Origin of the sequence: Pseudoalteromonas sp. 120-MNA-CIBAN-0494, assembly GCF_040308885.1 — a bacterium.
GTDB lineage: Bacteria > Pseudomonadota > Gammaproteobacteria > Enterobacterales > Alteromonadaceae > Pseudoalteromonas > Pseudoalteromonas nigrifaciens.
Genome location: NZ_JBEOOE010000012.1, coordinates 1 through 99,679 on the forward strand (window position 1 = coordinate 1; position 99,679 = coordinate 99,679).

Annotated in this window: 91 protein-coding genes, 1 tRNA gene and 1 pseudogene; 37 read left to right on the forward strand and 56 right to left on the reverse strand. The window is 40.1% G+C overall.

The genetic code is table 11. From position 1 onward, the window contains the following. Positions 1-185 precede the first annotated feature (185 nt). The 7 genes from rpsO to AAEY55_RS09465 all read right to left on the reverse strand — a co-directional run bounded on the left by rpsO (position 186) and on the right by AAEY55_RS09465 (position 7,198). On the reverse strand, positions 186-455 hold the full coding sequence (rpsO, locus tag AAEY55_RS09435) for a 30S ribosomal protein S15 (protein WP_011327689.1): 270 nt from the start codon (positions 453-455) through the stop codon (positions 186-188). A gap of 154 nt (positions 456-609) precedes the next feature. Further along, on the reverse strand, positions 610-1,569 hold the full coding sequence (truB, locus tag AAEY55_RS09440; protein ID WP_350550975.1) for a tRNA pseudouridine(55) synthase TruB: 960 nt from the start codon (positions 1,567-1,569) through the stop codon (positions 610-612). Next, positions 1,553-2,053: a 30S ribosome-binding factor RbfA gene (gene rbfA, locus AAEY55_RS09445; protein ID WP_011327687.1), complete on the reverse strand. Its 501-nt coding sequence runs from the start codon at positions 2,051-2,053 to the stop codon at positions 1,553-1,555. The genes truB and rbfA overlap by 17 nt, the downstream gene beginning before the upstream one ends. Positions 2,054-2,162: 109 nt before the next feature. Further along, the gene (gene infB / locus AAEY55_RS09450; protein ID WP_011327686.1) at positions 2,163-4,823 is read right to left on the reverse strand and encodes a translation initiation factor IF-2; all 2,661 of its coding nucleotides are present in this window, start codon (positions 4,821-4,823) and stop codon (positions 2,163-2,165) included. Between the two features lie 25 nt (positions 4,824-4,848). After that, entirely contained in the window at positions 4,849-6,348 is a 1,500-nt protein-coding gene (gene nusA, locus AAEY55_RS09455) for a transcription termination factor NusA (protein WP_011327685.1), read from the reverse strand. A 38-nt stretch (positions 6,349-6,386) separates the two neighbouring features. Continuing rightward, positions 6,387-6,842 (reverse strand): ribosome maturation factor RimP, encoded by a 456-nt coding sequence (gene rimP, locus AAEY55_RS09460; RefSeq protein WP_041454374.1) that lies wholly within the window; start codon positions 6,840-6,842, stop codon positions 6,387-6,389. Between the two features lie 279 nt (positions 6,843-7,121). Continuing rightward, positions 7,122-7,198: transfer RNA gene (locus AAEY55_RS09465), tRNA-Met, on the reverse strand. 289 nt (positions 7,199-7,487) lie between these two features. Between AAEY55_RS09465 and AAEY55_RS09470 the strand changes: the two genes are divergently transcribed. Continuing rightward, complete coding sequence (locus tag AAEY55_RS09470; protein WP_350550978.1) at positions 7,488-9,041, forward strand: cryptochrome/photolyase family protein; 1,554 nt, start codon at positions 7,488-7,490, stop codon at positions 9,039-9,041. An 80-nt stretch (positions 9,042-9,121) separates the two neighbouring features. On the opposite strand, the gene AAEY55_RS09475 is transcribed toward AAEY55_RS09470, so the two are convergent. After that, positions 9,122-9,568 (reverse strand): Hsp20 family protein, encoded by a 447-nt coding sequence (locus AAEY55_RS09475; protein WP_011327682.1) that lies wholly within the window; start codon positions 9,566-9,568, stop codon positions 9,122-9,124. A gap of 290 nt (positions 9,569-9,858) precedes the next feature. After that, a complete protein-coding gene (locus AAEY55_RS09480) occupies positions 9,859-10,305 on the reverse strand; it encodes an Hsp20 family protein (protein WP_011327681.1) in 447 nt (148 codons plus the stop codon). Between the two features lie 349 nt (positions 10,306-10,654). Here AAEY55_RS09480 and AAEY55_RS09485 point away from each other — a divergent pair, with 349 nt between their 5' ends. The 5 genes from AAEY55_RS09485 (at position 10,655) to AAEY55_RS09505 (ending at position 14,188) form a co-directional block, all read left to right on the forward strand. Continuing rightward, positions 10,655-10,918 (forward strand): GrxA family glutaredoxin, encoded by a 264-nt coding sequence (locus AAEY55_RS09485; protein ID WP_011327680.1) that lies wholly within the window; start codon positions 10,655-10,657, stop codon positions 10,916-10,918. Positions 10,919-11,078: 160 nt separating this feature from the next. Beyond that, positions 11,079-12,929 carry a DEAD/DEAH box helicase gene (locus AAEY55_RS09490; protein WP_011327679.1) on the forward strand — a complete coding sequence of 617 codons (1,851 nt, stop codon included), beginning with the start codon at positions 11,079-11,081 and terminating at the stop codon, positions 12,927-12,929. Between the two features lie 221 nt (positions 12,930-13,150). After that, the gene (locus AAEY55_RS09495; protein ID WP_350550981.1) at positions 13,151-13,531 is read left to right on the forward strand and encodes a hypothetical protein; all 381 of its coding nucleotides are present in this window, start codon (positions 13,151-13,153) and stop codon (positions 13,529-13,531) included. Beyond that, the gene (locus AAEY55_RS09500; protein ID WP_350550984.1) at positions 13,489-13,734 is read left to right on the forward strand and encodes a hypothetical protein; all 246 of its coding nucleotides are present in this window, start codon (positions 13,489-13,491) and stop codon (positions 13,732-13,734) included. The genes AAEY55_RS09495 and AAEY55_RS09500 overlap by 43 nt, the downstream gene beginning before the upstream one ends. Positions 13,735-13,816: 82 nt before the next feature. Then, positions 13,817-14,188: a hypothetical protein gene (locus AAEY55_RS09505; RefSeq protein ID WP_350550987.1), complete on the forward strand. Its 372-nt coding sequence runs from the start codon at positions 13,817-13,819 to the stop codon at positions 14,186-14,188. Between the two features lie 52 nt (positions 14,189-14,240). On the opposite strand, the gene AAEY55_RS09510 is transcribed toward AAEY55_RS09505, so the two are convergent. From AAEY55_RS09510 to AAEY55_RS09530, 5 genes and pseudogenes are all read right to left on the reverse strand, one after another. After that, positions 14,241-15,143 carry a hypothetical protein gene (locus AAEY55_RS09510; RefSeq protein ID WP_350550990.1) on the reverse strand — a complete coding sequence of 301 codons (903 nt, stop codon included), beginning with the start codon at positions 15,141-15,143 and terminating at the stop codon, positions 14,241-14,243. A gap of 240 nt (positions 15,144-15,383) precedes the next feature. After that, a pseudogene (locus AAEY55_RS09515) lies at positions 15,384-16,939 on the reverse strand (AbgT family transporter). A gap of 161 nt (positions 16,940-17,100) precedes the next feature. Beyond that, positions 17,101-17,376 carry a YfcL family protein gene (locus AAEY55_RS09520; protein ID WP_011327677.1) on the reverse strand — a complete coding sequence of 92 codons (276 nt, stop codon included), beginning with the start codon at positions 17,374-17,376 and terminating at the stop codon, positions 17,101-17,103. Between the two features lie 30 nt (positions 17,377-17,406). Continuing rightward, on the reverse strand, positions 17,407-18,522 hold the full coding sequence (locus AAEY55_RS09525) for an ATP-NAD kinase family protein (RefSeq protein ID WP_350550993.1): 1,116 nt from the start codon (positions 18,520-18,522) through the stop codon (positions 17,407-17,409). After that, positions 18,512-19,066 carry an elongation factor P hydroxylase gene (locus AAEY55_RS09530; RefSeq protein ID WP_350550996.1) on the reverse strand — a complete coding sequence of 185 codons (555 nt, stop codon included), beginning with the start codon at positions 19,064-19,066 and terminating at the stop codon, positions 18,512-18,514. The genes AAEY55_RS09525 and AAEY55_RS09530 overlap by 11 nt, the downstream gene beginning before the upstream one ends. Positions 19,067-19,369: 303 nt before the next feature. Here AAEY55_RS09530 and AAEY55_RS09535 point away from each other — a divergent pair, with 303 nt between their 5' ends. Then, the gene (locus AAEY55_RS09535; protein WP_350550999.1) at positions 19,370-20,062 is read left to right on the forward strand and encodes a 2'-5' RNA ligase family protein; all 693 of its coding nucleotides are present in this window, start codon (positions 19,370-19,372) and stop codon (positions 20,060-20,062) included. 9 nt (positions 20,063-20,071) lie between these two features. Here the strand turns inward: AAEY55_RS09535 and AAEY55_RS09540 are convergent, their stop codons facing one another. The 3 genes from AAEY55_RS09540 to prmB form a co-directional block, all read right to left on the reverse strand. Then, positions 20,072-20,431 (reverse strand): DUF4112 domain-containing protein, encoded by a 360-nt coding sequence (locus AAEY55_RS09540; protein ID WP_182679218.1) that lies wholly within the window; start codon positions 20,429-20,431, stop codon positions 20,072-20,074. A gap of 125 nt (positions 20,432-20,556) precedes the next feature. Next, positions 20,557-21,654 (reverse strand): chorismate synthase, encoded by a 1,098-nt coding sequence (aroC, locus tag AAEY55_RS09545; protein ID WP_086998304.1) that lies wholly within the window; start codon positions 21,652-21,654, stop codon positions 20,557-20,559. A 105-nt stretch (positions 21,655-21,759) separates the two neighbouring features. Beyond that, positions 21,760-22,695, reverse strand: coding sequence for a 50S ribosomal protein L3 N(5)-glutamine methyltransferase (gene prmB / locus AAEY55_RS09550; protein WP_011327671.1), 936 nt, complete (start codon positions 22,693-22,695; stop codon positions 21,760-21,762). Between the two features lie 123 nt (positions 22,696-22,818). Here prmB and smrB point away from each other — a divergent pair, with 123 nt between their 5' ends. Then, positions 22,819-23,376 (forward strand): endonuclease SmrB, encoded by a 558-nt coding sequence (smrB, locus tag AAEY55_RS09555; RefSeq protein WP_041454372.1) that lies wholly within the window; start codon positions 22,819-22,821, stop codon positions 23,374-23,376. 41 nt (positions 23,377-23,417) lie between these two features. After that, the gene (locus AAEY55_RS09560) at positions 23,418-24,341 is read left to right on the forward strand and encodes an AEC family transporter (RefSeq protein ID WP_350551002.1); all 924 of its coding nucleotides are present in this window, start codon (positions 23,418-23,420) and stop codon (positions 24,339-24,341) included. A gap of 39 nt (positions 24,342-24,380) precedes the next feature. On the opposite strand, the gene AAEY55_RS09565 is transcribed toward AAEY55_RS09560, so the two are convergent. After that, complete coding sequence (locus AAEY55_RS09565) at positions 24,381-25,283, reverse strand: LysR family transcriptional regulator (protein ID WP_179807223.1); 903 nt, start codon at positions 25,281-25,283, stop codon at positions 24,381-24,383. 115 nt (positions 25,284-25,398) lie between these two features. On the opposite strand from AAEY55_RS09565, the gene AAEY55_RS09570 reads away from it, so the two are divergent. From AAEY55_RS09570 to AAEY55_RS09585, 4 genes are read left to right on the forward strand one after another with little or no spacing between them, the layout of a single operon-like run. Continuing rightward, complete coding sequence (locus AAEY55_RS09570; protein ID WP_011327667.1) at positions 25,399-27,096, forward strand: L-lactate permease; 1,698 nt, start codon at positions 25,399-25,401, stop codon at positions 27,094-27,096. 12 nt (positions 27,097-27,108) lie between these two features. Further along, positions 27,109-27,885, forward strand: a complete 777-nt coding sequence (locus AAEY55_RS09575; protein ID WP_011327666.1) for a (Fe-S)-binding protein — start codon at positions 27,109-27,111, stop codon at positions 27,883-27,885. Continuing rightward, positions 27,882-29,381: a LutB/LldF family L-lactate oxidation iron-sulfur protein gene (locus tag AAEY55_RS09580; RefSeq protein ID WP_011327665.1), complete on the forward strand. Its 1,500-nt coding sequence runs from the start codon at positions 27,882-27,884 to the stop codon at positions 29,379-29,381. The genes AAEY55_RS09575 and AAEY55_RS09580 overlap by 4 nt, the downstream gene beginning before the upstream one ends. After that, positions 29,381-30,028 carry a lactate utilization protein gene (locus AAEY55_RS09585; RefSeq protein WP_011327664.1) on the forward strand — a complete coding sequence of 216 codons (648 nt, stop codon included), beginning with the start codon at positions 29,381-29,383 and terminating at the stop codon, positions 30,026-30,028. The genes AAEY55_RS09580 and AAEY55_RS09585 overlap by 1 nt, the downstream gene beginning before the upstream one ends. Positions 30,029-30,069: 41 nt before the next feature. On the opposite strand, the gene AAEY55_RS09590 is transcribed toward AAEY55_RS09585, so the two are convergent. Next, the gene (locus tag AAEY55_RS09590; protein WP_011327663.1) at positions 30,070-30,420 is read right to left on the reverse strand and encodes a RidA family protein; all 351 of its coding nucleotides are present in this window, start codon (positions 30,418-30,420) and stop codon (positions 30,070-30,072) included. A gap of 27 nt (positions 30,421-30,447) precedes the next feature. Beyond that, positions 30,448-30,918 carry a phosphohistidine phosphatase SixA gene (gene sixA / locus AAEY55_RS09595; protein ID WP_089367948.1) on the reverse strand — a complete coding sequence of 157 codons (471 nt, stop codon included), beginning with the start codon at positions 30,916-30,918 and terminating at the stop codon, positions 30,448-30,450. 192 nt (positions 30,919-31,110) lie between these two features. Here sixA and AAEY55_RS09600 point away from each other — a divergent pair, with 192 nt between their 5' ends. Together AAEY55_RS09600 and AAEY55_RS09605 are read left to right on the forward strand one after the other, a co-directional pair. Beyond that, positions 31,111-33,834, forward strand: coding sequence for an insulinase family protein (locus tag AAEY55_RS09600; RefSeq protein WP_350551009.1), 2,724 nt, complete (start codon positions 31,111-31,113; stop codon positions 33,832-33,834). Positions 33,835-33,898: 64 nt separating this feature from the next. Then, positions 33,899-36,154, forward strand: a complete 2,256-nt coding sequence (locus AAEY55_RS09605; RefSeq protein WP_179807225.1) for a bifunctional diguanylate cyclase/phosphodiesterase — start codon at positions 33,899-33,901, stop codon at positions 36,152-36,154. A 23-nt stretch (positions 36,155-36,177) separates the two neighbouring features. Here the strand turns inward: AAEY55_RS09605 and AAEY55_RS09610 are convergent, their stop codons facing one another. After that, a complete protein-coding gene (locus tag AAEY55_RS09610) occupies positions 36,178-36,372 on the reverse strand; it encodes a hypothetical protein (RefSeq protein ID WP_011327659.1) in 195 nt (64 codons plus the stop codon). Positions 36,373-36,511: 139 nt separating this feature from the next. Then, complete coding sequence (gene yeiP / locus AAEY55_RS09615) at positions 36,512-37,084, reverse strand: elongation factor P-like protein YeiP (protein ID WP_011327658.1); 573 nt, start codon at positions 37,082-37,084, stop codon at positions 36,512-36,514. A gap of 192 nt (positions 37,085-37,276) precedes the next feature. Here yeiP and AAEY55_RS09620 point away from each other — a divergent pair, with 192 nt between their 5' ends. Continuing rightward, the gene (locus AAEY55_RS09620) at positions 37,277-37,663 is read left to right on the forward strand and encodes an MmcQ/YjbR family DNA-binding protein (protein WP_011327657.1); all 387 of its coding nucleotides are present in this window, start codon (positions 37,277-37,279) and stop codon (positions 37,661-37,663) included. 342 nt (positions 37,664-38,005) lie between these two features. Here the strand turns inward: AAEY55_RS09620 and fadJ are convergent, their stop codons facing one another. Further along, complete coding sequence (gene fadJ, locus AAEY55_RS09625) at positions 38,006-40,195, reverse strand: fatty acid oxidation complex subunit alpha FadJ (protein ID WP_350551014.1); 2,190 nt, start codon at positions 40,193-40,195, stop codon at positions 38,006-38,008. Next, entirely contained in the window at positions 40,195-41,505 is a 1,311-nt protein-coding gene (gene fadI / locus AAEY55_RS09630; RefSeq protein ID WP_011327655.1) for an acetyl-CoA C-acyltransferase FadI, read from the reverse strand. Before fadI ends, fadJ begins: the two co-directional genes overlap by 1 nt. A 328-nt stretch (positions 41,506-41,833) precedes the next feature. Here fadI and AAEY55_RS09635 point away from each other — a divergent pair, with 328 nt between their 5' ends. The 9 genes from AAEY55_RS09635 to AAEY55_RS09675 all read left to right on the forward strand — a co-directional run bounded on the left by AAEY55_RS09635 (position 41,834) and on the right by AAEY55_RS09675 (position 51,039). Further along, positions 41,834-42,790 (forward strand): MoxR family ATPase, encoded by a 957-nt coding sequence (locus tag AAEY55_RS09635; protein WP_089367942.1) that lies wholly within the window; start codon positions 41,834-41,836, stop codon positions 42,788-42,790. A 3-nt stretch (positions 42,791-42,793) separates the two neighbouring features. Then, the gene (locus AAEY55_RS09640) at positions 42,794-43,738 is read left to right on the forward strand and encodes a DUF58 domain-containing protein (protein ID WP_086998270.1); all 945 of its coding nucleotides are present in this window, start codon (positions 42,794-42,796) and stop codon (positions 43,736-43,738) included. 2 nt (positions 43,739-43,740) lie between these two features. After that, positions 43,741-44,175 carry a DUF4381 domain-containing protein gene (locus AAEY55_RS09645; RefSeq protein WP_011327652.1) on the forward strand — a complete coding sequence of 145 codons (435 nt, stop codon included), beginning with the start codon at positions 43,741-43,743 and terminating at the stop codon, positions 44,173-44,175. Then, the gene (locus AAEY55_RS09650; RefSeq protein WP_011327651.1) at positions 44,168-45,154 is read left to right on the forward strand and encodes a VWA domain-containing protein; all 987 of its coding nucleotides are present in this window, start codon (positions 44,168-44,170) and stop codon (positions 45,152-45,154) included. The genes AAEY55_RS09645 and AAEY55_RS09650 overlap by 8 nt, the downstream gene beginning before the upstream one ends. Then, a complete protein-coding gene (locus AAEY55_RS09655; RefSeq protein ID WP_350551017.1) occupies positions 45,154-47,031 on the forward strand; it encodes a VWA domain-containing protein in 1,878 nt (625 codons plus the stop codon). The genes AAEY55_RS09650 and AAEY55_RS09655 overlap by 1 nt, the downstream gene beginning before the upstream one ends. Next, complete coding sequence (locus AAEY55_RS09660; protein ID WP_350551020.1) at positions 47,025-48,656, forward strand: BatD family protein; 1,632 nt, start codon at positions 47,025-47,027, stop codon at positions 48,654-48,656. The genes AAEY55_RS09655 and AAEY55_RS09660 overlap by 7 nt, the downstream gene beginning before the upstream one ends. Positions 48,657-48,757: 101 nt before the next feature. Next, positions 48,758-49,273: a sigma-70 family RNA polymerase sigma factor gene (locus tag AAEY55_RS09665; RefSeq protein ID WP_231613562.1), complete on the forward strand. Its 516-nt coding sequence runs from the start codon at positions 48,758-48,760 to the stop codon at positions 49,271-49,273. After that, entirely contained in the window at positions 49,273-50,028 is a 756-nt protein-coding gene (locus tag AAEY55_RS09670; RefSeq protein ID WP_011327647.1) for a DUF3379 domain-containing protein, read from the forward strand. The genes AAEY55_RS09665 and AAEY55_RS09670 overlap by 1 nt, the downstream gene beginning before the upstream one ends. Before the next feature lie 159 nt (positions 50,029-50,187). Next, positions 50,188-51,039: a Tim44 domain-containing protein gene (locus AAEY55_RS09675; protein ID WP_192532362.1), complete on the forward strand. Its 852-nt coding sequence runs from the start codon at positions 50,188-50,190 to the stop codon at positions 51,037-51,039. A gap of 272 nt (positions 51,040-51,311) precedes the next feature. Here AAEY55_RS09675 and AAEY55_RS09680 read toward each other — a convergent pair whose 3' ends face one another. The 4 genes from AAEY55_RS09680 to AAEY55_RS09695 form a co-directional block, all read right to left on the reverse strand. After that, positions 51,312-52,505 (reverse strand): amino acid aminotransferase, encoded by a 1,194-nt coding sequence (locus AAEY55_RS09680; RefSeq protein WP_011327645.1) that lies wholly within the window; start codon positions 52,503-52,505, stop codon positions 51,312-51,314. Between the two features lie 189 nt (positions 52,506-52,694). Beyond that, positions 52,695-53,354: a GAF domain-containing protein gene (locus AAEY55_RS09685; protein ID WP_089368942.1), complete on the reverse strand. Its 660-nt coding sequence runs from the start codon at positions 53,352-53,354 to the stop codon at positions 52,695-52,697. Between the two features lie 55 nt (positions 53,355-53,409). Continuing rightward, a complete protein-coding gene (locus tag AAEY55_RS09690) occupies positions 53,410-55,059 on the reverse strand; it encodes a fused response regulator/phosphatase (RefSeq protein WP_089367936.1) in 1,650 nt (549 codons plus the stop codon). 264 nt (positions 55,060-55,323) lie between these two features. Beyond that, entirely contained in the window at positions 55,324-55,629 is a 306-nt protein-coding gene (locus AAEY55_RS09695; RefSeq protein ID WP_011327642.1) for an STAS domain-containing protein, read from the reverse strand. 130 nt (positions 55,630-55,759) lie between these two features. Between AAEY55_RS09695 and AAEY55_RS09700 the strand changes: the two genes are divergently transcribed. Then, on the forward strand, positions 55,760-56,089 hold the full coding sequence (locus AAEY55_RS09700; protein ID WP_089367934.1) for a stress response translation initiation inhibitor YciH: 330 nt from the start codon (positions 55,760-55,762) through the stop codon (positions 56,087-56,089). A 15-nt stretch (positions 56,090-56,104) separates the two neighbouring features. On the opposite strand, the gene AAEY55_RS09705 is transcribed toward AAEY55_RS09700, so the two are convergent. Beyond that, complete coding sequence (locus tag AAEY55_RS09705) at positions 56,105-59,113, reverse strand: EAL domain-containing protein (protein ID WP_089367933.1); 3,009 nt, start codon at positions 59,111-59,113, stop codon at positions 56,105-56,107. Between the two features lie 439 nt (positions 59,114-59,552). On the opposite strand from AAEY55_RS09705, the gene AAEY55_RS09710 reads away from it, so the two are divergent. Further along, a complete protein-coding gene (locus tag AAEY55_RS09710) occupies positions 59,553-60,713 on the forward strand; it encodes a chorismate mutase (RefSeq protein ID WP_086997942.1) in 1,161 nt (386 codons plus the stop codon). Between the two features lie 55 nt (positions 60,714-60,768). Here the strand turns inward: AAEY55_RS09710 and tyrA are convergent, their stop codons facing one another. Further along, complete coding sequence (gene tyrA, locus AAEY55_RS09715) at positions 60,769-61,902, reverse strand: bifunctional chorismate mutase/prephenate dehydrogenase (protein ID WP_089368941.1); 1,134 nt, start codon at positions 61,900-61,902, stop codon at positions 60,769-60,771. A 306-nt stretch (positions 61,903-62,208) separates the two neighbouring features. On the opposite strand from tyrA, the gene AAEY55_RS09720 reads away from it, so the two are divergent. After that, complete coding sequence (locus tag AAEY55_RS09720) at positions 62,209-63,042, forward strand: mechanosensitive ion channel family protein (protein WP_086995304.1); 834 nt, start codon at positions 62,209-62,211, stop codon at positions 63,040-63,042. Positions 63,043-63,773: 731 nt separating this feature from the next. Here AAEY55_RS09720 and rplS read toward each other — a convergent pair. From rplS to ffh, 5 genes are all read right to left on the reverse strand, one after another. Next, positions 63,774-64,133, reverse strand: coding sequence for a 50S ribosomal protein L19 (gene rplS / locus AAEY55_RS09725; protein WP_011327636.1), 360 nt, complete (start codon positions 64,131-64,133; stop codon positions 63,774-63,776). Positions 64,134-64,166: 33 nt separating this feature from the next. Further along, complete coding sequence (gene trmD, locus AAEY55_RS09730) at positions 64,167-64,934, reverse strand: tRNA (guanosine(37)-N1)-methyltransferase TrmD (protein WP_011327635.1); 768 nt, start codon at positions 64,932-64,934, stop codon at positions 64,167-64,169. Next, complete coding sequence (rimM, locus tag AAEY55_RS09735; protein ID WP_011327634.1) at positions 64,934-65,470, reverse strand: ribosome maturation factor RimM; 537 nt, start codon at positions 65,468-65,470, stop codon at positions 64,934-64,936. The genes trmD and rimM overlap by 1 nt, the downstream gene beginning before the upstream one ends. A 17-nt stretch (positions 65,471-65,487) precedes the next feature. Continuing rightward, positions 65,488-65,736: a 30S ribosomal protein S16 gene (gene rpsP / locus AAEY55_RS09740; protein ID WP_011327633.1), complete on the reverse strand. Its 249-nt coding sequence runs from the start codon at positions 65,734-65,736 to the stop codon at positions 65,488-65,490. A gap of 260 nt (positions 65,737-65,996) precedes the next feature. Then, entirely contained in the window at positions 65,997-67,376 is a 1,380-nt protein-coding gene (ffh, locus tag AAEY55_RS09745; RefSeq protein WP_011327632.1) for a signal recognition particle protein, read from the reverse strand. Positions 67,377-67,628: 252 nt separating this feature from the next. Here ffh and AAEY55_RS09750 point away from each other — a divergent pair, with 252 nt between their 5' ends. Beyond that, positions 67,629-68,435 carry an inner membrane protein YpjD gene (locus AAEY55_RS09750; RefSeq protein WP_011327630.1) on the forward strand — a complete coding sequence of 269 codons (807 nt, stop codon included), beginning with the start codon at positions 67,629-67,631 and terminating at the stop codon, positions 68,433-68,435. A 61-nt stretch (positions 68,436-68,496) separates the two neighbouring features. Continuing rightward, positions 68,497-69,765, forward strand: a complete 1,269-nt coding sequence (locus AAEY55_RS09755; RefSeq protein ID WP_140391177.1) for an HlyC/CorC family transporter — start codon at positions 68,497-68,499, stop codon at positions 69,763-69,765. Positions 69,766-69,824: 59 nt separating this feature from the next. Here AAEY55_RS09755 and AAEY55_RS09760 read toward each other — a convergent pair whose 3' ends face one another. Together AAEY55_RS09760 and gshA are read right to left on the reverse strand one after the other, a co-directional pair. Further along, entirely contained in the window at positions 69,825-70,436 is a 612-nt protein-coding gene (locus AAEY55_RS09760) for a hypothetical protein (protein WP_058372888.1), read from the reverse strand. Between the two features lie 133 nt (positions 70,437-70,569). Further along, on the reverse strand, positions 70,570-72,147 hold the full coding sequence (gshA, locus tag AAEY55_RS09765) for a glutamate--cysteine ligase (protein ID WP_011327627.1): 1,578 nt from the start codon (positions 72,145-72,147) through the stop codon (positions 70,570-70,572). Between the two features lie 427 nt (positions 72,148-72,574). Here gshA and AAEY55_RS09770 point away from each other — a divergent pair, with 427 nt between their 5' ends. Next, complete coding sequence (locus AAEY55_RS09770) at positions 72,575-74,122, forward strand: methyl-accepting chemotaxis protein (protein WP_089367932.1); 1,548 nt, start codon at positions 72,575-72,577, stop codon at positions 74,120-74,122. A gap of 61 nt (positions 74,123-74,183) precedes the next feature. Here the strand turns inward: AAEY55_RS09770 and clpB are convergent, their stop codons facing one another. The 3 genes from clpB to rluD form a co-directional block, all read right to left on the reverse strand. After that, positions 74,184-76,760: an ATP-dependent chaperone ClpB gene (gene clpB / locus AAEY55_RS09775; protein ID WP_086997204.1), complete on the reverse strand. Its 2,577-nt coding sequence runs from the start codon at positions 76,758-76,760 to the stop codon at positions 74,184-74,186. A 97-nt stretch (positions 76,761-76,857) separates the two neighbouring features. After that, positions 76,858-77,592, reverse strand: a complete 735-nt coding sequence (gene pgeF / locus AAEY55_RS09780; RefSeq protein ID WP_350551028.1) for a peptidoglycan editing factor PgeF — start codon at positions 77,590-77,592, stop codon at positions 76,858-76,860. Then, complete coding sequence (gene rluD / locus AAEY55_RS09785; protein ID WP_058372884.1) at positions 77,592-78,569, reverse strand: 23S rRNA pseudouridine(1911/1915/1917) synthase RluD; 978 nt, start codon at positions 78,567-78,569, stop codon at positions 77,592-77,594. The genes pgeF and rluD overlap by 1 nt, the downstream gene beginning before the upstream one ends. Positions 78,570-78,710: 141 nt before the next feature. Here rluD and AAEY55_RS09790 point away from each other — a divergent pair, with 141 nt between their 5' ends. After that, entirely contained in the window at positions 78,711-79,475 is a 765-nt protein-coding gene (locus AAEY55_RS09790) for an outer membrane protein assembly factor BamD (RefSeq protein WP_011327622.1), read from the forward strand. A 60-nt stretch (positions 79,476-79,535) separates the two neighbouring features. Here the strand turns inward: AAEY55_RS09790 and glnB are convergent, their stop codons facing one another. Further along, positions 79,536-79,874, reverse strand: coding sequence for a nitrogen regulatory protein P-II (gene glnB, locus AAEY55_RS09795; protein WP_011327621.1), 339 nt, complete (start codon positions 79,872-79,874; stop codon positions 79,536-79,538). 160 nt (positions 79,875-80,034) lie between these two features. Between glnB and AAEY55_RS09800 the strand changes: the two genes are divergently transcribed. Together AAEY55_RS09800 and AAEY55_RS09805 are read left to right on the forward strand one after the other, a co-directional pair. Next, on the forward strand, positions 80,035-80,589 hold the full coding sequence (locus AAEY55_RS09800) for a GspH/FimT family pseudopilin (RefSeq protein ID WP_350551031.1): 555 nt from the start codon (positions 80,035-80,037) through the stop codon (positions 80,587-80,589). Positions 80,590-80,658: 69 nt separating this feature from the next. Continuing rightward, a complete protein-coding gene (locus AAEY55_RS09805) occupies positions 80,659-81,195 on the forward strand; it encodes a GspH/FimT family pseudopilin (RefSeq protein ID WP_350551034.1) in 537 nt (178 codons plus the stop codon). On the opposite strand, the gene AAEY55_RS09810 is transcribed toward AAEY55_RS09805, so the two are convergent. From AAEY55_RS09810 to murJ, 13 genes are all read right to left on the reverse strand, one after another. Beyond that, positions 81,196-81,606, reverse strand: a complete 411-nt coding sequence (locus tag AAEY55_RS09810; RefSeq protein ID WP_011327618.1) for a type IV pilin protein — start codon at positions 81,604-81,606, stop codon at positions 81,196-81,198. A gap of 18 nt (positions 81,607-81,624) precedes the next feature. Further along, positions 81,625-84,810, reverse strand: a complete 3,186-nt coding sequence (locus AAEY55_RS09815) for a PilC/PilY family type IV pilus protein (protein ID WP_350551037.1) — start codon at positions 84,808-84,810, stop codon at positions 81,625-81,627. 1 nt (position 84,811) lies between these two features. Next, on the reverse strand, positions 84,812-85,315 hold the full coding sequence (locus AAEY55_RS09820) for a pilus assembly protein PilX (RefSeq protein ID WP_350551039.1): 504 nt from the start codon (positions 85,313-85,315) through the stop codon (positions 84,812-84,814). Further along, positions 85,303-86,319, reverse strand: coding sequence for a PilW family protein (locus AAEY55_RS09825; RefSeq protein WP_350551042.1), 1,017 nt, complete (start codon positions 86,317-86,319; stop codon positions 85,303-85,305). Before AAEY55_RS09825 ends, AAEY55_RS09820 begins: the two co-directional genes overlap by 13 nt. Position 86,320: 1 nt before the next feature. Further along, positions 86,321-86,899 (reverse strand): type IV pilus modification protein PilV, encoded by a 579-nt coding sequence (pilV, locus tag AAEY55_RS09830; RefSeq protein ID WP_089367925.1) that lies wholly within the window; start codon positions 86,897-86,899, stop codon positions 86,321-86,323. A 142-nt stretch (positions 86,900-87,041) separates the two neighbouring features. Beyond that, positions 87,042-87,743: a LytTR family DNA-binding domain-containing protein gene (locus tag AAEY55_RS09835; RefSeq protein ID WP_182678537.1), complete on the reverse strand. Its 702-nt coding sequence runs from the start codon at positions 87,741-87,743 to the stop codon at positions 87,042-87,044. Continuing rightward, positions 87,740-88,774 (reverse strand): histidine kinase, encoded by a 1,035-nt coding sequence (locus AAEY55_RS09840; RefSeq protein ID WP_350551046.1) that lies wholly within the window; start codon positions 88,772-88,774, stop codon positions 87,740-87,742. The genes AAEY55_RS09835 and AAEY55_RS09840 overlap by 4 nt, the downstream gene beginning before the upstream one ends. 47 nt (positions 88,775-88,821) lie before the next feature. Further along, on the reverse strand, positions 88,822-89,751 hold the full coding sequence (gene ispH / locus AAEY55_RS09845) for a 4-hydroxy-3-methylbut-2-enyl diphosphate reductase (RefSeq protein ID WP_089367922.1): 930 nt from the start codon (positions 89,749-89,751) through the stop codon (positions 88,822-88,824). Then, positions 89,751-90,191, reverse strand: a complete 441-nt coding sequence (gene fkpB, locus AAEY55_RS09850; RefSeq protein ID WP_011327610.1) for an FKBP-type peptidyl-prolyl cis-trans isomerase — start codon at positions 90,189-90,191, stop codon at positions 89,751-89,753. Before fkpB ends, ispH begins: the two co-directional genes overlap by 1 nt. Further along, the gene (gene lspA, locus AAEY55_RS09855) at positions 90,188-90,688 is read right to left on the reverse strand and encodes a signal peptidase II (protein ID WP_011327609.1); all 501 of its coding nucleotides are present in this window, start codon (positions 90,686-90,688) and stop codon (positions 90,188-90,190) included. Before lspA ends, fkpB begins: the two co-directional genes overlap by 4 nt. A gap of 10 nt (positions 90,689-90,698) precedes the next feature. Further along, positions 90,699-93,527 (reverse strand): isoleucine--tRNA ligase, encoded by a 2,829-nt coding sequence (gene ileS / locus AAEY55_RS09860; RefSeq protein WP_350551051.1) that lies wholly within the window; start codon positions 93,525-93,527, stop codon positions 90,699-90,701. Positions 93,528-93,556: 29 nt separating this feature from the next. Continuing rightward, positions 93,557-94,483: a bifunctional riboflavin kinase/FAD synthetase gene (ribF, locus tag AAEY55_RS09865; RefSeq protein WP_011327607.1), complete on the reverse strand. Its 927-nt coding sequence runs from the start codon at positions 94,481-94,483 to the stop codon at positions 93,557-93,559. A gap of 85 nt (positions 94,484-94,568) precedes the next feature. Continuing rightward, complete coding sequence (gene murJ, locus AAEY55_RS09870) at positions 94,569-96,107, reverse strand: murein biosynthesis integral membrane protein MurJ (RefSeq protein WP_011327606.1); 1,539 nt, start codon at positions 96,105-96,107, stop codon at positions 94,569-94,571. A 295-nt stretch (positions 96,108-96,402) separates the two neighbouring features. On the opposite strand from murJ, the gene rpsT reads away from it, so the two are divergent. After that, on the forward strand, positions 96,403-96,663 hold the full coding sequence (gene rpsT / locus AAEY55_RS09875; protein ID WP_002958225.1) for a 30S ribosomal protein S20: 261 nt from the start codon (positions 96,403-96,405) through the stop codon (positions 96,661-96,663). Positions 96,664-96,838: 175 nt separating this feature from the next. Here rpsT and AAEY55_RS09880 read toward each other — a convergent pair whose 3' ends face one another. Next, a complete protein-coding gene (locus AAEY55_RS09880) occupies positions 96,839-97,222 on the reverse strand; it encodes a response regulator (protein WP_011327605.1) in 384 nt (127 codons plus the stop codon). A 104-nt stretch (positions 97,223-97,326) separates the two neighbouring features. Here AAEY55_RS09880 and AAEY55_RS09885 point away from each other — a divergent pair, with 104 nt between their 5' ends. Together AAEY55_RS09885 and AAEY55_RS09890 are read left to right on the forward strand one after the other, a co-directional pair. Beyond that, positions 97,327-97,770 (forward strand): hypothetical protein, encoded by a 444-nt coding sequence (locus AAEY55_RS09885; protein WP_182683967.1) that lies wholly within the window; start codon positions 97,327-97,329, stop codon positions 97,768-97,770. A gap of 106 nt (positions 97,771-97,876) precedes the next feature. Further along, positions 97,877-98,122, forward strand: a complete 246-nt coding sequence (locus AAEY55_RS09890; RefSeq protein WP_011327603.1) for a hypothetical protein — start codon at positions 97,877-97,879, stop codon at positions 98,120-98,122. Between the two features lie 177 nt (positions 98,123-98,299). Here AAEY55_RS09890 and AAEY55_RS09895 read toward each other — a convergent pair whose 3' ends face one another. Beyond that, complete coding sequence (locus AAEY55_RS09895; RefSeq protein WP_350551058.1) at positions 98,300-98,986, reverse strand: IS30 family transposase; 687 nt, start codon at positions 98,984-98,986, stop codon at positions 98,300-98,302. Between the last annotated feature and the right edge of the window lie 693 nt (positions 98,987-99,679).

The window sequence follows — 99,679 nt, forward strand, 5'->3', positions numbered from 1 at the left end:
CAGCCTGAGCCCGATATCGACAGCTTGTTACCCTGGAATTTTAAAACATAGGTGTAGTTCGCTAGACGCTCACGAATTTTAAAACATAGGTGTAGTTCGCTAGACGCTCACGTTTATAAAACGTCGTGCTGAATTTTAGGCACAAAAAAAGGAGCTAAAAAGCTCCTTTTTTGATAATCAAGTGCTTAGCGACGTAGGCCAAGTTCTTTGATTAACGCAGTATAACGCGTGATGTCTTTACCTTTAAGGTAATCAAGCAATTTACGACGTTGGCTAACTTTGCGAAGCAGACCACGACGTGAATGGAAGTCATGCTTGTGATCAGCAAAGTGACCTTGAAGCTTGTTGATATCAAAAGTAAGTAATGCTACTTGTACTTCAGGTGAACCAGTGTCGCCTTCAGCACGTGCGAATTTAGCAATGATATCGATTTTTTCTTGATTGCTTAGTGACATAATAACTCCAAAAATTAAATTTAAAAGGTGCTTTAGCCGATCACTAATTCAGCCAAAACGATTAAGCGGGCGTATTCTACCAATTGTACAAATAACTACAAGTTAATTATCCCATCAATATAAATAAGCTGCTGAAAATATTTAAAGCAACTATTTATTCGGGTTTTACATAATCATCTTGTTGGCTGGCCAAGCCACGTTTAACTTTTAAATGGCCGCTGGCATTACGCTCGCCTGTACCAATAAAAATACCGTCAGCTACAACCTTAATTACGCCTTCAGGCAAATCTATATCAAGGTCTATTGCTTGGCCGTGACTAAAAATACTGCCCTGCTCTTTACTTATCTCAACAACCGGTAAATCAACTAAAGCTGTATCGAGTGGCAATAACAACGCGTCTAAATAAGTAGAAGGTGCAACTTCTTCGTCTTTAGCTTTTGCTAATAACGCTTCAATTTCATCTAGCGACACCATTTTTTCTGCAGGATATTGACCAACCGCAGTGCGGTGCAGCATAACAACGTGTGCGCCACAACCTAGCTTTTCACCTAAGTCGTCAACAATAGTACGAATGTAGGTGCCTTTAGATACATGCGCCGTCATTTGTATTACGTTATTCACTTCATCAAATTCGTCAAACGTTAAGCTAAACACGTTTATTTTTCTGCATTTACGTGGTACTTCAATACCCTCGCGTGCATACTTATATAAAGGCCTACCTTGATACTTAAGCGCCGAGTACATTGACGGGTACTGATCTGACTCACCAACAAAAGCGGCAATTTCTTTAATCAGTTGTTCACGCGTTACATTTACATCTTTAGTGCTAACAATTTCACCATCAGAATCTGATGTCGTTGTTCTCTCGCCTAATTTAGCGCGTACCACATAGGTTTTGTCTGTATCGAGTAAAAACTGTGTAAACTTGGTTGCCTCACCAAAGCAAATAGGCAGCATACCGGTTGCCAATGGATCTAGCGCACCTGTGTGCCCCGCCTTTTGTGCAAAGTACACACCTTTTGTTTGCTGTAGTGCTTTATTTGATGAAATGCCAATTGGTTTGTTTAACAACAAAATACCGTCAACTGGACGGCCTTTACTGCGCTTTGCCATCTGTATTAGTGCCTTCTTCGCTATCTGTATCAATATCTACGTGCTTAGTCTCATCTTCGCTGTTAGTTACGTCATCTTCATGATCAGTGCTGTCTTCAACATCTGTTTCATCTGCAACATGTTTAGCGTTGTCTTCGCGAATAATGGAATCAACTAAGTTAGATATACGCATACCTTCCATTAGTGAGTTATCAACTAAAAACTTTAACTCAGGCATAATACGTGCACGAATACGCTTACCTAGTAACGAGCGGATATAACCGGTCGCTTCGTTAAGTACGTTTGCACTTTGCTTCGCTGCATTATCATCTTGCGTATTAAATACCGTAATGAATATTTTCGCATAAGATAAATCGCGCGATACTTCTACCGCTGACACTGTCACCATACCTAAGCGTGGATCTTTTATTTCGCGTTGTAAAATTACCGCAATTTCTTTTTGAATTTGCTGAGCAACACGATCTGTACGAGAAAATTCTCTCATTGCATTTGTCCTAAAATCATAACCTATTGGAATATAATAATAAGTTAATTAAATAATGGATACACAAATGGGGGCTAAGCCCCCATTTATTAGTCTAGCTAGCTAACAATTAAAGAGTACGTTGTATTTCAACTGTTTCAAATACTTCAATTTGGTCGCCAACACGAACGTCATTGTAGTTCTTAACGCCGATACCACATTCCATGCCGTTACGAACATCAGCAACATCGTCTTTAAAGCGACGAAGTGACTCAAGTTCACCTTCGTAGATAACCACGTTATCACGAAGTACACGAATTGGAGCGCTACGTTTAATAACACCTTCAGTAACCATACAACCAGCAATTGCGCCAATTTTTGGAGACTTAAACACGTCACGAACCTGAGCAAGACCAATAATCTCTTGCTTAAATTCTGGTGCCAACATACCCGACATTGCTTGTTTAACTTCGTCAATCAAGCTGTAGATTACGCTGTAGTAACGCAAGTCTAAGTTTTCAGACTCAATTACTTTACGAGCAGAAGCATCAGCACGAACGTTAAAGCCAACCACAATAGCGTTAGACGCTGCTGCAAGTGTTGCATCAGTTTCGGTAATACCACCAACACCTGAACCTACTATCTTCACTTTCACTTCATCAGTAGAGAGTTTAGTTAGTGAATCAGAAATTGCTTCGATTGAACCTTGAACGTCAGCTTTAAGTACCACGTTAACTTCAGACACATCGCCTTCAGTCATATGACTAAACATGTTTTCAAGCTTAGCTTTTTGTTGACGCGCTAGTTTAACATCACGGAATTTACCTTGACGATATAAAGCAACTTCACGCGCTTTACGCTCATCTTTAACTACAGTTGCTTCGTCGCCTGCAGCCGGAATACCAGAAAGACCTAAAATTTCTACAGGAATAGAAGGACCCGCAGACTTAATGTCTTTTCCGTTTTCATCGCGCATTGCACGAATACGACCATACTCAAGACCACATAATACAATGTCACCTTGGTTAAGCGTACCCGATTGAACAAGTATCGATGCAACTGGACCACGGCCTTTATCTAAGCGTGATTCAATAACAACACCTGCAGCCATACCAACAGTTGGAGCCGTAAGTTCTAGTAGTTCAGATTGGTTTAATACCGCTTCTAAAAGCTCATCAATACCTAAACCTGTTTTTGCAGAGATATGAACGTACTGCGTATCGCCGCCCCATTCTTCAGGAATAACGTCAAGCTGAGCTAGCTCGTTCTTAACGCGATCTGGGTCTACGCCTTCTTTATCCATTTTGTTTACAGCAATGATTAAAGGAACGCCAGCAGCACGTGCATGCTGTACCGCTTCTTTAGTTTGTGGCATAACACCATCATCAGCTGCAACCACTAAGATTACGATATCAGTCGCTTGAGCACCGCGAGCACGCATTGAAGTAAATGCGGCGTGACCCGGAGTATCTAAGAAAGTGATCATATTGCCATTAACATCAACATGGTATGCACCAATGTGCTGTGTAATACCACCGGCTTCGCCTGAGGCTACTTTAGCTGAACGAATGTAATCAAGTGTAGATGTTTTACCATGGTCAACGTGACCCATAACAGTTACAACTGGTGCACGTGGCTCAGACTTACCATCTTCATGACGATCGTTTAGTACTTTTTGCTCTAATTCGTTTTCTTTAACAATGATAACTTTGTGGCCCATTTCTTCTGCAACAAGTTGTGCAGCTTCTTGGTCAATCACTTGGTTAATAGTAACCATGTCGCCCATTTTCATCATTGTTTTTACAACTTCAGCGCCTTTAACAGCCATGCGTGACGCAAGCTCTGCAACTGTAATTGTTTCGCTAATACGCACTTCATTTTTAACATCAGCAGTTGGTTTTGTAAAACCATGCTGTAGCGATGTAGGTGCTTTTAACTTGCCTTTATTACGGCCTTTAGACGCTGCAAATTTATCTTTTGCTGGCGCTTTTTTCTTTTTCTTCGCACGGCGTGTGCCTTGCTCATCACGAGCATCAGCAACATCTTCTGCTTCACGTGCGTAAGTAGAAGTTGTAAGGTGGTGATCAGATGTTTCTTCACGCTTTTTACGCTCTTCTTCCTCTTTCTTCCAGCGTGCTGAGTTCTCTTCAGCTAGCTTTCTTGCTTCTTCTGCTTGACGTTTCGCTTCTTCTTCAGCTTTCTTCAATGCGGCCTCTTCTGCTTCTTTTTGCAGACGCTCAGCTTCGATGCGATCTTTCTCAGACTTAGCACTTTGCTCTGGGGTCATCTGCTTTTGTTTCGCTTTACGCTCTGCATCAGCTTTGCGTTTAGCTTCTTCTTTAGCTTTACGATCAGCGTCTTCTTTCGCTTTACGTTCTGCCTCTTGTTTCGCTTTCAATTCTGCGGCTTCTTGTGCAGCTTTTTGCTGCTCTTCAAGGCGCAGTTTTTCTTCAGCGGCTAGGCGTAGCTCTTCTTGCTCTTGCTCCATTGCGCTTTTCTTCACGTAGGTACGTGTTTTGCGAACTTCAACTTGAACAGACTTTGCTTTGCCCGTTGAGCCAGTCACACTTAATGTGCTTTTGCTCTTACGTTGCAATGTCATACGCGCTGGGCCATCTGAACCTGTGCCGCCATGCTGCTTGCTTAAGTGATCAAGTAACGTCGCTTTTTCAGCTTCGGTTACGCTTTCGCCTGCTTGCTTGGTAATACCGGCTTGTGAAAACTGCTGTAGCAATTTATCAACAGTTGTACCTATATCACCGGCTAGTTTTTCAACATTTACTTCTGCCATAGTCTCTAATACCTCCGTTAATAAATTACTCGTCTGCAAACCAACAAATGTTACGTGCAGCCATAATCAGCTCACCTGCTTTTTCAGGTGATAGTTCTGTAATATCCACTAATTCATCAATACCTTGCTCAGCTAAGTCTTCAAGTGTAATTACACCTTTGCTTGCCATAACAAATGCTAAATGACGTTCTAAGCCTTCAAGCGCAAGTAAGTCTTCAGCTGGCTCTGCGCCATCTAAGCTTTCTTCCGTTTTAAGTGCTTTAGTGGTTAATGCGTCTTTTGCACGTGAGCGCAATAGATCAACCGTTTCTTCATCTAAGCCATCAATTTCTAAAAATTCAGATGCCGGTACATACGCAACTTCTTCAAGTGATGAGAAACCTTCGTTAATTAATAATGAAGCAAATTCATCATCAATTTCTAAATTTTCAGTAAATAAGTTAAGTAACTTATCTGACTCAGCTTCGTTTTTGCTACGCATGTCTTCAACAGTCATTACGTTTAGTTCCCAGCCAGTTAATTGGCTAGCTAAACGAACGTTTTGACCATTACGACCAATTGCTTGTGCTAGGTTATCAGCTTCTACAGCGATATCCATTGAGTGTGTATCTTCATCCATTACGATTGAAGCTACTTCTGCAGGTGCCATTGCGTTAATAACAAATTGTGCTGGGTTGTCATCGTAAAGTACGATATCAACACGCTCACCGCCAAGTTCTGACGATACAGCTTGAACACGTGCGCCACGCATACCTACACAAGCACCAATTGGGTCAATACGTTTGTCGTTAGACTTAACCGCAATTTTAGCACGCGAACCTGGATCACGTGCAGCGGCACGTAATTCAATCATTTCTTCGCCGATTTCTGGCACTTCAATGCGGAACAATTCCATTAGCATTTCTGGTTTAGAACGCGTTACAAATAATTGTGCGCCACGTGCTTCTGGCTTAACTTCGTATAGAAGACCACGAATACGATCGCCTGGGCGGAAGTTTTCACGCGGTAGCATGTCGTCACGGTAAATTACCGCTTCAGCATTATTACCTAAATCAAGAACGATCGCGTCACGAGTGGCTTTTTTAACTACACCCGTTACTAACTCACCTTCTTTACTTTTGTATTCTTCTACAACTAAAGCACGCTCAGCTTCACGTACTTTTTGTACGATAACTTGCTTAGCCATTTGGGTTGTAATACGGTCAAATTTAATTGAGTCAATTTGCTCTTCAACGAAGTCACCCATTTGCAAGTCAGGTTCTTCAACTTGCGCTGCTTCTAGGGTAATTTCGCTGTATGGGTTCTCTAAAGACCCATCTTCTAATACTGCAGCAATCTGCCAGCGACGGTAAGTATCGTAGTCACCTGTTTTACGGTCAATTGCTACACGTACGTCGATGTCACCACCGTGCTTTTTCTTTGTTGCTGTTGCTAGAGCGAACTCTAAAGCTTCAAAAATCTTTTCTTTTGGAACCGCTTTCTCATTGGAGACGGCTTCAGCAACCAATAATATCTCTTTTGCCATGGGTTATGCCTCGCTTGCCCTATTCCTTTGCGCTCGAATTAAAACTTTGCAATTATGTTCGCACGCTCAATGTTGCTAAGCATAATTAAATGCTCTGTACCATCACTAGATAGTGTAATCATATCGCTAGTAACTGCTATTAAATCGCCTTTAAAATTACGACGACCGTCTTGTGGAAGTTTAGTACGTAATTGTACTTCCTCTCCTTGCGCCTGCTCGTAGTGATCTTGTTTGAATAATAGACGATCAACACCAGGAGACGATACTTCCAAATCATATTCATTTGTAATTGGGTCTTCGACGTCTAAAATCGCACTTATTTGGCGACTCGCATCAGCACAATTATCAACTGAGATCCCAGCCTCATGAGTAATATAAACTCTTAAGGTAGAATGGCGACCCGCTTGTACAAACTCAAGACCATGTAATTCAAAACCTAACATTTCTACCGCTGGCGTTAACATAGCTACTAAATCTTGTTCAAGTTTTGTCACGAAAATCCTCCATACAAACAAAAAAAGGGCTTATAGCCCTAAAATATTGAGTTTAAATTTTGATTTGATCACCATGTCACAAATCAAACAGTGCAGATACAACAACGCCCCGAACCAAGCGGGGCGTCACACCAAAAAGCACAAAACTGTGTGGCCTAGGGCCAAGCTTGGTTGCGAGTCAAAAATCTGACTAAATTAAACTACAGTAGCTTAAACGCAAAACGCGCATTACTTAGAATGCGCGATATAAATTAGTAAGATTAAACCCACTATTATGATTGGTTGCGGGAGCCGGATTTGAACCGACGACCTTCGGGTTATGAGCCCGACGAGCTACCAGACTGCTCCATCCCGCGCCAATAGATACTAAACTTAATAATTTAATATCGCTGTTAGTAATATCTTTCAACATACTAAACAATGGCGGGTATTATAAGTATGTACGCCATAATTAGCAACCATAATAAGCAATAAGTTTATAAAAAAGTGACGCCAAATAGCATGTTTATAATTTAACGCGCAATTATTTAATTTTGTTAATTTTTGCACTTATTATCTTAATTTAGGAATTTTTAAATCTATATTTTTATAAAGTAAGCGATCTTGATGTAATAATTTTGCGTATTAAATTTATTTGGCTTAGGCATGACACACTTTAATACTCTTAGACTCATTTTGGGCGATCAGCTCAACCCTGCTCACTCATGGTATAAAGATAAAAAAACCAATACCTTGTATGTTATTGCAGAGCTAAAACAAGAAACCAGCTATGTTAAGCACCATATTCAAAAAATCTGTGCATTTTTTTGCGCTATGGAAAACTTTGCAACAGCATTAAACCAAGCCGGATTTAATGTACTGCATTTAACATTAAACGAAACCTGTAATGATGAAGATTTACCCGCATTGCTTACCCGTATAGCAGCGCAACATCAATGCAATACTATTGAGTACCAATACCCAGACGAATATAGATTAAAAACCCAGTTAGCCCACTTTGCAAACACCAGCCCATTAACGGTTTGCGGTGTTGACAGCGAGCATTTTTTACTGCCCTTTGAGGAAATAAAACACCGCTTTATAAAAGATAAACACATAACAATGGAGCATTTTTATCGCGCAATGCGCAAACAATTTAATATATTAATGGATAGCAACAAACCACACGGTGGAAAGTGGAACTTTGATAGTAATAACAGAAATAAATTTTCAACCGCCGACTTAGCACAAATCCCGCCACCTAAATTATTTAATAACGATGTAAGCGCTATAATTGCGCGTTTAAATAAACATAATGTTAGCTACTTTGGTAAAGCCGCAGAACAACTCCCCTGGCCCACAACCCGAAAACAAGCCATTAGCTGCTTAGATTATTTTTGTTGGTATTTACTGCCTCACTTTGGCCAGTTTCAAGATGCAATGACAGAGCAAAGTAAACATAACAATAGCCTGTACCATAGCCGCTTATCGTTTGCTTTAAATGCAAAGTTAATACACCCACTGTATGTGATAAAGCGTGTAATAGCCCAGTACGAACAACGCCCTAATGATATTTCTATTGCACAAGTAGAGGGGTTTGTTAGGCAAATACTGGGCTGGAGAGAGTACGTACGCGCAATTTACTGGATTAACATGCCAGATTACGCAACTAAAAATCAGCTTAAAGCCAAAAATAAGTTACCGCCGTATTTTTGGCATGCTAAAACTAAAATGAACTGCATGCACCATGCGCTCTGTGAAAGCTTAACTACTGCATACGCCCATCATATTCAGCGTCTTATGGTTATTGGTAATTTTTGTTTATTAACAGCTATAAACCCAGATGAGGTTGATGCTTGGTATTTGGGCGTTTATATAGATGCTATTGAATGGGTAGAAATGCCCAATACTCGGGGTATGAGCCAATTTGCCGATGACGGAATTATTGCAACCAAACCTTATGCGGCAAGCGGTAACTATATTAATAAAATGAGCGACTACTGCAAAAACTGCCACTATAAAGTAAAACAAAAAGTGGGTGATGACGCCTGCCCGTTTAATAGCCTTTACTGGCATTTTATGCACACGCACAGAGCAAAATTAGAAAAAAAACCACGCATTGGCATGGTGTATAAAAACTGGGATAAACAAGAGAATACGTTACAGCAAAGTACATTACAGCAAGCAACTTACTATTTGAACAATCTGGAAAGCCTGTAACTTTTAACTTTTTATCAGAACAGCAAAAAGCCGCTAAAAAGCGGCTTTACGGGGATAATCAAAAACTAAGCTTATTTAAATTACTTGCCTTCTATAAGGCTACCACTGCCTATTTCAATTTTGCGTGGTTTAAGTGCTTCTGGTATTTCGCGTTCAAGGTTAATGCTCAATAAGCCATTTGCTAAATCGGCACCAAGTACTTTTACGTGATCCCCTAGCTGAAATTTACGCTCAAAGTTGCGCTCTGCAATACCTTGATGAATAAATTTACGCTCACTCGCTTGCTCTTTACCCGTTTTAATACCTGCAACAACTAGTGTGTTGTTTTCTGATTCTATGCTCAGCTCGCTTTCGCTAAAACCAGCAACTGCCATAGTAATTCGGTATTTGTCTTTATCGAGCGCTTCGATATTGTAAGGAGGAAAGCTTGGCTGCTTATCTGAACTTGCTGCCGCATCCATTAAAGACGCTAAATGATCGAAACCGATGAATGAACGATAAAGGGGTGATAAATCTACTGTACGCATAATAATATCCTCATATTTAAGCGATATTTCAGTTGTGCTTTTCTAATGAACAAACACAAATGAAGTTTAATTAATAATATAAATTTCAATTACTTCTGTTTAACAAGGACCCATCAGGCGTCCTCTACTTATCTATATATGGACGTTAAAATTGTTTTCAAGCAAATAACAAATAATTTTTCAAATTTACTCTTTTAAAATACACAACAAGGTCGTTAAACATAAATTACAATGGTAAAAATACCGCCTCAAGCGAGGCGGCTAAAACAGTGGAAAATATTTAAAGTGAATTACTTATCTTCGAGCAAATCATTGCCACCTATTGCTATTTTGCGCGGTTTTAACGCTTCAGGTATTTCACGTTGTAAATCTATGCTGAGTAAACCATGGGCTAAATCAGCAGCGATAACTCTTACATGATCTCCTAACTGAAACTTACGCTCAAAGTTGCGATCTGCAATGCCTTGGTGAATAAATTTACGCTCTTTACTATCGTCTTTACTTTGTTTAACCCCGCTAACTTTTAGGGTGTTATTTTCTGACTCGATTGTCAGTTCGCTATTGCTAAAACCAGCAACTGCCATAGTAATTCGGTATTTGTCTTTATCGAGCGCTTCGATATTGTAAGGAGGAAAGCTTGGCTGCTTATCTGAACTTGCTGCCGCATCCATTAAAGACGCTAAATGATCGAAACCGATGAATGAACGATAAAGGGGTGATAAATCTACTGTACGCATAATAATATCCTCATATTTAAGCGATATTTCAGTTGTGCTTTTCTAATGAACAAACACAAATGAAGTTTAATTAATAATATAAATTTCAATTACTTCTGTTTAACAAGGACCCATCAGGCGTCCTCTACTTATCTATATATGGACTGCAAAAGTGTTTTCAAGATGATTTTTCAAAAAATTATTTATTTTACTTTTAACACCACATTAAGCGCCCAATAACAGTAGCGATTATTTAAAAACGCTGATCCCTAAGGCATATCAATAAAAGCGAACAGCTTAATCGCTTGTTTGCTCTTTAATATTTAACTCAATTGGTTACACTAGTAGCAATTTAATTGAGGAGTTCACTATGTTAACTGTAATTTTTGGTCGTGAAGGCTGCCCATTTTGTGTTCGTGCTAAAGACGTAGCAGAACAACTATCAAATGAACGTGATGATTTTAAATTTCGCTATATCGACATTATTAAAGAAGGCATAAGTAAAGAAGATCTTGAAAAGTCTGCCGGCAAACCTTGCCCAACAGTGCCGCAAATCTTTGTAGACCAAAAACACATTGGTGGTTTTACAGAGTTTGAGGCCTACGCCAAAGAGAATCTTGGACTTTATCAATAAGTTCTGTATCAAATATGTTAACCAGTTAAGTAATCTAGTTACTTAACTGGTTAAATTTCGACCAACATCAATCACCTATAAATTAGTTGTAATTTCTACAAGCATTTACCGCATTTATCCTTTATAATGCGCGCCTCTTTAAATTCGTTGAGGCGTATTAATGTCAGAACCAGTCACGTTTGAATCTCTAAATCTTTCTCCTGCAATTTTGAAGGCAGTTGAAGAGTTGGGTTACAAGACACCATCTGAAATCCAAGCTCAATGTATACCGTTATTGCTAGAAAGAAAGGACGTACTGGGACTAGCTCAAACGGGTACAGGTAAAACCGCAGCATTTGCACTACCACTATTAAATAATATTGACCCGTCTGTGAAACAGCCACAGATCCTTGTACTCACACCAACCCGTGAGCTTGCGATCCAAGTTGCTGAGGCATTTGAACAATATGCTAAACATGTTCGTGGTATTGAAGTATTGGCACTTTATGGTGGCCAAAGCTACAGTATCCAACTAAGTGCACTTCGTCGTGGCGCGCAAGTTATCGTAGCTACTCCAGGTCGCTTAATCGATCATATTAACCGTGGCACTATCAAGTTTGATGCTTTACAAGCACTTGTACTTGATGAAGCCGATGAAATGTTACGTATGGGCTTTATCGATGATGTAGAAAGCATCATGGAAAAAACACCGCGCGAAAAGCAAACATGTCTTTTCTCTGCGACCATGCCTAAGCAAATTCAAAACATCAGCAGCAAGTATATGAACAATCCTGAACAAGTTCATATCTCTGCGCGTAACTCAACTGTATCATCAGTAGAGCAAGTGTTTTGGAATGCAAGCATTCATAAGAATAAAGCCATTGTTCGCTTTTTAGAAGCTGAGCAATATGAAGGTGCTATTGTTTTCGTACGTACGCGTAACGATACAGTACAACTTGCTGAATTATTAGAGCGCGAAGGTTTCTCTGCCGCTCCACTTAACGGTGACATGAACCAGCAAGCACGTGAACGCACAGTAGAGCGCTTAAAAAGCGGCATGCTAAATGTTGTTATTGCAACAGACGTAGCGGCACGTGGTCTAGATGTTGACCGTTTAAGTTTAGTTATCAACTACGATATTCCACAAGATTCTGAAGCCTACGTTCACCGTATCGGCCGTACAGGTCGTGCTGGTCGTACTGGTAAAGCAATTTTATTCGTAAAACATAACGAACGTTATTTACTTAAAAATATCATTCGTCATACGAATTCAGATATTGCACAAGTTGAATTACCAACAGCTAAAATTGTTGAAGAAAAACGTATCGAAGCGTTACAAGCCAAGTTAACACTTGCTCTTGAAAACAAAGATATTACTTTCTTTAATGAAGTAGCAGCAAACATGGCTCAAAAGCTTGAACTTTCTGCTGAAGACCTTGCTGGTGCGTTACTGTGTTTAGCACAGCAACAATCACCAATTAAGGTTGAAGAAGTAAAGATTCAACCTCGCGAACGTAACGAGCGCAATGATCGTAACCCACGTAGCAATGACCGTGGTGATCGTGGTCGTCGTAACGAACGTGGCGGTGAACGTGGTGGCGAGCGCGCTGAACGTAAACCTCGTGAGCGTAACAGCCGTGATGCAGGTCCTATGGATACATACCGTATCGAAGTAGGTCGTGAACATGGTGTTCAGGTTAAGAACATTGTTGGCGCTATTGCTAACGAAGCTGACATTTCAAGCAAGTTTATTGGTGATATTCGTCTACACGATAATCACAGCACGGTTCAATTACCGAAAAACATGCCTAAAGATGTACTTGATCATTTCCAAAAAGTGTTTATTTGTAAACGTCCTATGGGCTTAACAATCACTGCTGATCAAGGTCCTGCTGAGCCACGTGGCGAACGCTCTGAGCGTCCAGCTGGCGGCGAAAAACGCAGCTTTAATAAAGATGACAGCGCACGCGGTGATAAGCGCAGCGGTCCTCGTAAAGAACGTCGCCCAGTAAGCTTTACAACGCCGAAATAAGCAACGACTCTTTAATAAAAACCTTGCCACGTAAGTGAGCAAGGTTTTTTATTTTTAGCGCAGCGTTACAGCAGTAAATCTCAACCATAGGCAAAACTCACTTTATTACTTGTAATAGTATGTAATGTTTAATGATGATTTTCTCAGCTATAAAGTTTGTGGAATAAGGAATACATCTTTATTCAAGTTAATACTCAGCAAACTTAAAATGGAGATTTATCATGTCAAATACACTTACTATACTTCCGAATCCAAAAACAATCTTAGTCGCGAATACGACTCCTGCGAATACAACCGCGCTTGCATCAACTGAAGCGGAAACTTGGCAGATCTCGGAAAAGAAAGGGACTATTTCAGGTGTCGGGGTAACGGTATCCGGTGCAGGTGCTTGGGCAAAAATGTCTGGCTCGTTTGATTTTTCGATTGTAAATCTAGAAAGCTCTCGCACCTATCAAAAAATGGTGTCTGAATACAGTATCTCCGGGGTGTTAGTGGCTTTTGGGGCTAGCTTGGTCTCGGTGCCAATGCCGAAACGCACAAACAAGAAATCAAAGAAGCAATGCAAGAACTTAGTCAACAGCAAAAAGTTAACGGCTCTGTAGATGTTGATCTTATGGTCACTGGTTTGATCCCAGGCTTTGAAGTAAGTGCTACAGCGTATATTCTGGTACTACAGATCCAAAGCTCTTCTGGTGCTACATATAATATTGCTTCATCAACAAGCCCATCGACAGATGTTGGCGCACAAGATCAAAACCAGCAGAACCTGCCTACTTCAAATAATAATTCAACTATCAGCCTATAAATATAAAATCTAAGATCATCAAAGTAACTTTGGTGATCTTTTACTGTTCAGTACACGCACAACGGTCTGTTAAGGAACAACCATGAGACTCTTTACAGCACTACTACTTATTATATTTACTTTAGCTGTTAAGGCTAATCCTCCGGTAATATTAGCCATAAATGATAACTTAAGTTCTACAGTCTGGACGGATAACTTTAAAATCAGTTTAGCTTTTACTGATACCAGCTATGAAATACAAGAGACAAGCGTTACCCCCTCTCCTTATGTGATCAATAGGAAAGATAATCTTATTTCCTCTACTTTTACCAGTTTCAGTGATCAAAAAGAAATAATCATTAAAGATATTACCGGGGACGGTCTGCCAGACATACGTATAACAAATATGCTCGATAAAAATGGTGGCGTAATATCCACAACTACAGAAAAAATTATAATTAGCTATGAGAAATGAAGCTGATTTAAAAATTAAAAGCTTCTGTATTTTTATACAGAAGCAAATATTACTAATACTTTCTGCAAGTCATATTGATTGTGCAGTTTTTACCATCTGAGCTACATGACGTTGATTGGCTGCAAGTCATTTCATTACCAACTCGATACACACCATCTAAAAATCGCCTTAAATTCTCATTAAAGGCACCACCTTTATCGTGAGATAAGTTAAAATTTGCCATGTTATTACTTGCGGTTGCTGAACCTGCAATTTCGTTACAATATGCACCGCTCACTGCACAGACTTTGGTTGCGCCACTGACTGTATTGATAATTTGAAACTGCAATGGCTGTGCAGTTGCTGCTTCCATATCTTGCTTAACTTGTTGCCCATTAGAACTGTTGCGCATTACTTTGTCGATTATATTGGTAACGCCATCAGCTCGGCCAATATACTTATCAATCAAATCTCCATCTTTATTTTTACTATCTCTTTTCTGAATAAATTGATGATCATTATAAATTTCTTCGAGTGAAGAGCGACTCTCATCCAATGGCTTATCTACATCGTATATTTCAGTACAGCCAGTCTCATCACAACAAACTTCGACTGTTGGATCGCATTTATAAATCACTTTTTGATAGAGTTTGTTTTCCATGTAAGCATTACGGAATGCCCAAAGAATATCATTTGTTTTTGCATCTAATGAGCTGCAATCATTCGTGCAACTTGACACAAAATCATAGTCAACATGCATTAAAGCCCCTGTTGATTTTTGACGCACCCGCTTCGCATGTACTTTATGTTCTTTGTTATCTGCACCTTTAAAATACATAACTAATACATCATAAGAGTTATTCTGTTGGCAAGTCCGATTTGAACTTTGCAAGCTATCTAGACAAGAGTTTGCTAATGTTGAGGTAGATGTAAATAAAAAATAAACACCAATAAGTAAAAGTAGTTTTTTAATCATAATCCTTAATCCTTAATCCTTAATCCTTAATCCTTAATCCTTAATTGTTAATTGTTAATTGTTGTAACCAATGTCAATGATAGTTCAAAAAAACATCGAAGGATACAAAGGAATGAACACAGGATGTAAGCAAAAGTAAAAAAAATGAGTTTATTTAGTTTCTCATAAAATTTAAAACTAAAATAAAAGCCCCACCAATTTCATGATGAGGCTTTTACTATATTACCTATTTTTTTTACGTTAAGGCGCTAGCGCTGGGTAAACGTAGCTGGCATCAAGCCCGAGTGGGATACCAAGTGCCCAGTAACCTAATAAAAAGATACTCCAGCCAATCATAAAGGCGATTGAGTACGGTAGCATAATAGCAATTAAGGTACCTATACCTGTGCCTTTCACATACTTTTGACAGTACACCACCACTAATGGGAAATAGGGCATTAACGGTGTAATAATATTGGAACTTGAGTCACCAACACGATAAGCCGCTTGAGTTAAGTCTGGCGAAATACCAAGTTGCATTAACATAGGTACAAATATGGGGCCAAGTAATGCCCACTTTGCTGAACTTGAACCTACAAATAAGTTAACAAAGCCGGTTAAAAAGATAATTCCCACAACCGTTACTGCACTTGGCAGCTGCATTGCTTTTAATAACTGCGCGCCTTCGATTGCTAGTAATGCACCTAAGTTTGATTTACTAAATGCGGCAATAAATAACGAACAGAAAAATGCCATTACAATATAATATGCCATCCGCTCATCGCTTTACTCATGGCATCTATCATGTCTTTAGAGGTTTTGAAGGTGCCTACGGTAAAGCCGTATACAGCGCCGGGTATCCAAAACAATAAAAAGATTAACGGTACGATAGATTGCATTAATGGCGAGCTAAAATTAGTTAACGAGCCATCGCTGCTGCGCATTGCCGAGTTACTATCTGCCGATACATAAGCAAGTAACGCAAGGCCTGCAACCATAACTGAACTGGCAATTATAAAGGCACGTTTTTCATCACTGCGGGCATCTTCAAATACGGGTAAATCTTCTTTAGTGCCATCTACCGCGGTTTTTTGTAAACGTGGTTCTATAATTTTATCGGTAATATACCAGCCTAGTGCCACTATAAATAAGCTAGATGCTGAAGCAAATGCCCAGTTATTTAACGGGTTAATTGTCATTGCAGGATTAATTATTTGCGCCGCACTTTGGGTAAAACTTTGTAGTAATGGGTCGATACCCGATGGAATAAAGTTAGCCCCAAAACCACCACTCACACCCGCAAATGCAGCAGCTATACCCGCAAGCGGATGGCGTCCTGCAGCATAAAATATAACCCCAGCTAGTGGAATAACTAATACATAACCTGCATCAGTTGCGGTATGGCTTACAATGGCCACTAAAATAATTGAAGGTGTTAATAACTTTTTAGGCGTCACTTTAAGCATTAGCTTAAGGCCGGTATTAATAAAGCCCGAATGCTCTGCAACACCCACACCTAACATAGCCACTAACACTACGCCTAAGGGTGCAAAGCCGGTAAAGGTTTTTACCATAGAGGATAAAAAGGTGGCGAGCGAATCACTTGCTAGCATATTATTGATAATAATGGCTTCGCCGGTACGTGGATCTATTGCATCAAAGCTTACGCCTGAAAACCACCACGACAAAAACCAAATTAGTAACATGGCAAACAAAAATATAATGGCCGGATCAGGAAGCTTATTACCTACCCGTTCAACAAAATTTAAAAATCGTGCAATTAAACCAGTTGGCACTGCACTTTGGTTATTATTCATTCTTTAAAGCTCTCTAAATCATATTTTCAATAACCATATCCTATCTTTACACAACAGTAAATTAACCTGAGGCTAACTCCCTCATATCAATACTTTTAAACAAGAAAAACGCGATAAGCCAGTAGCGTATCGCGTTTAAATTAGTTTTAGCCTAGGTTTACTCAGGCCAATGCTTTTACTTCTTCCCACAAACGAGCAACAAGGGTTTTGTCATCTTCATTAAGTTCACCATTATGATAAGCCTTCACTAAGCTTTGCTCTACGGTTTCGTTAAGTTCATCTGTGCTAATAGTTAGCTTTTCTACTTGCGCATACCCTACTGCTAAGTCAAAGTGACCTCGCAAATAGCCTCCTGCAAATAATTCATCATCGGTGGCTTTAATCACTAAATCATCAAAATAGTGTTGGGCTGCATCAATATAGTTTACTAAACTCATTTATTCTGTCTCCTGGTTTTGCAATGGGTATTAATACCCTACTGCATACATAATGTGGTCGTTAAATCCGCATGTAACTTTAATATAACCGGTTAGTTCATAATCTAAACTGCTATCGCCGGTGTCACAAATAAGTGGGCGGCCATTTAAAGCCTGCAATTTTGTTTTTGTAGCTATTACTATAATGTTATTAGTGCCAATAGCGCGAATAAGCGCGGGGCTAAGCTGTTGATTACCACGACCAAAAATATGTCCTTGGCCGCCAATTAAGGTGATCACTAATTTAGTTTTTTGACCTTGCGTATGCTCAAGTAATTGCGCTGCGGTTAGGTCTTGCGCTATGAGTGTTTGATCTTTAACTAAATCGACACCTAACAGTGTATTTTCTAGCCCCATTTCTTCCATCACTGCAGCAACGGTTGAGCCACTGCCCATAATGTAAAAAGTGTCTTCATCCATTTCACTCACCACATAGGCGGCAATATCTACAAGCACTAACTCATCAGTTTCTTTACCACCATTTTTAACCGCTTGCATGTAACGCACTTCACTTGGTACTTGCATTTCGCCATAACGTTTTGCTTTAACAGTGCCTTGTCTAAATGCCTCTTCGTCAATGTCCATTACATCGGCGTCACCTAAGGTAACTAAATCGCCTTTTACCAGCATTTCGACTACACGCCCTGCTGCTTTTGGCGTGATTGCATATACCCCTGAATGTATTTTACAGCCAGCAGGAATACCCAGTACGGGTATTGTGTCCTCAACAGCATGACAAATATTACGCGCTGTGCCGTCGCCTCCAGCAAATAAAACTAAATCTACACCTAGCTCTTTAAGTGCTTTTACAGCCTGCTCTGTGTCGGTGGCTGTGGTTATAGCATCGCTGTTATATATTACTTGTACCTTAAAGCCGAGTGCTTTAGCGCAGTGCTCGCCCATATCGCCATTTACAGTGTAAATAGTTAATTGGTTTTTATAAGGCAGTAATACTTCAAGTGCGGCTTTTGTACGACTATTAGCTTTAGGCTGAGCGCCAAGTGCTAGCGCTTTGGCTGCAGTTGCTGCGCCATCGCTACCTTTTAACGCTACAGCGCCACCTAAACCCGCTAGCGGGTTTATAATTAAACCTAACTTAAACTGCATCCGTGAGCTCCTTAGGATGTTGCCAATTAAATTGCTGTGCACTCATTGGCCATGGCGTATTATAAAAATGGCTGAGTGCTTTTAGCAATGCCACGGTACGGGAGTTAAAACCGTTATTAATAAGTGTTAAAACTCGCTGGTGTACTCGCTGCTGAAAATCAACACGACACGTTTGCTCGCCATTTAAATTATCTACCGACACATTAAATTCAAAACCTGCGGCGGTACTCAATAGCCACTCAATGGCTTGCGGTTTTACTTCTACATTTTCAAATTCAGCTTGTTTTTGCTTATCGCGGCCATCGGGGCAATACCAATAGCCGTAATCTTCAAGTAAACGGCGCTTATCGCCCGCCACCAGCCAATGTGCTATTTCGTGTAAGGCACTGGCGTAAAAACCATGAGCAAACACAATTTGGTGATACGGCGTTTTATCACAGCTAGGAATATAAATAGGTTCATGCTCGCCTTTAACCAGCCGCGTATTATAGCTTTGGTAAAAAGTGGCTGCAAAAATAGAAATTAAATCAGCAATTTTATGCATAAAAGTTTAATTACTTACTCTGAATATAGGGCTTACTGCCCATTATATTAAAAATGTGCACGCTAAAAACGAGGTGAATTGTACGGGCTTTCGCTGCGAATGTAAAAAATTGGATAGCGAGTTAACACTTAGGTGTAGCGGCGTTTTATAAAGCCCGTGGGGTTAGCTAATAATAGCTATACAAGGTGCTGCCAAATAGCTGGTATTTATACTGTTTGGCGTATTTACTGCTTGAGCAATAACCCTTACCATCACTATAACGACAGAGCTGCTTACTGAAATACTAAAATTATGTTTAAACTAATGAGTATAAAAAAGGTTGAATTTTTATTTATTGCCCTGCTTGGGCTTATGGGTGTATCACTGCCTGCTGTTGCAAAAAACATCAGTATTAATGTGTTTGCTATTCCTTCGCAACCAATCATAACTTTAATGGCGCAAACCAGTGATGTATTAAAACAAGCGGGTATGGTTAGCTTTTACGATAAAGGCATGCCGGTACACGCTACTTTATATTTAACTGACTTTGCGCCCGGTACAGAGGAGGCAATTAAACTTGCGGTAAAAAGCATCGTAGCGCAACAGCAACCATTTCCCATAACCGCTGAAGGCTTTAGCGTAACTAAAAGTAATTGGGCTTTTATTAATTTACAGCCGTCGCGCCAATTACAAAGACTATCTGACGAGATAACACTTGCCATTGAACCGCTGCGCGAGCGAAATGTTACTGTGCCTACTTGGGTTAAAAACTACCCCAACAAGTTAACTGCATTTAAGCGCTACGGCAGCCCTAATGTTTTTCAAAACTTTCAGCCACATTTAACATTATTAGCTAACGAGAAAAGCCCTCAACTGGCTGTTATAAATAAACAAATACAGGCTAACCCACCTAAAGCGCAGGGGCAAATAATAGGTGTAGGTATAGGAATTTCAGATCAGTTTGGTCAACAAAAGCAGGTTATTGCAGAGTACTTTTTTAACAAGGGTAAAAGCTAAATTGCTTTATTACTTTTGCTGCGCTAAGTATTTTTTTAGTAGCTGGGTATTTCGGGTGTTTGCTTTAAAGTAAGCATCAAAAATATCGCCTACTATGGGTAGTAAACCGCCCACAAAGTCGATAAGCATATTAGCTAATATACGTAGTTTTATAGTCCAGCTAACACCTAAGCGCTGCGCTTCAATTAATACATAAGCAGATAAAATAAAACCGGCCATATCACCGGCAACGGGCAATAAACCAATAATCGCATCGGCACCAACTTTAAAGTTAGTAAAAGGAATTTTTAAACTGCTGTCGGTAATGAAGCTAAAACGCTCCAGCCTTTTCAGTACAGCTTGTTGCTGAGCCTTTACGTTATTTGTCATTGTCACATTTAGCTCCCTCAAACCTGTTTAATTAACTTTAGTTAAAAAGTTGAACTTGCACTGATAAACAAATACAAAAAACGCGGATCGCCCGCGTTTTTATTATCTACTTAATGTAACTCTAATTATACCGAACCGGGTATCGGCCCATGCTCGTGGTGTACATGTGGGTTTTGTCCACGTTGACGTAGCAAATGATCCATTAAAGTAATGGCCATCATCGCCTCAGCAATTGGCACAGCACGAATACCTACACACGGATCGTGACGACCTTTGGTGATCATCTCAACCGCTTCGTTTTCAGTATTTATACTGTTACCCGGTATGGTAATGCTTGAGGTAGGTTTTAGCGCAATAGAAGCAATAATATCTTGCCCCGTAGAAATACCGGCTAATACGCCGCCCGCATGGTTAGAGGTAAACCCTTGTGGTGTTAGTTCATCGCGGTGCTCTGAGCCTTTTTGCTCAATTACATCAAAGCCGTCGCCAATTTCAACACCTTTAACCGCGTTAATGCTCATTAACGAATGCGCAAGTTCGGCGTCAAGGCGGTCAAATACTGGCTCACCAAGGCCTACAGGTACATTACTTGCCACTACTTTTACTTTTGCGCCTACTGAGTCACCTTGCTTTTTAAGGCCGCGCATATATTCATCAAGCGCTTCTAACTTGCTCACATCAGGAAAAAAGAATAAGTTGTTTTCAACTTCGTTCCAATCAAAAACGTCTGCTTTAATTGGCCCTAACTGACTTAAGCAGGCTTTTATTTCGATACCATGAAATTGTTTTAAATATTTTTTAGCAATAGAGCCCGCAGCAACACGAATTGCCGTTTCGCGCGCTGATGAGCGACCACCACCGCGATAATCGCGCAGGCCGTATTTATGCCAATAGGTGTAATCGCCATGACCTGGGCGAAACACATCTTTAATTTTGCCGTAATCTTTTGAGCGTTGATCGGTGTTTTCAATAAGTAAACCTATGCTAGTACCTGTGGTTTTACCTTCAAATACGCCTGAAAGAATTTTTATCTGATCGTCTTCACGGCGCTGCGTGGTATAACGACTTTGCCCCGGTTTACGACGGTCTAAATCTATTTGTAGGTCGGCCTCGGTGATTTCAAGACCTGCTGGTGTACCATCAACAACGCCGCCTAATGCAACGCCGTGGCTCTCACCAAAAGTAGACACTTTAAATAACTGTCCAATGCTATTACCTGCCATTACTTTTCCTCATTCCTAATGACTACCAATAGCCGAGCTTTACACTCGGCTATTTACTTATATCAATTTATATTCAAATACATTTTCTATAAATGATATTGATTTTTATTGTGCAAAATACTCATCAAGTTGCTGCTTGCTAATAACAAACACACCTAAACCACCTTGTTCAAACTCAACCCATTCAAATGGCGCACCCGGATACAATGCATCCATATGTACCATAGAGTTACCTACCTCTACAAACAATAAGCCGTTTGCAGTAAGGTGCTTACTTGCTTCGCTTAATATAGTGCGGGTTACGTCTAGGCCGTCGTGGCCTGAAGCCAAACCAAGTTCTGGTTCATGATGAAACTCACGCGGTAAGTCGGCCATGTCCTCAGCATCAACGTACGGCGGGTTAGCTATGATCAGGTCGTATGTTTGCCCTGGTACACCACTAAACACATCTGACTGAATTGGCAATACTCGTTCACTTAGCTGGTAGTCTGTAATATTTATGTCGGCTACTTCTAGAGCTTCATAAGAAATATCAACCGCATCTACCTGCGCATTTTCAAACGCTTGTGCAAGTGCAATCGCGATACAACCAGAACCCGTACATAAATCTAAAATACGCTTAACCGACTCAGGCTCTTCAAGCCAAGGGGTAAAGCGGTTATTAATTAACTCTGCAAATGGCGAACGTGGAATAAGCACGCGCTCGTCTACATAAAATGGCATATTCGCAAACCAAGCAATGTTGGTTAAATACGGCACTGGGGTAAAATCGTTAATACGCTCAGCAATTAAGCCCGCTAAGCTGTTTTTTTCTGTACTCGTTAAACGCGCATGCATTAATTCTTTCGGCGCATCTATTGGTAAGCTTAATGCGGGTAATAATAAATTTACCGCTTCGTCCCACGCATTATCAGTACCGTGACCAAAAAAAATACCACTGCTGGCAAATTGGCTTGTAGTCCAACGTAACCAGTCGTGTAAGGTTGAAAGTTCTGCTACAGCTTCTTCTAGCGTTGCTTCTTCTATTTGTAATTCACTCATGTGTATTGCCTGCCTGCTACTTTCAAAATTATTAATTCAATCGAGGCCACAATCGCCTCCCGATTGCCCTATTGTAACGCCTTTTATCTCGATTTTTACCCTTTTTTTGTTTAGACTGCCGCTATGAAAAAAGATCCTTATTCAAACAGCCCAATTAGCAATGATGACATTGACATGTTTCGTCAAAGTATCACTGGTGCGCGCGTTTTTAAACAAGACACTCACCGCTTTACTAATAAGCCTAAAGTGTCACAAGCAAAGCAGTTTGCCCAGCAAAAAAAGCAACAACAGTCAGAATTCTTCTTTTCGGATGAATATATACCTGATATTGATACCAATGGTACGGTTAATTATGTACAAGATGGCCAAGACCGCTTTTTAGCTAAGCAACTACGCCGTGGTGACTTTGTTCCTGATTTAACCCTAGATTTGCATGGCTTAAATAAAGAGTCTGCAAAAGATGAGCTAGCTGGTTTGATCCACGAATGCAAAAAGAAACATTACTATTGTGCATGCATAATTCATGGCATTGGTGGGCATATACTCAGGCACAAAGTACCGCAGTATTTAGTACAACACCCAGACGTAATTGCAATGCACCAAGCACCGCTTGAATATGGTGGTAAAGGCGCTGTACTTATTTTAATTAATTTACCGCAAAGTGATGAGTTTAGGCGTTAAATAACCACAGCTCTGGTTAAATACTATTTAAGGCGATATTAGTGTCTATTTTTTCAATTATATTTCCGCTGGTATTTATTGTTACTGCTGGTTTTATTAGCACTAAGTCACAATTTTTAGAACAACAACATATAACTGGTATTAGTAAATTTACCTTTTATATTAGTATTCCCGCTTTTTTATTTTTAAATATGGCGCAAGCTAACTTACACAATAGTGTGAGCTTAAATGGCTTTTTAAGTTTTTATATTGCGGTTGTGGGTGTTTTTATAATTGGCGCTTTAATAGACCGATTTTTAATTACTAAGCACAGTGATTATCAACGCCATAGCGTATTTGCTCTTGGCAGTAGCTATTCAAATACCGTACTGGTTGGCTTACCAATAATTATTGCAGCAATTGGCCGTGAAATGATTGGTATAGTATTTATGATTATCACTTTTCATAGTGCGTTGTTATTTACTCTCACCTTTTTAGTGAGTGCAAAAAGCGAAAAAAGTGCGTTTTCGTGGCAACAATTTGCCAAAAACATGCTATTAAACCCTGTGGTACTTAGCATTAGCCTAGGGTTATTGGCTAATGTTTTAGGCCTTATATTGCCACTGGATATTATTAATGGCTTAGATTTACTCTCACAACCCGCTATTGGCTGCGCATTATTTGTGTTGGGAGCTAATTTAGCATTTTATAAAATAAGCCAAAACTGGCAACCCGCGCTAATCGCCACATTATTAAAGCTAGTATTACTGCCCTGCTTAGTATTATTGTTAGGCCGATTTGTGTTTATGCTAGAGGCGCAACTACTCAACGTACTTATATTATTAAGCGCATCGCCTTTAGGTGTTAATGCCTACCTTATTGCTAATCAAATAAAACAGCACCAAGCAACGCTTGCCAGCACTGTGGTTATGTCGACCGTTTTAAGTGGTATAAGCTTTAGCATTTGGTTGTGTCTTTTATTGTAGTTCCTCAACATACTCTGCTGCCCATCAAACAAAACAAGCTTAAAAGTAATCGCTAAGTTCACTGTAGGCATTAGTAATATACTCGATCAGCAGTTTAATTTTTTCTGGCTGATGGCGCGTATACGGATACACAGCATATACCCCTAGTTCACGAGGTTGATACTCAGGTAAAATAGCCACCAGTTCGCCAGTTAGCAAATGCTCATACACACAACAACGTGGTACATAGACAATGCCATAACCCGATAGCGCATTTTGCCTAAGTGCTTGTGCGGTATTAGCCGAAAAGTTTCCTTTAATGGCAATACTAACCTCCTCACCTTGGTGAGTAAAACGCCATTCGCGAGCACCTTTATCTTGATAGGTATAGGCTAAACAGTTATGTCGACTTAGATCGTCTAAGTTGCTTGGTTCGCCAAATTTTTCGATATAATTAGGCGCACAACACACCACCCAACGCGATTTAATAATAGGCTTTGCAATTAAACTTGAATCTGCTAATACGCCGGTTCTAATCGCTAAATCAATGCGTTTATCAACCAAGTCAATAAAGTCATTCTCTAGCCGCATATCAACATTCACATTAGGGTACTTTTCACAAAATTGGCCCACTACTTGCGCTAGCAGTAGCTCCCCTGAAATGGTCGGTACGGTCATTTTAATCGAACCACTAATTGCTCCACGGTAGGCACTAACACTATTTAATGCGTCACTTAATTGTAATTCTATTGACTTTGCATGTTGATACAGCGAGCTGCCCGCTTCGGTTAAGCTTAGTTTGCGGGTAGTTCGATATAATAGCTGCACACCTAAATCCTTTTCTAGCCTACTGATTTTTTTAGAAAGAGCTGGGGTCGATATCCCCGCAACCTCTGCTGCTTTATTAAATGATTGTGCGTCAACTACTAATGAAAATAACGTCAGTTCATGGGCATTAGCCATTCATTACACCTTTTTTGGAAACAATTCATTAATTTACAGACTATATATAAACAATAAATTAACTACTAGAGTAACAGCATAAAAATTACTATAAAAAATTAAGCGTGGTTACTCTATGTCGATATACCTGCAAGCTCTGCTTGCTTTTACTCCTATCTTACTTGCCGCTTTATTGCTGATCCCGTTGCAATGGCCAGCAAAGCGTGCCATGCCCGTGGTGTTAATCGTTACTATGGCTATTGCTTATTTTGCCTGGGAAATGTCATTTAACCGTATTTTAGCAAGCAGCCTTCAAGGTATGCTGGTGACAATCTCTGTATTATGGATTATTTTTGGCGCCATTATGTTGCTCAACACATTGCAACACTCTGGTGCGATCAGCACGATTCGCAGTGGTTTTGCCGATATCAGTCCCGATAGGCGGATTCAGGTTATTATTATTGCTTGGTTATTTGGCTCATTTATTGAAGGCGCAACCGGTTTTGGTACACCCGCTGCGATTGCAGCTCCCCTCTTGGTAGCGATGGGCTTTCCTGCTATGGCAGCGATTATGATTGGCATGATGATCCAATCGACACCGGTATCGTTTGGTGCGGTGGGTACGCCGATTATTATTGGTGTTAGTAATGGCTTAGATAAAGCGTTACTCAGTGAACAATTACTGACAAATAACAGTAGCTGGGAGCAATTTTTAGTATTAATAACCTCTGAAGTTGCCATTGGCCATGCCATTACTGGCACTTTAATGCCGTTATTAATGATCTGTATGATGACGCGCTTTTTTGGCAAAAATAACAGCTGGCGCGAGGGCTTTCAAGTGGCTCCTTTTGCTCTATTTGCTGGACTTGCGTTTACCATCCCGTATGCGTTAACCGGTGTTTTTATCGGCCCTGAATTTCCTTCAATAATTGGTGCCTTGGTTGGGCTAGCGATAGTCGTACCGTGCGCGAAAGCTAAGTTTTTAATACCCACTCAGTCATGGGACTTTGCCCCGCGCGAAAAATGGCCAACAACTTGGCTGGGGAATATTGCTTTTAGCGCCCCCACTAAAATCAAAGCCCCTATGTCGTTATTTAGAGCGTGGCTGCCGTATTTGCTAGTGGCGTTATTATTAGTGGCGAGTCGTTTGTCAACAGATTTAAAAGCACTGCTTAATCAATTCTCATTACAATTTAACCTAATTTTAGACGAGCCGGATATTAGCGGCAGTATTGCGCCATTGTATTTACCTGGTGGTATTTTGTTGTTTGTATCATTGCTGACGCTGTTTATTCATAAAATGAAAGTATCTGAAATTACTGATGCCGCTAAAGATGCCTCAAAAGTACTATTCAGTGCAGGCTTTGTGTTAATTTTTACCATTCCTATGGTACGTATTTTAATTAATTCTGGCGTGAACGACGCCGGCTTAGACGCCATGCCTGTTGCTATGGCTAATTTAATTGCGTTAACTTTTGGTGACATCTACCCACTTTTTGCTCCTATGGTGGGCGCCCTAGGCGCGTTTATTGCCGGCTCAAATACCGTGAGTAATATGATGCTTAGCCAGTTTCAATTTGAAGTGGCCAATGCGTTGTCTATTTCCGGCGCGTTATTGGTTGCGTTGCAAGCCATCGGCGCTGCCGCTGGGAATATGATTGCAATTCATAATGTCGTTGCCGCCTCTGCAACGGTGGGTTTACTCAATCAAGAAGGGGCAACCATAAAGCGTACTATCATACCCACATTCTACTACGTACTCACTGCTGGATTACTCGGTTTGATCGCCAGTTACGTCTTTAATATTACCGACCCACTTAACCATTTAGGATAACAAGGATTAGCAATGAGCCAGTTAAATACAATACACCTAAGACACTACCCGACAAACCCAACCCAGGTTTACTTATTCGGCACCTGCCTCAACGATACGCTGTTTCCTGACTCAGGTATTGACGCAATTGAGTTTTTAGAGCGCCAAGGCATTGAGGTTATTTTTCCGCAGGGGCAAAGCTGCTGTGGCCAACCCGCTTATAACTCTGGCTATACCGAGCAAGCCAAAGCGGTGGCGCGTGAGCAAGTGAAGCATTTTGCATTAGATATTCCAATTGTGGTTATTTCTGGTTCTTGTGGCGGTATGATGCGCCATCACTACCAAGAACTACTTAAAGATGAGCCTAACATAAATGCGTTTTGTGACCGTATTTTTGAGTTCACTGAGTTTTTAGTGCATGCATTAAAAATAAAACTAACCGATAGCGGCCCTTATGAACGGGTTGCAATGCATACTTCCTGCGCTGCACGCAGAGAAATGGGCGTGCATATCACCAGCAAAAAATTATTATCCCAGCTCAGCCAAGTCGAGTTAATAACCCATGACTATGAAAGTGAATGCTGCGGCTTTGGTGGCACTTTTGCAGTAAAGCATGGTGATATCTCTAATGCAATGGTGGCCGATAAAAGCGCCAACTTACTAGCCGCCGACGTAGTACGTTATGTCAGTGCTGACTGGGGATGTATGATGAACATTAATGGCGCACTGAGGCATCAAAAAGCGCCATTACAAGGGGAGCATATCGCCAGCTACCTATTAAGTCGCACCACCGCAGGAGGTGAGATATGAGTGAAAAACATATCGATCCACGTCAAGCGACACAAGACGAAAGTAAATATGCCGCTTCAGCGCGTTCTTTCAAAGAAAATGTTAAACGCGACCTAGCTAACGATGAACTGCGCAGTAATTTTCGCGGCGCCATGGATTATCTGGTCGAGAAACGCAAAAATGCTTTTAGCGACCTTGATGAGCTAGAAACACTTAGAGAGCAATGTAAACTAATAAAACAACGTAGTTTAGTAAAGTTACCGATTTTGTTAGAGCTGTTAGAGCAACAACTGACACAAAACGGTATTAAGGTTCATTGGGCCGAAACCTGCTCGCAAGCCAACGAAATTATTAGCGCAATTATTGCTGATAAAGATGGCAAAACGGTGGTTAAAGGCAAGTCGATGGTGTCTGAAGAAACCGCGCTTAACGATCATCTCGAAGCTAATAATATTGAGTGCTTAGAATCTGATATGGGTGAGTACATAGTACAACTCGCTAAACAGCACCCGTCACATATTATTATGCCGGCGATTCACCAAAATAAGCAGCAAGTTGCCGATTTATTTACAAAAAACATCGCCGGTTTTGAGCACACCACCGACGTAGATGCACTCATTCAGCAAGGGAGAAAAGTACTTCGCGATAAATTTTGCCATGCCGATGTGGGTATCACTGGGGTTAATTTTGCCGTTGCCGAGACGGGCACATTATGTTTAGTAGAGAACGAAGGCAATGGCCGTATGTGTACCACAGTGCCCAAGTTACATATTGCCATCACCGGCATAGAAAAAGTGGTTGAAAAGCTTGTTGATATTCCCCCGCTTCTGAGCTTATTAACACGCAGTGCAACCGGCCAAGCGATCTCAACCTATTTTAATATGATTAGTCACCCACGCCAGCTCGGTGAAAAAGATGGCCCAGAAGAGGTACATTTGGTGTTACTCGATAATGGCCGTAGTCAAATGTATAGCGATGAAGAGCTACGTCAAACATTACAGTGTATTCGCTGTGGTGCCTGTATGAACCACTGCCCCGTGTATACTCGTATTGGTGGTCATGCTTATGGCACAGTATACCCTGGGCCTATCGGGAAAATTGTCTCGCCCCACATGCTTGGGCTAGAAGCAACTACTCATCACCCCAACGCCTCGTCGTTATGTGGCGCATGCGGTGATGTATGCCCGGTTAAAATTCCGATCCCTAAATTACTGTTACGACTACGCCAAGAAAGCGTCAAACCAGCATCGCAGCAACCACATATAATGAAAGGCCAAGGCAGTGGTCGTAAAAATAAAGAAGTGTTGATATGGAGTATCTGGTCCATCATTCATCGCTCTCCTTGGCTGTATCAATCGAGCATGTGGCTAGTAACACGGCTACGGTTTTTATTACCCGCGAAACTTGGTCCTTGGACCGAAGCTAGAACAGCGCCAAAACTAGCGTCAAAAACATTGCACCAACGAGTGAAAGAACGTGAAAAAGCAAAGCAGCTAAAGCAACGCAAGGAATCATAATGAGTAATGCACGCAGAAGTATTTTAAACAAGCTGAAACAGCAGATACAAGAAGTAGATTATGACAAACTTCCTCAAGAATACGCTGTTAACTATGCTAAGTTAACCCCGCAGCAATACCTTGAGCAGTTTACTACACAATTAAAAAGTAACCATGCGCAAGTGATAAGCATAGCTCGCAGCGAATTAGCGACACATATTTATATTGAATTGAAAAAACGTAATATTAATCACTTACTATACGGCGAGCAGTGCCAATATACTAATGAGATTGAACAGCTAAACAGCGCGATCACTCTCGAAAAGTATAACTTTGACTTTAGTGAACATAAAGAGCGGTTGTTTGATCAGGTAGCGGCTGGTATTACAGGCTCACGCTGCGCAATTGCGCAAACGGGCACGATTGTGTTGTGGCCTACAGTTGCTGAGCCGCGCACTTTATCGTTAGTGCCCCCTGTACACTTTGTTATTGTGGATAGCCAAACACTCTACCCCACTTTTAGTGAGTTACTTGAAAAGGAGCAGTGGCATAATAAGCTGCCTACTAATGTGGTGTTTATTTCGGGTCCATCAAAAACTGCTGATATTCAACAGACGCTTGCCTATGGCGCACATGGACCCAAAGAGTTAATTGTATTAATCATCTAAGCATTTTAAATTCAAAAGATTAGCAGCTTAATAGCTGCTAATTACTTAACTGCAGCAACAACCGAAATTTCAACAAGCAAGCCATCTCGAGCCATTTTAGCTTCAACACAGGCGCGTGCAGGGGCATAGCCTTCAGGTACCCAGGCATCCCACACCTCGTTCATCTCAGCAAAATACTCCATGCTTTTTACATATATAGTCGCGCTTAGCATATTCTCTTTCGAGCTGCCGGCTTCATCTAGTAAAGTAGCTACTTTATCGAGCATAGTTTGAGTTTGCTCTTTAATATTTTTTTCAGCGTCTGCACAAACTTGTCCACACAGATAAATAATACCGTTATGCTTTACTATGCGGCTCATACGCGCATTAGTTTGAAGGCGTTCAATTGTCATAATTTATATTTTCCAAATTGTTTGGCATTAAACAGTGTCAGGCGCATTTATGTTTTTATATTCGCTGCGCTGGGTTTGCTCATTATAATTAATTACGGCAACTGCACCGGTATTAAAAATAGGCATATGGCCCACACATAACTGATCAACCAAATAACTTACTATGGGCATGTGCGCCACTACTAGCCAAGTATTACACGCAGGATGCGCCGCTATTAACGTTTCGATGTAATCGGCTGCAATTTGCGGTTTACCTTCAGGTATAATGTCTTTGCAGGTTTCGCTAAATTTAAACGTGTTATTTTTAGCAACCCCTTTTGCTGTTTGTTGAGCTCTAATGTAAGGACTAACTAACAGCGCATCGGGTGAATAGTTTTTTGCCAGCCACAGCCCCATTTTTTCAGCTTCAATATGACCCTTTTGGGTTAACTGTCTCGCTGCATCATCGGCCTGCATTGGCGTTGCTTCGCCGTGGCGCATTATTAAGATTGTTTTCATAATAAATCAACCAATTAAAGAATATAAAACAGTAGCCAATTTGCCCGTTCTTCCGCTATATTAACAAGGTAACACTATTTTTTTCTTAAATAGTTCTGTCATGATATTCAGGTAAATCTTATCGCTGTATTTCTCTGTCCTGAAGTTATCATCTGTTGTTAACAAGTAAACATTTAGTTTCAGGAGCATCATTTGAATATCAGTCGCAATGATAACAGAGCCTACCGCGCTCTAACACTGGACAATGGTCTAAAAGTACTCTTAGTGCAAGATAAAGATGCAACAAAAGCCGCTGCGTCTATGGCTGTTAATGCTGGACATTTTGACGACCCTGTTGATAGGCAAGGCTTAGCACACTTTTTAGAGCACATGCTATTTTTAGGCACAGATCAATTTCCTGACTCAGGTAGCTTTAATAATTTTGTATCACAAGCGGGCGGCAATACCAATGCCTGGACCGGAACTGAGCACACTTGCTACTTTTTTGACATTAATAATCAAGAATTTGAACATGCGCTAAAGCAATTTAGCCGGTTTTTTATTGCGCCATTATTAAATGCTGCAGAAACAGAAAAAGAACGTAACGCGATAGAAGCAGAATTTAAATTAAAAATTAAAGACGACGGCCGTCGTATATACCAAGTACATAAAGAAACGGTTAATCCGGCTCACCCTTTTGCTAAATTTTCGGTAGGTAATTTACAAACATTAGCCGACAGAGAGCGCTGCATTAGCGACGAGCTAAGAGACTTTTTTAAGCAGTTTTACCAAGCTCAATACATGACTTTGGTCATATGCGCTAATGAGGAGCTCGACACTCTCCAAGCATGGACAAAACAATACTTTACTGCGGTTTGTGGTAACGCCAAGCAACCAAAACCCGCAATTAGTGCGCCGCTATACCGAGCGCAAGACCTAGGAAAACTGCTGCACATTGAACCTCATAAGCATATGCAAAAGCTTATAGTGAGCTTTGCAATGCCTAATATTGATGACTTTTATCGTCACAAAACAGTGAGCTTTATTGCACACTTACTCGGTTATGAAGGTGCGGGCTCGTTATACTCTATTTTAAAACAGCAAGGCTGGATAAATGCACTTTCTGCCGGAGGTGGTATTAATGGCAGTAATTTTAAAGACTTTAATATTAGTATGGCGCTAACGGATGAAGGTATTGAATACTTTGAAGATATTATTGAAATGATCTTTGAATATATTTGCCTCATTAATAACAATATTGAACAACTGCCGCGCTTATACCAAGATAAAAAGAAGCTATTACAAATTGCCTTCGATAACCAAGAACAATCGCGCTTAATAGACTGGGTAAGTAACTTAAGCATTAATATGCAACATTACGATGAGCCAAACTACTTACAAGGCGACTATTTAATGGAAGGCTTTAAACACGCCACCCATAAAATGGCCATGCAATGGTTAAAGCCACACAATATGCGCTTGGTACTTATTCACCCGGGGGTTGAGCCTCAACATAAAGCCGCTTGGTATAACACACCATACAAGGTTGAAAAAATTTCGACAAGTTGGCTCGATGCACTAAGTAATATTAATAAACCACTCAATGAAATGCGCTTACCCGTTGTTAATCCTTATTTAACCAAAGACGTTGAGCTGTTTGATATAATTAAGCCACAAACAAAACCTGAGCTAATAGTTTCAGAGCCTGGTTTTGATTTTTGGTTTAAACAAGACAACACCTTTCGCGTTGCCAAAGGTCACTTTTACTTGGCAATGGACTCAGACTTTGCAGTAAAAGATGTAAAGCACATGGCACTTACCCGCCTCTTTTCTGATTTATTTATGGATAGCGTTAGCGAGCAATTTTACCCTGCCGAACTTGCAGGACTTAGTTATCACTTAACGTCTCATCAAGGTGGGTTAACACTACATACAGCGGGGCTCTCATCAAGCCAGTTAGAGCTGGTTGATGAGCTCATTGATGCTTTATTTAACGTAGAAATTTGCTCTAAACGTTTTGCCGAGTATAAAAAGCAATTAGTAAGGCATTGGCGTAACAGTAATCAAAATAAGCCCGTAGGTGAGCTATTTAGCATGTTAGGCGCAAAAATAATGCCGTGGAATCCACAGCCAGACGAGTTGGCTGACGCATTAAAAAACACGTGTTTTCAGCAATTTAATGAATTTAGACAAGACTTTTTTAAAGCCCTGCATGTAGAGTCATTTTTACATGGTAACTGGCAACAAGCTGATGCAATTAGTTTTCAGAAAAAAGTAGCCGCGCACTTAAAAAGCGCCGCTGTAATAGCCGATTTAACACGGCCATTATTTGAAATTAACAAAGTAACGCGCTTTGAGTTAACGCTTCCTTGTAATGATCACGCTATGCTTATTTACTATCAAGCACAAACCGACTGTGTAAGTGAAAAAGTAAAAATGATGGCGCTAAATCATCTAATCAATCAAGATTATTTTAACGAACTACGCACCACGCAACAATTAGGCTATTTAGTTGGTGCCGGTTACGCGCCTTTTAACACCCGCGCGGGCATTGTTTTTTATGTGCAATCACCCAAGTTTGAAGCCAAAACAATACTGCAGCGCCATAATAACTTTATTCATGACTATTTAACCAATATCGATAATTTAACCCCACAAGATTGGTTACAACAAAAGCACGGCCTAACCACACATATAGCCGAAGCAGATAAAAACCTGCGACTGCGCTCGCAACGATTATGGTTAGCTATTGGTAATCGCGATCACGAGTTTCATATGCAACAACGCTTGCTTGATGCATTAAATGCATTAACCCTTGCAGATATAAAAGCATACGCGCTAAGCCTTTTTAATGAAAATAGACCTAGGTATGAATTTTTAAGCTCTGCAAAGCCTAATAAAGCGCATAATCAGGCCCTTTACTCGCATTCTCTTTGACAGTGAGTAACGCTTGATTTAGATTGTCGTTTGAAAATTAAATGTTATAAAAACAATAAAAATAATGATCACAATAATAATAAAAATAAGCTTACTATTAGCCCTATTAGTTGCCTCGCATAGCCTATATGCCTTAGAGGCAACTTTTAACTTAAATTTAAATACCGTTGCAGTTACGGCAAGCGCAATAATTGTGCTTGTTTTATGCTACATGCTAACGGTTATATATAAACTTAAGCGCTCGCGCTATCAACTTATGCTTTCTGAACAACGCTTAAAAAGCACTGTTGAAGGCAGTGGCGATACCCTTTGGGATTGGAATATAAAAACCGGTAAAGTACTTCGTATTAACGATAAGTACTTAATGGATTCAATATTATCAACAGAGTTTCCACCTAATAAAAGCCTTATTCACCCAAGCGACATTACCCAAGTAGAATATTTACTTAAAAAACACTTTGCTCAGCAAACTCCTTTTTTTGAAGCGACTTATCGGATTAAAGATCATTTTGGCGGCTGGCTCTGGGTACTCGATCGCGGCAAAATAATAGAAAAAGACACCAACCTTAGTCCCTTACGCATGACAGGCACAGTGCGCGACATTTCACAATTAAAGCTAACCGAAGAGCGCTTAAACCTTTTTGCAAAATGCGTTGAATCGCTAACCGACGCCCTGGCTATTTACGATAAAAACTTTAAGTTAGTCGATATTAACCCCAGCTTTTTAACCTTATTTGGTGGCGTGCGCGAGCAGTACCTTAAAAAAGATTTTAATTTGCCCGGCTACGATAAAAGTTACATTAACACCATTAAAAAAACCGTATACCAGCGAGATAGCCTGCAACAAGAAGTTAAATTACGCAATAGTGCACATGTTTTATTACCCATAGAAATTTCGATTGATGAAATTAGAAATGATCAAAACCAAATAACTAACTATGTCGTTGTATACTCTGATTTAACCGAGCGTAAAAAAGCCGAATCGCAACTGCATAACCTCTCCAATAGAGACCGCACCACCAACCTGCCTAACCGTAATTTGTTTTTTACCGACTTACAAAAATTAGGGCAACTAAACTCGCACCATGCTTTGTTAGTTTTCGACTTAGATAACTTTAAAAAAATAAATGACTCTTTAGGGCACCAACTAGGTGACAGCTTATTAGCTAAACTCGCTATGCGGCTAAATAAGCTCACTCGCGAAAATGACGTGTTTTATCGTTTAGGCGGCGATGAGTTTGCACTGGTAATGTCTGATACTAACGACATATATACGATTACCCGCACCGCTAAACAGTTTTTAGCGGCTATTGCTACGCCTTTTAAAATGGCCGGACATGAGCTTGCCATTACCTCAAGCGTTGGCATTGTGTTGTTCCCTGAAGATGGTAATACCCCAGAGCTACTATTAAAAAATGCCGACACAGCTATGTACCACGCTAAAAAGAAAGGTAATAGTTATCTGTTTTTTAATGACACCATGAACCGTGAAGCCGTAAAGCGCCTGCAAATAGAAAACCTAATGCGCTTTGGTTTAAAAGAAAATCATTTTGCCGTGTATTACCAACCAAAAATGAATATTCATACCGGTAAACTTGTGGGAATGGAGGCATTAGTACGCTTTATCACGCCTAAAAAAGGCATTATTAGCCCGGGTGTTTTTATCCCAATAGCAGAAGAAACAGGGCAAATAATAGAAATTGGTGAAGTGGTTTTAAATAAAGCCTGTCGCGATGTAAAAGAGTGGCTTGATGCGGGCTTATTTAATGGCAGAGTTGCTGTGAATTTATCGGCAAAGCAATTTAGTTTACCCGACCTAACAACACGTATTGATGTGATTTTACAAAAAAATGCATTGCCCTCTTACTTTTTAGAGCTAGAAATTACCGAAGGCACGGTAATGGACGACCCTAAAGATGCTATCGCAATAATGTGCTCACTCAGCGCCCGAGGTATTCATTTAGCAATGGACGACTTTGGTACCGGCTACTCTTCGCTGGCCTATTTAAAGCAGTTTCCGCTTAATACGCTTAAAGTTGATAAAGCCTTTATCGATGACATGAAAAACGAGCGCGGCCGCAATATGGTCGACTCAATTGTTACTATTGCCCATAACCTTGACCTACATGTGGTTGCAGAGGGCGTAGAGCAAGCGTCGCAAATAGAAATACTCAAACAATTAAACTGTGAAACAGTACAAGGCTACTATTACTCTAAGCCGCTATCAAAAGATGAGTTTACCGAATTTTTAAAACTCCAGCACAGCAAGTCTGTACCTAGTTTAATTAGCCCGATTAAAAAAGTGGCTGTCACTAATTAAAGTTAAAAAACAGAAATAAAAAATTAAGGACGCCATATGCAAGGGTTAATACCTACACTTCGCAGTAACGCACGGCGATAATGTAAATTAAACAAACACCATGCAACCGGCCCAAGTAAACCCGCTAACAACAGCCAACGCTTAACCGGCATACCCTTTTTAATCGCCTCTAAATACATAATCGCTATAAACACTGCGCTTAATAAAACAAAAATCAAAGCAATACCTAAACCTGTAAAAACAAGCCGCGTATTTTAACCATAAAATGACTATTTTTAAAGCTATGCACTTACTATTTGAATCTAAGCAATAAAAAAAGCCGAACAAGTCGGCTTTTTAATATAAATAATTAGGCGCTTACTTTTCAGCACGGCCCATAAATTTATGCTCTGCAGTATTGATACGAATACGATCGCCTGTAGAAATATGCTCAGGAACTGAAATATTTAACCCTGTAGACATACGCGCCGGCTTTGAGCGTGCACTCGCCGAAGCACCCTTAATAGATGGGTCGGTTTCTTCCACAACCAGTTCAACACTTGATGGCAAATCTAGGCCAACCGGTGCGCCATCTATTACAATAACGTGCACGCCTTGAGTTTCTTCATTTACGAACAAAATCTCTTCGCTAATCGCATCTTTACTTAGGTTATATGGCGTGTAATCTTCGTTATCCATAAACACATACTCGTCACCATCAATGTACGAAAGCATCGCTTCACGACGAGTTAAATCAGCAAGTGTTAACATATCACTGTCTTTAAATGTTTCATCCACTTTGCTGCCCGTTACTACGTCGTATAAACGCATACGGTACAAACTACCACCAGCACGACCTTGTGGAACTGAGCGTACTATATCTTTTACAACTAAAACGCGGCCATTAAAATCAATGGCTGTCCCTTTTTTAACTTCACTCGCCTTTGGCATGAATATATTCCTATTATTTTTGACTCTGAGAAACATACCACGAACTAGATTTTGTTCAACTAAAACTGCTTCAAAACCCCGCTATACCTTGGATTAACTCATAAAATTATGATTTTTACAAAAATACATATAATCAAACATTAAAAAAACTGTTATGGTAGTTTCATCGAGTATGACTTCAAGGAATGGATCATGGACCAACAAACTGTACATGAGTATTTAGTTAACAAACCACTAGTTAAAGTAACCCAACCTTTTTCTAAAGAAGTTGATGTTTACAAGGTAAACCATAAAATGTTTGCCACCCTTGCACTGGGTAATGATGATAATAACGACGCCAATGGCGAGCCTATTTGGTGGTTAAATTTAAAATGTGACCCCGACGAAGCACTAGCATTAAGAGATATGTTTACTGCAGTGATCCCTGGCTATCATATGAATAAACGCCTTTGGAATACCATAATACTAGATGGCACAATCCCGCAAAATGAGATTAAGCGAATGATTGATAATTCATTTGATTTAGTGGTAGATAACATGCCTGAAAAAGATAAAAAAATTATCGCCGCCCATCTTTAAATACTCCATTTTATTTTAAATACGCTTGAAGTACTTCAAGCGTATTTATTACCAATATTTAGCCCCCCTAAAGCTAAATTCAAACATCCTGTTATATACCTCGATGCCAAAACACTTTTCAACACACAGCGTTTACCTTTAAATATCAGCAAGTACAAAAACCCACTTTCAAGCAGTAGACAATACTCTCTAAGGGTATGGTTTATTACTTATTCGAGTGATATTTAGTGAGTTTAATAATTTGAGTGGTTAGTAAACTTTTTAATAGGCTTTCGCTTAAATAATTTAGCCATAAAAAAACCGCATATAAAATGCGGTTTTTATTAGTAAATGCTTATTTACTTATTCTTTAGCACTTGGCGCTGCAGCATCGTCAGTGGCTTGCTCTGCAAGCTCTGACTCAACTGTTGGCTCTGCGCTTGGCTGAGCGGCATAAAACTTAGCACCTGACTCTGCCATTGCTACAAGCGTGTCGCAAGGGGTAAAAATTGCATTGCTACTGCCTAATGTAGACATGTCTGAGCTTATTTTACTTGCGCCTAGTTTATCCATATAGCTAAATGGTCCGCCGAAGAACGGTGGAAAACCAATACCAAAAATAGCACCAATATCACCGTCACGTGGGCTGGCAATAATGCCTTCGTCTAAACAACGAACCGCTTCATTTAGCATTTGTGCGATACAACGTTTGGCAATTTCGCTTTTATTTAAACGTGGAGCTGGGGTAACGTTTAGTAGTTCGTAAACTGACTCATCAACCTTTTTACCTTTTTTATCGTACTCATAAAAGCCACGACCAGTTTTACGACCAAGGCGTTTTGACTCTATCATACGAGTAAATGCATCGGGTGCTTTAAAACGCTCGCCTAGCTCTTTTTCTAAAATTGGCGCAATTTTAGAACCAATATCAATACCCACTTCATCAAGTAATGCCAATGGACCTACCGGAAAACCAAACTCAACTAAGGCTGCATCAATTTTTTCAATTGGCTCGCCTGCTAGCATTAAGTTAGCCGCTTCGTTTAAGTAAGGCGCTAAAATACGGTTTACATAAAAGCCGGCGGTATCTTTTACTACAATAGGTGTTTTACCTTGCTTGCGCGCAAAATTTACCACACGAGTAATGGTCTCTTTTGAGGTGCCTGCGTGTGGAATAATTTCTACCAGTGGCATTTTTTCTACTGGTGAAAAATAATGTAAACCAATCACGTTTTCAGGGCGCTGAGCTTGAGCTGCAATTTGCGAAATAGGTAATGACGAGGTATTACTTGCAAAAATAGTATTTTCTTGGCATTCACGTTCTACATCAGCAACCATGCCTTGTTTAAGCTCAAGATCTTCAAATACCGCTTCAATTACTAAATCTATATTTTTAAAACCGCTGTAATCGGTAGCGCCTGTAATACGGCTCATTGTTAGCTGCATATCGGCTTTAGACATAATACGGCGCTTTATGCGCTTATCTAAAATTTTATAGGTGTAGCTCATTGCATTACTAATGCCCTGCTCTGCTACATCTTTAATACGTACCGGTACTTTAGCTTTAACGGCACTTACGTGCGCAATACCTGCGCCCATTAGTCCGCCACCTAACACTGCGGTTTTGTTAATTGCTGGTGCGTCGTCGTTACGCCAGTCTTTTTTCATTTCTGTGGTTGCAAAAAATACACTGCGCAGCGCTTTTGATTCATCGCTCATTACCAGCGTTGCAAAGCTTTCCGCTTCGGTTTTATACGCTTTTAGCTTATCGAGCTCTACGCTTGCACGTACTGCTTTAATAATTAAAAGTGGCGCAGGGTAATGTCCGCCCGTTTGTTTAATGACGTTTTCTTTTGCTTTTTTAAAGATAAAGTTACGGCCAAACGGATTTGATTCTAGCAGCTTGCTCACGGTGTCGAGTTTTGGCTCTTTAGCTGGTGCTTTGCCTTTAGCGGCAAATTCTTTCGCTACTTTTAATAGCACGCTATGTGGTACGCAATCATCTAATACACCAGCTTTTTTAGCTTGCTTTGCACGAATTTGCTTACCAGTTAGCATCCATTCTAAGCCTTTTTGAATGCCAATTATTTTAGTTAAACGCTGAGTACCGCCACCGCCAGGTAATAAACCTAATTGCACTTCTGGCAAACCAATTATGGTAATACTACTGTCGGTGCCTACGCGATAATCACAGGCTAATGCAAACTCTAATCCACCACCTAAAGCTGCGCCATGAATAGCACTAACCGTAGTGAAAGGTAGGTTTTCCATGTCAAAAAATGCATGGTGACATAACTCGCTAATAGCTAAAGCATCTTCACGCTTTTGCACGCTATCAAGCATTTTAACGTCAGCGCCAGCAATAAAGTTATCACTTTTACCACTAATAAATACCATGCCTTTTACAGACTGCTGTTTAGCTTCGGCTAGTAAGGCTTTTAAATCATCGGCAAAACTACTACGCAGGGTATTCATTTTTTCGCCCTGCACATCTATAGTTACTACGGCGATTTTATTTTCATCAACCGTTAAATTAAATACTGAATCTGACATTACGCACTCTCCAATACAAAAGCTGCACCTAAACCACCTGCAGCACAGGCTGTTGTTAATGCTAAACCGCCACCACGACGCTTAAGCTCGTATAAGCTTTGCGTAATTAAGCGAGCACCGGTTGCTGCAAATGGATGTCCATAAGCAAGCGATCCACCTAATACGTTAAACTTATCCATGTTAATTTCGCCAATCGCTTTGCTGCGACCTAAGTGCTCTTGCGCAAACTTATCTGAGGCAAACATTTTCATGTTAGCAAGTGTTTGCGATGCAAACGCTTCGTGCATTTCTATTAAGTCTAGGTCGGCAAGGGTAATACCCGCTCTATCTAGTGCGATAGGCGTGGCATGAGCTGGACCCATAAGCATATCTTTTTCAACACCAATGGCTGAAAACGCAAAACTGCGTACATAACCAAGGATTTCGTAACCCAGTGCTTTTGCTTTGCTTTCGCTCATCATTAATACCGCAGCTGCACCGTCGGTTAATGGGGTGGCGTTTGCTGCAGTTACTGTACCGTGTTGGCGGTCAAATACTGGCTTAAGCTTAGCGTAGCCTTCAACCGTTGAGTTTTTACGAATGTTGTTATCTTCTTCAATAAAGCTTTTATATGGCGGTAAGTGCGCCGTCATTACTTCATCTTTTAATTTTCCATCTGCCCATGCTTGGGTTGCTAATGAATGCGAGCGATGCGCTAATGCATCTTGATCTTCACGGCTAATGTTATGTGTTTTAGCCATTTGCTCAGCAGTTTGCCCCATTGAAAGGCCTGTTGAGTACTCTGCAACCGCAGGAGGCACTGGCAATAGATCTTTTAAACGCAACTTTGAAAATATTTTTAAGCGCTGACCTAAGGTACGCGCTTTATTTAAATCAACTAAACTGCCAGCTAATTTTTTGCTCACGCCAATGGGTAGTACCGATGAAGAATCGGCGCCACCAGCAATACCTACAGTAACAGAGCCGGCCATAATAGACTCAGCAACGTTGGCAATAGCCTGAAAACTAGTCGCACAGGCACGTGATACTGAATACGCATCAACCGATACCGGCATGCCAGTACCTAATACAATTTCGCGTGCTATATTTGGTGCCTCTGGCATTTGTACTACCTGACCAAATACAAGTTGATCAATTTCTGACTTGTTGAAATTTAATCGCTCAAGCATTTCGTTAACCACAAGTTTACCCATATCAAGTGCAGGTACATGGTGGAACGCTGTTGCTTGCTTGGCAAAAGGTGTACGTAGGCCGCTAACTATGGCTATACGATCGCCTTTTGGTGTTTTAAGTATGTTTTGCTCAGACATTAATTATGCTCCCGCTGACAGGTCTGACCTGTTTGTTTTACTCGATTCTAAACAACCCGTGTACTAAAGCCAATAGATAAACTGAAATTTATCGATTAGTAGGCAAATAAAATTCTCTAAGACCTACTATATAAGTACTACAATAGGCTTTTTTAGACGCATTTACAAAGTTTTGTGATAGGCTAAAAGTCGTTAATAAATAACGAACTATTTTTAAAAATACAGTCTAACTCTTGAGTTATCCAATTTTAAACCTTATAACTAGGTCAGTATTTCGTACCCAAATAACTTTGGTATTATTCCAGCTGACGAGGACAGTCTATTTATTATGGCAGCTAACGCATTTTCACAATTAAAAACGTACTTAGATACACAAATTATTGGCCAGCCAGAGCTTACTCAAGCGCTACTTATTACCATTTTAGCTGACGGCCACTTATTAGTAGAAGGCCCTCCTGGCCTTGCAAAAACGCGCGCCGTAAACGCCTTAGCTAAAGGCATTGAAGGCTCGTTTCAGCGGGTGCAATTTACGCCCGACTTGCTCCCTGCCGATATTACTGGTACTGATATTTATCGTCAGCAAACCAGTGAGTTTGTATTTGAAAAAGGCCCACTGTTTCATAATCTTATTTTAGCTGATGAAATAAACCGTGCCCCAGCTAAAGTACAATCAGCCTTATTAGAAGCCATGGCAGAGCGCCAAGTAACTGTGGGTAAAAATACTTATCCGCTAAGTGACTTATTTTTAGTAATGGCCACACAAAACCCGCTGGAGCAAGAAGGCACTTACCCGCTACCTGAAGCGCAGCTTGACCGTTTTTTACTGCATTTGAGTATAGGTTACCCCGGCGCAGAGCACGAATTAGACATACTGCGTTTAACCCGAGGCGAAGCATTAAACGAGCAACCAGCAGTAATGCAAAAAATTAGTCAAAGCGATTTATTTGCCGCTCGTAAAGCTATTTTAGGCCTTTATTTAGCACCACCACTTGAGCAGTATTTAGTACAGCTTATTATAGCTACCCGTGAAGGCGCTAAGTTAGATGCACAACTAGGTAGCTGGATTGAGTTTGGTGCCAGCCCACGTGCCACTATTGCTCTTGATAAATGTGCCCGTGCGCATGCTTGGTTGCAAGGCCGCGATTTTGTAGCGCCCGACGATATTCAGGCAGTAGTACATAATGTATTGCGCCATCGTATTATTTTAAGTTACGAAGCCCAAGCCGATGGCATTACTAAAGATCAGGTAATTAGCCGTATTGTTGAACTTGTAGCCGTACCGTAACTTATGCAAACACCATTAGATCCCCAAGCATGGCTTGCACAAAGCCATAGCCACGGTGTTAATTTAGCGCTTAAAGAGCTGATGTATTACAAAGCCAAAGCGCAATTGCTAGAGCTGGCTCCTAAAGTAAAAATTAAAAACACCTTAACCGGGCAATACCTTGCGCCGCATAAAGGCCGTGGTATGGAGTTTGCCGAAGTACGCCACTATCAACAAGGCGACGATATTCGCTCTATTGATTGGCGTGTAACTGCGCGCACTGGCGAAACACACACTAAGCTTTTTCAAGAAGAGAAAGAGCGCCCGGTGTTTATTTTTACTGATTTTTCAAACTCGATGCTATTTGGCTCGCAGTTGTTATTAAAATCGGTGCAAGCCGCGCACATTAGCGCATTAGTTGCTTGGTCGGCCTGCCAACGTGGTGACCGTATTGGTGGCATTGTATTTAATCAGCACTCTCATTTAGAACTCAAGCCCAGCGCCCGTGAAAAAGCGGTATTAAAGCTGTGTCATAATTTGTGTGATAGCCACCAGCAAGCCCTTAACGCAATTGACGAGCAAGCCACTAACAACTTTAGCGATAACTTAAAGCGCCTTAACCATTTGGCTAAACCCGGTAGTTTAGTGTATTTAATTTCTGACTTTAATGCCCTAGACGACGCCAGCTTTAAACAGCTCGAAATACTAAGCCGTCACTGCGAGCTAATTGGTTGCCACATAAGCGATCCATTTGAGCATCAGTTACCGGCATTTAAACAAGCCGTTACAGTAAGCGCCAATGGCCAAGACTTTGCCCTACCACTTATGGATAGTAGTTTTAGAGCGCGCTTTGCTAAAAATGCCGAACAGGCATTTAGCACACGCTTTAATCGCTTAACTAAATCGGGTCTTAATTTAATATCATTCAATGCAGCCACACCGCTTGAGCTGCAATTAGTGAGAAAATAACCATGCAAACGTCTCCACTTGATGGCCTACACGACATAATAGCGCCAAGCCAAGTAAATTGGTGGCCACTTGCCCCTGCTTGGTGGGTTATTATTGCCGTTTTGTTATTGCTGCTAAGCGCCGCAATTTATATGGCTTATAAGCGTTATAAATTTAAACAACCAAAACGCTTCGCGGTTAATTTAAGCCAACAGCACACTGATCCTCAGCAATTACATATTATTTTAAAACGCTTAGTCATTGCCTATTATGATAAACGCCTTGCTACGCAATCTACCAAGCAGTGGTGTAATACGCTTAATACACTAACCGGATTAAGTTTTAGTGAACAAGAAATTCTCAGTGTTTATAATCTTGAGCAAAACAATAGCGCGCTAGAAAATAAGTTTCGCCAAGCAATTAAGCAATTTAAGTTAAAGGAAGTGGTTAATGTTTGAATTTAGCTGGCCATGGCTGTTTATATTACTCCCCCTGCCTTTATTACTATTATTACTAAAACCGGCTGTAAACAATGCGCACACTCGACTGCGGATCCCAAGCTTTGCCAAACATAACTTAACCAGCCAAAGCGTTGAAGCTCATGCACGGCGCTTAACCCCGTTCGAGTGGGTTATATGGCTATTACTGGTAATAGCTGCGGCAAACCCTACTTGGTTAGATGATCCTATTTCAATGCCAAACGAAGGCCGCGATATAATGCTGGCGGTTGATTTATCAGGCTCTATGACCGAGCAAGACATGGCTTACAATGGCCAATATGTTGACCGCTTAACTATGGTTAAAGCGGTATTAACTGATTTTATAGAGCAGCGCCAAGGCGACAGGCTCGGCCTTATTTTATTTGGCGACACCGCCTTTTTACAAACCCCCCTTACGCGTGATGTAAAAACCGTAAGTAAAATGCTTTCTGAGGCACAAATTGGTTTAGTTGGCCGCGCCACTGCCATTGGCGATGCTTTAGGGTTGTCGGTAAAACGTTTTGCAAACAAAGATAAAAGCAATCGTATTGTGGTGCTGCTAACCGACGGGCAAAACACTGCGGGTAATTTAAAACCCGAAGAAGCCCTACTGCTTGCCCGCGATGCTGGTATAAAAGTGTATACCATTGGCGTTGGCTCAGATAATCCTCGTGGGTTTAGTTTATTTAATATGGGCGGTATGAGCGGCGACACAATAGATGAAGGGTTATTAAAACGCATAGCCGAGCAAACTGGCGGCTTGTACTTTAGAGCTAAAGATGTAGCCGGTTTACAGCAAATTTATGCCGAACTAGACAAATTAGAGCCCATTAGTGTAGATGAGCAAACCTTTCGCCCGCAAAGCTCATTATTTTACTTGCCGTTATTAATCGCTATTTTATTAATTAGCTTAAAAGTAATGTTAACAACCCTGCGCGCAATAAAGGAGCCTAACTAATGGATTTTGAATTTATTCGCCCTGCTATTTTGTGGTTACTCATACCCGCAGTTGGGTTATTTTTTGTTGCCTTAATTAAGCGCAAAAAAGCCACCAATGAGCAGCTAATTGCACCGCATTTAGCACAGTTTATTATGAGCGACGCAAGCACTAAAACTAACCAGCCACTTTGGTTACTAGCGCTATTTTGCAGCTTAGGGATTATATTTAGTGCCGGCCCCAGCTTTGAAGAAAAGCAAGTACCTGTGTTTCAAAGCAAAAACGCTCGCGTTATTGTTATGGACATGTCGTACTCTATGTACAGCACAGATATTTTACCAAATAGATTAATGCAGGCGCGTTTTAAAGCCCTCGATATGATTGATTTATTTAAAGAAGGCGACACAGCGCTAGTAGCCTATGCAGGCAGTGCTTATACCATTTCACCGCTAACCAACGACGCCACTACACTTGAAAACCTAATACCTAGCTTAAGCCCAGAAATAATGCCCGACAAAGGCTCTAATGTTTTAGCTGGCCTTGATATAGCAAAAGAGCTATTAGGACAAGCCGGTTACCTAGATGGCGATATTATTTTAATAACCGACGGCATTGATCAGCAAGAGCAAAGTGAGGTGAGCACTTTTACTAAAAACACCCAATACCGATTAAATATTTACGGTGTAGGCACCGCCCAAGGTGCGCCAATTAAACTACCCGAAGGCGGATTTTTAAAAGACCACTACGGGCAAATTGTAGTGCCGACTATTAATACCAGCCAGCTAAAAAGTTTAGCTACAAACAGCGGCGGTAAATTTGCTAGTTATCAGCCAAGTAGCGCCGACATTGCTGTTTTTGCACCTAGCGCTAATGGTGAGTTGCTAAAAGATGAAAAACAAAATCATGCGCTTTGGCGTATAGACGCCGGTATTTATGGCTTGTTACTGCTACTACCTTTAAGCCTTTATTTATTTAGACGTGCGGCTTTGCTGAGTGTGTTTTTAGTGTTTAGCTTTTTACCACAACAAAATGCCTATGCCGTAGAGCTGCCCACTGTTTTAAAGAATACCGACCAACGAGCGCTTGATGCTTATAACAATAAAGATTATGAGCAAGCAATAACAGCCCAATCGAGCCAATTAAAAGGCGCTGCGCTTTATCAGCAAGGGAACTTTGAGGCCGCGGTTAATCAATTTAGTGATGATAAATCGGCAACCGGTTTTTATAACTTTGGTAACGCACTTGCTAAAGCGGGCAAGCTAGAGGAAGCAATTAATGCTTACCAACAAGCTCAAGCATTACACCCTAACTTTACACAAGCCGCAGACAACCAAGCACTGGTTGAGCAATTACTGAATCAGCAGCAAGAGCAACAAAACCAAGACGGCGGCGAATCACAAGACGGGCAAAAAAGTGATGAGCAAAACCAGCAACAAGATTCTGATGAAACCAAGCAAGATCAGCAAAAAAATTCTGAGCAAGGCGAAGCCCAAAGTGACAGTGAAAAAAACAGTGACGATAAATCGGATAAAGACTCTGAGCAAGCACAAGAGCAAGCTGATCAACAAAATAAACCTGACATGCAAGCTGAGCCGCAAAACGAGCAAAGTGAAAATCAACCAGCCGAACAGCCAAATGATAACGCTGAGCAACAAAGTGAGCCACAGGCTGCAAACGAACCTGCGCCCGACGAGCAACAACAAACTGCCGAGCAACAAGCGCAAGCAGTACAAGCCAGTGAGCTGACTAACGAAGAAAAAGAACAAGCACAGCAGCTTAATCAGTTACTGCGAAAAGTGCCCGACGATCCCGCTATTTTATTACGGAACAAAATGCAATTAGAAGCCCAAAAAAGACAATATCAACGTCGCCCCACAGGAGTAGAAAAGTCATGGTAATGCGATTATTTTGCTGTTTATTGCTATTAAGTGCGATGCCATTGATGGCTGCCACCAAACTCGAAGCCAGTGTAAATAAAAACCCGGTGTTAGCGGGTGAGTTTTTTATTCTTAATATTACAGTAGACGACACAATTAAAGATGAACAACCCGATACCTCAATGCTGTTAAAAAGCTTTGTGGTTGGCCCTACTAGCTTAAGTACCCGCACCAATATTATAAATGGCAGTATGAACAAGCAAACCACCTGGTCGGTTAAACTAATGACCCGCCGTGAAGGTGAATACACTATACCGTCGTTTACTGTTGCAGGGCTTAGCTCGCAGCCTATTACTTTAAAAGTAGCCAAGCGCGCAGCTGATGCCGATAAAAATAACGATATATTTTTAAAAACATCGCTCTCAAGTAAATCTTTGTTTGTACAAGAAGCCGGTGTTTATACGCTTAAACTTTATTTAGCCAAAGAGCTACTCGACGGCAGTTTAGGCACGCCTAGCATGGAAAATGCACAACTTAGCCAACTAGGTAAACAAACGGAAGATTATGAACTGGTTGACGGTAAACGTTACTTAGTAATTACCCGAGAGTATTTAATTCAGCCGCAAAAAAGTGGTGACTACACTATTGCCGGCCCAGCTTTTCAAGGCCGTGTGCAACAAAATTACCGCCAGTTAGAAGTATCGGCACTTGGCAATGATCAGCAAATAGAAATAAAGCCTATTCCAAGTAATTACAATGGCGCTTGGCTGCCTAGTGAGTTAGTAAGTTTAGATGAGCAATGGCAACCAGAGGATAATACTGTTGAGGTAGGCACTCCTATCACACGCACAATTACCTTAACGGCACTTGGTGTAACCAAAGAACAACTCCCCGAAATATCAATGCCCGATATTACAGGGATCCGTAGCTACCCAGATCAAAAAGAAAATAACAATGCGGTGCGTAATGGCCGTGTAGTATCGCAGCAAATTGCCTCTTATGCTTTGTTACCACAAACACCCGGCACTTATACGCTGCCCGAAATAAAACTGCCTTGGTATAACACTAAAATAAATCGTATTAGCTTTGCCACTTTACCAGAGCGCACTATTACTGTGATCCCTAGTAGCAATGCTGCTAATCCTGTGGTTATAAATGATTCGCAAAATACCAATAACCAAGCAGCAGGACAAAATAGTATAGATGCAACTAATCCGCTGCAAGTACAAAGCTCAACACCATTATGGTTAATAATTGTTGCTGTACTGGGCTATTTATTATGGATTGTGACTGCAATTTTTTATTGGTTAAGCCGTTCTACTCATAATGCGCATGTAGTAGCTACAACTGAGCCTAGTTTGAAAAACTTATTACATGCAGCAAATAAAAACGATGCAAAAATGTTTTATAGCGCATTAAATATATATGCAAAAACAGTAACTAAGCAAAATATGGGCGCTATTGATACTTTATGCCGTGCTATTAATGATGCAGAACTAACTAATAACGTGATGCAGTTACAAACACAATTATACAGTAATAAAAAAACAACCAGCGATCTTACAGCTATAGTTAAATTACTTAAAAAGTATCAGGCTCAAACATTAAAGTCGCAACAAGCTGTATTAAAAGACCTTTACCATTAAATTTTAATGCGTATAGGCCTTTTATTACATTAAATAATATTTAACTAAAAAAAGAACTTATGTTTGGAAATAAAAAATCGAATAATCAGGTCTTAATTGATATGGCACAAAAGCAAAAGCGCTACGAAGCCTTGGTTCATGTTTACCATAAAGAGCTTTACCGCTTTGCCTATTGGTTATGCCGTGATCCACACATTGCCGATGACTTAGTACAAGAAACATTTTTGCGTGCCTGGCGCTCGCTCGACTCTTTACTGGATCAAAAAGCAGCAAAGTCGTGGTTACTTACGATTTTACGTCGCGAAAACGCGCGACGATTTGAGCGCAAACAATTTGATTATAGCGATATAGAAGATGAATTATTGGTTGATGAAAGCAGCCACTCTTTAGACGATGAAATGGAGCAAACTGTTATTCAGCGCCAAATTGCACTCTTGCCTGATGAATACAAAGAGCCGTTATTACTGCAAGTAGTAATGGGCTGCTCAGGCGAAGAAATTGCGAATATACTCGATTTAAATAAAAACACGGTAATGACACGTCTATACCGTGCTAGAAACCAACTTAAAGAGGCTTTAAGCCGTGATGATGAGCAACTTAAAGGGGCATCAAAATAATGGATGAGCTTGAGTTTCGTCGCCGCACTATTGCGCAGCCAAACGATATTGACAATGAGCTTACCGAGTTTGCTAAAGACAACTCAGAGCGACAACGGTTTATTAACGACATGAAAGATTTCGATAAATATTTACAAAGTGCAGCTAATGACGTTCCGGTACCTGAAAACCTAGCCGAGCGAATTCTTTTAAACACCTCTTTAAAAGAAAAAGCACAGCAACAAGCGCAAATACCGGCTAATAAAAACGTTATTGCATCGCGATCGCGCTTTAAGTTTGACCGAGTACATTTAGCCCTAGCCGCTTCGTTTGTTGTTACTATAAGTGCATTCTTTTTTAGTTCTGAGCAAAATACCTATGGCGCAGGTGAGCATGCTTTAGCCCACGTTTATCACGAAATAAATTCTCTCGATAAAACACAAGCAATTAGCCTGCAAAGCGTGAATGAAAAGCTCGCCTTACTTGGCGGACAATTAAGTGAGCTACCCGGTAAAATTACTTACGCTATGTTTTGTGACTTTAAAGGGGAGAAAGGCATACATTTAGTGTTTGAATCTGACTTTGGCCCTATGACGGTATTTATTGTGCCGACTAAAAATAAAGTGTTTGAAATGGGCTCTGATGACTTTCATGATGACAGATTTGAAGGCCATATTAATAGAGGCCAACAAGCCGATACCGTATTAATTGCCAGCTTAGGTGCGCCGGTGAATATGTATAATGAACGTGTTTCTGGCGCTATTCGCTGGCTGTAACCTTGTAGCTTCTCGCACCGCTTAGACCTGCTAAGCGGTGTGCTTAATGTTTAGTAATTTACTCCTGCCCCTTAAATATTACCAACCAGCCAACTGATTTTTAAAGTAAATAATATTTCTATAGGTATAATCGACACTTTATTTTATTTAAGGATTTTCATGAAGAATTTTGTCGTTATTTTATCTTTGTTGGCCTTGCTAATGACTGCAAGCTTTGATGCACAAGCACGTAAAAAGTTTGGTAGTAGCAAACGTGGTAAAACTCCAGCTACGCAACAAACCGCACAAAAGCAACAAACAGATACCAAGGCAGTTGCGCCTGCGGCAAAGCCAGCATCTAATAAAAAAGGCATTATGGCGGGTGTATTTGGTGGGCTGCTTGCTGGTGGCTTAATTGCTGCTATGTTAGGTGGTGATTTTGAAGGGTTTCAGCTGTTAGAGATGATTTTACTTGCGGGTGCAGCCTTTATAATATTTAAACTTGTTCGTGGCTTTATGCGCGCAAGGCAGTCGCCTCAACTGGCCAGTGCTGGCATGTCACAAAATGCATTTAAACAAGCACCTATTGAGCATGAACAAACAACAAGTACAGGATTTGCTAATAATACTGCACACGGCGACGATGTGCCTTTTAACTTACCGCCTGGCTTTGATACAAACGGCTTTTTACAAGGTGCTCGTGAGCATTACCACACACTACAAAATGCGTGGAACGAAGCTGATTATCACACTATGGCTGAGTATTTAAGCCCTGAATTAGTGGCCGAATTTAAAGCAGAGCGCGAAGCAATTACAAGCGTAGCTACTGAAGTGATGTTTATAGATGCAGAATTAGTACGCGCAGATACGTTGACTGACAAATGGCAAGTAAGCGTACGCTTTAAAGGTAAGTATCGCGATTTAGCAGATAAACAAGAACAACCTATTTTAGAAATTTGGCATTTAGAGCGTTTAACGCTTACTGATGCACCTTGGCTGATTGTTGGCGTTGAAGATTTAATAGACGCATAGGCTCTAAATACGAGGCAAAAATAAACCGCACTAACCTAAGGTTGTGCGGTTTTTTAGTTAAATAATTTAACTAACCTGAGCTCCGGATAATAAACTTATCTCAAGCAGCTGTTTTCAGCGCTAACTGCGTTGAATTTACTTGCAATAGGCCAGCTATTGACGCGTAAATTCGCCTTGTTTTCACTGAAAACCTCTGGCTAGAGAAAATAAAATTAAATATAACGATGATTCAATATGTTAGTAAATCTCTTAACCAGAGTTCAGGTTAACTATTATGATTTACATACGTCGGCAACTGCATTTGCAAAGTATTCAATATTTGCATCACTCACGCCCGCTACGTTTACACGACTTGAGCCAACAATATAAATGCCGTACTCTTTTTGTAAGCGAGTAATTTGCTCTTTATTAATTCCTAAGAAAGAAAACATACCGTGCTGACGCTCAATAAACGAGAAGTCTTGCGCTATGTCTTTAGTCGCTAGTGTTTCTTTAATTTGTGTACGTAAACCATTTATACGGCTACGCATTTCATCAAGCTCTTGATGCCACATTTGCGTAAGCTCAGTGCTGCTTAAAATTGTATTTACAATGTCGGCACCATGCGCTGGCGGCATTGAATAAATACTACGTACAACACTAAGTAATACTGAGTTTGAAATATCAGCAGTTGCGCTGTCTTTTGCAATTAGTGAACACGCACCAATACGTTCGCGGTAAAGACCAAAGTTTTTAGAACATGAAGAACAAATAATTAACTCTTCAACTGCGTCAGCTAAAATACGTAAACCACGTGCATCTTCTTCTAGTGAAGAGCCAAAACCTTGGTACGCAATATCAACAAGCGGCGTAAAGCCCACTTCTTTTGCAAGCTCAGCAACTACCTTCCACTGTGCTTCGTTTAAATCCATACCACTTGGGTTATGGCAACACGCATGTAGTAAAACCACATCGCCTTTAGGCACTTGCTTAAGCGTGTTGATCATCTCATCAAATAGTAAATCTTTATTTTCGTAATCGTAATAAGGGTATTCTTTTACTGTTAAGCCCGCTGCTTCAAATAAACTAATATGATTAGCCCATGTTGGCGTAGTTACCCACACTGTTGCTTTTGGATTACAACGCATAATAAATTCAGCAGCAACACGTAATGCCCCAGTACCACCTGGCGCTTGCGCCGTACGTACACGGTTAGCTAGTAATGTTTTGTGCTCACCTAATAGTAAGCTTTCCATTTTTTGACAGTAATCTAAATTACCCGCTAAACCAATATAAGATTTGCTGGTTTCATTTTCTAAACGAAACGCTTCTGCTTTTTTTACCGCTTTAAGTACCGGTGTATTGCCTAGCTCATCTTTATAGACACCCACACCTAAATCAATTTTATTAGGGTTAGTATCTTGCTTATAGGCCGCCATAAGGCCAAGAATAGGATCTGTGGGTAATGGTTTTAATACTGAGAACATTGACTATCTCTTATCATTATTTAGGGGGTTGGTGTGAGCTTAAGCTTATCATAAAAACACGCTAGGTTGACTAGTGTTATTGGTACAAAAAAGTGAGGAATTTTAATACAGCATGCCATTAATACAGTTAATACCTTGTGCATGCAAAAAATCATTATTAAAAACCTCAACATAGTCTATTTTTGTTATTTAAACTAAAAATTGAGGAATTTTAATACAGCATGCAATTAGGACTGCGAGTACTTTTTCATCAAAAAAATCATTATGAAACGCCTCAGCATCAATAATTCCTACGCATTCACCACTCCTATTAAATAAAGGTAAGCACACCTCAGACTTAACCTTTGGGTCGCAAGTATAATACTCCCCTCCTTGGCTTAAGTATTGCTCAACATTATTAATAATACGGCCCGTTTTAGAGAGCGCAACTTGCACGTTGTTACTGCCCGCGGCAAAATCGGCTGTAAGCGGAAAAAGTGGCCTACTTGGCGCGCCATGATAAGCTAACTTTAAAAGCTGTTTACCCTGTGCAGTATCGTGAGTTTGATAAATACCATACCAATCAACCCCAGTTTGCTGCTGTATGTAGTTTACAATAGCCTGTAAGTTAGCAAGCTTAGTGTGCGTTTGCTCATTGTTAGTTACGTAAGTAGTTAACTTAAACGGTTCATCTTGCAGATAACCAAATAAACTACATGCTCCGCCCTCACCTAACTGTGGAATTTGATAATGCCAGCGAACTTCAGGCAAGCTAGTGCTTGCAAGTGCTTGCTCAAGCGCTGTTAGCTCTGCTGAAATTAAACGGGTGTCAGCACTGAGTTGTGCTTGTTGTAAATAGGAACTAATCATTTGGCCATCCATACTTCTATAGTGTGCAAATATTAGCATGGATTTTTTTACAGTGCTAGCTCAACTTATAACACATTTCAACTTGGTTCCCACTGCTGTTATAAGTCACTCTCTGTGCTATTTCGTCAAGCAGTGACAGCCCGCGACCAAACTCAGCTGCGTCATTAAACAGGGTATCTTGCTGGTGAGTGTACCCGCAGCCGCTGTCGCAAATAATAAAGTATAAGTTCAAGCTATCAGGGCAGTAACTTACATCTATAGAGAGTTTTGCATTACTAAGTTCTGCAAGTTTTTTTGCGCGCAATTCATAATATTTAAAAAAGCCATCATCTTGAGTTTTTAATTGTGAGTCTAATTTAAGTACACCATGATCAAGCGCATTATTGTATGCCTCCGATAGGAGTAAAAATATATTCGCTCTATGTGCTTTTAAGCCACTAATACTGCTGAGCATATTTACTAAATCATAAACCGGATCGGTGTTTTTTATTTGCTTCGAATCTAAACTCAATGACATATTAAACGCTAATTTAGAAAATGCCTCTCTGGGTTCCGGCTTTACACTTAGTGGTAAACAATTGAGTAACACTATGCTTATATCGTCTTGTTGTTTAGTACCATCAGCAAACTGACTTACGCTATTAACGATGTTTTCGCTGCTGATCATCGGGTTCATTTTTAAGGTTTCGATAAAGCGTAGTTCACTAAAAAAAACACCTTGTTTATTCGTTGTTTCAATTATGCCATCGGTTGCAAGTACAAGCCGTGTTTGCTCATTTACTTCAAAGTGAATAACCTCATGTTCAAACTCTTGATTGTTTAATATACCCAATGCCATATGTTGCGATTCGAGCGTTTTTTTAAGGTTACCTTGCTTATCTATTAAGTAAGTATCGGGAAGTCCGCCTAGCCATGCCGATATACTTTTACCAGATACACTTAGCTCTATAATAGTTGCAGCGCAAAACATATGTCCGGGCAGTAAATTGTATAATAATAAGTTTAATTCGCGGGCAATGTCGTGTAACGCCATACCTTTTTTAACCATAGTGTAAAACACACGCGATGCAGGTAAAGCGCCTATTGCCGCCGCTAAACCATGACCGGTAAAATCACCTAACATGCAATATAAATTACCTATAGGACTTTGCGCGACTAAAAACATATCACCGTTAAACATGGTGGCAGGCGATAAATTAAAATCGAGGTGGGTTTTAAATTGATCTTGATTTTCGAGGGAGTTATTAAAAATATGCTCAATAATTTCATACTCTCGCTCACGCTGATTTTGATGCTCCTCAAGTAATATTTTTTGCTGGTTAGCCTTTTTACTTAATTCACGGGTTCTGCAGTGGGCTTTAATTTTGGCGTGTAAAATTACTTTTTCGAACGGCTTTTGAATAAAGTCATCACCGCCAACCGCTAAACAACGCTCAAAGCTGGCGTGATCATCCAGTGCCGTAATAAAAATAATAGGTAAATGAATATCGTTAAAGCGTTGTTTTATTATTTTTGCCGTTTCAAAGCCATCCATAATAGGCATTACTACATCAAGTAGCACAATATCAATTGGGGTTTGCGCGAGTATCTTTAGAGCGGCAACACCATTATACGCCAAAGAAACTGTATAGCCTTCTTGTGTTAATAGCCTTTGCAGTAATATTCGGTTAAGGGCTTGATCATCAACAACTAAAATATGCATCATAGGGCCTGTTTATCTTTCGAGGTTAAATTTGCAGCAGTATGTTTGGTATTTAGGCAAAGCAGAGCCTATGTAGTGTGGTTATTCCCCATAAATAGGCGATAACGCAGCATAAATGCCAAACATGCGCTGCCCTTTGGGTTCTTTCTAGGGACGATTAACTCTTTGTTGTTCGGTTTTTACTTAGCCCACTAGGTTACAAACCTCGCGCCGCGATTTAATCGCCCCTAGATTGAACAAATTTTAATCCTGAAAGGTCAACAGGCCCTAGTTAATATCAAACTTCTTATCAAACCGAGATATTTGTAATATTTTTTTTAATTGTGGTTGGCAGTTGCTGATCTCAAATTTATTGACCTGTGTATCTATGCTTTTTTGCATATTTAGCAGCATACCTAATGCTGAGCTGTCCATGTAATCGGTTTCCCTTAGGTCGATAATTACTTTAGTAATGCTTTTATCTATTTGCGCATACGCTTGGCGAAAAGATTGCACTAAATTAAAGTCAAACTTACCCTTTATATGTATTGTTAACGTAGCTGCATCGGCCGATATACTTTTAGTTAAACTCATATTATGTCCTATTAATATTCTTTGAATCAAATATAACTGTTTAAAACTAATTAGCAAAAATAAAAACATCAATACACAAATTTGCTATTATTTACGCCATTGTTTGATTCAATTTTTGTATAGGGTAATGATGAGCGATAGTCACTTAGTATATTCAACACAAACGGGGCGAATAGAGCAACCAAAACCAGAGAAAGAAGTTGCAGGTAAACTATTTAAAGACGGGTTTGTGCGTATTGAGCGCCAAACAAAAGGACGCAAAGGCAAAGGCGTTATGCTGGTAGTTGGAGTCGATCCTAAAGAGCATGATTTAAAAAAATTAGCTAAAGCACTTAAAAGTAAAATGGGCCAAGGCGGCGCAGTAAAAGACGGTCTTATTGAAGTACAAGGTGATGATCGCGATAAACTAAAAGCTATTTTAGAAAGCTTAACCTTTAAAGTAAAAATTGCGGGTGGTTAAACCCGCATTTTAATTTTATTTTTCGTCCTTCGCCATTTGCTCCAATCGTTCAAAAAGCGTGGGTAAATCGCGCTCTGCAATTGGCGGGCTAAAGTAATACCCTTGTACTATAAAGCAATTGTTATTTTTCAAAAACTCTACTTGCTCAACGGTTTCTACCCCTTCGGCAACCACATCGAGTTTTAGCTTTTGCGCCATGGCTATAATTGCCGCTGTTATTGCCATATCATTATTATCATCTGGAATATCTTTTATAAATGAGCGATCAATTTTAAGAATATCCACCGGAAAACGTTTCAAGTAACTTAATGAAGAGTAACCAGTACCAAAGTCATCTATAGAAATAGAAACCCCGAGTCCCTTTAATTCATGTAGTTGTGCTATAGCAGCTTCTACATTGCCCATCAGCATACTTTCGGTTAATTCTAAATGTAGGCTTTTAGCCGACACCTGTGTACTGGCTATTATTTTTTTCAGTGTAGGTAATAAGCTGGCATCTTTAAACTGTCTGGCCGATAAGTTAATCGCAATATTACTCGCTCTACCTTGGCGCTCTAACTTAACTGCAAAATTACATGCTTGGTGTAATACCCACTCTCCCAGTTCAACAATTAAACCGGTAGCTTCTGCAATAGGTATAAATTTAGTGGGTGCAATCGCCCCTTCTGTTGGATGAAACCAGCGTAACAATGCTTCGTAACCCACTATAAGCTGAGTGCGGCTATCAATCTGCGGCTGATAATAAACCGTGAGTTGTTTATCTTTTATAGCTTGGCGTAGCTCGTTTTCAATAAACAAGCGTTCATTTGCAGCAGTATTGAGCTCTTGGCTATAAAAATGAAAGGTGTTACGCCCTTTTGCTTTTGCTTCATACATGGCTAAGTCGGCATGCTTTAACAGTTGGTCTTCTTCTTGGCTGTCGTATGGGGCCATAGTAATGCCTATACTGGCACTAATAATAACTTCGTTACTGCCAAGTTGAATAGGCTCATTAAGGGTTTTTTGAATCGTATTTGCCACTTGAGTTGCATGCTCTTGATGCTCAATGCCACTGAGTAATATAGCAAACTCATCACCGCCTAAACGCGCAATAGTATCTTCGGCTCTTAGGCGTTGCTTTAATCTATTTGCAACTTCAACGAGTAATTGATCGCCTGCATTATGGCCTAAGGTATCATTAATACGTTTAAATTCATCTAAATCAAAATAAAACAATGCAAAGGCATAATGCCCGCGTTCAGCGAGCGCCATCGATTTACGCAGCTGCATTCTAAAAAATGTTCGATTAGCAAGTCCTGTTAAAGTATCAAAATAAGCAAGCTGTTCCATTTTACGCTGGCTTTCTTTAACAAACGAAATATCCTGCGCAGAGGCTACGTAACTGGTAATTGTTCCGTCATCTTCGCGAATAGGTGAAATACTTAAAGAAACCCAAATAGGCGCTTTATTATTGCTTTCAATTAAGGTGTCGCCACGCCAACAATTACGACTGCGTAAATCAACATCTATATCATCAATTAATATAGCCATTTCGCTTGCAATAATGCTTAATAAAGGCGCTCGATTAAAATGTTCCTCTGAAAAGCTGGTCATTTCAAGCATTTTAGGGTTTACGTATTCAATGACAAAGTTTTTATCGGTGATCACCACACCAGTACCAGAAAACGCCACGGCTTTGGATAGTCGCCTGGCTGCTTTTTCTGCAATTTCTTTTTCAATAATACGCTGGTTAAGCCCATCTATTAGCTTTCTAATTTCAATGGTCATGTCTTTAAATGAGCCGTTGAGAGTGCCTATTTCATCTTTGTTTTCTTTTGGAAATTCTATTTGTAACTGGCCTTGACCAAAGTTTGTAACGGCATAAACCAAAGAATGTATACGCCTAAGTACTAGCTGATAAAGTGCTTGATGTAAGAGTAAGGCGACTAAAATGGCATAGAGTATAAATAGCCCAAAAAACTTCATCTTTAAATCTGCTAATGCTGAGAATGTTGAAGAACGTTTTTTATATACCCCTACATACCAATCTAAGCCATCTATTTTATGAATATTAATAATATACGCTTCATTATTTAATTTGAATGAGTCGGCATATTCAGACCGTTGCATTTTAATCGCATCATCTACAATTACTTGTAATGTGGGATCAATAAAGTCCTCAGGGAGTAGTTTTTTACCTGCTTTACCATATTGTGCATAACTTGATTGGGTTAAATTGGGGTGCGCTAATAACTGCCCTTGGCTGTCAAATACCACTAACTGTTTTTCTTTTCCGCCAATTGGCAATTGCGATATTAATGTTTTTAGCGCGATGTCACTGCCAGTAACACCTAAAAACTCACCCTCTTTATAAATAGGAACCGTTAAGCTAATAGCCCATTTATGCCATATAGTATCGTAATAAACTTTAGACCAAACAGGCCTATGTTGAGGATTAGTAAGCGCCTTAGCGTAATTAAAGCGCGTACTTTGTGTAAATGTATAATTAGCTGGCGCATTTAAAGCCTCGTTAGGCGGCGCTATGCGAATAAAGTTATCTTTAGTAATAAGGTAAAAATTAAAAAAATCTTGAGTTAGTGGTGGCGATATAATTTTCCAGAGCGTTTCAGAGTCTGATATTAATTGTTTATAAAAAGGTGTATAGCTAGTTTGTGGGATAAATGCAGCCGAAAGCCCATCAGTAGAGGCACTGCGTATCGTACCGTCATTATTTAATTGCAGTGTATTTACTTTATTACTTATTAACGATGACTGATCACTAAATAGCTGCTCACCCACGACTATATTTGCTTGCTGAGCAACTTTAATTTTAGTGTTTAGTAAGTTTTTGAATTGTTTTATAAGTAATTCGTTAGATTCTTTTAATACTTCATGCTCTTCAAAAACCAGTTGTTTTTCTTCAGATTTGAGCATTAACGCGGCCGCACACACTCCAGCAATTAAACATATTGCAGAAATCAACAATGACAACTTGACGCTAAGTGAGTTTATCCCGAAACGAGATGGGGGGCGTCGATACACCACAGGCTAACCTTTTTATTATTAATAATTATTATTATTTGAACCAGTAATTGAAATATACCAGATCCAAGATCATATTTATAAATTATTTGTAAACTATATAAAAAAAACAAAGGGAACAAGACAAATTTATGCAACAATCACGGCCTATTACAAGTAAATCCAACACAGTTAACCTTGAAAATAGCCACTAGTGATAGATTTATTTTTCAGAGCTTAAGTTATTTAACAAAAGCGCTGTTGACATTAACAGTAACTCTCCATACATTATCAGCATGAACATTACTTACGCAGTTACTTTTTTTTCGTTTTTTAGCTTCTTTATATAGAAGAGGCTGAACTGTTTGTGAGATAAAATCAATCGAATAGCAAAGCCTCCCAACCGGGAGGCTTTTTTGTTTTTGCTGTATGAACAGCATACTTTTGGAATGAGGAAAGCCAAATGAGCAATGATGTACTAAATACACTTCGACACGATATAAATGAGATAGATTCTGATTTACTGGTTTTACTAGCCAAACGACGTCGTATTAGCCATGGTGTGGTGGAATATAAAATAGCGAACAATAAACCGATTCGTGATGAAGCTCGTGAATTAGCACTTCTAGAAAAGCTGATAGGTTATGGGAAATCGTTAGGGTTAGACGCCTATTACGTAAATAATGTTTTTCAAACTATTTTAGAAGACTCTGTATTGCATCAACAAGCTATGCTGCAAAAAAACCTTAACCCAGATGCGTTAAGCGAAACCCATCGTGTTACGTATTTAGGTGGGCAAGGCTCATACAGCCAGTTGGCCTGTCATAAATACTTTAGCCGTCGCCCAGGTAAGTTAGTTGAAATAGGCTGTAGCTCGTTTGACGAAATTACCGGTAAAGTAGAAAACGGCCAAGCCGATTTTGGTTTGCTGCCTATTGAAAACACCAGTTCAGGCAGTATCAACGAAGTATTTGATTTACTACAACATGCACAAGTGTCTATTGTTGGTGAAGTAACGCACAGTGTTGAACATTGTTTACTTGCCAACCCAGATACTGAGCTTAGCCAACTTACAAAAATATTTGCTCACCCGCAACCGTTTGCTCAATGTAGCCGCTTTTTACAAGGCCTTGGTGAGCTGCAACACGAAACCTGCGACTCAACTTCAAGTGCCCTGCAATCAGCACTAAATACGCCAAATAGTGCCGCTATTGGCTCTGCCCAAGCAGGTAAAAATGTAGGCCTAGAAGTGATTAAATCTAACTTAGCAAATCAAAGCGAAAACCACAGCCGCTTTATTGTTGTAGCGCGTAAGCCATTACAGGTATCAAAGCAAATACCCACTAAAACCAGTTTAATTATGGCCACTAAACAGCAGGCTGGTTCACTTGCCGATGCATTAATGATTTTTAAACAACATAAAATTAATTTGGTTAAGTTAGAGTCTCGCCCTATGCCAGGTAACCCATGGGAAGAAGTATTTTACGTCGACTTAGAAGCGAACCTTGCCGACAGCCAAGTAAAAAATGCATTAGAGGAGCTAAAAGAATACACTCAGTATGTACGTATTTTAGGCTGCTATCAAAGCGAAACGCTCCAAGCTGTGAGTGTAAATACGCAATAACGCACAGCTTATAATGTAAAAAGGGCTTAATTAAGCCCTTTTTTGTTTTTCTGTTTTAATCTAGCACTTTTGCGTCATTCGCTTTATTTAACAGGCTGCGACTTTGGGTTAAAAAGTGCGCTGTCGAATCTGAAAAATAAGCTTTTGCATCAGCAAAGGCATCAATAAGCGCGGGCTTATCTCCTGCTTTTAACTTTTTAAGTGTGTCTGCAAAAGTCTGTTGATACTGCGCCAGTAAGCTCTCTACGTTATCAAATTGCGCTAACATAATATCTGAATATAACTCTGGCGATTGCGCAAATAAGCGCCCAACCATCATTAACTCTAATTGATAAATAGGTGATGAACAGCTGCGTAACTCCGCTAATGTATGGCTTTGTTTTGCTAAAAACTGCCCATATACAAAGGTGGTTAAATGGCGCATTACCTGAATTATTTGCATTGCTTCGTCATGTTTTTTCGCATCAAGTTCAACTAGCTGGCAACCCCACACTTGCAACTGTGCTAACAAGCCCTGTGCAACATCGTGGTCACGCCCTTCACACACCACCACTGTTTGCTTAACCCAGTGCGAAATATCTGGGCCAAACATAGGATGCAGCCCTACAACTGGGCCGCTATGCGCTGCTTTTAGTGCTTTAATTGGCGCTTGCTTAACCGATGTTATATCTACCAATAAACAGCCTTCATCTAACTTAGGTAGTTCAGCAACTACAGTTTCTAACGCATTAATAGGTACACTTAATAGTACTAATTTAGCGCCTTTTAAAATTGCTGCAGCGTTTGCTTGATCTTGCTTATCAAGGGTTTTCACTTCGTAACCAGAGCGCTGAAATTGCTTAGCAAATAATTGCCCCATAGCACCTTGCCCACCCACAATAACAATAGGTGATAAATGCGGTGCAGCACATGCAAGTTTAGCTTGCTGATTCTGATACGCTTCGCGCATCATACGCCTAAGAATATCTTCAACTAACTCTGGGCTTACTCCCTGATTAATTGCTTCTTGGCGCCTTGCAGCTAATAAATCAGCTTCACGATCGGGTGCATGAAGTGGCGCACCAGTTTGCTGCTTTATTGCGCCAATTTTTTGAGTAAGCGAATTACGCCTTGCCAGCAGTGCCACCAACTGTGTATCGCACTCATCAATACCCACTCTTAACTGGGCTAAATCATTTATATCCGCCACTTGCATACCACCTTAAAAAGCAAAAACGCCAACTTAAGTTTACATTAAAGTAAACTAATCAATACGATAAATACTAACAGGATCAATAGCCTGATAAAAGACTAAATAAGTAAAAGGTTAAATTGAAAAACAATACTTTGAGAAGCAACGAATACCTTTAAAGTAAATATTAATTATTTACCCTAAAAGCCGCAGTCAATAAAAGTAAATTAGCAAGCTAAAAAGCCTGCATTTGTTGCATAGTAGAGTTATCACGTTTATTCTTATATTATTCATATAGTAATTAAAATAAACAGGATCCATAAAATGGAAGAAGTTTTAGGAACAGATGTAGACGCTTCACAATTAATAGACCAAGCCATATCACTCGTTATGACTTACGCACCAAAATTTGTGCTCGCTATTATTACTTTACTGGTTGGCCTATGGCTGATCAACCGCTTTGTTAAGGTTTTAGATAATCGACTAGGCAAAAAAGATCCAACACTAAACAAGTTTTTATGTGGCTTAATTAGCGCTGTAGTGAAAATTATGCTGCTTATTTCGGTGGCCTCTATGGTAGGTATCGAAACCACCTCGTTCATCGCGGTGATTGGTGCTGCAGGCCTGGCAATAGGTCTTGCACTGCAAGGCAGTCTAGCTAATTTTGCTGGCGGTGTGCTGTTGCTAATTTTTAAACCGTTCAAGGTTGGCGATACTATCGAAGCACAGGGCTTTATGGGCGCAGTCGTCGAAATTCAAATTTTATACACAGTAGTAGATACCTTCGATAACCGCCGCATTGTTATTCCAAACGGTAGCCTATCGAATGCGACACTAGTGAACGTAAGTATTTATGACAAACGCCGCTGTGATATGACCTTTGGAATTTCGTATAACGACGACATAGATACGGCAAAAGCTATCTTAAAACGCCTGTTTGAAGAAGACGAGCGCTCTTTAACAGATCCGGCACCACGTATTTGTGTTGCCAGCCTTGGCGATAACTCAGTTAATTTAATGTTTCGCGCTTGGGTTGCAACAGGTGACTTATGGCCTTACTACTGGGATATGCAAGAAAAAGTGAAAAAAGCGTTTGATAAAGAAGGTATTTCTATTCCTTTCCCACAACGCGATGTACATGTTCATAACGTTAAGTAATTTGTATTGTGCATAGGTTCAACTAGCCTAATAACTTAGTCGCGGTAAGGTCGTATAAAGCGCCCTTACCGCAATCCTTACTGCCCATCCAATACTCCTTCAAGTTATACCTAGTTACACTTGGCTCCACTTTTTGAGCTATTCTCATCACCCTACTTCCTTAAATAACCTGAGCTCCGGATAATAAACTTATCTCAAGCAGCTATTTTCAGCGCTAACTGCGTTGAATTTTCTTGCAAGAGGCCAGCTATTGACGCGTAAATTCGCCTTGTTTTCACTGAAAACCTCTGGCTAGAGTATCTAGCGTCAATTAAATATAACTATGATTCAATACGTTAGTAAATCTCTTAACCAGAGTTCAAGGTTAAATACTATAATTCATCTGCCAAATTTTTATTTTCTGTGCTTTATTTGGCTTAGGTATATTTAGCTTAAGTTTTGCTTGAGCAAAGTTATGCTCATACTGGCGTTAATTGGGTTATTACGTATTCTGCGGGTAAGTTGAAAAGGTGTTTAAAACACATATTGATAAAAATTTATCGAGGTGCACTTTGTGTTTAGCAATAAAGGAAGCCTAACTATACTGGTGAATATTGCGACAGTGCGACTCCTAGTCCGACAGCTGTGGTTTAAGCTTTAGTATTTAGCCTGAAATTTTATGTTATAGAAACCAAAACGGGTTGCAACCCGAAGGATGCAACCCGTTTTTTTGCGTTGATAAACAGCGCGTATTAGTTAAGTTTTTCTCTAATACGTGCAGATTTACCAGAACGCTCACGTAGATAGTAAAGCTTAGCACGACGAACTGCACCGCGACGCTTAACTGTTACGCTATCAATAAGAGGGCTGTGCGTTTGGAATACACGCTCAACGCCTTCACCGTTCGAAATTTTACGAACTGTGAATGCTGAGTGAAGACCACGATTACGCTTAGCGATTACAACACCTTCAAAGGCCTGTAGACGCTCTTTAGCACCTTCTTTTACTTTTACCTGTACAACTACTGTATCACCAGCGCCGAATGCAGGTACGTCTGTTTTAAGCTGCTCATCTTCAAGCGCTTTAATAATATTTTGGTTTACTTTTGCCATTATGTTTCTCACTTTCCTAGGTGTAACTGTCTTCTAGCCACAAGCTTTTTGGTACTCTTGCTGAAATTTCGCGAGTAATACCGCTTGCTCCTCAGTCAGAGCTAGGTTATGCAACAAGTCAGGACGGCGTAGCCAAGTTCTGCCTAATGACTGCATAAGCCGCCATTTTGCTATCTCTTGGTGGTTTCCGCTGAGCAATACAGCAGGCACCTGTTTGTCGTCCAATGTTTCTGGCCGTGTATAGTGAGGACAATCTAACAAGCCATCCGAAAATGAGTCTTGTTCTGCTGATTGGTTATGACCTAATACGCCAGGCACTAATCGCGCTACTGCGTCAATTAATGTCATGGCTGGTAGTTCACCACCACTCAAAATAAAATCACCAATTGACCATTCTTCGTCAACGTATGACTCTATTATTCTCTCATCTATACCTTCATAGCGACCGGCAATCAAAATCAGTTTTTTAGAGCTTGCGAGTTCGCTAGCTCCTTGCTGATCTAGTTTGCGCCCTTGTGGGGACATATAAATTACTTTAGCACCATCACCTGCAGCTTTTTTAGCCTCGGCAATCGCTTTTTTTAATGGCTCAACCATCATTAACATACCTGGTCCGCCCCCGTAAGGACGATCGTCCACGGTTCTATGCTTATCTAAAGCGTAGTCTCGCGGATTCCAGCAGTTAAAATCAATTAAGCCACTTTTTACTGCGCGACCGGTAACACCCTGGTCTGTAATAGCGTCAAACATGTCAGGAAAAAGGCTTATCACCCCTACCCATAATGAACTCGTTTGCGTCATTAAAACCCTGGATCCCAGTCTACGGTAATTTCTCTTGCGTCGTGTTTAACTTCGATAATAACTGTATCAGTTAAAAACGGAATTAAACGCTCTGCTTGACCAAATGCGTCTTTACTGTTTGCTTTAACAACCAGTACGTCATTTGACCCTGTCTCCATTAGGTCATCAACAATGCCTAAATCGTAACCTTTATCAGTTACAACCGACATGCCAATGAGATCTCGCCAATAGAACTCACCTTGCGGGAGTTCTGGTAATTGCGCTGAATCCATTGAGATTTCTGCGTGGGTATAAGCCACTGCTTCGTCTCGATCGTTTACTTGCGCAAATTTAGCGATAAAGCCTTTGTTGTGGCGACGCCAGTCGACCACTTCTAAGGTCTGCCATTTACCTTGCTGCCCTATCAACCACGGGCTGAAATCGAAGATCCCTGCGGGATCATCAGTAAATGAATGTACCTTAAGCCAGCCCTTTATACCATACGGGGCACCGAGCTTTCCTACGACAATTATTGATGAGGTGTTCTCTTGACTCATGGTTACACTTACGCCTATTAAGCCGCTTTACGAGCGTCTTTTACTAACTTAGCTACGCGATCTGAAAGAGACGCGCCCTGACCTACCCAGTGTTCAACACGTGGTAAATCTAAACGAATTTTTTCTTCTTGACCTGCAGCAATTGGGTTAAAAAAGCCTACTTTCTCGATGAAGCGACCGTCACGCGAGAAACGGCTATCCGCAACCACAATTTGATAGAAAGGGCGTTTTTTAGCGCCACCACGTTGCAAACGAATAGTTACCATACCGTCCTCTATAAAGATTGACTGTTTTCATTAATAAGATTTACTCCCCAGAATGGGGAGCTGGGGAATTGTACGAGTTTTTAGCAACAATGCAAGTAAGAAGTGATGCTAAAAGCCAGTTTAGTAGGTTAAAGCGTGATCCCAACTTTAAATTAGCGTTAATAGCGTTTAGCACGCATAATTTATTCAACAAAAAAGGAGCCATTTGCTCCTTTTCATATATTTTATATCGTTACATTTAAGCTACGTTAAACTCAACTTTAAAATTTAGGGCCACCGCCACCCATCATTCCCGGCGGTAACATACCTTTCATGCCGCGCATCATTTTGGTCATGCCACCTTTGCCTTTCATTTTTTTCATCATTTTTTGCATTTGGGTAAACTGTTTTAGTAGTTTATTAATTTCTTGTACTTGCGTACCAGAACCTGCTGCAATACGTTTTTTACGTGACCCTTTAATGATTTCTGGGCGGGCGCGCTCTTTTTTTGTCATTGAGCTAATAATGGCTTCCATTTGAATGAAGGTTTTATCGCCCATTTGGCCTTTAACAGCATCGGGTAAGTTAGACATACCTGGCAATTTATCTAGCATCGACATCATGCCGCCCATGTTTTTCATTTGCTTAAGTTGATCCGCAAAGTCATCAAGGGTAAAACCAGCGCCTTTAAATACTTTTTCAGCGACTCTGGCAGCTTGCTCTTTATCTACTTTCATTTCGACTTCTTCGATCAATGAAAGTACATCACCCATGCCTAGAATACGTGACGCTATGCGGTCAGGGTGGAAAGGCTCAAGTGCATCAATGCGCTCACCCACACCCATAAATTTAATTGGCTTACCGGTAATATGACGAATAGATAAAGCAGCACCACCGCGTGCATCACCATCAGTTTTAGTTAATATAACACCAGTTAGTGGCAGGGCTTCGTCAAATGCTTTAGCTGTATTTGCCGCATCTTGACCTGTCATTGCATCTACAACAAACAAGGTTTCGATTGGGTTAATTGCTTTGTGAAGATTTTTAATCTCATCCATCATGTCGCTATCAACATGCAATCGACCTGCAGTATCGACTAATACCACATCAATAAATTTCTTTTTCGCATGAGAAATAGCTGCGGTTGCTATATCAACCGGCTTTTGCGAAATATCACTTGGGAAAAAATCAACACCCACTTCAGCAGCGAGCGTTTCTAGTTGCTTAATTGCTGCAGGGCGGTATACGTCGGCACTTACTACAAGTACTGATTTTTTCTTGCGCTCTTTTAAAAACTTAGCCAGTTTAGCAACACTGGTGGTTTTACCAGCACCTTGCAGACCCGCCATCATAACAACAGCAGGGGGTTGTGCATTTAGGCTTAGCTCTTCGTTGGCTTCACCCATGGCTTTTTCGAGTTCTTCACGTACTATTTTTACAAATACTTGGCCTGGGCTTAAGCTTTTTGTAACTTCAACACCTACCGCACGCTCTTTAACTTGTTTTACAAAATCGCGAACAACGGGCAACGCCACATCGGCTTCTAAAAATGCCATGCGCACTTCACGAAGAGTGTCTTTAATATTCTCTTCTGTTAGGCGGCCACGGCCACTAATGTTTTTTAAGGTTTTACCTAATCGTTCTTGGAGATTCTCAAACATATTACGGTTCCGATAAGACGTTTATACCAACCCAATTAAAGCGCCTTTAACTCTGTGCGCTGTATTAATAGAATTAATATTATTAAATTTCAATTAAAAGCAGTATACCGTAAATGGTGTCTTACAATACAGTGTTCAAGTGCAGCTTGTTGAGTTTCTTTTTTTAAGGTCTATGCATTTGCTTTGCTATAAAATACAATGGCTATATAACAATCATTAATTATTTGACTCAAATTAAGTGGCCCAAGCACAATGCTGATTATTAGCTTAACTATTATTGCCAGTTTATTTTATGTGTTAGCAACGTCTTACGTGCTCTCACGGTTGTTTCATCAACAAGGCCCTAGCCAAAAGCTAACTATTATATTGAGTACTGTGGCTATTTTGGCGCACATGCTGTTGTTAGTAAATTCGGTTTTTAGAGCAGACGGACAAGATTTAAGTATTGTCAATGTGGCGCTTTTAACCTGCTGGGTTATTGTGATTTCTGTCACTACGGTATCGTTAAAGTTTCCGGCGACCTTATTATTGCCGGTCGTGTACGGCTTTGCTGCACTTCTAACTATGGCAAGCTTGTTTATACCACACCATATTTTACTGCAAAGTATTGATGTTGATGTGGGCTTAGTAACCCATATTTCGTTATCATTACTCGCTTACTGCATTTTAATTATTGCTACTTTATATGGCGTACAATTTTACTTTATTGATAAGCGCTTAAAGCGTAAAGATTTAGCTATTGTACACAGCCATTTACCACCACTAATGGTGGTTGAACGCCAACTGTATCAATTGGTTAACTTAGGTACTATATTACTCACTTTGGCACTATTGTCGGGATTTGTATTTCTCGATGGTATGTTCGCTACTCAATTTATCCATAAAACGATATTATCGCTTGTTGCATGGTGTATTTTTGCTGTGATTGCGCTTGGCCATATGAAAAAAGGCTGGCGTGGTAAACCTGTGGTTATTGCTATTATGGTTGCTGCTTTTATTCTTACACTGGCTTATTTTGGCAGTCGTTTTATACAAGAAGTTATTCTAAATAAATTTTAACTTGACTCTACTAACTCACTCTAGCCTAATACACGCTAGTTTATAATAAAAGGATCCATCGTTGGACGCCATATCGACCAGTACCTTGTTTATCATTTTAGGTTTTTTGGTACTTTTTTCTGCTTATTTTTCTGGCTCAGAAACCGGAATTATGTCAATCAATCGTATACGCCTGCGACATCTCACCAAAGAGAATCATCGCGCTGCTAAACGTGTCAGTAAATTACTTAGTCGTCCGGATAGGCTCATTGGTTTAATTTTAATCGGCAATAATTTAGTTAATATTGCCGCTGCACAAGTTGCTACTATTATTGGTATTCGTTTATACGGTGATTTAGGTATTGCTGTGGCAACAGGTGCGCTAACCTTAGTAGTGCTTATTTTTGCAGAAATAACCCCAAAAACACTTGCTGCTCTCTACCCTGAAAAAGTTGCCTTCCCAAGTTCTGTTGTGCTTAAAGGATTACTAAAAATCCTTTTCCCATTTGTCGTTGTTATTAACTGGCTAACCAACGGCATCTTGCGGTTATTTGGTATTAGTGCGGCACAAATAGATGAGCACAGCATGAGTAAAGAAGAGCTAAAATCAGTACTTAATGAGTCTGGTGCACTTATTCCTGCGCGTCACCAAAGCATGTTGACCTCAATTTTAGATTTAGAACAAGTAACCGTTGAAGATATTATGATCCCACGTAACGAAATTGTGGCCATAGATATTAACGATGAATGGAAACTTATTAGCCGCCAACTGACTCATGCACAACATACGCGTGTATTGTTATATAGAGATAACATAGATGACGCGGTGGGGTTTATTCATTCGCGTGATGCGCTTAGGTTACTTACAAAAGAGCAATTTGATAAACCATCGTTGCTACGCGCTGTACGTGAAATTTATTTCATTCCTGAAGGCACATCACTAAATACGCAGCTATTAAAGTTTCAGCAATCTAAAGAGCGTATTGGCTTGGTGGTAGATGAGTATGGCGACATTCAAGGTTTAGTTACCCTAGAGGATATACTTGAGGAAGTGGTAGGCGATTTTACCACCACCCAAACTCGTACGCCAAGCGAAGAAGTAACCACACAAACCGATGGCTCGTGCATTGTAGATGGCGGTGCTAACGTGCGCGACTTAAATAAAGAAATGGGCTGGGAGTTTCCACTCGACGGGCCTAAAACACTCAGCGGCTTAATAGTTGAGTATTTAGAAAACATTCCTGATGCCAATTTAAGTTTGCGTATTGCCGGCTACCCTATTGAAGTACTTGAAGTAAAAGAAAACATGATAAAGCTGGTTAAAATACAGCCGAAAAAACGTAAAAAATAAACTAAAAAAGGAGCCAATTGGCTCCTTTTTTGTAGGCTAAATAAATACAACAGATGTTATTAGCCAAAAAACAAACGCTCTAACCACCCTTTATTTAAATCTGCTTCACAACGCTTTAACTGCGCACCATAACGGCTCGCACGGTGTTTTACTTTATTAGCGACACCCATTAACCATTTTTTCTTTTTGTAAGTACCGCGTTTGTAACCGCCCCACCCTTCGTGATAATTAAGATACTGACCGTAGGCATCCCATTTAGATACGCCGTTTATTTTATGGGTTTTATAAGCAAACCAGCCCATAAAGTCGATAGCATCATCAAAGTCGTCTCTATCGGCGCCACTATTCTTACTTTCACGAATATAATCAGACCAGGTCATCGTTTTTGCTTGTGAGTAGCCATAAGCAGAGCTTGCTCTACCGGTAGGAATAATCCATAAGAAATACTGCATTGGTGGAGCTGCGTCATGTTTAAACGAGCTTTCTTGGTACATCATGCTCATAAGTACGTGCTTGGGAGCGCCCCATTTTTCTTGAGCATCTTTGGCACCAAAGTACCAACTTCTTTTTTCTTCAAAAATTTTACAAATATCATCAGGCTGCTTTGGTGGAGCTGTGGCACAACCGGCTAAACTAAGCGCTAATGATAAAACAACTACATTTTTTTTCATTTGGTTTATCTCGCTGAACTTTTGCAAAAATCAGTAGTCTGATTTTAACAATGCAGCAGAGCAGCATTGTTTCTTCCCTAAAATAATTACGCAGCTACCTTGAGCTGCGTTTTTTTTGCTTAAAACTAACTATTTATTTAGGATCAAAATAAGCATTTAAAAATGCGGTAAATGATACTGAGTCACTTTGCTCAATAGCACGCTGAGCGTCGTTAGAGCGTGTAACTTGCTCCTCTAACCATTGCTTTGAAAACACTTGATAGTCTGCAGCTTGATGGCTTTGCTTATACTTTTCAGCAATTGCTAGCGCATAATGGCCGTTATCTAGCCCTGAAGCTTCTAACTCAGCTACATAACGCCCAGAATATGTAAGTCCTGGGTTATTAATCCAAGTTGCCATGCGCTCAATAGTACTTGAATAATAACTAACGCCGTAGGCAGTATCCATGTATTTTGCCACTTCACTTAATTGCGAAAATATATCTTCACCCCACGATTGAAGGGTACGTGGTTGATTAAAGTAATTAAGTTCAAGGCCTTTTTCTCGCCCTTTATTTACTACTGTATCAAGATTTTCTGTGCTGCGTGTTTGCTCTTCCCAATCCATTGCCGGTGAGCTTTTTAATAAACAATACGTTAAAAACACATCTAAAAAGTGGAACTGCTCTATATCTATGCCCACTTCACTAAATGGATTAACATCTAATGCGCGAATTTCGACATATTCAATACCGGCTCTAAGTAGTGCATCTGTTGGTGTTTCACCGTTTTTAGCATTACGTTTAGGGCGAATTGGCGAATAAAATTCGTTTTCTATTTGCAGAATATTCTTATTTAACTGTTTTGGATTTTCGCTGGTGTAATCGTCAAGGTTGCCGTAAATATCTGAAGGTGTGTTAATTGATTTTTTCAAACCAGCTACATATTCATCTAACGAGTTATACATTACACGCAGTGATGATTGTGCGCTATTGGTGTAACCTAAGTTACCTAAGCGCAGCGCAGTGCCTACTTCTAAATACAGGGTGCCTTTACCTAGCTTTTTAAATGGTAAATCGGTTTTTCTACCCTGTAAAAACGAACTACATAACGCAGGTGATGCACCAAATAAATAACTGATCAGCCATAATTCACGTTTAAAATTACGAATAAGCGCTAAGTAACCATCAGATATAAAATCCTCTAAACTAAGGTCGCTATTTTTTAGCGTATGTAATGACTGCCACAATGAATCTGGAAACGAAATATTAAAATGCACACCAGCAATAGCTTGCATCATACTGCCGTAACGGTTTTTTAACCCTTCACGGTAAAGCGTTTTCATTTGCCCTACATTTGAACTGCCAAATTGCGCAATAACTATGTCGTCTTGATGTTCAATAAAGCACGGCATACTAATAGGCCAAAGTAATTCGTCACCCATTTTTTCTAGGGTAAACTTTTGTAAGTCTTTTAATTGCTGCAGCGTTTGTGTGGACGATTCACTAACTGGGGTAATAAATTCAAGTAACGACTCTGAAAAATCGGTCGTAATTTGGCCATTGGTAAGCGCACTGCCCACCCCTTCTGGGTGTTTTTGTGCAGAGATAACGCCATCACTTTTAATTCTTAGTGACTCACGCTCAATACCACGTTTTATTCCGTTAATTGCATGTTTATGCTGCGTTACTGAAAGAGCGTCAAGCGCGTTTGTTAGATCATGTGTTGCCAAAAAATACTTCCTCGAGCCAAGTGGCTTAATCATAAGGTTATGGGGTCTAATTACCTATACTCAAGATAAATACTAAGAAAAAATACTATTTATAGTTCTATTGTATCTGCTTTGCTTTAAACACGCTTTATTTAACGCCATAAACGATAATCTTGCCATTGCTATACAAAATATACAATTGCTTTGCACTATTATTTATCTTATCAAAACAAAAACTAACCGTACTAAAGTAAATAATTAGCTAACTATTAGCCGTATTAGTCCCATACTGGTATGTTATATATAGCTTATATAACTTTAATCTTGATTTAGATCATAAATACAGGCAATAAATAAACTGAGTGACCTTCATAATGGGATTACCCTACTACCGCTTTATATAAGCAAGTATAATAGTAAGTATTACAAAGGATGATTAAAGAATAATATGCGTCGTAATCAAAGCTTAATAAATGAAGAAGTGGCCTTCGAAGAACAACAAGAACTGGTATCAACAACTGATTTGCGCGGAGTAATCACTTACGCTAATCAAGCATTTTGTACTATAGCCGGGTATGATATAGCAGAACTTATGGGTAAGAACCATAATATAGTGCGCCACCCCGACATGCCAAAAGCTGCATTTAAAGAAATGTGGGAAACATTAAAGCAAGGCCACTCTTGGCGCGGCGCAGTTAAAAACCGTTGTAAAGATGGCCGCTATTACTGGGTTGATGCATTTGTAACTCCTATTTTTGAGCACAGCCAGTTAATTGGTTATCAATCTGTAAGAACCAAATTAAGCCCACAGTTAAAACGCCGTGCAGAACTATTTTACAGTAAAGTAAATGCTAAAAAGTCATTCTTTAATTGGCGCGAACGCACAAGTTTAAGACAAAGCTTAAGTGTATTTGCTTTATTATGTTGGTTAGTTGCAACTGCTGTATGGGCTTCATTTGCTATTGCACTAATTAGCTTAGTGGTTTGCTTAGTTATACTTGCTTTAAACTATGATGAGCTAATAACAACACCAAGAATATTAAAGCAGCAAAAACAACAAGCCGATTCTATATCTCGTTATATTTATAGTGGCCGACACCCTCACAGTATTAGTGATTACAGAGAGCAAATGCTAAGCGCTAAATTACGCACTGTACTGGGGCGTATGAAAGACTCTACCTTAAGCTTTAATGATATTGCTTTAAATTTAGATCAACAGTCAACGCTTACAGAGCAAGGTATTTCATCGCAAGGCTCGCAGCTTGAGCAAATAGCATCTGCAATGGCGCAAATGAGTTCGACTATAGGTGAAATATCAAGTAACACCTGCACCACTGCCGATAAAGTAAGTGTTACTTATCAAAGTTGCTCCGATATAAAAGTACACATTGCCGATAATAATGCCATGGTTTCTGATTTAGCCGTTCAGGTAGAGCAAGCAGCAACAACCGCTAACAGCCTAGCGTCAGAAGCCGATAAAATTGGCCAAGTAATGAGTGAAATTGAAGGTATTGCCGAGCAAACTAACTTACTTGCGCTAAATGCTGCCATAGAAGCTGCAAGAGCAGGTGAGCATGGCCGTGGTTTTGCTGTAGTTGCCGATGAAGTAAGAGCGCTTTCATCAAGAACACAAAATGCCACTGCGCAAATTCACAGCTCAATAAAGGAAATTCAAGACACCTTGTTTAGCTGGTCAAAAATAATGCAAAACACGAAGCAACAAGCCGACAGTTGTGTAAATACTACAACGCAAACACAGCAAGAGCTTGATAGCATTTTCACTCAAATTAGCGAAATAGCGCAACTCGCTACTGGTATTTCGGCTGCTGCAGAAGAGCAACAAGTAGTGAGCCACGACATAGGTACTAATGTAGAGCAGATTAAAAACCTAGGTGATGATAATTTAAACTTAAGTTTTAATGTTGCCAGGGGCGCTGCTGAGTTAGTTGAAGGCTCAAGAAAGATCAACGACTTACTGCTTACTTTTAAAATTTAATTGTCAGCACAAATAAAAAAGCCGCTATGTTAGCGGCTTTTTCGTTTTTACTTTATAACGCTTAACGGCTTGAAAACACTAAACCGTCGTCATTTGCATCAATTACAACAACACTGCCTGGCATATAATCACCATTGAGTAATTTTTGTGCTAATGGATTTTCAATCGTTTGTTGAATAGCTCGTTTTAACGGACGCGCACCATAAACCGGATCAAAACCACTTGCGGCAATACGATCTAAAGCAGCGTCGCTTATCTCGAGTAAATAACCCATTTGCGTTAAACGCTCACGTAATTTACTTAACTGAATATCAGCAATCTCTTTAATGTGCTCGTTAGCCAGTGGGTGGAAAACAACGGTTTCATCAATACGGTTAATAAACTCAGGTCTAAACTCATTGATTAATACATTCATTACTTTTTCTTTCAAAGTAACGTAATCGTTATTACCCGCTTGCTCTTGAATTATATCTGAGCCTAAGTTTGAGGTCATGATGATAACGGTATTTTTAAAATCAACCGTGCGTCCTTGACCGTCGGTTAAACGTCCATCATCTAAAACCTGTAGCAAAATATTAAACACATCTGGGTGTGCTTTTTCTATTTCGTCCAATAAAATAACTGAGTAAGGTTTACGACGCACGGCTTCGGTTAAATACCCGCCCTCTTCGTAGCCAACATACCCAGGAGGCGCACCAACTAAACGTGCTACTGAATGTTTTTCCATAAACTCAGACATATCAATGCGCACCATGGCACTTTCGGTGTCGAACATATAGCCGGCGAGTGCTTTGGTTAATTCTGTTTTACCGACCCCGGTTGGGCCTAAAAACAAAAACGAGCCAATCGGGCGATTAGGATCGGCAAGCCCTGCACGTGAGCGGCGAATAGCATTAGCTACCGCTACAACGGCTTCATCTTGTCCGATTACTTTTTCATGTAGCTTTTCTTCCATCTGCAATAGTTTTTCTCGCTCACCTTGTAGCATCCGCGATACTGGAATACCGGTCCAACGAGAGAGTATTTCGGCTATTTCATCTTCGCCCACTTGGTTTTTTAGCAAGGTCATTTCTTGCATTTCTGCTTGCGATGCTAAATCAAGTTTATGCTCAAGCTCTGGTATGCGGCCATATTGTAGCTCCGACATACGCTGTAAATCGCTGGCTCTTCGAGCTACATCTAAATCAAGTCGTGCTTGTTCTAGCTCAGCTTTAATAACTTGAGTGCCTTGTAAAGATGCTTTTTCGGCAGTCCATATCTCATCAAGCTCATTGTACTCTCCTTCAAGCTCGGTGATCAGCTCTTGCATTTCAGTACGGCGTTTTAAACTTGCTTCGTCTTTTTCTTTGGCGAGTGCGTTATCTTCAAGTTTTAATTGAATAATACGGCGCTCTAACTTATCTAATGACTCTGGTTTTGAATCTATTTGTAAACGAATAGAAGAGCCCGCTTCATCTATAAGATCAATCGCTTTATCGGGTAATTGACGGTCACTAATGTAACGATGCGACAATTGCGCAGCTGCAACGATAGCAGGATCGGTAATTTCTACAGAGTGATGTAGCTCGTAACGCTCTTTTAGGCCACGTAATATAGCAATCGTGTCCTCAACCGAAGGCTCCTCTACCAATACTTTTTGAAAGCGACGCTCAAGGGCGGCGTCTTTTTCAATGTATTTACGATATTCATCAAGAGTGGTTGCACCTACGCAATGTAATTCGCCACGGGCAAGTGCCGGTTTTAGCATATTGCCTGCATCCATTGCGCCATCACTTTTACCTGCGCCTACAATTGTGTGTATTTCATCAATAAATAAAATCACTTGGCCTTCTTCTTTAGCCAGTTCATTTAATACTGATTTTAATCGCTCTTCAAATTCGCCGCGGTATTTAGCACCGGCCACCAGCGCGCCTAAATCAAGCGAAAGTACCCGCTTGTTTTTTAATCCCTCTGGTACTTCACCATTAATAATACGCTGTGCTAAACCTTCGGCAATCGCGGTTTTACCTACACCGGGTTCACCTATTAATACTGGGTTGTTTTTAGTTCGGCGTTGTAAAACTTGAATTGTTCGGCGAATTTCATCATCTCGACCAATAACCGGATCAAGCTTACCTTGCTCTGCACGTTCGGTTAAATCTATGGTGTATTTTTCAAGTGCTTGGCGTGTTTCTTCGGCATTTGGATCATCAACCTTTTGCCCACCACGCACTGCATTAATGGCCGTTTCTATTTTGTCGGAGGTGATATTTAAGGTTTTAAAAATATTACCCAGCGGGCCTTTATCGTCGCAAGCAGCTAATACAAACAGTTCGCTAGAAATATATTTATCTTTACGCTTTTGCGCATACTTATCGCATAAGTTGATCAAGGATATAGTGTTGTTCGATAGCTGCACATCGCCGCCTACGCCTTCCACTTTAAATAGTTTTTCTATTTCTTGGGAAAGCTTAGTATTAAGCTCGTCAGCACTAACACCTGCTTGTGCTAATAACGCGCGCACGCTTGAGCCGCTTTGCTTTAACAAAGCATACATTAAGTGTACCGGCTCAATAAATTGATGATCGCGGCCAAGGGCTAAAGATTGCGCATCAGAAAGCGCAGACTGAAATTTACTGGTAAATCTATCTAAACGCATTGGGGTTACCTATTAATAAAACTCATTGCTTAAATAATGGGTATGTTAGGGGGGTTGTTCAAGGTGTTGCAGAAAATATAATCATTATATTGATAAATTAGTTGCGCCAGATCAAACTTGCCATGCGTCCGGTTTGGCCGTCGCGTCGGTACGAAAAAAACTGTTCAGTTTGAGAAACCGTACAGTGCTCACCACCGGTAATATTTATAATCCCTAATTGACGCAATTGAATACGTGCAAGGTGATAAATATCGGCAAGGTACTTTTGGTTTGCACACGCTTTAAACGCTTTGGCAAACAAAGGGTTTTGGGCATTAAACAATGCAAACACCTCGCTACCTACCTCAAATTTATCAGCCCCTATTGCGGGACCTAACCAGGCACTTATTTCACTTTTTTTGGCATTAAAGCAGTTTAGCGTATTTTTAATTACACCTTGCTCTAATCCACGCCAACCAGCATGTATGGCAGCTACTTCTTTTCCATCGTTACTGGCAAGTAAAATGGGCAAGCAATCGGCGGTCATTATTGCCAAAGGCTGAGCAACGAGTTGTGTATATAGTGCATCTCCTTGATGGTGAGCGTTAAATTTAAATTGCCCATCAACAATGAGTACATCGCCACTATGAACTTGATCTATCCATACAGCACTATTTGGTAAATGCTTATTCAACAATGCACGATTTTTTAATACCTGTTGTTTATTATCACCAACATGCAGCCCTAAATTAAAACTCTTAAACGGCGCTTCTGAAACACCGCCTACACGTGTGGTACTTAATGTACTCACACCTGTTATAGGGACTTGCCATGCTGCTGATAAAAACTGCATTATCTATCTATGTCAGGATTAGCTTTTGTGTCTTCACGCAGTGCCAGTGTCATAGCAACCATGTCATCTGGAATAGGTGCTTGCCATGTCATCATTTCACCCGTAATTGGGTGCGCAATACTTAATTTAACCGCATGTAATGCTTGGCGTTTAAAACTACGCAGCAATTCAAATAACTCAGGCGTTGCCCCTTTAGGTGGACGCGGACGGCCGCCATAAGACTGATCGCCAATAAGCGGATGATTTAAATAAGCCATATGCACACGTATTTGGTGAGTACGACCGGTTTCAAGGCGTAAACGTAAACGTGTATGAGCACGAAACTTTTCAGCAACACGGTAATGCGTAATGGCTGGCTTACCCTGTTCATGTACATCCATATGCGTACGTTGCGTTGCATGGCGGCCAATAGGCTTTTCAACCATGCCACCAGCGGTCATTGTGCCATTGCAAAGCGCTTCGTATTCTCGCGTGAAATTTTCACGTTTTTGCAGTGCGGTTACTAAATGCGTTTGTGCCGGAATAGTTTTAGCTACCACCATAAGGCCAGTAGTGTCTTTATCTAATCGGTGCACAATGCCCGCGCGAGGTACATTAATAATTTCTGGGTGGTAATGTAGCAATGCATTTAGCACTGTGCCATCTGGATTACCTGCACCAGGATGAACTACCAAGCCCATAGGTTTATTAATTACCAAAATATCATCATCTTCATAAACAATGTTTAATTTGATATCTTGCGCTATGTATTCACGAGGTGCTTCAATGGTTGTTTCAACATTAAGTACTTCACCACCAAGCAGTTTAGTGCGCGGTGTGTTGAATATTTCGCCATCAACGGTGATTTTATCATCCAAAATCCACGTTTTTATCCTTGATCGTGAATAATCAGGGAACAATTGTGCTAATACTTGGTCTAGACGTTTACCACCTAAATCGGTTGGAACGTCGGCTTGAAGAGAAATTTGCTCTGACATTAGTAATTTTACCCAATTTACCAGTGCAAGCTTTGCTCGACTGGGTTAGAATCGCTTTTAATAAAAGCATAATATAATACGCATAGTTTACTCGGTTTTACCGACTTGGCCTAGCCGTAGACAACGAAGGTAACAAATAAAATGATAAATAAAATAGGGAAACGTGCATTCGCCATTGTTTTTTCAGTTTCAGTGCTTAGTTTAGGTGCTTGTTCGTCGGCTCCTGACCAAGAAGACATTCAACGTGTACCTAATAAATCGGCTCACGCTTTGTATGAAGATGCCAAGCAAACTTTAGATTCTGGTTTATATGCACGCGCAATCGAACTTTTAAGTGCAATTGACTCTCGCTACCCGTTTGGCCCATTTTCTAAACAAGTACAAATGGATTTAGTGTATGCGCATTACCAATCGGGTAATACCGAGCAAGCACTGGCAACAATCGACCGTTTTATTCGCTTAAACCCAAATCATAAAGATTTAGACTACATGTATTACATGCGTGGATTAGTTAACATTAAAGCCGATAAAAACGCATTCCAAGAGTATTTTGGTGTTGATAGAGCTGACCGCGATGCTAACCGTACACGTGTGGCCTTTACAGATTTATCAACCTTGGTTAAGCGTTTCCCACAAAGTGACTACGCCCCAGAGGCAAAACGTCGTTTAGTGTGGTTGTTAAACCGTATGGCAAGGTATGAGCTAAAAGTGGCCACTTACTATTATGAACGTGAAGCCTACTTAGCAGCTGCTAACCGCGGTAAGTTTGTAGTAGAACATTACTCGCAAAGCAGCTACTTAAACTCTGCACTTGAAATGATGGAAAAAAGCTACGATAAGCTAGGCTTAAGTGAGCTTAGCGAAGATGCTAAACAAACACGAATTTTTAACAGCAGAAATAAATAATTAAAAAGGCGCTTACTAACTTGAGTAAGCGCCTTTTTAGTGTACTTGTTGTAATAAAGCTTAAATAGCTTCTTCATCTTCCTCTGCAGTACGAATACGCACAACACGCTCAACTTCAGTGACAAATATTTTACCATCACCAATTTTTCCTGTTTGTGCCGTTTTAATTATTACCTCAATTGCACGGTCAACATCATCATCGCCCAGTACAATATCTAATTTAACTTTAGGTAAAAAATCAACCATGTATTCCGCACCACGATACAACTCGGTATGGCCTTTTTGACGCCCAAACCCTTTAACTTCAGTTACTGTCATACCTGTAATGCCTACTTCTGATAGGGCTTCACGCACATCATCAAGCTTAAAAGGTTTAATGATTGCTTCTATTTTTTTCATATTAATTACTTTTTAAAGCTACAGTTGCCTCGATTTTAGACAATCACAAGGCTCATAGCAAACAAAGTGACTGTATTACGCTGATAAAACAATCTGCCATGCTATGATTATGCTAATAAAAATAGCTATACTAAAACAATAAGTAACCTACGGGATCAATATGAAAAAAATACAATACGGATTCACTTTACTCGAGCTGATGGTGACTGTGGCTATTGTAGGTATTATTGCCACCATTGCATTGTGGAACAGTAGCGACATGCTAGAGGAAAACCGCGCCGAGAACTTTTTATTAGAACTAAAACGTAATATTAGTTATGCGCGCGCGCAAGCGGCAAGCACCGATGAGGTAGTTATACTGTGTACAGGTCCATACGGTAAAGTAAAAAGAAACGAAGAGTTTAGCTGCACAAAAAAATGGGATGAAAACCGTGTAATCACTGTATTTATCGATATGGATAACAATTTAACCTATAACCCTTCAACAGATACTATTCTACGCGCAATGAATAAAATAAGGGGTAACGATAAAGTTCAATTCACGGGTAATGAAAAAAGTCTGCGCTTTAACACCAGTGGTCGTATTACCACAAGCCCTGGGGATTTTATATATTGCCCTAATAGCGATAACGAGAATAATAAGGCACTAACCGTATCACAATCTGGTACTGCTTTTTACCTTGGCGATACAGCGCAAAAATGCACTAAAGGGTAAACCTTACATTGTTATTTTTTGATTGTTTACTAAACTAAAATAATCACTTCGCAATTTAGGACTTCAGGGATGAAGTTAATCACATATTCAACAAAAAACCGTGGTACTACCTTAATTGAAGTAATGGTAACAATTGCTATTGTGGCTATTATTAGTCAGTTTTCTATGTGGTTTTTTCCTGATTTTTTAGCGCTAAACCGTGCAGACAACCAGGTTAACTTATTACATCGCAATATAAACTATGCTCGCCTTTACGCCATAGAAAACAGTACATACGTTACTTTATGCGCGTTAAAAAACAATGAATGTCAAAAAGGTGATTGGGAGGAGCAAATATCGTTATTTATCGATAACGATAAATCTACTTCTCTTAATAACGATGAGCTAATGCTAAGCACCTTTGAACACACCCATGAGTTTGATAGCTTAGAGTACCCCCGAGAGGCACTTACTTTTAGGCCCGATGGCTCATTAAACGGTTTTCAAAATGGGACTTTTATATATTGCCCTAATAGCGATAAAGCCAATCTGGAAGGATTGGCTTTATCTGTAAGTCAAACGGGTAGAATACGCATTAAATCAACTGATAAATGCCAGAAGAAATAGCTACCTTCCCCAGCAGTAATCTACATCGCCACTGCCAGTTTTTCCTTTAAGCCCAGTGTCGGTAATCCATATTTCTTTACAATTATTGTCCCCTTTCACCGAGCCTGCAATAGGCTTTGCTGTGATTGTAAAAGTATTTTTATCAACGACTTTAATCGTTAATTCAAAATGCCCATTCTCTGTTTTACTTTGAATCCCTAAATCACTCGCTAATTCTGTATATTCTCTGTTATCTACAAAGTACTGCTCTTGCTTATTAGCTGCATCTAATAATGCAGCAACTGCCTCTGCACGCGAAGCACGCTTCACATACTCTGTATAATTAGGCAATGCAATTGCTGCAAGTATACCGACGATAGCAACTGCTATCATCAGCTCAATTAAGGTAAATCCATGTTGCTTTTTATTCATTTAACCCCCTTAATCATCTTAATTAGATTTGATTTCGTCGTTTTCTTCGCGCTTATAAATGTAAGTTTGCTGGGTTTTAAAACCAAAACCGACAGACTCCTTATTTACTAATTGTATTTTTCCGTCTACTACTTTTAACCCCGGCCCAATAACATCCACTGGTCTCATTGGGTTTTGAGCATCTTTCCCTTTTATCCCAGGGCCAATTAAATAAAACTGACTTTCTCCAACTTCGTTCTCACCAAAGTATAACTGTGGTGTATCGGGTACATCGTAACTAGTAGCAAACTTCAGCTCATCGTACACCTTAGTGCCGTAATGTAAATGAAACGCATACAGTGAGCCACCGCCACCACTAAGTGAACACTGATTTACTGTTGCTGTATCTGAAGCCGGAGTAAACGAGGTAAAATAAGCCACTCCACCCACAACTGTAGCTGCGGCAAGTGATTTTTCACCGGTTGCTAATTCATACCGCCAACCTTTAACTTTAGCTAAATCAGCCTCTAGTTCAATAAACCCATCTACATCGTCTAATAAATTACCAAATGGGTCGCTATTCATCAGCATTAAATCAGATGCCTTGATTGTTGCTGGTGCCCCTGTTTTAAATGACTTAGTCACTGTATTTTCATCTCGAATCATAAATAACTGATCTTGCTCATTAGTATCAGTCGGTTTAGAGCGATTACCACTACCTATAACTATGGCATCGTAAGGCATATCTAAGCGCGTGGTAACTACTTCCCCTTTTTCGGTGGTTTGAGTTACTTTACTAAACATAGTGCGCGCAACTAATGGCTTGTAAAAAAAGCGCCTATCTTGGGTAGCACGTGTACTACCTAGCTCAGCTAACTTAAAATGGCTGAACTCACTAATATCACTGCCCGGCATATCAATCCGCCAAATATTACCACCTGTATCTGACGCATAAATACGATCTATATAACCATCGTAGTCAGAATCAAGCACGGTTACATCCGCTGCAATACTGTGCTTGCCTGTAAAGCCATTTTCACCGGGTGTTAATGCCCAAACTTTTTCACCTGTTTTAGCTTCAATAATATAAATACCGCGGCCAGTCTTATCCTCACTACGAATAGCAGCATCTTTATTTGTATCGTAACCAGCACCAAATACCAGCAGAGGCTTATCGCCAAATGCTTTTATGTAGGCTATTTGTGGTTTAGACCAACTTTGAGCAAGTTCAGTAAAGTCACCTTTCCCGCCTTCAATTGGTTTATCCCAGAGTTTTTTCGGAGCATTTGGTGCTGTAATATCTAGTGCATAGTAGTTTTTACCACCACGGCGCATTCCTGCAAAAGCCCATACTTCATCGCCTTTGCTTGCATCTATAATGCCGTCATTCAATCCTTCACCGTTTAAACTTTTATTACTAAAATAAACACTGATTGCTCCATCCATACCATAAACTTTAGTTTCAGCCTGGTTTTCACGCAGTGGTTTAATAATCTTGTATAGCGCAGAGGGAATAAACGCCCAACTCTCACTCACTGTATTACCTGCGTCTTTAAACATATGTAAAAAGCCAGCATTGGTGCCAATAAGCAAACGAACGTCATCATTACCGTAATCAATTGCTACAGGTTTAGAGTGCAGCGGATCGCCAAAAATATCTTGTCGTTGGTCTTGCTTTGAGCCGTCTCTGTCCTCATCATCAACATCAACTCCCATCGCCCATTTTATATCATCACTTGCTAAACTAAGTGTATTATCGGGAGTAGTATTAAGAATATCACTTACCACTGTAGGGCTAAATTTAACAAGCGCTCCTTGGTTCTCGGTGTATAGGTTACGGCTTTGGGTATCTAAAGTAGTTAAATGTAAATTAACCCCACCCTGCGCTACTGCGTTACCATCTGCAGGCTGATTACTTGGCAGCCAGAACGTTTTTGCATCTTTGCTAATTAAGCCATTATCATCCAGCGCTCCCTTAGCCGTTGAATCAACTATTTGATCACCCGAAACTTTTAATTTTTTTAGATTGCCACGCCAACGCGCACCGGTTTCGGGATAAAACATCGCAAAATAGATAGCATCGCGGCTACGGGTTTGATCTACGTTGTTACTTGCTACAGAAGGCGATGAAAAGCTGTCGTTCACTTCGCGAATGCGCGAAATTGTATTTTTAAGTGCATCAGACAACTGCGCTGCAGTATTTGCATGCAAATATTGACCACCGCCATAATCAGCAGTTTCAGTTAGTAAATTTTTACCAGAATTACTCATACCTGTACCAAAGCCAATAGGAAATACACGGCCTATATCAAGTACATTCTTAGTGTTTTTATATAAATCGACTTCCACATCATCAGTACCATGAATTATTTTAGCTAGGGCTGCTAAATAACTATTGCTAACAACAGGTGGGTTTTCAGAAAAAAAATCATGATGAAGAGCGTAAATATCATCATCTATGCTAGAGTCATTACTTGGATCTCCATCAGTCATTAAGATAATATTAATACTGTTATCACATCTAAGTGGTTCCCCCGTGACAGGGACAAATGGCGATTTATAATACCCAGAAGATTCAGCTGTTTTGTCACGTTCGTTTATATTAGTGCCGTAATATACTTTTTGGCCTGTTATGTATAAATAAGCTTCCCATAATGTTTCAGTCAAAGGCGTTGCACCGTTTGCAGGCAACCCTTCTATTTTATCTAGCAAGAATTTTTTTTCGGTCCCAACTCTTGCTAAAACATAGCCACCGTCATTTCCATTAAAGCGCATTAAGCCAAAATCAATATCATCATTATCATTAACTAATTGTTTAATCGCATTTTGTGCAACGTTTAGCCGACTATCATTACATGTATTGTCATAGTAATTCCAACTGTAATTGTACCTATCTGTTGGCCCATTATAAAATCGACCTCGCTTGGTGCCTGAGTTAGCTTTTTTGAAGCAATCTTTTGTATCGCGAGAGCCTGAGCTCTCAAAACATGTACTTTGATAAAACCGAGGGGAACTTGTTGAACCTCCATCCCATTGATAACATTGCTCTCCATCGGTAACATCCCAAGCCATACTTCCAGAAGTATCAAAAATCATCATGACCCGGGGTTTTTCTTTTGTCTCAACATTATAATTTACATAAAGCTCTATATCTTCAGCAATAACCGACATACTTATGGCCAACCCCACCAATGAGGCTAACACTGCATTTAATTTAAACTTCATTTTAAATCCCCTTACCTGTGCTAGCCATTTCTTGGGCTACACCAGTAACTATGGTTAGTTGATGCTTACTTTTTGAGCCATATTCTATAGTGGTAGCTACTTGCACCATATTGCAGGATACTCCTGCGGTAAAATTAAATCGGCGCGGGCATTCTAAATTGAGCGCCCCTTTATTTAAGTTAATCATTTTACTTTGCATGTCATTATTCTTAGCTATTACCATGCCACTCTCATCGCCTGATGCAATGCTGGTTACTTCGTCTGGGGTTAAAAAAAACTGATTGCCTGCCCCCTTATTTGCTTCACCCGAAATCATCCGCTGCACTTCGCCAATCAACTCATTTTCAGCAACTTCACGCTCTTGAGCTGCATTGGTGATTTTAATATCTATAGTGCTACTACTCATTAATGTTACAGCGATGCCTGTTACAGCTATTACCATTATCAATGCTGTAATAAGCACTACACCCCGCTGTTTATTCGGTATATTTTTTAAATGCGCCATAAGTTAGCCCCCACATTATTTAAACGAATAGTGGTAGTAAATACCGTACGTCTGTAATTATCGGTAAATGTTAGCTCTCGTTTATCGCTACCTTCACCCAGTATATATGTTTGATTTTTAATTTTAACTCCAGGATCGGGTTGCAACGCTCTAATCAATAAAAATAGCTGTACTGTTAAAATACCTTTTCGATTTTCCCAATCAGTAGGGTTCATGTCTTTAATGCTGCGGTAAGTATCTACTCGGCTATCATTGGTAGTGTCTAAGCCAAATACAAAACGCATGTTTTCAACACCTTCCATTATCGTTTCAGAGGTCATTTTTCCATTTACTAATCGTTTTCGTCTTAATGCGGGGACTTTTATTTCTTTATTGTTTACTAAATATTTTTCTTCTTTAATATAATAAACATGATGACTATATGGCCAAATAGTTGCATTAATATTTGTTGGGGTATGTTTACCGGTTACAAAACTTGCTTGTTCTTGTTCTGCGATAAAGTAATTTATTTTATCGCTAGTAGTATTAGTACCTGCAACAGCATCATATTGAGGATCACCTTGTAAAAACTTGAGCTGAAGAATATCGGTCTCTTTATTATCAGCAGGAATAATGCCATCGTTTATGCAATTTAGGTTATCTTTACTCCTAGTCGTTTTTGCATAAATAGTACGAAAATTACTACTACTGGTTAAATCTGGAAAACTGCCGTTATTAGTTCCATCAGCACCAACGCAATCTGTAGTGGGTGCTAAAGAGCTAACAGTTGTATTTACAGCTGTGAACGAGTCATCGTAATAAGTTCCCCAAAAACCAACCTGCTCTATATCGCGTTGCATAATATTTATAGCTAAACGTCCTGACTCTTGAAGCTCACCAATTGTCATAGTGTCTTTTGTGGTTACTTTCATACTAATAAAAGTAAACATAACACCGCCGAGGATCAAGCCACCAATAAATAGTGAAATCATTACTTCTATGAGCGTAAAACCTGTTTGTTTCATGCTAGCTCCTCACATAAATATAGCTAGTTAATACCACTAATCGACGTTTATTGTTAGGGTCATCACCACAGGTAACTTTTCCTGTATCTGTGTTTGCTGTAAATTCTTGCCGCCCTTGCCATGATATAATTACCTCAATATTGAATCCTTTCCCGCCAGTGCCATCTTCTGAGGTAGACTTTATACATATGGTGGCATCATCTAAAGAGCCTGTATTATTACGTGCGCTAATAGCGCGCTTCCATTGCACGACATCCAAACCCACTATACCTTCGGAGCCACAGCTACTATTAAAGCAAGCTGATGATTCGGTCTCCGTGCTATCACTTTTTATTGCTTCCTTGCCGTTATAAGAACCATAAAGTTTAATAGACGTAATGGTATCGTTAGCACGGATACGCTGCACAATATCATTACCAAGTGCAACTGCTGCTGCACGCTGCATAGAGTCAAAGCTCGCTTGTTTGGCTTTTGCTTGCAGTGCAACGGCGCCTAACAAACCAAAGCTGAGGATGATAAAGGCAATAAGTACTTCTATTAAAGTAAAGCCTTTGCGTCGCTTAATTGGGTGTAAATGCATAATAAAACCAAATAAATATTATCTTATTATAAGTGTATGCAAATAAAATATAGATTCAAGAACTACTAAGACTAACGGTTGATTTTGTTGATAAACGGTTAATAAACACTGTTTTTGCCAAAATAGCTTTATAGTAAATGAGTTAACACAAGGTAGATTTAACTGTTTTTAGCTCGCGGCGACTAACCGCTAACAGCTCTTGGCAATTTTGTAGTTCAATAGCATGGCTACCGCTACTTAATGAGTGCAGAGCAACCACCTTATTTTTATTTACTAACGTATTGCGGTGTACTCTTAAAACATGTGTGGGATAAAGGGTTTCTAATTGTTTTAAACTTTGCTCTATAAGCGCACTGCCCCCTTTAAATACCATTTTTGTATATTTTTCTTCAGCAGCAAAATAATAAATACACTCCATTTCTATACTTTTTAATGTGCCCGCGAGCTGATACGTAATTTTTGTTGTTTGTTGTTTTTGTATATGTACTTTATTTAAGCGCCCAAGTTGTTCAACTACTTTTTGTAATGATTGCGCCGATACAGGCTTTACCAAATAACCCGCCGCATTTAATTGCAATGCGTCTAGCGCGTGCTCAGGGTGGGCGGTAATAAATACAATGGCGGGTGGAACTGCAAGTTTGTTAAGCTCACTTGCTACCTCCAAGCCATTAATACCCGGCATATCAACATCTAAAAACACTAAGTCAGGCTGGTTTACTTTACTTAACGCAAGTGCTTCTGTGCCATTGCTCGCTTCATTTTGTACAACTATATTTTGAGCCGCCAATAAACGTACTAAACGCGCTCTAGCTAAGGGTTCATCATCAACAATAATTACATTCATAATTGACTCTCAATATGTTTAGGGATCACTACTTTCACTCTAAATACGCCATTTTTATTAGCAATAGTGAGCTGCGCTTTACCCTTGTAATAAATATTAAGTCGTTGGCGAATATTTTCCAGCGCCATGCCGTTACTTGGCCGAGTATTTGTGGTTGCCACGGCTATTGGGTTAGTGACTATAATAGTTAAATAGCCACTTGTAACATGCAGCTCAACTTTAATGACAGCGCCTGTTTCGCTAGGCTCTACGCCATGGCACACGGCATTTTCAATTAAAGGCTGCAAAGTTAAACAGGGAATATTAAGCGCGGGAAGCTCATTGGGTATTTGCCAATCGAGCTTTAAGCGGTTACCAAAACGCCATGCTTCTAGTGCAACATATTGCTTGCTAAGGGTTATTTCGTCCTCTAATGGCACACTTTGCCCTGAGCGCATTGCCGCTTGAGATAAGGCAGCTAAGGCTAAAATAGCCTGCTCAGCTGCGGTTGCATCATGATGGGTAAGCTCTGCAGCGGTATTTAAACTGTTATATAAAAAGTGTGGGCGAATACGTGCTTGTAATGCATCAAGCTCTGCGCGGGCAAGCGCTTTAGTTTGCTGCTCTTTTTCAAAATAAATTAATAAAAACTGGACGAATAAAGCAGTCAGTAAAGCCACTATAATACTATTACGAAGTATGAAATAAATTAGGCTATTTGTATCATCTATATCAAAAGCAAAATGAGAGAATAAAATACTAAAAATGCATGTAGATAATAAAAAAAAGACAAAAAACAAACTTAACTGAAAAGTTTGAGTACGTTTTTGTAAAAAAAATCTACAGAAGTATAAAGAAGAGGTACTGACTAACACTATTAAGTGTAAAAATAAGCTTATTATTCCAAGGCGAAGCCAAATATCACCTTCTACATTGGGTGCAAAAGCCAGAACAATAGCAACAACTTGCGATACAACTAACGAGGCAAGTACGCCTCGCTCATTAAAAAGAGCCGAAAAAAGCAACCCATCCACTTGTGGCGATTTGCTCATAACGGCTCCCTTTTAAGCTAATTAATTAAATATATATTTAATTTAGATTAGCGCAGCTCAATAGGAACAGCAAATACAATGTTCTCTTCTTCGCCAGGATTTTCAGTAACTTGATTGCCACCTAGTTCTTTTAAGCGGGTTATAACCTGTTGCACTAACACTTCAGGTGCTGATGCTCCTGCGGTTACCCCAACTGCATTAACACCAGTGAACCATGACTCTTGCAAGTTTGTGGCATCGTCAATTAAATAAGCTTTAGTGCCCATTTTATCGGCAAGTTCACGCAAACGATTTGAGTTAGAGCTGTTTTTAGCGCCAACCACTAACAATACGTCTACTTTGTCGGCTAAGTCGCGAACGGCGTCTTGACGATTTTGCGTCGCATAACAAATATCATCTTTGCGCGGCCCATCAATAGCAGGGAACTTAGCGCGCAGCGCATCAATTACATCAGCAGTATCATCTACCGAGAGCGTTGTTTGACTGCAGTAAAATAAGTTGTCAGCATTTTTTACATTCAACTTAGCTACGTCTTCTACGGTTTCTACCAGGTAAATACCGCCGTCGTCATTGCCATACTGCCCCATGGTGCCCTCAACTTCTGGGTGTCCTTGGTGGCCAATTAAAATACACTCTATGCCTTTGCGGCTCGCACGGGTTACTTCCATATGTACTTTAGTAACCAGTGGGCAGGTCGCATCAAATATTTTTAAGTCACGACGCTTTGCTTCGGTGCGTACCGCTTGCGATACGCCATGCGCACTAAATATAACTATGCTGTCGTCAGGTATCTGATCAAGCTCTTCGACAAATACCGCACCGCGGCTTTTTAAGCCGTCAACCACATAGCGGTTATGCACCACTTCGTGGCGTACGTAAATTGGCTTTTCAAAAATATCTAAAGCGCGCTCAACAATACTAATAGCGCGATCAACCCCTGCGCAAAAGCCTCGTGGGTTGGCTAGTAATATTTCCATTAACCTTGCACCTCAATAATATCTACTTCAAAGGTTAAACGCTGACCCGCTAACGGATGATTAAAATCAATCGTTACCGACTCGCCTTGCACTTCGCGTACTAAACCCGGAAGCTCGGTACCATCAGGCTGAGTAAACGCTATTATAGCGCCTACTTTAGCTGGGGTTTCTGGGCCAAATTTACTGCGATCAACATAGTAAATGTTATCTGGATTTGGCTGACCAAATGCATCTTCTGGTTCTAGCTCAAAGGTTTTGCTCTCACCTGCGTTTAAGCCTAATAAGCACTTTTCAAAGTTAGCTGTTAAGCTACCATCGCCCATAGTTAACTTAGCAGGCTTGTTATGCACTTTGGTTGAGTCGGCAGCAGAGCCATCTTCTAACTTAATAGAAAAATGAAAAATAACCTGTGAGTTTTCACCAATTACAGCTTGGCTCATGCTTTATGCTCCTTCGGACTTTCGCCTGTAAAGGCGTCAAATAATAATAATGCTGCACCAATACAAATAGCGCAATCTGCAACATTAAATACCGGAAAATGTGAGTTTTTATAAAATACGTGTATAAAGTCAATTACATAACCGTATGCAATACGGTCGTATAAGTTACCAATTGCACCGGCAAGTACCAATGAATAGGCAGCGCATAATACTTTATTAGTTGCTGGCAGGCGTTTTAACCACCACACCAGCAATCCACTAATAGCAATTGCAATAGCACTTAAAAACCAACGTTGCCAACCACCTGCATCACTTAAAAAACTATAAGCTGCACCGTAGTTATGTACATAAGTAATACTAAAAACAGGCAGTAAATTAATCGACTCTTGATAAGCCATACTACTTACAACAAGTGTTTTACTAGCAAAGTCTACTACTAACAGTAGTAGACTTAACCATAGCCACACTAAACCACTTTTTTGGGCTAGTTTGCTCACTAATTAACTCCTAAGCGAATTGACGCGTCTCGCCTTCACCGTCAACATTGCTTACACAGCGACCACAAATTTCAGGGTGAGCAGGCTCAACACCTACATCAGCGCTATAATGCCAACAACGCTCACACTTTTGAGCATCGGTTGCAGCAACACTAATATAAAGACCTTCGATTTCGGTAGTTTGTGTATCTGCCGGCTGGCTATCAACTTCGGTTACGTTTACTGCTGATGTTAAAAATACAAAACGCAGCTCGTCGCCAAGTGCTGATAATTTAGCTGCAAGCGCTTTGCCTGTATATAAATTAACAGTTGCTTGGAGCGTTGCACCAATCACTTCTTCTTTACGTGCAGCTTCTAATAGGCGGTTTACTTCATCGCGCACGGTTAGAATTTCTAACCAATCATCGTTACTAAATTGGCTGTTAGTAGGAGCTTGTAAGCCTTCGTACCAGGTTGATGTAAATACGTAGTCACTACGCTCACCCGGCAATGCTTCCCAAATTTCTTGAGCAGTAAAGCTCATAATTGGTGCCATCCAACGCGTCATTGCTTCAGCAATATGGTACAGCGCTGTTTGACAAGAACGACGTGCGTGGCTGTCGCTCTTAGCTGTGTATTGGCGGTCTTTAATTACGTCTAAATAGAACGAGCCAAGCTCACCGGTACAAAAGTTCATTAGCTTTTGCGTTACTAACAGCATTTGGTAGCTATCGTAGGCAGCTAAAATTTCTGTTTGTAATTGTGCTGCACGGCCAACAATCCACTTATCAAGCTCAACCATATCATTAACAGCTACTTGATCTGTTTTTGGATCAAAGCCATTTAGGTTAGCTAATAAGTAACGACTAGTGTTACGAATTCGGCGATAACGATCTGCTGAGCGGTTAAATATTTCATCCGATACCGTCATTTCTGCGGTGTAATCGGTAGAGGCAACCCACAAGCGTAAAATATCGGCGCCTAGTTTATTCATCACATTTTGTGGTGAAATAACATTACCTAACGACTTAGACATTTTACGACCGTTTTCATCAACGGTAAAACCATGAGTAAGTACTTGGCGGTATGGTGCATGGCCGTTAATAGCGACTGATGTCATCATAGACGACATAAACCAACCACGATGCTGATCAGAACCTTCAAGGTATAAATCGGCAGGACCAGTTAAGTCTTCACGCGCATCAACAACACACGCATGCGATACGCCCGAGTCAAACCATACATCGAGAGTGTCTTGCACTTTCATGTATTGCTTAGCATCTTCTTCACCTAACAGTGTCGCTGGGTCTAAATCGTACCATGCTTGAATACCTGACTTTTCAACCAATTGTGCTGCTTGTTCAATTAACTCTTGCGTATTTGGATGAATAGCACCGGTGTCTTTATCAGCAAACAATGCAATTGGTACACCCCAAGTACGTTGGCGTGATATACACCAATCTGGACGGCCCTCAACCATGTTTGCAATGCGGCTTTCGCCCCACTCTGGTAACCACTGCGTGTTTTTAATTTCGTTTAATGAATCTTGACGCAAATTAGCCTGATCCATACTAATAAACCACTGTGGTGTAGCACGGAAAATAATTGGCGTTTTATGACGCCAGCAATGTGGATAACTATGCGTAATAGCATGGTGATGCATTAATGCGCCATGCTCTTTAAGCACTTCAACAATGCTCGCATTTGCTTTAAACACATGCTGACCGGCAAATAACTCAGTGTCTGGCAAGTACACACCATTTGCGCCAACCGGGTTAGCCACTTCTAGTTTGTATTCAAGTCCAGCCACGAAATCTTCTTGACCATGCCCTGGAGCCGTATGTACAACACCCGTACCTGAGTCAGTCGTAACATGTTCAGCTACAATTACAGGAACACTAAAGTCGTAAAAAGGGTGTGCTACTTGTAAATTTTCAAGCGCCGCGCCTTTAACGTAACCTAATACATGAAAGTTATTAAAACCAAAACGGTCCATGGCATCTTTAACGAGCTCAGAGCCTAAAATTAAGCGTTGCTGCTTACCTTCATCTTCAACTTGTACTAGTGCATATTCTAATTCTGCATGTACTGCTACTGCTCGGTTAGCAGGCAGCGTCCACGGAGTGGTAGTCCAAATAACAGTACCAACTTTACCTGCACCTTTATGACCATCAGCTAAATCAAACGCACTTACTACTGCGTCTTGGTCGTTAAAAATAAAGCGTACGTCTATTGCTGGTGATTGCTTATCTTGGTATTCAACTTCGGCTTCGGCTAAAGCAGAACCACAATCGGTACACCAATGCACAGGCTTAGCGCCTTTATGTAAATGGCCTTTTTCAATAATACGACCAAGTACACGAATAGCATTCGCTTCAAAGTCAAAGTTCATGGTTAAGTAAGGCTTGTCCCAATCGGCAAATACACCTAAACGTTTAAAGTCGACCTTTTGACCTTCAACTTGCTTTTTAGCGTATGCACGGCACTTTTCGCGAAACTCGCTCGCGGTTACTTTAACGCCTGGCTTGCCAACTTTTTTCTCAACCATTAATTCTATTGGTAAACCATGACAATCCCAACCAGGTACTAATGGCGAGTCAAAGTCAGATAAGGTTTTAGACTTAACAATAATATCTTTTAATATTTTATTTACTGAATGGCCTAAATGGATATCGCCGTTTGCATACGGAGGTCCATCATGCAAAATAAAGGTTTTTTTACCTTTTTTAGCACTGCGAATTTGACCATATAGGTCGTCTTCATACCATGCTTTTAGCATTTTTGGTTCACGTTGTGCCAAATTGCCACGCATTGGAAACGGTGTTTCCGGTAAGTTCAAAGTATGTTTATAGTCGCTCATTAATCCTACATTCCGTATCTATCGGCTACCTAATTTAAACCAAAACACTGTTTAGCGGCGGCAACGTCAGTTGCTATTTGCGCCGTTAATTGTGTTAATGTCTCGAATTTTTTCTCATCGCGGAGTTTTTTAATCAACTCCACATGCATAAATTGTCCATAAATGTCTTGTGCAAAATCAAAAAGATGAACTTCTAATAAGGCACGAGTTCCATTAAAAGTGGGCTTATTGCCTATATTGGCAACCCCATAAACTTGTTTCCCTGCTATGGTTGCTTGCACAGCAAACACCCCATTTACCGGGCAAACTTGACGTTTAAGCGCTATATTTGCGGTTCTAAAACCCAGCTCTCGGCCACGTTTCCAACCATGTATAACACGCCCCGAAATGGCATAGTTGTGACCAAGCATTACCTTTGCAGTGCTTAAATCACCAGCGGCAAGCGCTTCACGAATTAAAGTACTGCTTACTCTAGCATTTAATTGGCGAAAACTCGCGGTGCTTTTAACATCCATGCTCGCTTGTTTGCCCATACTTACTAGTAAGTCAAAATTACCTTGTCGCTGCTTGCCAAATCTAAAATCATCACCAACCGTTAATGCTTTAACGCCTAGCTTTTTAATTAAAATATCACTAACAAATTGCTCTGCATGCATATTTGCAAATTGCTGATTAAAGCTAATACAAATAACTCGTTCAATACCTAACTCGCTGAGCAGTAGCAGTTTATCTCGTAAGCGAGTTAAACGCGCTGGCGCATTACTTTTAGCAAAAAACTCTTGTGGTTGAGGCTCAAACAACATTACCGTACTAGGTAAATTATTTGCTTTAGCATCAATAAGTAAGCCTTTTAATACTTCAGCATGACCTAAGTGAACACCATCAAAATTACCAATAGTAAGCACACAACCAAAATGTTGTGAGCGAATATTGTGTATACCTCTAATTAACTCCATGCCACCCAATGCCTTTTTAAGCGAGTTATTAATTCACAACTCAAAATTGAATGAAGTTGCAGAGTTGCCGATTATAATCTTTTTTTTAGTTCGATTCAGTAATTGCTACACTTTTTATCGTATTTAGTCGCACACCCATCAAAAATAACAGCGTAAAGTAACTTAACCCTGCAATTGCTAGCAACACTAGGAGTAAAATAACCTGTTCGCTAAAGTGCCAAGTCGTCCAACTATACTGCTCGCTGGTAAACCAAACCAGTAACCCCATAACAATACTTGCAACAAAGCATTTAAGGGTAAAATATAAGCTCATTGACGAAAACTGGTACACATTTTCTTTTTTAAGCTGCCTGTAAAGCAAAAATGCATTACAACTTGCCGACATTGAAGTGGCTAAGGCCAATCCTAAATAGCCAATAAAAGGCGCAAGCATTATATTAAACACCATATTAAGTACCAAGGTAATAATACCAATGCGCACTGGGGTTTTAGTATCTTGGCGGGCGTAAAATCCAGGGGCTAATACCTTTATTAGCATAAAGCTGACTAAACCAACCGAATAAGCCATTACCCCTAAGCTCACCGCTTTAACATGATCAATCCCCGCTTCTTTAAATGCACCATGATCAAACAACACAGTAATAATAAGTGGGCTAATAATCATTAACCCTATCATAGCAGGCAGGCCCAAAAATATTACAAAACGCACCCCCCAATCTAAGGTATGCTGAAAATCACTGCTTTTTTTACTACTGTGTAATTTTGACAGTGCCGGTAAAATAACCGTTGCTATACCAATACCAAATAATCCCAGCGGAAACTCTATTAAACGGTCTGAGTAATACAACCAAGCAATTGAGCCGGTCATGAGTAATGAAGCAATAACGGTATCGAGCAATAAGTTTATTTGGCTAATAGATACTCCAAACAAAGCAGGCAGCATTAATTTACGTACTTTTTTTACATTTTCGTCTTGCCAAGCCCAGCGCGGGCGCGCCAACATTTTTGCCCGATATAAAAAAGGCAACTGAAACAGTAATTGCACCACACCACCAATAAATACACCGATAGCTAATGCATATGCACCTACCGAAAATTGGTCATGTAAAAAAATAGCACACAAAATAATAGATATATTTAATAACACTGGGGTAAACGCAGCCACAGCAAAGCGGTTATATACATTCATAACCGCCCCACTTAGCGCCACAAGGCTTACAAAAAACAAATACGGAAATGTCAGCTTTAATAATGCACTGGCAAGTTCAAACTTTTCGCCATCAGGGCCACCTTGCCACCAATCTATAAACCAACCTGTGCCAAATAGTGCAGCAATAACCGGAGACGCAACCACACCTACAATTGTCACTATTAATAAAATAGTGCCTAAGGTTCCTGCTGCTTGCGCAACAAAAAGTTTAACCTTGTCGTCGCCTTGCTGCTCTTTTATTTCGCTTAATACAGGTACAAATGCTTGAGCAAACGCACCTTCTGCAAATAAACGACGTAAAAAGTTAGGAATTCGATTAGCAAACAAAAAAACATCGGCCGCAGCACCGGCTCCCAGGAGGTTTGCAACAACCGCATCGCGAACTAACCCTAAAATACGCGATATCATTGTCATACAACTAACAATCATACCGGAGCGAAATAAACCTTTTGACACCGCAAACCCACACTAAAAATCATTAAGATAAGTAATTATGCCATAGTCTTTTTTATAAATCGCTTTAAAGCACTAGGCTGAATCCTCATGCTTTGTTACAATGTCGATATTAACTGCTAGAGCGGCAAATTGATGTTCGTTATAAGGAGCAGTTTTTCTTGGATTGTCAAAATTAAATTGACATTCATGATAAAAACAGGCATATTCCACGGCCTTTAATTTAAGCTTTATTTAAGATTGTTAGGAGCAAACCTTGGCTAACATCAAGTCTGCAAAAAAACGCGCTATTACAAGCGAAAAAAACCGTCAGCACAACGCAAGTCGTCGTTCAATGATGCGTACTTACTTCAAAAAAGTAATCGTAGCTATTGAAGCTGGTGATAAAGAAGCTGCACAGCAAGCTTTTTCTGTTGCTACACCTATCCTAGACCGTTACGCAACTAAGGGTCTAATTCACAAAAACAAAGCTGCTCGTCATAAGAGCCGCATAGCTGCTAAAATTAAAGCACTATAATTTGTTTTTGCAAGAATATAAAAACCGGCCTTGGCCGGTTTTTTTTTTGCTTTATATTTAATATTTACAGCGTTAAACAGATATATAGCTAATTCATACAGCAAAATCATCACACATTCTTATTTAGGGCAGTTGCGCTTAAATAAGCGCTTTTAATAAAATGGCGCGTAAGTTATTAAACCCCTTCTAGCTCAGGATAAAACTTTTTCAGCATAGCTGCTATTTTTTTAGGAGAGAAAGGCTTTACCACAAAACCTTTAGCCCCTTTATCAATTGCATCTTTTACATTTTCAACCCCTGAGTGCGCCGACACCATAACCACGTTTGTTTCTGGGTTCAGTTGATTAATTTGCTCAATTAACTCTTTACCATCGCCATCAGGTAACTCTATATCTAAAAAAATCATGTTATAATTTGCAGCACGACACTCATTAATACATTGTGCGGCAGTTGATGCTTCTTTTACGTTTTCTATGCCTAAATGCATCAATGTTTGGCTTAAAAAGCTGCGCACAGTACTAACGTCATCAACGATTAAAATTGCAAGCTGCGTGTTCATATTTGATCCTTATAGGCTAAAAGCAATGTTTGCAAATGCTATCATTTGCTTTAAATACAGTTATTTATTATAGAGAACTACACCAAAAAGGCCAGATTTGCTTTATGTCTACAAATACAAAAAAACAATCATTACTAGGTAAAGCACCTAGAAGTACAAAAACAACAAAAAACAAGCAAAACCGCAGTACGGCTACAAAGCCTAATAATATTAAACAAAGTGCTAATACAAGCGCTAACAATAAAGCAGCGCAAAAGTCTAAAAGCAGCTTGCTGGCCACGCTTGGACTATTACTATTTATAATAATTATAATCCCTAAGCCTACACTGCTTAGTTATCATAAATTAGGTATGGTGAGTAATAGCATTTATTGGCCTGGGGTATTTGGTTACGGCGCAACGCTCCTCGATTCAAACTTACAGCCACAGCTAGACAGTAAGCGTAAGGCACTTTATTTATGTACTGATACGGTTAACTCAAAAAGCTGTCAAAAATATAAAGTAATTGCCGATAATGGAATTATTGCGGCAATAAAAGCTTACTTTTAGCATTAAAAAAACTAATCTGAAAATTTAAAATTACTTGGTTGAAAGGTGTGCAAAAGATCAACATAATGGCGCTCCTTTTTTCAACAAATGAACTATTGAAACTACCATGCTGAACGAGCTAGATTGGCTTTTAAACACGATATTACTTGCACTAGGTTTAGGTGCATTCTTTATTAACCAACTCACATTACTGCGTATTGCCGCGGTTAGTGCCTGTGGTTTGCTATTTTTATCATTTAGCTTAGATCTTATGTCGTCGAGTATTGTTTCGAATATGAGTTTGGTGTTAATCAATACATTTTATTTGTTTAAAGTTTATACTTTTGGGCAATTTACTGTAACCCAAAATTAAGCACTTCTCCTTAGAATATTTTATAGCCCAGCTTAGCTGGGCTTTTTTTTGCCTAATATTTAACAACCAAGCTGATTGCAGCTACTGCTAACTCATTACGATAGTTAACTGCAACTGAATTAACGCCGTATAGTTACTACTTTACAACCGCGGATTCAAATCTGAAGTGCATAACGTTTAGGCGGCTTTAGCCGCCAAGTGATCCTGCATCAATTTTGCAGGCGTTTCAAATCCAAGTGTCTTCCTAGGACGATTATTAAGTTGCTCAAGTACTGGTATAACTTGCGCTGGTGTTACCGCCTTAAAATCGGTGCTCTTCGGCCAATACTGACGTAGTAATCCATTCGTGTTTTCATTCAATCCGCGCTCCCATGAGTGATAAGGGTGAGCAAAATAAACAGGAACACTTAAAGCCTCTGTGATTTGCTCGTGATAAGCGAACTCTTTTCCATTGTCAGCCGTGATGCTATGAAGCGCTGACCTATATGGCCTTAATAGTTCTATCGTCGCCGTAGTGACGGCTTGTGCTGTTTTGCCTGCCACCTGAGTTGATACAGTGAATTGGGTGACCCGCTCTACAATGGTAACAAGGGCGCCTCGATGACCTTTGCCTATGACGGTATCTATTTCCCAATCTCCGATACGGCCTTTCTCATCAACTATTTGTGGGCGCTCTTCAATGCTAACGCGATTTTTTATTTGCCCTCGATTTGTTTTACCATGACTGCGCTTGTGATATTTCTTACCGTGTCGGCGCAGATGTAGGTATAACTCACCACCTGCTTTTTTATCTTCCCAGATATACAGATAAATGCATTCATGGCTGACAGACCGTTCACTTTCTTTGCGTAACCATCCCGTTATTTGTTCAGGACTCCACTTCTCATTAAGCTTCTAGGTAATTAAAGCTATCATTTCAGGTGTCATCTTAAGCGGTTTTCTTACACTTCTTCGGCGAAACAAAGCCCGCTCATGAGCTTGTTTGTGTCTGTAACCTCGCTTACCTGTATTTCTAGAAAGCTCTCTGAAATCGTAGATTGCGATAAATTAGTTAGCTCAGCAATACTTTGTTGCGTAAAACCGCTTTTCTTTAGAACGGCGATCTGGCATCTTTGCGCATAGGTCAGTTGTTTGTAATGTCTCATTGTAAAATCTCTTGCCGGAGAAAAAGCAGTTAGTTTATGAGCAACTGACCACTTAATCTAGCCAAAACAAGTTATGCACTTACAATTTGAATCTAGGTAGTGAAAAAAGGCCTTAGTATTTATTAAGGCCTTTTTATTTGTGCTGCTGTTGTTGCTACGAATACAGCTGTATTTGCACAGTAATGATCGTTGAGATAGGGTTAATACTCATAATTTGGTAGGTAGGATATAAAGTTATATTAATTATAACCTTGCTGTAATTGCGCTTAATTGACCTAGCACAAAGCAGCAAGATTATATGAGGTTCGATTATTTAGGTAGGTTTAACTCGCGCGGAGCCTGTAACGGATTCTGTGTAACTGCCCGTTTTTAGATTTTAAATATGCTTGCTGAGTCGTTCCTCAAATTCAAT

Excerpts from the sequence above, each read along its gene's own strand:
- rpsO (WP_011327689.1), bottom strand. The coding sequence starts at position 455 with ATGTCACTAAGCAATCAAGAAAAAATCGATATCATTGCTAAATTCGCA.
- truB (WP_350550975.1), bottom strand. The coding sequence starts at position 1,569 with ATGGCAAAGCGCAGTAAAGGCCGTCCAGTTGACGGTATTTTGTTGTTA.
- rbfA (WP_011327687.1), bottom strand. The coding sequence starts at position 2,053 with ATGAGAGAATTTTCTCGTACAGATCGTGTTGCTCAGCAAATTCAAAAA.
- infB (WP_011327686.1), bottom strand. The coding sequence starts at position 4,823 with ATGGCAGAAGTAAATGTTGAAAAACTAGCCGGTGATATAGGTACAACT.
- nusA (WP_011327685.1), bottom strand. The coding sequence starts at position 6,348 with ATGGCAAAAGAGATATTATTGGTTGCTGAAGCCGTCTCCAATGAGAAA.
- AAEY55_RS09470 (WP_350550978.1), top strand. The coding sequence starts at position 7,488 with ATGACACACTTTAATACTCTTAGACTCATTTTGGGCGATCAGCTCAAC.
- AAEY55_RS09475 (WP_011327682.1), bottom strand. The coding sequence starts at position 9,568 with ATGCGTACAGTAGATTTATCACCCCTTTATCGTTCATTCATCGGTTTC.
- AAEY55_RS09480 (WP_011327681.1), bottom strand. The coding sequence starts at position 10,305 with ATGCGTACAGTAGATTTATCACCCCTTTATCGTTCATTCATCGGTTTC.
- AAEY55_RS09485 (WP_011327680.1), top strand. The coding sequence starts at position 10,655 with ATGTTAACTGTAATTTTTGGTCGTGAAGGCTGCCCATTTTGTGTTCGT.
- AAEY55_RS09490 (WP_011327679.1), top strand. The coding sequence starts at position 11,079 with ATGTCAGAACCAGTCACGTTTGAATCTCTAAATCTTTCTCCTGCAATT.
- AAEY55_RS09495 (WP_350550981.1), top strand. The coding sequence starts at position 13,151 with ATGTCAAATACACTTACTATACTTCCGAATCCAAAAACAATCTTAGTC.
- AAEY55_RS09500 (WP_350550984.1), top strand. The coding sequence starts at position 13,489 with ATGCAAGAACTTAGTCAACAGCAAAAAGTTAACGGCTCTGTAGATGTT.
- AAEY55_RS09505 (WP_350550987.1), top strand. The coding sequence starts at position 13,817 with ATGAGACTCTTTACAGCACTACTACTTATTATATTTACTTTAGCTGTT.
- AAEY55_RS09510 (WP_350550990.1), bottom strand. The coding sequence starts at position 15,143 with ATGATTAAAAAACTACTTTTACTTATTGGTGTTTATTTTTTATTTACA.
- AAEY55_RS09520 (WP_011327677.1), bottom strand. The coding sequence starts at position 17,376 with ATGAGTTTAGTAAACTATATTGATGCAGCCCAACACTATTTTGATGAT.
- AAEY55_RS09525 (WP_350550993.1), bottom strand. The coding sequence starts at position 18,522 with ATGCAGTTTAAGTTAGGTTTAATTATAAACCCGCTAGCGGGTTTAGGT.
- AAEY55_RS09530 (WP_350550996.1), bottom strand. The coding sequence starts at position 19,066 with ATGCATAAAATTGCTGATTTAATTTCTATTTTTGCAGCCACTTTTTAC.
- AAEY55_RS09535 (WP_350550999.1), top strand. The coding sequence starts at position 19,370 with ATGAGTATAAAAAAGGTTGAATTTTTATTTATTGCCCTGCTTGGGCTT.
- AAEY55_RS09540 (WP_182679218.1), bottom strand. The coding sequence starts at position 20,431 with ATGACAAATAACGTAAAGGCTCAGCAACAAGCTGTACTGAAAAGGCTG.
- aroC (WP_086998304.1), bottom strand. The coding sequence starts at position 21,654 with ATGGCAGGTAATAGCATTGGACAGTTATTTAAAGTGTCTACTTTTGGT.
- prmB (WP_011327671.1), bottom strand. The coding sequence starts at position 22,695 with ATGAGTGAATTACAAATAGAAGAAGCAACGCTAGAAGAAGCTGTAGCA.
- smrB (WP_041454372.1), top strand. The coding sequence starts at position 22,819 with ATGAAAAAAGATCCTTATTCAAACAGCCCAATTAGCAATGATGACATT.
- AAEY55_RS09565 (WP_179807223.1), bottom strand. The coding sequence starts at position 25,283 with ATGGCTAATGCCCATGAACTGACGTTATTTTCATTAGTAGTTGACGCA.
- AAEY55_RS09570 (WP_011327667.1), top strand. The coding sequence starts at position 25,399 with ATGTCGATATACCTGCAAGCTCTGCTTGCTTTTACTCCTATCTTACTT.
- AAEY55_RS09575 (WP_011327666.1), top strand. The coding sequence starts at position 27,109 with ATGAGCCAGTTAAATACAATACACCTAAGACACTACCCGACAAACCCA.
- AAEY55_RS09580 (WP_011327665.1), top strand. The coding sequence starts at position 27,882 with ATGAGTGAAAAACATATCGATCCACGTCAAGCGACACAAGACGAAAGT.
- AAEY55_RS09585 (WP_011327664.1), top strand. The coding sequence starts at position 29,381 with ATGAGTAATGCACGCAGAAGTATTTTAAACAAGCTGAAACAGCAGATA.
- AAEY55_RS09590 (WP_011327663.1), bottom strand. The coding sequence starts at position 30,420 with ATGACAATTGAACGCCTTCAAACTAATGCGCGTATGAGCCGCATAGTA.
- sixA (WP_089367948.1), bottom strand. The coding sequence starts at position 30,918 with ATGAAAACAATCTTAATAATGCGCCACGGCGAAGCAACGCCAATGCAG.
- AAEY55_RS09605 (WP_179807225.1), top strand. The coding sequence starts at position 33,899 with ATGATCACAATAATAATAAAAATAAGCTTACTATTAGCCCTATTAGTT.
- yeiP (WP_011327658.1), bottom strand. The coding sequence starts at position 37,084 with ATGCCAAAGGCGAGTGAAGTTAAAAAAGGGACAGCCATTGATTTTAAT.
- AAEY55_RS09620 (WP_011327657.1), top strand. The coding sequence starts at position 37,277 with ATGGACCAACAAACTGTACATGAGTATTTAGTTAACAAACCACTAGTT.
- fadJ (WP_350551014.1), bottom strand. The coding sequence starts at position 40,195 with ATGTCAGATTCAGTATTTAATTTAACGGTTGATGAAAATAAAATCGCC.
- fadI (WP_011327655.1), bottom strand. The coding sequence starts at position 41,505 with ATGTCTGAGCAAAACATACTTAAAACACCAAAAGGCGATCGTATAGCC.
- AAEY55_RS09635 (WP_089367942.1), top strand. The coding sequence starts at position 41,834 with ATGGCAGCTAACGCATTTTCACAATTAAAAACGTACTTAGATACACAA.
- AAEY55_RS09640 (WP_086998270.1), top strand. The coding sequence starts at position 42,794 with ATGCAAACACCATTAGATCCCCAAGCATGGCTTGCACAAAGCCATAGC.
- AAEY55_RS09645 (WP_011327652.1), top strand. The coding sequence starts at position 43,741 with ATGCAAACGTCTCCACTTGATGGCCTACACGACATAATAGCGCCAAGC.
- AAEY55_RS09650 (WP_011327651.1), top strand. The coding sequence starts at position 44,168 with ATGTTTGAATTTAGCTGGCCATGGCTGTTTATATTACTCCCCCTGCCT.
- AAEY55_RS09655 (WP_350551017.1), top strand. The coding sequence starts at position 45,154 with ATGGATTTTGAATTTATTCGCCCTGCTATTTTGTGGTTACTCATACCC.
- AAEY55_RS09660 (WP_350551020.1), top strand. The coding sequence starts at position 47,025 with ATGGTAATGCGATTATTTTGCTGTTTATTGCTATTAAGTGCGATGCCA.
- AAEY55_RS09665 (WP_231613562.1), top strand. The coding sequence starts at position 48,758 with ATGGCACAAAAGCAAAAGCGCTACGAAGCCTTGGTTCATGTTTACCAT.
- AAEY55_RS09670 (WP_011327647.1), top strand. The coding sequence starts at position 49,273 with ATGGATGAGCTTGAGTTTCGTCGCCGCACTATTGCGCAGCCAAACGAT.
- AAEY55_RS09675 (WP_192532362.1), top strand. The coding sequence starts at position 50,188 with ATGAAGAATTTTGTCGTTATTTTATCTTTGTTGGCCTTGCTAATGACT.
- AAEY55_RS09680 (WP_011327645.1), bottom strand. The coding sequence starts at position 52,505 with ATGTTCTCAGTATTAAAACCATTACCCACAGATCCTATTCTTGGCCTT.
- AAEY55_RS09685 (WP_089368942.1), bottom strand. The coding sequence starts at position 53,354 with ATGATTAGTTCCTATTTACAACAAGCACAACTCAGTGCTGACACCCGT.
- AAEY55_RS09690 (WP_089367936.1), bottom strand. The coding sequence starts at position 55,059 with ATGATGCATATTTTAGTTGTTGATGATCAAGCCCTTAACCGAATATTA.
- AAEY55_RS09695 (WP_011327642.1), bottom strand. The coding sequence starts at position 55,629 with ATGAGTTTAACTAAAAGTATATCGGCCGATGCAGCTACGTTAACAATA.
- AAEY55_RS09700 (WP_089367934.1), top strand. The coding sequence starts at position 55,760 with ATGAGCGATAGTCACTTAGTATATTCAACACAAACGGGGCGAATAGAG.
- AAEY55_RS09710 (WP_086997942.1), top strand. The coding sequence starts at position 59,553 with ATGAGCAATGATGTACTAAATACACTTCGACACGATATAAATGAGATA.
- AAEY55_RS09720 (WP_086995304.1), top strand. The coding sequence starts at position 62,209 with ATGGAAGAAGTTTTAGGAACAGATGTAGACGCTTCACAATTAATAGAC.
- rplS (WP_011327636.1), bottom strand. The coding sequence starts at position 64,133 with ATGGCAAAAGTAAACCAAAATATTATTAAAGCGCTTGAAGATGAGCAG.
- trmD (WP_011327635.1), bottom strand. The coding sequence starts at position 64,934 with ATGACGCAAACGAGTTCATTATGGGTAGGGGTGATAAGCCTTTTTCCT.
- rimM (WP_011327634.1), bottom strand. The coding sequence starts at position 65,470 with ATGAGTCAAGAGAACACCTCATCAATAATTGTCGTAGGAAAGCTCGGT.
- rpsP (WP_011327633.1), bottom strand. The coding sequence starts at position 65,736 with ATGGTAACTATTCGTTTGCAACGTGGTGGCGCTAAAAAACGCCCTTTC.
- ffh (WP_011327632.1), bottom strand. The coding sequence starts at position 67,376 with ATGTTTGAGAATCTCCAAGAACGATTAGGTAAAACCTTAAAAAACATT.
- AAEY55_RS09750 (WP_011327630.1), top strand. The coding sequence starts at position 67,629 with ATGCTGATTATTAGCTTAACTATTATTGCCAGTTTATTTTATGTGTTA.
- AAEY55_RS09760 (WP_058372888.1), bottom strand. The coding sequence starts at position 70,436 with ATGAAAAAAAATGTAGTTGTTTTATCATTAGCGCTTAGTTTAGCCGGT.
- AAEY55_RS09770 (WP_089367932.1), top strand. The coding sequence starts at position 72,575 with ATGCGTCGTAATCAAAGCTTAATAAATGAAGAAGTGGCCTTCGAAGAA.
- clpB (WP_086997204.1), bottom strand. The coding sequence starts at position 76,760 with ATGCGTTTAGATAGATTTACCAGTAAATTTCAGTCTGCGCTTTCTGAT.
- pgeF (WP_350551028.1), bottom strand. The coding sequence starts at position 77,592 with ATGCAGTTTTTATCAGCAGCATGGCAAGTCCCTATAACAGGTGTGAGT.
- rluD (WP_058372884.1), bottom strand. The coding sequence starts at position 78,569 with ATGTCAGAGCAAATTTCTCTTCAAGCCGACGTTCCAACCGATTTAGGT.
- AAEY55_RS09790 (WP_011327622.1), top strand. The coding sequence starts at position 78,711 with ATGATAAATAAAATAGGGAAACGTGCATTCGCCATTGTTTTTTCAGTT.
- glnB (WP_011327621.1), bottom strand. The coding sequence starts at position 79,874 with ATGAAAAAAATAGAAGCAATCATTAAACCTTTTAAGCTTGATGATGTG.
- AAEY55_RS09800 (WP_350551031.1), top strand. The coding sequence starts at position 80,035 with ATGAAAAAAATACAATACGGATTCACTTTACTCGAGCTGATGGTGACT.
- AAEY55_RS09805 (WP_350551034.1), top strand. The coding sequence starts at position 80,659 with ATGAAGTTAATCACATATTCAACAAAAAACCGTGGTACTACCTTAATT.
- AAEY55_RS09810 (WP_011327618.1), bottom strand. The coding sequence starts at position 81,606 with ATGAATAAAAAGCAACATGGATTTACCTTAATTGAGCTGATGATAGCA.
- AAEY55_RS09815 (WP_350551037.1), bottom strand. The coding sequence starts at position 84,810 with ATGAAGTTTAAATTAAATGCAGTGTTAGCCTCATTGGTGGGGTTGGCC.
- AAEY55_RS09820 (WP_350551039.1), bottom strand. The coding sequence starts at position 85,315 with ATGGCGCATTTAAAAAATATACCGAATAAACAGCGGGGTGTAGTGCTT.
- AAEY55_RS09825 (WP_350551042.1), bottom strand. The coding sequence starts at position 86,319 with ATGAAACAAACAGGTTTTACGCTCATAGAAGTAATGATTTCACTATTT.
- pilV (WP_089367925.1), bottom strand. The coding sequence starts at position 86,899 with ATGCATTTACACCCAATTAAGCGACGCAAAGGCTTTACTTTAATAGAA.
- AAEY55_RS09835 (WP_182678537.1), bottom strand. The coding sequence starts at position 87,743 with ATGAATGTAATTATTGTTGATGATGAACCCTTAGCTAGAGCGCGTTTA.
- AAEY55_RS09840 (WP_350551046.1), bottom strand. The coding sequence starts at position 88,774 with ATGAGCAAATCGCCACAAGTGGATGGGTTGCTTTTTTCGGCTCTTTTT.
- ispH (WP_089367922.1), bottom strand. The coding sequence starts at position 89,751 with ATGGAAATATTACTAGCCAACCCACGAGGCTTTTGCGCAGGGGTTGAT.
- fkpB (WP_011327610.1), bottom strand. The coding sequence starts at position 90,191 with ATGAGCCAAGCTGTAATTGGTGAAAACTCACAGGTTATTTTTCATTTT.
- ileS (WP_350551051.1), bottom strand. The coding sequence starts at position 93,527 with ATGAGCGACTATAAACATACTTTGAACTTACCGGAAACACCGTTTCCA.
- ribF (WP_011327607.1), bottom strand. The coding sequence starts at position 94,483 with ATGGAGTTAATTAGAGGTATACACAATATTCGCTCACAACATTTTGGT.
- murJ (WP_011327606.1), bottom strand. The coding sequence starts at position 96,107 with ATGACAATGATATCGCGTATTTTAGGGTTAGTTCGCGATGCGGTTGTT.
- AAEY55_RS09880 (WP_011327605.1), bottom strand. The coding sequence starts at position 97,222 with ATGAACACGCAGCTTGCAATTTTAATCGTTGATGACGTTAGTACTGTG.
- AAEY55_RS09885 (WP_182683967.1), top strand. The coding sequence starts at position 97,327 with ATGTCTACAAATACAAAAAAACAATCATTACTAGGTAAAGCACCTAGA.
- AAEY55_RS09890 (WP_011327603.1), top strand. The coding sequence starts at position 97,877 with ATGCTGAACGAGCTAGATTGGCTTTTAAACACGATATTACTTGCACTA.